This window comes from Listeria sp. ILCC792 (genome assembly GCF_900186135.1).
Classification (GTDB): Bacteria; Bacillota; Bacilli; order Lactobacillales; family Listeriaceae; genus Listeria; species Listeria goaensis.
Genome location: NZ_FYBO01000011.1, coordinates 1 through 106709, shown reverse-complemented (window position 1 = coordinate 106709; position 106709 = coordinate 1). Strand labels below are relative to the sequence as shown.

The 106709-nt window shown below is 40.5% G+C and carries 103 protein-coding genes, 3 pseudogenes, 1 riboswitch and 1 other annotated feature; of the genes and pseudogenes, 83 read left to right on the top strand and 23 right to left on the bottom strand.

From position 1 onward, the window contains the following. A pseudogene (locus tag CFS60_RS11510) lies at positions 1 to 713 on the bottom strand (hypothetical protein); the annotation flags it as partial. A gap of 211 nt (positions 714 to 924) precedes the next feature. On the opposite strand from CFS60_RS11510, the gene CFS60_RS11505 reads away from it, so the two are divergent. From CFS60_RS11505 to pnp, 12 genes are all read left to right on the top strand, one after another. Further along, positions 925 to 1701, top strand: coding sequence for an alpha/beta hydrolase family protein (locus CFS60_RS11505; RefSeq protein WP_088809911.1), 777 nt, complete (start codon positions 925 to 927; stop codon positions 1699 to 1701). A 145-nt stretch (positions 1702 to 1846) separates the two neighbouring features. Beyond that, on the top strand, positions 1847 to 2314 hold the full coding sequence (gene rimP, locus CFS60_RS11500) for a ribosome maturation factor RimP (protein WP_088809912.1): 468 nt from the start codon (positions 1847 to 1849) through the stop codon (positions 2312 to 2314). A 24-nt stretch (positions 2315 to 2338) separates the two neighbouring features. After that, positions 2339 to 3445, top strand: coding sequence for a transcription termination factor NusA (nusA, locus tag CFS60_RS11495; protein WP_088809913.1), 1107 nt, complete (start codon positions 2339 to 2341; stop codon positions 3443 to 3445). 14 nt (positions 3446 to 3459) lie between these two features. After that, positions 3460 to 3744, top strand: coding sequence for an RNase P modulator RnpM (rnpM, locus tag CFS60_RS11490; protein WP_088809914.1), 285 nt, complete (start codon positions 3460 to 3462; stop codon positions 3742 to 3744). Then, on the top strand, positions 3737 to 4036 hold the full coding sequence (locus CFS60_RS11485; RefSeq protein ID WP_088809915.1) for a YlxQ family RNA-binding protein: 300 nt from the start codon (positions 3737 to 3739) through the stop codon (positions 4034 to 4036). The genes rnpM and CFS60_RS11485 overlap by 8 nt, the downstream gene beginning before the upstream one ends. A 22-nt stretch (positions 4037 to 4058) precedes the next feature. Continuing rightward, complete coding sequence (infB, locus tag CFS60_RS11480; RefSeq protein ID WP_088839265.1) at positions 4059 to 6371, top strand: translation initiation factor IF-2; 2313 nt, start codon at positions 4059 to 4061, stop codon at positions 6369 to 6371. Beyond that, positions 6371 to 6649 (top strand): DUF503 domain-containing protein, encoded by a 279-nt coding sequence (locus CFS60_RS11475; RefSeq protein WP_369821475.1) that lies wholly within the window; start codon positions 6371 to 6373, stop codon positions 6647 to 6649. The genes infB and CFS60_RS11475 overlap by 1 nt, the downstream gene beginning before the upstream one ends. A 10-nt stretch (positions 6650 to 6659) precedes the next feature. Then, positions 6660 to 7004, top strand: a complete 345-nt coding sequence (gene rbfA, locus CFS60_RS11470) for a 30S ribosome-binding factor RbfA (protein WP_088809918.1) — start codon at positions 6660 to 6662, stop codon at positions 7002 to 7004. Between the two features lie 52 nt (positions 7005 to 7056). Next, on the top strand, positions 7057 to 7977 hold the full coding sequence (gene truB, locus CFS60_RS11465; RefSeq protein ID WP_088839264.1) for a tRNA pseudouridine(55) synthase TruB: 921 nt from the start codon (positions 7057 to 7059) through the stop codon (positions 7975 to 7977). A gap of 67 nt (positions 7978 to 8044) precedes the next feature. After that, on the top strand, positions 8045 to 8989 hold the full coding sequence (locus CFS60_RS11460) for a bifunctional riboflavin kinase/FAD synthetase (protein WP_088815863.1): 945 nt from the start codon (positions 8045 to 8047) through the stop codon (positions 8987 to 8989). Between the two features lie 126 nt (positions 8990 to 9115). After that, positions 9116 to 9385 carry a 30S ribosomal protein S15 gene (gene rpsO, locus CFS60_RS11455; RefSeq protein WP_003719603.1) on the top strand — a complete coding sequence of 90 codons (270 nt, stop codon included), beginning with the start codon at positions 9116 to 9118 and terminating at the stop codon, positions 9383 to 9385. Between the two features lie 226 nt (positions 9386 to 9611). Further along, on the top strand, positions 9612 to 11786 hold the full coding sequence (gene pnp / locus CFS60_RS11450) for a polyribonucleotide nucleotidyltransferase (RefSeq protein ID WP_088809921.1): 2175 nt from the start codon (positions 9612 to 9614) through the stop codon (positions 11784 to 11786). Between the two features lie 35 nt (positions 11787 to 11821). Here pnp and CFS60_RS11445 read toward each other — a convergent pair whose 3' ends face one another. Then, positions 11822 to 12295 carry an endolytic transglycosylase MltG gene (locus tag CFS60_RS11445; RefSeq protein ID WP_088809922.1) on the bottom strand — a complete coding sequence of 158 codons (474 nt, stop codon included), beginning with the start codon at positions 12293 to 12295 and terminating at the stop codon, positions 11822 to 11824. A gap of 28 nt (positions 12296 to 12323) precedes the next feature. Further along, positions 12324 to 12722: a hypothetical protein gene (locus tag CFS60_RS11440; RefSeq protein ID WP_088815862.1), complete on the bottom strand. Its 399-nt coding sequence runs from the start codon at positions 12720 to 12722 to the stop codon at positions 12324 to 12326. Between the two features lie 193 nt (positions 12723 to 12915). Between CFS60_RS11440 and rpmG the strand changes: the two genes are divergently transcribed. The 6 genes from rpmG to CFS60_RS11410 all read left to right on the top strand — a co-directional run bounded on the left by rpmG (position 12916) and on the right by CFS60_RS11410 (position 17686). Further along, positions 12916 to 13065 (top strand): 50S ribosomal protein L33, encoded by a 150-nt coding sequence (gene rpmG / locus CFS60_RS11435; protein WP_003719608.1) that lies wholly within the window; start codon positions 12916 to 12918, stop codon positions 13063 to 13065. Positions 13066 to 13115: 50 nt separating this feature from the next. Beyond that, positions 13116 to 13661, top strand: coding sequence for a 5-formyltetrahydrofolate cyclo-ligase (locus CFS60_RS11430; protein WP_244169943.1), 546 nt, complete (start codon positions 13116 to 13118; stop codon positions 13659 to 13661). A gap of 98 nt (positions 13662 to 13759) precedes the next feature. After that, positions 13760 to 15310, top strand: a complete 1551-nt coding sequence (locus CFS60_RS11425) for a rhomboid family intramembrane serine protease (protein WP_088809924.1) — start codon at positions 13760 to 13762, stop codon at positions 15308 to 15310. Then, entirely contained in the window at positions 15307 to 15513 is a 207-nt protein-coding gene (locus tag CFS60_RS11420; protein ID WP_088809925.1) for a YqgQ family protein, read from the top strand. The genes CFS60_RS11425 and CFS60_RS11420 overlap by 4 nt, the downstream gene beginning before the upstream one ends. A 16-nt stretch (positions 15514 to 15529) precedes the next feature. Beyond that, positions 15530 to 16501, top strand: a complete 972-nt coding sequence (locus tag CFS60_RS11415) for an ROK family glucokinase (RefSeq protein WP_088839263.1) — start codon at positions 15530 to 15532, stop codon at positions 16499 to 16501. Between the two features lie 87 nt (positions 16502 to 16588). Further along, positions 16589 to 17686, top strand: coding sequence for a hypothetical protein (locus tag CFS60_RS11410; protein WP_088825624.1), 1098 nt, complete (start codon positions 16589 to 16591; stop codon positions 17684 to 17686). 231 nt (positions 17687 to 17917) lie between these two features. Here the strand turns inward: CFS60_RS11410 and comGF are convergent, their stop codons facing one another. The 6 genes from comGF to comGA are packed head-to-tail and all read right to left on the bottom strand — an operon-like array spanning position 17918 to position 21367. Beyond that, on the bottom strand, positions 17918 to 18370 hold the full coding sequence (gene comGF, locus CFS60_RS11405; protein ID WP_088809928.1) for a competence type IV pilus minor pilin ComGF: 453 nt from the start codon (positions 18368 to 18370) through the stop codon (positions 17918 to 17920). Further along, entirely contained in the window at positions 18324 to 18608 is a 285-nt protein-coding gene (locus CFS60_RS11400; RefSeq protein WP_088809929.1) for a type II secretion system protein, read from the bottom strand. Before CFS60_RS11400 ends, comGF begins: the two co-directional genes overlap by 47 nt. Continuing rightward, entirely contained in the window at positions 18595 to 19011 is a 417-nt protein-coding gene (gene comGD, locus CFS60_RS11395) for a competence type IV pilus minor pilin ComGD (RefSeq protein WP_244169942.1), read from the bottom strand. Before comGD ends, CFS60_RS11400 begins: the two co-directional genes overlap by 14 nt. Next, on the bottom strand, positions 19011 to 19325 hold the full coding sequence (comGC, locus tag CFS60_RS11390; protein ID WP_088809930.1) for a competence type IV pilus major pilin ComGC: 315 nt from the start codon (positions 19323 to 19325) through the stop codon (positions 19011 to 19013). Before comGC ends, comGD begins: the two co-directional genes overlap by 1 nt. Before the next feature lie 13 nt (positions 19326 to 19338). Beyond that, positions 19339 to 20370, bottom strand: a complete 1032-nt coding sequence (comGB, locus tag CFS60_RS11385; protein ID WP_088809931.1) for a competence type IV pilus assembly protein ComGB — start codon at positions 20368 to 20370, stop codon at positions 19339 to 19341. Beyond that, positions 20357 to 21367, bottom strand: a complete 1011-nt coding sequence (gene comGA / locus CFS60_RS11380; RefSeq protein ID WP_088815855.1) for a competence type IV pilus ATPase ComGA — start codon at positions 21365 to 21367, stop codon at positions 20357 to 20359. Before comGA ends, comGB begins: the two co-directional genes overlap by 14 nt. A gap of 345 nt (positions 21368 to 21712) precedes the next feature. Next, positions 21713 to 21803: riboswitch (glycine riboswitch) on the top strand. An 81-nt stretch (positions 21804 to 21884) separates the two neighbouring features. Here comGA and gcvT point away from each other — a divergent pair. The 3 genes from gcvT to gcvPB are packed head-to-tail and all read left to right on the top strand — an operon-like array spanning position 21885 to position 25809. Beyond that, positions 21885 to 22970 carry a glycine cleavage system aminomethyltransferase GcvT gene (gcvT, locus tag CFS60_RS11375; protein WP_088809933.1) on the top strand — a complete coding sequence of 362 codons (1086 nt, stop codon included), beginning with the start codon at positions 21885 to 21887 and terminating at the stop codon, positions 22968 to 22970. Positions 22971 to 22999: 29 nt separating this feature from the next. Further along, positions 23000 to 24358: an aminomethyl-transferring glycine dehydrogenase subunit GcvPA gene (gene gcvPA, locus CFS60_RS11370; RefSeq protein WP_088809935.1), complete on the top strand. Its 1359-nt coding sequence runs from the start codon at positions 23000 to 23002 to the stop codon at positions 24356 to 24358. Next, the gene (gcvPB, locus tag CFS60_RS11365; RefSeq protein ID WP_088839262.1) at positions 24355 to 25809 is read left to right on the top strand and encodes an aminomethyl-transferring glycine dehydrogenase subunit GcvPB; all 1455 of its coding nucleotides are present in this window, start codon (positions 24355 to 24357) and stop codon (positions 25807 to 25809) included. The genes gcvPA and gcvPB overlap by 4 nt, the downstream gene beginning before the upstream one ends. Positions 25810 to 25852: 43 nt before the next feature. On the opposite strand, the gene CFS60_RS11360 is transcribed toward gcvPB, so the two are convergent. The 5 genes from CFS60_RS11360 to CFS60_RS11340 form a co-directional block, all read right to left on the bottom strand. Beyond that, on the bottom strand, positions 25853 to 26392 hold the full coding sequence (locus tag CFS60_RS11360) for a hypothetical protein (protein ID WP_088825623.1): 540 nt from the start codon (positions 26390 to 26392) through the stop codon (positions 25853 to 25855). 101 nt (positions 26393 to 26493) lie between these two features. Then, positions 26494 to 27117, bottom strand: a complete 624-nt coding sequence (locus CFS60_RS11355) for a pentapeptide repeat-containing protein (RefSeq protein ID WP_088809941.1) — start codon at positions 27115 to 27117, stop codon at positions 26494 to 26496. 56 nt (positions 27118 to 27173) lie between these two features. Next, a complete protein-coding gene (locus CFS60_RS11350; protein WP_088809942.1) occupies positions 27174 to 27557 on the bottom strand; it encodes a rhodanese-like domain-containing protein in 384 nt (127 codons plus the stop codon). 43 nt (positions 27558 to 27600) lie between these two features. Continuing rightward, positions 27601 to 27876 (bottom strand): hypothetical protein, encoded by a 276-nt coding sequence (locus CFS60_RS11345; RefSeq protein ID WP_088809943.1) that lies wholly within the window; start codon positions 27874 to 27876, stop codon positions 27601 to 27603. A 6-nt stretch (positions 27877 to 27882) separates the two neighbouring features. Further along, positions 27883 to 28791, bottom strand: a complete 909-nt coding sequence (locus CFS60_RS11340) for a DUF1385 domain-containing protein (protein ID WP_088810045.1) — start codon at positions 28789 to 28791, stop codon at positions 27883 to 27885. Between the two features lie 311 nt (positions 28792 to 29102). Here CFS60_RS11340 and CFS60_RS11335 point away from each other — a divergent pair, with 311 nt between their 5' ends. The 20 genes from CFS60_RS11335 to CFS60_RS11240 all read left to right on the top strand — a co-directional run bounded on the left by CFS60_RS11335 (position 29103) and on the right by CFS60_RS11240 (position 49290). Continuing rightward, positions 29103 to 30164: a Xaa-Pro peptidase family protein gene (locus CFS60_RS11335; protein WP_088839261.1), complete on the top strand. Its 1062-nt coding sequence runs from the start codon at positions 29103 to 29105 to the stop codon at positions 30162 to 30164. 77 nt (positions 30165 to 30241) lie between these two features. After that, the gene (efp, locus tag CFS60_RS11330) at positions 30242 to 30799 is read left to right on the top strand and encodes an elongation factor P (protein WP_088809945.1); all 558 of its coding nucleotides are present in this window, start codon (positions 30242 to 30244) and stop codon (positions 30797 to 30799) included. 146 nt (positions 30800 to 30945) lie between these two features. Next, complete coding sequence (accB, locus tag CFS60_RS11325) at positions 30946 to 31422, top strand: acetyl-CoA carboxylase biotin carboxyl carrier protein (RefSeq protein WP_088809947.1); 477 nt, start codon at positions 30946 to 30948, stop codon at positions 31420 to 31422. Between the two features lie 13 nt (positions 31423 to 31435). Further along, positions 31436 to 32800 (top strand): acetyl-CoA carboxylase biotin carboxylase subunit, encoded by a 1365-nt coding sequence (gene accC / locus CFS60_RS11320; protein ID WP_088809949.1) that lies wholly within the window; start codon positions 31436 to 31438, stop codon positions 32798 to 32800. 3 nt (positions 32801 to 32803) lie between these two features. Next, a complete protein-coding gene (locus tag CFS60_RS11315) occupies positions 32804 to 33211 on the top strand; it encodes an Asp23/Gls24 family envelope stress response protein (protein ID WP_007543544.1) in 408 nt (135 codons plus the stop codon). 25 nt (positions 33212 to 33236) lie between these two features. Further along, the gene (gene nusB, locus CFS60_RS11310) at positions 33237 to 33620 is read left to right on the top strand and encodes a transcription antitermination factor NusB (protein WP_088809951.1); all 384 of its coding nucleotides are present in this window, start codon (positions 33237 to 33239) and stop codon (positions 33618 to 33620) included. 79 nt (positions 33621 to 33699) lie between these two features. Next, positions 33700 to 34554, top strand: coding sequence for a bifunctional methylenetetrahydrofolate dehydrogenase/methenyltetrahydrofolate cyclohydrolase FolD (gene folD / locus CFS60_RS11305; RefSeq protein ID WP_088809952.1), 855 nt, complete (start codon positions 33700 to 33702; stop codon positions 34552 to 34554). A gap of 15 nt (positions 34555 to 34569) precedes the next feature. Next, entirely contained in the window at positions 34570 to 35913 is a 1344-nt protein-coding gene (gene xseA / locus CFS60_RS11300) for an exodeoxyribonuclease VII large subunit (protein ID WP_255387565.1), read from the top strand. Further along, positions 35914 to 36144, top strand: a complete 231-nt coding sequence (gene xseB, locus CFS60_RS11295) for an exodeoxyribonuclease VII small subunit (RefSeq protein ID WP_088809956.1) — start codon at positions 35914 to 35916, stop codon at positions 36142 to 36144. It begins immediately after the preceding gene. 2 nt (positions 36145 to 36146) lie between these two features. Then, entirely contained in the window at positions 36147 to 37028 is an 882-nt protein-coding gene (locus tag CFS60_RS11290; RefSeq protein WP_088815839.1) for a polyprenyl synthetase family protein, read from the top strand. Between the two features lie 183 nt (positions 37029 to 37211). Then, complete coding sequence (locus CFS60_RS11285; protein ID WP_007474297.1) at positions 37212 to 37412, top strand: cold-shock protein; 201 nt, start codon at positions 37212 to 37214, stop codon at positions 37410 to 37412. A 188-nt stretch (positions 37413 to 37600) separates the two neighbouring features. Further along, complete coding sequence (dxs, locus tag CFS60_RS11280; protein WP_088815838.1) at positions 37601 to 39502, top strand: 1-deoxy-D-xylulose-5-phosphate synthase; 1902 nt, start codon at positions 37601 to 37603, stop codon at positions 39500 to 39502. Further along, positions 39499 to 40320, top strand: a complete 822-nt coding sequence (locus tag CFS60_RS11275) for a TlyA family RNA methyltransferase (RefSeq protein WP_088809961.1) — start codon at positions 39499 to 39501, stop codon at positions 40318 to 40320. The genes dxs and CFS60_RS11275 overlap by 4 nt, the downstream gene beginning before the upstream one ends. A 173-nt stretch (positions 40321 to 40493) precedes the next feature. Further along, positions 40494 to 40943 (top strand): transcriptional regulator AhrC/ArgR, encoded by a 450-nt coding sequence (ahrC, locus tag CFS60_RS11270; protein WP_088809963.1) that lies wholly within the window; start codon positions 40494 to 40496, stop codon positions 40941 to 40943. 18 nt (positions 40944 to 40961) lie between these two features. Then, positions 40962 to 42644, top strand: coding sequence for a DNA repair protein RecN (gene recN / locus CFS60_RS11265; protein ID WP_088809964.1), 1683 nt, complete (start codon positions 40962 to 40964; stop codon positions 42642 to 42644). 833 nt (positions 42645 to 43477) lie between these two features. Continuing rightward, positions 43478 to 44545, top strand: a complete 1068-nt coding sequence (gene buk / locus CFS60_RS11260; protein WP_088809965.1) for a butyrate kinase — start codon at positions 43478 to 43480, stop codon at positions 44543 to 44545. Between the two features lie 15 nt (positions 44546 to 44560). Further along, on the top strand, positions 44561 to 45988 hold the full coding sequence (lpdA, locus tag CFS60_RS11255) for a dihydrolipoyl dehydrogenase (protein ID WP_088839259.1): 1428 nt from the start codon (positions 44561 to 44563) through the stop codon (positions 45986 to 45988). A 34-nt stretch (positions 45989 to 46022) separates the two neighbouring features. Further along, complete coding sequence (locus tag CFS60_RS11250) at positions 46023 to 47021, top strand: thiamine pyrophosphate-dependent dehydrogenase E1 component subunit alpha (protein WP_088839258.1); 999 nt, start codon at positions 46023 to 46025, stop codon at positions 47019 to 47021. Between the two features lie 2 nt (positions 47022 to 47023). Then, positions 47024 to 48007 (top strand): alpha-ketoacid dehydrogenase subunit beta, encoded by a 984-nt coding sequence (locus CFS60_RS11245; RefSeq protein ID WP_088809970.1) that lies wholly within the window; start codon positions 47024 to 47026, stop codon positions 48005 to 48007. Positions 48008 to 48024: 17 nt separating this feature from the next. Then, positions 48025 to 49290 carry a dihydrolipoamide acetyltransferase family protein gene (locus CFS60_RS11240; RefSeq protein WP_088839257.1) on the top strand — a complete coding sequence of 422 codons (1266 nt, stop codon included), beginning with the start codon at positions 48025 to 48027 and terminating at the stop codon, positions 49288 to 49290. A 157-nt stretch (positions 49291 to 49447) separates the two neighbouring features. Here the strand turns inward: CFS60_RS11240 and prli42 are convergent, their stop codons facing one another. After that, complete coding sequence (gene prli42 / locus CFS60_RS11235) at positions 49448 to 49543, bottom strand: stressosome-associated protein Prli42 (protein WP_088809974.1); 96 nt, start codon at positions 49541 to 49543, stop codon at positions 49448 to 49450. A 109-nt stretch (positions 49544 to 49652) separates the two neighbouring features. Between prli42 and CFS60_RS11230 the strand changes: the two genes are divergently transcribed. The 4 genes from CFS60_RS11230 to CFS60_RS11215 all read left to right on the top strand — a co-directional run bounded on the left by CFS60_RS11230 (position 49653) and on the right by CFS60_RS11215 (position 54663). Further along, positions 49653 to 50753, top strand: coding sequence for a M20/M25/M40 family metallo-hydrolase (locus CFS60_RS11230; RefSeq protein WP_240310330.1), 1101 nt, complete (start codon positions 49653 to 49655; stop codon positions 50751 to 50753). 128 nt (positions 50754 to 50881) lie between these two features. Next, the gene (gene gndA / locus CFS60_RS11225) at positions 50882 to 52300 is read left to right on the top strand and encodes an NADP-dependent phosphogluconate dehydrogenase (RefSeq protein WP_088825613.1); all 1419 of its coding nucleotides are present in this window, start codon (positions 50882 to 50884) and stop codon (positions 52298 to 52300) included. A gap of 216 nt (positions 52301 to 52516) precedes the next feature. After that, on the top strand, positions 52517 to 53197 hold the full coding sequence (locus CFS60_RS11220; RefSeq protein WP_088809984.1) for a response regulator transcription factor: 681 nt from the start codon (positions 52517 to 52519) through the stop codon (positions 53195 to 53197). Continuing rightward, positions 53194 to 54663 carry a HAMP domain-containing histidine kinase gene (locus CFS60_RS11215; RefSeq protein ID WP_088809986.1) on the top strand — a complete coding sequence of 490 codons (1470 nt, stop codon included), beginning with the start codon at positions 53194 to 53196 and terminating at the stop codon, positions 54661 to 54663. Before CFS60_RS11220 ends, CFS60_RS11215 begins: the two co-directional genes overlap by 4 nt. 33 nt (positions 54664 to 54696) lie before the next feature. On the opposite strand, the gene yidC is transcribed toward CFS60_RS11215, so the two are convergent. The 3 genes from yidC to CFS60_RS11200 form a co-directional block, all read right to left on the bottom strand. Next, entirely contained in the window at positions 54697 to 55524 is an 828-nt protein-coding gene (gene yidC, locus CFS60_RS11210; protein WP_088809987.1) for a membrane protein insertase YidC, read from the bottom strand. Between the two features lie 40 nt (positions 55525 to 55564). Continuing rightward, complete coding sequence (locus CFS60_RS11205) at positions 55565 to 55843, bottom strand: hypothetical protein (RefSeq protein WP_255377330.1); 279 nt, start codon at positions 55841 to 55843, stop codon at positions 55565 to 55567. Between the two features lie 64 nt (positions 55844 to 55907). Then, a complete protein-coding gene (locus tag CFS60_RS11200) occupies positions 55908 to 56189 on the bottom strand; it encodes an acylphosphatase (RefSeq protein ID WP_088809989.1) in 282 nt (93 codons plus the stop codon). A 129-nt stretch (positions 56190 to 56318) separates the two neighbouring features. Between CFS60_RS11200 and CFS60_RS11195 the strand changes: the two genes are divergently transcribed. Then, positions 56319 to 56705 (top strand): DUF1033 family protein, encoded by a 387-nt coding sequence (locus CFS60_RS11195; RefSeq protein WP_088815829.1) that lies wholly within the window; start codon positions 56319 to 56321, stop codon positions 56703 to 56705. After that, the gene (gene fni, locus CFS60_RS11190) at positions 56698 to 57765 is read left to right on the top strand and encodes a type 2 isopentenyl-diphosphate Delta-isomerase (RefSeq protein WP_088839256.1); all 1068 of its coding nucleotides are present in this window, start codon (positions 56698 to 56700) and stop codon (positions 57763 to 57765) included. The genes CFS60_RS11195 and fni overlap by 8 nt, the downstream gene beginning before the upstream one ends. A 38-nt stretch (positions 57766 to 57803) precedes the next feature. On the opposite strand, the gene CFS60_RS11185 is transcribed toward fni, so the two are convergent. Beyond that, positions 57804 to 58769, bottom strand: coding sequence for a rhodanese-related sulfurtransferase (locus CFS60_RS11185; RefSeq protein ID WP_088809993.1), 966 nt, complete (start codon positions 58767 to 58769; stop codon positions 57804 to 57806). Between the two features lie 201 nt (positions 58770 to 58970). On the opposite strand from CFS60_RS11185, the gene CFS60_RS11180 reads away from it, so the two are divergent. From CFS60_RS11180 to dtd, 30 genes and pseudogenes are all read left to right on the top strand, one after another. Further along, positions 58971 to 59897 carry a YitT family protein gene (locus CFS60_RS11180; protein ID WP_088809994.1) on the top strand — a complete coding sequence of 309 codons (927 nt, stop codon included), beginning with the start codon at positions 58971 to 58973 and terminating at the stop codon, positions 59895 to 59897. A gap of 213 nt (positions 59898 to 60110) precedes the next feature. Continuing rightward, a complete protein-coding gene (locus CFS60_RS11175) occupies positions 60111 to 60677 on the top strand; it encodes an ATP-dependent Clp protease proteolytic subunit (RefSeq protein ID WP_088809996.1) in 567 nt (188 codons plus the stop codon). Positions 60678 to 60827: 150 nt separating this feature from the next. Then, positions 60828 to 63128: a DNA translocase FtsK gene (locus tag CFS60_RS11170; protein ID WP_088839255.1), complete on the top strand. Its 2301-nt coding sequence runs from the start codon at positions 60828 to 60830 to the stop codon at positions 63126 to 63128. 300 nt (positions 63129 to 63428) lie between these two features. Further along, complete coding sequence (locus CFS60_RS11165) at positions 63429 to 64505, top strand: BMP family protein (RefSeq protein ID WP_088809999.1); 1077 nt, start codon at positions 63429 to 63431, stop codon at positions 64503 to 64505. Between the two features lie 355 nt (positions 64506 to 64860). Then, positions 64861 to 66399, top strand: a complete 1539-nt coding sequence (locus tag CFS60_RS11160; protein ID WP_088810047.1) for an ABC transporter ATP-binding protein — start codon at positions 64861 to 64863, stop codon at positions 66397 to 66399. A 10-nt stretch (positions 66400 to 66409) separates the two neighbouring features. Continuing rightward, on the top strand, positions 66410 to 67453 hold the full coding sequence (locus CFS60_RS11155; RefSeq protein WP_088839266.1) for an ABC transporter permease: 1044 nt from the start codon (positions 66410 to 66412) through the stop codon (positions 67451 to 67453). Further along, complete coding sequence (locus CFS60_RS11150; RefSeq protein ID WP_088810000.1) at positions 67450 to 68400, top strand: ABC transporter permease; 951 nt, start codon at positions 67450 to 67452, stop codon at positions 68398 to 68400. The genes CFS60_RS11155 and CFS60_RS11150 overlap by 4 nt, the downstream gene beginning before the upstream one ends. Positions 68401 to 68525: 125 nt before the next feature. Beyond that, a pseudogene (gene yfmF, locus CFS60_RS11145) lies at positions 68526 to 69810 on the top strand (EF-P 5-aminopentanol modification-associated protein YfmF). Further along, positions 69791 to 71080 (top strand): EF-P 5-aminopentanol modification-associated protein YfmH, encoded by a 1290-nt coding sequence (yfmH, locus tag CFS60_RS11140; RefSeq protein WP_088810004.1) that lies wholly within the window; start codon positions 69791 to 69793, stop codon positions 71078 to 71080. Before yfmF ends, yfmH begins: the two are co-directional and overlap by 20 nt. Positions 71081 to 71187: 107 nt before the next feature. Then, on the top strand, positions 71188 to 71919 hold the full coding sequence (gene ymfI, locus CFS60_RS11135; protein ID WP_088810005.1) for an elongation factor P 5-aminopentanone reductase: 732 nt from the start codon (positions 71188 to 71190) through the stop codon (positions 71917 to 71919). A 37-nt stretch (positions 71920 to 71956) separates the two neighbouring features. Continuing rightward, on the top strand, positions 71957 to 72916 hold the full coding sequence (locus CFS60_RS11130; protein WP_088810007.1) for a RodZ family helix-turn-helix domain-containing protein: 960 nt from the start codon (positions 71957 to 71959) through the stop codon (positions 72914 to 72916). Between the two features lie 76 nt (positions 72917 to 72992). Further along, positions 72993 to 73571 carry a CDP-diacylglycerol--glycerol-3-phosphate 3-phosphatidyltransferase gene (pgsA, locus tag CFS60_RS11125; RefSeq protein ID WP_088810008.1) on the top strand — a complete coding sequence of 193 codons (579 nt, stop codon included), beginning with the start codon at positions 72993 to 72995 and terminating at the stop codon, positions 73569 to 73571. A gap of 78 nt (positions 73572 to 73649) precedes the next feature. Further along, on the top strand, positions 73650 to 74903 hold the full coding sequence (locus tag CFS60_RS11120; RefSeq protein ID WP_088839253.1) for a competence/damage-inducible protein A: 1254 nt from the start codon (positions 73650 to 73652) through the stop codon (positions 74901 to 74903). Positions 74904 to 75158: 255 nt separating this feature from the next. Continuing rightward, positions 75159 to 76208, top strand: coding sequence for a recombinase RecA (gene recA / locus CFS60_RS11115; RefSeq protein ID WP_088815823.1), 1050 nt, complete (start codon positions 75159 to 75161; stop codon positions 76206 to 76208). A gap of 292 nt (positions 76209 to 76500) precedes the next feature. Further along, positions 76501 to 78063, top strand: a complete 1563-nt coding sequence (gene rny, locus CFS60_RS11110) for a ribonuclease Y (protein ID WP_088810013.1) — start codon at positions 76501 to 76503, stop codon at positions 78061 to 78063. A gap of 99 nt (positions 78064 to 78162) precedes the next feature. After that, positions 78163 to 78888 carry a YebC/PmpR family DNA-binding transcriptional regulator gene (locus tag CFS60_RS11105; RefSeq protein WP_088825608.1) on the top strand — a complete coding sequence of 242 codons (726 nt, stop codon included), beginning with the start codon at positions 78163 to 78165 and terminating at the stop codon, positions 78886 to 78888. 49 nt (positions 78889 to 78937) lie between these two features. Continuing rightward, positions 78938 to 80284: an aldehyde dehydrogenase gene (locus CFS60_RS11100; RefSeq protein WP_088810017.1), complete on the top strand. Its 1347-nt coding sequence runs from the start codon at positions 78938 to 78940 to the stop codon at positions 80282 to 80284. Positions 80285 to 80351: 67 nt separating this feature from the next. After that, the gene (locus CFS60_RS11095; RefSeq protein ID WP_088839252.1) at positions 80352 to 81287 is read left to right on the top strand and encodes an L-lactate dehydrogenase; all 936 of its coding nucleotides are present in this window, start codon (positions 80352 to 80354) and stop codon (positions 81285 to 81287) included. A gap of 72 nt (positions 81288 to 81359) precedes the next feature. Next, a complete protein-coding gene (ruvA, locus tag CFS60_RS11090; protein ID WP_088810020.1) occupies positions 81360 to 81962 on the top strand; it encodes a Holliday junction branch migration protein RuvA in 603 nt (200 codons plus the stop codon). 13 nt (positions 81963 to 81975) lie between these two features. Beyond that, positions 81976 to 82989 (top strand): Holliday junction branch migration DNA helicase RuvB, encoded by a 1014-nt coding sequence (ruvB, locus tag CFS60_RS11085; protein WP_088810021.1) that lies wholly within the window; start codon positions 81976 to 81978, stop codon positions 82987 to 82989. Beyond that, positions 82986 to 84014, top strand: coding sequence for a tRNA preQ1(34) S-adenosylmethionine ribosyltransferase-isomerase QueA (gene queA, locus CFS60_RS11080; RefSeq protein ID WP_088839251.1), 1029 nt, complete (start codon positions 82986 to 82988; stop codon positions 84012 to 84014). The genes ruvB and queA overlap by 4 nt, the downstream gene beginning before the upstream one ends. Positions 84015 to 84088: 74 nt before the next feature. Continuing rightward, the gene (gene tgt, locus CFS60_RS11075; protein WP_088810023.1) at positions 84089 to 85228 is read left to right on the top strand and encodes a tRNA guanosine(34) transglycosylase Tgt; all 1140 of its coding nucleotides are present in this window, start codon (positions 84089 to 84091) and stop codon (positions 85226 to 85228) included. Positions 85229 to 85258: 30 nt separating this feature from the next. Next, a complete protein-coding gene (yajC, locus tag CFS60_RS11070) occupies positions 85259 to 85594 on the top strand; it encodes a preprotein translocase subunit YajC (RefSeq protein ID WP_088810024.1) in 336 nt (111 codons plus the stop codon). Between the two features lie 166 nt (positions 85595 to 85760). Then, positions 85761 to 86069 (top strand): post-transcriptional regulator, encoded by a 309-nt coding sequence (locus tag CFS60_RS11065; RefSeq protein ID WP_088810025.1) that lies wholly within the window; start codon positions 85761 to 85763, stop codon positions 86067 to 86069. Positions 86070 to 86101: 32 nt separating this feature from the next. Further along, positions 86102 to 88366 (top strand): protein translocase subunit SecDF, encoded by a 2265-nt coding sequence (secDF, locus tag CFS60_RS11060; RefSeq protein WP_088815816.1) that lies wholly within the window; start codon positions 86102 to 86104, stop codon positions 88364 to 88366. 99 nt (positions 88367 to 88465) lie between these two features. Beyond that, positions 88466 to 88828, top strand: a complete 363-nt coding sequence (locus CFS60_RS11055; RefSeq protein ID WP_088810027.1) for a lipopolysaccharide assembly LapA domain-containing protein — start codon at positions 88466 to 88468, stop codon at positions 88826 to 88828. 168 nt (positions 88829 to 88996) lie between these two features. Further along, entirely contained in the window at positions 88997 to 91294 is a 2298-nt protein-coding gene (recJ, locus tag CFS60_RS11050) for a single-stranded-DNA-specific exonuclease RecJ (protein WP_159457886.1), read from the top strand. 26 nt (positions 91295 to 91320) lie between these two features. Next, the gene (locus CFS60_RS11045; RefSeq protein ID WP_088810029.1) at positions 91321 to 91842 is read left to right on the top strand and encodes an adenine phosphoribosyltransferase; all 522 of its coding nucleotides are present in this window, start codon (positions 91321 to 91323) and stop codon (positions 91840 to 91842) included. A gap of 138 nt (positions 91843 to 91980) precedes the next feature. Continuing rightward, the gene (locus tag CFS60_RS11040; protein WP_088810030.1) at positions 91981 to 94197 is read left to right on the top strand and encodes a bifunctional (p)ppGpp synthetase/guanosine-3',5'-bis(diphosphate) 3'-pyrophosphohydrolase; all 2217 of its coding nucleotides are present in this window, start codon (positions 91981 to 91983) and stop codon (positions 94195 to 94197) included. Positions 94198 to 94212: 15 nt separating this feature from the next. Next, complete coding sequence (dtd, locus tag CFS60_RS11035) at positions 94213 to 94665, top strand: D-aminoacyl-tRNA deacylase (protein WP_088810031.1); 453 nt, start codon at positions 94213 to 94215, stop codon at positions 94663 to 94665. 41 nt (positions 94666 to 94706) lie between these two features. Here dtd and CFS60_RS11030 read toward each other — a convergent pair whose 3' ends face one another. Continuing rightward, positions 94707 to 95987: an N-acetylmuramoyl-L-alanine amidase gene (locus CFS60_RS11030; protein WP_088810032.1), complete on the bottom strand. Its 1281-nt coding sequence runs from the start codon at positions 95985 to 95987 to the stop codon at positions 94707 to 94709. Positions 95988 to 96194: 207 nt separating this feature from the next. Then, positions 96195 to 96417: a binding site (T-box leader), on the top strand. 52 nt (positions 96418 to 96469) lie between these two features. Between CFS60_RS11030 and hisS the strand changes: the two genes are divergently transcribed. Together hisS and aspS are read left to right on the top strand one after the other, a co-directional pair. Continuing rightward, positions 96470 to 97735 carry a histidine--tRNA ligase gene (gene hisS, locus CFS60_RS11025; RefSeq protein ID WP_088810033.1) on the top strand — a complete coding sequence of 422 codons (1266 nt, stop codon included), beginning with the start codon at positions 96470 to 96472 and terminating at the stop codon, positions 97733 to 97735. Between the two features lie 12 nt (positions 97736 to 97747). Continuing rightward, complete coding sequence (gene aspS, locus CFS60_RS11020; RefSeq protein ID WP_088839250.1) at positions 97748 to 99517, top strand: aspartate--tRNA ligase; 1770 nt, start codon at positions 97748 to 97750, stop codon at positions 99515 to 99517. Positions 99518 to 99699: 182 nt separating this feature from the next. On the opposite strand, the gene CFS60_RS11015 is transcribed toward aspS, so the two are convergent. From CFS60_RS11015 to CFS60_RS11005, 3 genes are all read right to left on the bottom strand, one after another. Continuing rightward, positions 99700 to 100080 (bottom strand): hypothetical protein, encoded by a 381-nt coding sequence (locus CFS60_RS11015; RefSeq protein WP_088810035.1) that lies wholly within the window; start codon positions 100078 to 100080, stop codon positions 99700 to 99702. Between the two features lie 128 nt (positions 100081 to 100208). Continuing rightward, the gene (locus CFS60_RS11010; RefSeq protein WP_088810036.1) at positions 100209 to 100577 is read right to left on the bottom strand and encodes a P-II family nitrogen regulator; all 369 of its coding nucleotides are present in this window, start codon (positions 100575 to 100577) and stop codon (positions 100209 to 100211) included. 14 nt (positions 100578 to 100591) lie between these two features. Continuing rightward, positions 100592 to 101797 (bottom strand): ammonium transporter, encoded by a 1206-nt coding sequence (locus CFS60_RS11005; protein ID WP_088810037.1) that lies wholly within the window; start codon positions 101795 to 101797, stop codon positions 100592 to 100594. A 282-nt stretch (positions 101798 to 102079) separates the two neighbouring features. On the opposite strand from CFS60_RS11005, the gene CFS60_RS11000 reads away from it, so the two are divergent. From CFS60_RS11000 to CFS60_RS10985, 4 genes and pseudogenes are all read left to right on the top strand, one after another. Beyond that, positions 102080 to 102685 carry a TetR/AcrR family transcriptional regulator gene (locus CFS60_RS11000; protein WP_088839249.1) on the top strand — a complete coding sequence of 202 codons (606 nt, stop codon included), beginning with the start codon at positions 102080 to 102082 and terminating at the stop codon, positions 102683 to 102685. Between the two features lie 94 nt (positions 102686 to 102779). Next, on the top strand, positions 102780 to 104921 hold the full coding sequence (locus CFS60_RS10995; RefSeq protein WP_088815812.1) for an MMPL family transporter: 2142 nt from the start codon (positions 102780 to 102782) through the stop codon (positions 104919 to 104921). Positions 104922 to 105319: 398 nt separating this feature from the next. Continuing rightward, on the top strand, positions 105320 to 106204 hold the full coding sequence (locus CFS60_RS10990) for a DUF1672 family protein (protein ID WP_088815810.1): 885 nt from the start codon (positions 105320 to 105322) through the stop codon (positions 106202 to 106204). Between the two features lie 21 nt (positions 106205 to 106225). Further along, positions 106226 to 106709, top strand: a pseudogene (locus tag CFS60_RS10985) (SA1320 family protein); the annotation flags it as partial.

The following is a 106709-nucleotide window of genomic DNA, read 5'->3' as shown; positions in this document are numbered from 1 at the left end:
CCGTAAGCGGCACTTAAAGCTACACCTGCGAGCGGGCAAAATGCGGAAACACCCACGATGACGATAGTGGCGACCACGAGTGTCCAAAATTCTGTCTTCTGTTGTTCATCTTTAATGGACGTGTAGGTGAAGGCTCGGGAATTTAACATCGCGGCTTGAAAATCTTGATGGCTGACGTCTTCTCCTTTGTTCGTCTGTTTCCATGCATCATACTGCAGTTTCATTTGGTCGGCGTAAAAGGTGTCTCCGCTGAATAAATCCTCGAGGCTCACTTTACTTTTTGGGACCTCTACTTGTTTTTGCGTATAGCTGTTTTCAAACTGCGTGGTTGTCGTGGTGGCTCCAATTCGGTTTTCCGTTGTGAACGTGGTCGCATCTAAGTCGCGCATGCCTGCCACAAAGTCATCTAGCTTTTCATAAAAAGGGTGGTCGATTGTGTTGTTTACAATATCCCCGATTTGGTCGGAAAAACGGTAAAGGACGTCAAAATCCTCGAAAATCTCCTGATATTTGGATGTTTGGCTTGTATGTTGAAAAGAAATCACGCCGTCTGTATCGTATGTAGCAATATCTTTTTCTACTTCTTCTAAATTCTTGGAAACTTTCTTTAAATGGTCGATGGTGCCTTTGCCCCATGCGCCTTTCCCGATAAGGCTGCCAATGCTTTTTCCTGCTTTTTCAAAGTCATCTTCCTGATAATGGATATCTTTCACTAAAGCATTCACCTACTATTATCTTTTTTTCTAGTTTAACATACGTAAGAAAAGTAAAATATGGATAATTTGTGAATTTTTCAGTGAAATACATTCAAAAAACTTAGATTATATAACTTAAAATCATTTTGTTTGCTGTTCGCTAAATGATATCTATTTCACTAGGCAGACCTTTTCATTTTAGGTATACTGCACATAGAGGTGATAAAAAATGGCGAAAGTAAAATGTGAGTTTTTTTCAGAGGTGCTCGGGATTTCGACTTCAATGACGGTGCTCCTTCCTGAAGTTGGAAAAAATCGAATTGGGATGGCAGGAGCTAAAAAACAGGAGGCTTATCCCGTTTTGTATTTATTACATGGACTTTCTGACGATGATAGCACGTGGACTCGTCGGACGGCGCTTGAGCGCTATGTCGCTGAACTTGGAATTGTTGTCGTCATGCCAAATGGGTATCGGGGATTTTACACGAATACTAAAACCGGCGAGAACTATTTTGACTACATAGCAAACGAAGTGCCAAGTCTAGTGCAACATTACTTTCCAATTAGCAGTGCGCGAAATGAAACGTTTGTTGCGGGGCTCTCCATGGGCGGTTACGGAGCGATGAAATTAGCACTCCATTTTCCGGAGCGGTACGCTGCTGCAGCTAGTTTTTCAGGTGCTTTAGACATGGAAAGTTATTTAAAAGAGGTTTCAGGAGAAGCAGCTCGGGAGAAAAATAATACGTTTGGAACGGCGGCGGACTTTGTTGGAAGTGAAAACGATTTGTTCGCGCTGGCGAAAAATGTGTCTGGGGAATCGCCAAGACTGTACCAGGCGTGCGGGACGGAAGATTTTTTATATGCGCATAATCAAAATTTCCGTAAATTTGTAACAACGGAAACGAACTTGCCGTTAACATACGAGGAAGGCCCAGGTAGTCATACGTGGGATTACTGGGATTCGCAAATCCAAAAGGCGTTACAATTTTTTTCTTTTACAAAATAAGGAAAAAACCCGTAAATTTGCTTAATTGCGCCGTTTGTGATATGATTACTTATGAAATACTACGATAACTCAGCTAAGAGTGGGCATTTGCCCACTCTTTCGTTTTGCGAAAAGCAAGCGAGCGAGAATCTAGAAGGAGGCTGAAATGAGTAAAGTCCTAGACCAAGTAGAGTCCATCGTAAAGCCTATTACGGAAGAGCTCGGCTTTGAACTTGTCGATTTAGCTTTTGAAAAAGAAGGGAAAAATTGGTTTTTACGTATCTTTGCTGATAAAGAAGGTGGCATTGATATCGATGATTGCGCCGTAATTAGTGAACGCGTTAGCGAAAAGCTAGACGAAGCTGATCCGATTTCTGAAAACTACTTTTTAGAAGTATCATCACCAGGTGCAGAACGCCCGCTTAAAAAAGAAGCTGATTTTGAAAATGCTGTAGGGGCTTACGTACATGTCACATCTTACGAGCAAATTGAAGGTCGTAAAATGTGGGAAGGCACGCTAACTGCATATGATGGAAGCACGTTAACGGTAGAAATTATGGATAAAACACGCCAAATTATTTGTGTGATTCCAAAAGACAAAGTTGCCAAAGCAAGACTAGCCATTAAATTTTAAAATTAAATAAGGAGTGAGCAAAAAATGAGCTCAGAACTACTAGACGCTCTTCATGTGTTAGAACATGATAAAGGAATTTCGCGTGATGTCATTGTGGAGGCGATTGAAGCCGCACTGGTATCCGCCTACAAACGAAACTTTAACCAAGCCCAAAACGTTCGGGTGGAACTAAACTTAGAAAATGGTTCGATTCGCGTTTTTGCAAGAAAAGATGTTGTGGATCAAGTGTTTGATTCGCGCCTTGAAATTTCGCTTGAAGAAGCACACAAAGTAAATCCGGTTTATAAAACAGGGGATGTTGTGGAGCTTGAAGTAACACCAAAAGACTTCGGCCGAATTGCAGCACAAACGGCAAAACAAGTCGTGACGCAACGAGTTCGCGAAGCTGAACGCGGTATTATTTACGATGAATTTATCGACCGCGAAGATGATATTATGACGGGGATTGTCGAGCGTCAAGATTCACGATTTATTTATGTAAACTTAGGTAAAATTGAAGCGATTTTATCTCAAAATGAGCAAATGCCAAATGAAACATACCGTGCGCATGACCGCATTAAAGTTTATTTAACGAAAGTTGAAAAAACAACAAAAGGTCCGCAAATCTTTGTTTCAAGAACGCATCCTGGATTATTAAAACGTCTTTTTGAGATGGAAGTTCCAGAAATTTATGATGGCATTGTAGAAATTAAATCTGTCGCACGTGAAGCGGGCGATCGTTCGAAAATCTCGGTGTACACATCGAATCCAGAAGTGGATCCTGTTGGTGCATGTGTTGGCCCTAAAGGTGCACGTGTGCAAACGATTGTAAATGAATTGAAGGGTGAGAAAATCGATATTGTGGAATGGTCAGATGACCCGTTCACATTTGTCGCTAGCGCGCTCAGTCCGTCAAAAGTGTTAGATGTTATTGTGGACGAAGAAGAGCAAGCGACAACGGTTGTCGTACCGGATTATCAACTTTCACTTGCTATCGGTAAACGCGGTCAAAACGCGCGTCTTGCGGCAAAACTGACTGGTTGGAAAATCGATATTAAGAGCGAAAGTGTCGCGCGTGAAATGGGTATCTATCCGCGCGAAGGTGCACCAATTTTGGAAGAAGAATTACCAGTTTCTGACGATGAAGAATAAAAGGAGAAACCAAAATGCGTAACAAAAAAATTCCACTTAGGAAATGTATGGTTACAGGGGAGCGTCTGCCTAAAGGAGAGCTTCTTAGAATCGCGTATTCGAAAGAAGGCACGCTAACGATTGATCCTACTGGTAAAGCGCCTGGACGTGGTTTTTATATTAAAAAAGATGTTACAGTTGCAGAGCGCGCCAAGCAAAAAAATGCGCTTTTTAGAGGTCTTAAAATAGATGAGCAGGAAAGTTTTTATGATGAACTTATTTCATACTTAAAAGCGGTAGAGGATGCAAATCATGAATGATAAAGCACTTGCACTTCTCGGACTTGCAAATCGAGCGAAGAAATTAACGACCGGAGAAGAATTAGTTTTGAAAGCTGTTCGAAGCGGAAAGGCGAAATTAGTCATTATCGCAGAAGATATTTCAGAGAGAACAGCGAAAAAAATCCATGATAAATGTGAGTACTATGAAGTGGCTATAAAACAAGCTGGCACAAGAGATGAACTAGGGGGTGCCATCGGGAAAGAGTCACGAGCAATTATTGCAGTACTTGATGCTGGATTTGCAAAAAAACTAAAAGAACTCCTCGGTTGATTACCTAATGGAGGTGTACGGCATGAGTAAAATTCGTGTATATGAGTACGCAAAAAAACAGCAGTTGTCTAGCAAAGATGTTATTGAAAAGTTACGTGGGTTAGGTGTAGAGGTCGCCAATCATATGTCGACGATTAACGATAATGCACTTAGACAACTCGACGAATCTTTTTCGAAAAAAAATCAGCCTGTAAAAGATACGAAAGAAACGAAGCAGAGCACAGGGACAAGTAGGGAGCCAAACAAACTGAATAGTCAAGGAAACAAAAAACCAACGAATCAAAATCGTGCGGAAAAACCGCAAACAAATACGCAAAATAAAACGCAAGGTCAAGCGAGTCGTGGGACTCAAACTGGGCAAAATGCGAACCGTTCGAATAATCAAAACAGTAATTCGGGTGGCAATAGAAACAACAATCAAGGCGGTAAAAATAATAATCAAAATCGCGGTGGGAAAAACAATAACCAACGCGGTGGATTTAATCAGCAAAATCGTAGCGGTAAAAATACGAAGCGCAAAGGGAAAACAAATTTCAGCACGACACCACCAACTCCGCCGAAACCAAAAGAGCTTCCAGAAAAAATTGTTTTCAGCGAATCTTTGACGGTTGGCGAATTGGCGAAAAAGCTATATCGTGAACCATCAGAAATTATCAAAAAACTCTTCTTACTTGGCGTAGTTGCCACAATTAACCAATCTTTAGACAAAGATGCTATTGAACTTATTTGTTCTGAGTACGGTGTTGAAGTAGAAGAAGAAATTAAAGTGGATATTACGGATTTAGATGTTTACTTTGAAAATGCAGTTGAAGAAGACGCTGGACTATTAAAAGAACGTCCTCCTGTTGTTACAATTATGGGACACGTTGACCACGGGAAAACAACGCTTCTTGACTCCTTGCGCAATACGAAAGTGACGCTTGGTGAAGCAGGCGGGATTACGCAACATATCGGGGCTTATCAGCTTGATGTGCGCGGGAAGAAAATCACTTTCCTAGATACGCCTGGTCACGCGGCTTTCACTGCGATGCGTGCGCGTGGTGCCCAAATTACGGATATTACGATTCTTGTTGTGGCTGCTGATGATGGCGTTATGCCACAAACGATTGAGGCAATCAACCATGCGAAAGCTGCTGGTATGCCAATTATCGTTGCTGTAAATAAGATTGATAAACCACAAGCGAATCCTGATCGCGTCATGCAAGAATTAACAGAGTATGAGCTTATTCCAGAAGATTGGGGTGGCGATACGATTTTTGCACCGATTTCAGCGAAGTTTGGTGAAGGTTTAGATAACCTATTAGATATGATTTTACTTGTATCTGAGGTAGAGGAACTAAAAGCGAATCCTGAACGCCGTGCAATTGGTACAGTTGTCGAAGCGGAACTTGATAAAGGCCGCGGATCAGTGGCAACACTGCTTGTTCAAGATGGAACGTTAAATATCGGCGATCCAATTGTTGTCGGAAATACGTTTGGACGTGTTCGGGCGATGGTGAATGATTTAGGACGTCGTGTGAAAAAAGTTGGACCAAGTACACCAGTTGAAATTACTGGTTTAAATGGTGTGCCACAAGCGGGCGATCGTTTCGTAGTCTTTGAAGACGAAAAAACAGCTCGTAGCGTCGGGGAAACTCGTGCATCGAAAGCACTCCAAGAGCAACGTTCAGCAACAAATCGCGTCAGCTTAGACAACTTGTTTGAACATATGAAAGCCGGCGAAATGAAAGAAGTTAATGTCATTATTAAAGCAGACGTTCAAGGTTCTGTTGAGGCGCTCGCAGCATCACTTCGTAAAATTGAAGTGGAAGGCGTTAACGTTAAAATCATTCATACAGCAGTAGGGGCTATTAACGAGTCGGATATTACCCTCGCGGCTGCTTCAAATGCCATTGTGATTGGATTTAACGTTCGTCCAACTGCTCAAGCACGTGAAGGTGCGGAAAATGAAGGCGTAGATATTCGCTTACACCGCGTTATTTACAAAGCGATTGAAGAAATTGAAGCAGCGATGAAAGGAATGCTTGATCCTGAATTTGAAGAAAAAATCATTGGACAAGCGCAAGTTCGCCAAACATTCAACGTATCTAAAATTGGTACAATTGCCGGCTGTTATGTGACAGATGGTAAGATTACACGCGATAGCGGAGTCCGCTTAATCCGCGATGGTATCGTTGTATTTGAAGGCACACTTTCTACGCTGAAACGCTTTAAAGATGATGCAAAAGAAGTAGCTAAAGGCTTTGAATGTGGGATTACTATTGAAAACTTTAATGATATTAAAGAAGACGATGTGATTGAAGCATTCATTATGGAAGAAATCGAAAGAAAATGATCATTTACAGTGCCGCTCTTACATTTCACATTTATGAAGCCCAAAATTTAAAAGAAAAGCGTGCCGTATTACAACGTGTTTTAATGCGCGCCCGCCAGAAATTTAATGTGTCTATGGCTGAAATAGGCTTCCTAGATAAGTGGCAGCGCACGGAAATTGGTTTTGTGATTGTCGGAAGTTCGCGAGTTCAAACGGAGAAGGAAGGTCAGGAAGTGTTACGCTTTCTAGACTCCTTCCCCGAATGGGAGCGCCTTTTGACGGACATTGAATGGTTATGAGGTGAACAAAATGAGTTTGAGAGCAAATCGTGTTGCGGAGCAAATGAAGAAAGAACTCGGCGACATTTTAAACCGAAAATTAAAAGATCCTCGTCTTGGCTTTATCACGATTACTGATGTGGAAGTGACAGGCGATTTGCAGCAAGCGACGGTATTTATTTCGATTTTAGGGAATGAAAAAGAGCGTGAAGATACGCTTCTTGCGCTTGAAAAGGCACACGGCTTTATTCGTTCTGAAATTGGCAACCGGATGCGCCTGCGAAAAGTTCCAGAGCTGCTGTTTGAAATGGATAGCTCGCTAGAATACGGCAATCGTATCGATGAACTTTTAAGAGATTTAAATAAAGGTGAATAACTTTCTAGAGGGGCGCTGTTTGCCTCTCTTTTTGTGAAAGGAGGATTTTTTTATGGACGGAATTATTCCGCTATTTAAAGAGCGTGGCATGACGAGCCATGATTGTGTGTTTAAACTGCGCAAAATTTTAGGAACAAAAAAAGTTGGGCACACCGGAACGCTCGATCCAGAAGTTGAAGGAGTACTGCCGATTTGTGTTGGCCGGGCGACAAAGCTTGCCGAATACATAACAGGTGAAGGAAAAGAATACGTTGCGACAGTCACGCTCGGCACAAGTACGACGACGGAAGACGCAACAGGCGAAGTCGTTTCAAAAAAAGACCTTCAAACGGCGATTTCGGAGGAAAAACTAGTTGCAGTTTTAGATAAATTGACAGGCGAAATCGAACAAGTTCCGCCAATGTATTCTGCTGTAAAAGTAAACGGCAAAAAACTCTACGAATACGCACGTGCTGGGCAAACCGTGGAACGACCAAAACGCACCGTGCAAATTTATGCGCTTGAGCGACTAGATTCAGGCGAGCTGACGGCCGCGAATCCGACGTTCCAAATCCGCATTGCTTGCGGGAAAGGGACGTATATTCGTACGCTAGCCGTGATGATTGGCGAACAATTTGGTTTGCCGGCGCATATGGCTACTCTTGAACGCACAAAAAGCGGCTTTTTTGAAAAAGCAGACTGCCTGACTTTGGGGGAAATCGAAAAACAAGTCAGTAGTGGCAATTTTGACTTCCTTCAGCCACTCGAAAAAGGCATTTTTAATATGCCACAGCTCGAATTAGATGACACGCTGTACAAAAAAGTATTGAACGGTGTTGTGCTTGAGACGGCGCTTTTTGGTGCGCCTAGCGGGAATTTATTTGCGATGATGCGAAACGGCAAATTGGTTGCCATCTACAAACCACACCCGACGAAAACGCAGCTTTTAAAACCTGAAAAAGTCATCGAATTAAGAGATGGTCCGCTAAACTAATTTTTTGCCAAAAAGGTGAAAAATAGATATGATATGTAGGAAATGTTACGAGTGAAAAGGAGATTTCATGGAAACTATTTTTATACATCACCCTAATACGTTAAATTCGGATTTACAGCCGAAAACCATTGCGTTAGGCTTTTTTGACGGTGTTCATCGCGGACATCAGGAAGTCATTTTGCGCGCAAAAGAAATCGCTGTGGCAAACAATGAGCAGTGCGCAGTCCTCACTTTTGACCCGCACCCATCTGTTGTGCTTAGCAAAATGCGTAAGAAAGTAAAATATTTAACCCCTTTGGAGGAAAAGGAAGAAAAAATAGCTGCACTTGGCGTTGATATTTTATACGTGGTGCGTTTTACGACTGCTTTCTCCGAATTGTCAAAAGAAGAATTTGTCGAACAATATTTAGTTGGTCTTCATGCCAAACATGTCGTGGCTGGCTTCGACTACTCTTACGGCAAAAAAGGCGCCGGTAAAATGAGTGAGCTACCAGAATATGCAAAAGGGCGTTTTGACGTCACAATTGTCGATAAGCAAGAAGCATTCAATGCTAAAATTAGCTCAACGAACATTCGCAACTACATCGAAAGTGGCGAATTAGATGAGGCGAATGAACTTTTAGGCTACCCGTATAAAGTGCGCGGCACAGTCATTCATGGCGACAAGCGTGGACGCACGTTAGGCTTCCCAACGGCTAATATGCGCATTGACGGCGACTACCTTATTCCAAAACTCGGAATTTATGCCGTGAAGTTCATCGTAAACGGCGAAAGCTATTTGGGCATGGCAAGCATTGGCTACAATGTTACCTTTAAAACTGACCAAGAGCTTTCCATTGAAGTGTACATTTTGGATTTTGATCGCGAAATTTATGGTGAAAGCGCCGAAATTGAATGGTTCCATTTCTTTAGACCGGAAATGAAGTTCAATGGTATGGAAGGCTTAATCGAGCAGCTAAAAAAAGACGAAGAGAACACCCGTCGTTATTTTGAGGGAGAAAGTTTGATTTAACTTGATTTTATTCCCAAATTAGTGTATCTTTAAATCTGTACGACAAGAACCTTTACTTGGCTATTTGCGAGTCACCGGCGCATTGCTCAGTAAGTGGGGATTAGAAAATTTAGGAGGTGGAGTTAAATGGCTTTAACTCAAGAACGTAAAAACGAAATCATTGCTGAATACCGTGTTCATGATACGGATACAGGTTCTCCGGAAGTACAAATTGCTGTACTAACTGCAGAAATCAACAGCTTAAATGAGCATGTTCGTGTACACAAAAAAGATCATCATTCTTACAGAGGTCTAATGAAAATGGTAGGTCACCGTCGTAACCTACTTACTTACCTACGTAAAAAAGATGTTCAACGTTACCGCGAACTTATTAAACGTTTAGGTTTACGTAGATAATAACGAAACCAAGAAAAGCGGGGAACGATTTTGTCTCCCGCTTTTTTATTAAGAAAAAAGAGAACGATTTTTTATTTATCGCATGAATCCAAAAACGTGCTAAAAAGGGCGCTATCTCACTTTTATGGTAGGTTTTTGGATTTATGCGTGCCCCGCATTCGGGGTGTGCATGAAGCATTCTTATGCATGGTAAAGGAAAACGTTCTCTAAAAAAGGAGAATGATTTATGTCGGAAAAACAAGTATTTCAGACAGAGCTCGCAGGCAAAAAATTACAAATCGAAGTAGGACAATTAGCAAAACAAGCTAGCGGCGCAGCACTTGTGCGCTACGGCGATACAGTTGTTCTAACAGCAACAGTTGGATCAAAAAAACCAAGACCAGGAGATTTTTTCCCTCTTACGGTAAACTATGAAGAGAAAATGTACTCTGTTGGTAAAGTGCCCGGAGGATTTTTAAAACGTGAAGGACGTCCAAGTGACCGCGCAACACTAACAGCACGCCTAATTGACCGTCCAATTCGTCCGTTATTCGCTGAAGGATTCCGTAACGAAGTACAAATTACGTCAACTGTATTTAGTGTCGATCAAGACTGTTCACCAGAAATGGCGGCAATGCTAGGTTCTTCCATCTCGCTTTGCATTTCAGACATTCCGTTTGACGGCCCAATTGCAGGTGTTGATGTTGGACGCGTTGATGGCAAATTCATCATCAATCCAACAATTGAAGAAGCTGAAAAAAGCGATATTTCATTAACCGTTGCGGGAACACACGAAGCGATTAACATGGTTGAAGCAGGCGCCAAAGAAGTATCCGAAGAAGCGATGCTTGAAGCAATTATGTTTGGTCATGAGGAAATCAAGCGCTTATGTGAATTCCAGCAAGAAATCATTAAAGCCGTTGGAAAAGAAAAACGCGAAATTGAGCTTTTCGTAACAGATCCAGAACTTGAAGAAGAAGTGAAGAGTTTAAGTGAAGCGAAAATGAAAGCAGCAATTCAAACAGAAGAGAAAAAAGCACGCGAAGCTGCGATTGAAGAAGTAAAAGAAGAAATTTTAGAAGGCTATAAAGCAAAAGAACTTGAAGATGAAGAAGCTGTTCTTGCAGAAGTCGCACATATTTTAGAAATAATTGAGAAAGATGAAATGCGTCGTCTTATCTCGCAAGAAAAAATTCGTCCAGATGGCCGTAAAGTAAACGAAATTCGTCCGTTATCCTCTGAAACTGGCCTTCTTCCACGTGTGCATGGCTCTGGTTTATTTACCCGTGGTCAAACGCAAGCGCTAAGTATTTGTACGCTAGCTCCTCTTCGTGAGCATCAAATCATTGATGGATTAGGCGCTGAAGAATACAAACGCTTTATGCACCATTATAACTTCCCGCAATTCAGTGTAGGCGAAACTGGTCCACGCCGTGCGCCTGGTCGCCGGGAAATTGGACACGGAGCGTTAGGTGAGCGTGCGCTTCAATATATTATCCCATCTGAAGAAGACTTCCCGTATACAATTCGTCTTGTATCTGAAGTTCTAGAATCCAATGGATCAAGTTCGCAAGCAAGTATTTGTGGCTCGACACTCGCTTTGATGGATGCTGGTGTACCAATTAAAGCACCTGTAGCTGGGATTGCAATGGGACTCGTGAAATTAGGCGATGACTACACAATTCTTTCGGATATTCAAGGCATGGAAGACCATTTCGGCGATATGGACTTTAAAGTTGCTGGGACAAGCGAAGGAATTACAGCACTTCAAATGGATATTAAAATCGATGGTTTGAGCCGCCAAATTTTAGAAGAAGCTCTTGCACAAGCAAAAGAAGGTCGTCTGCACATTTTGGAACACCTAATGAGCACAATTAGTGCACCACGTACTGAGCTCTCTCTTTATGCACCAAAAATTGTGACCATGACAATTAAGCCAGATAAAATCAAAGATGTTATCGGACCTGGCGGAAAACAAATCAATCAAATTATTGAAGAAACTGGCGTGAAAATTGATATTGAACAAGATGGTACAGTTTATGTTGCTTCTCAAGACGAAGCGATGAACAAAAAAGCAATGGCCATTATTGAAGATATCGTTCGTGAAGTTCAAGTTGGCGAGATTTATACAGGAAAAGTTCGTCGTATCGAAAAATTCGGTGCCTTTGTTGAGCTATTCAAAGGAACAGACGGGCTTGTGCATATTTCTGAGCTTGCTTACGAGCGCGTTGGTAAAGTAGAAGATGTTCTAAAACTTGGCGATGAAGTCACTGTTAAAGTTATTGAAGTCGATCATCAAGGTCGCGTCAATCTATCTCGCAAAGTACTTCTTGAAAAGCCAGAAGGCTACGATGAGAAAAAAGCGCAAGAGAAAAAAGACCGCCCACGCAAACCTCGTTTCAAAAAAGACGAGTCCAAATAAAAAAAACCCAAAGTGCTTTGACACTTTGGGTTTTTTTAATCTTGATGAGTTAATTTTTTCGCGAGTTGATCAAAAGTCATTTTATTTGTGACTTCATATTTACCATCACGAACGTATTTCTCATAATTATTTTGTTTCAAATACTTGTCGAAGTCTTGTGCATTGGCAATAATACCATTATTTTTCAAGTCTTCACTTACTTGAGAAGTAGGTTCACCTTTTGAAACGACTACTGTATATTTTTTTTCTTCATTTTTTTTCTTTTCTTCAGCCGCTTTCTTTTCAGCTTCTTGACGTTCTTTTTCGGCGACTTCATTTTTTTCAAGTTCTTGCTCAGCTAAAAGTTTCTCATATTTTTGCTTCCAAGTATTACTATTTCCAGCTGCTTGTTTCGTTGTTGGTTCCTTTGTTGCTGCATCGGTTTCTGAAGAGAAAAACTCTGAATAAACAAAAAGGACAACAGCAGAAATGAGTAGACCTAGAGCAATCATGCGTAAATTATTTTTCAACGATTTACTCCTTTCTTGCCAGTTGGAATCAATGTTCCAAATATTCTTCTATGATTTGTTCAACTTCTTCTTTCGGAAGAGATGATTGTTCCACGATTTCATCAGTTGCAATCCCCGATGTATAAAGAGTGATAACTTGTTTTTTTAATAGAGATTGCATTTTAGGACTTGGAGTAGAAGAGGATTCTTCAGCTACCATCTCAGTTGTTTCTTCTTTCACTTCTTCAGTCGCTTCTTTAGTTTCAGTAGTCTGCATAGCTTTCTCAAGAGCAGACACACGCTTTTTAAGCTGATAATTTTCATGCATCAGCTGCGACGCAACTTCTTCAAATTCGCTTTCTGTCTGTTCTGTATTTCCCTTTTTCAAGAAAGACACAATGAACAGGACAATAGCAGCAACAAGAAGAATTATTATGATTGCGGTCATTATGTAGTAACACCTCTTTTCACTAAAACTCTACCTTTATTTATAACATAAAGCTTACTAAAAGACCATGCCTTTTAAGATTTGTAAAGAAAATAAAAAGAAAATCACATGTAACCTTGCAGAATCAGCCTAAAAATGATATTATAATACAGGTCTATAAATAATTTTTCTGAATAGAGTTGGAGGGAAAACAATGCGCGTAAATATTACTTTAGAATGCACGGAGTGTGGCGATCGTAACTACATTACGACTAAAAATAAACGTGAAAATCCTGAACGTATTGAACTAAAAAAATATTGTCCAAGATTGCGTCGTGTAACTTTACACCGCGAAACAAAGTAAGCAGCAGGATTTCCCCTGTTGCTTTTTTTATTTAAAAGGGAGGTTTCCTTATGCCAATGAATAAAAATGACTTACGTCAAAACGTTTTGCAACAACTCAATCAGATGAATAAAGAAAAGCATCGCGAGAAATCAGAAAAATTAGCCAACCAACTTTTTGACACAACCGAATGGCAACAAGCAATGATTGTTGGCGTAACAATCTCAAGATTTCCAGAAGTAGATACAACATGTATCATAGAAAAAGCCTTTCAAGAACGAAAAACAATTGTCATTCCTGAAACTATCTATCCAGGTAATAAAATGCAATTTCGCGAGTATCAAAGTGGTGACCAGTTAATTGAGAAAAAACTAGGACTTAAAGAGCCGAGTGAAAAGGCAACCATTGTGCAAAAAGAAAAAATTGATCTACTGTTAGTTCCGGGCGTAGTTTATAACGATGTTGGATACCGTATTGGTTTTGGCGGTGGCTTTTATGACCGCTATCTCGAAAACTATCCTAATCAAACAATTTCACTTTGCTTTAGCGAACAAATAAGTAGCGATTTACAACCAGAAAGACATGATATACCAGTTGGGAAAATTTTGGTTATTTAATCGTTAAGAATTTTATTTAGGATTTGTTTACAACGCCTATTTTTTTGCGTATAGTAGTAAATGTAATCTGTATTTTTAGAGAGAAAGCAGGGAATTTTTTGAGCCTCCAAGAAAATTATGTTTTCTGGCTGTTAACGAACTACTTTTTAGGGCAAGAAAACTATCGACTCATTCATTTACATGAAGAAAAACAAGAACTATGGTTAGATAATCCAAATAAAAAGGATCGCCCAGTCATTCGTATTCAAATGCGAGAATTAGGATGGGCAAGTGTAGTGGAGCGCGACGTGACCCATGTCTTTAACGTGGCCGAAAATCTTCGTAAACAAATGGGTAGATTAAAGCTTTCACTCGTGAACATTTACATCAGTCCTTTTGAGCCTGTGGGGGACAAACCTGTATTTGAAAAAATAATAACAGGTAAAAATGATAAAATTTCACTCCAAAACTTTTTAATTTCAACAGAACATACTGAACAAAAGTTACGAGAGTTAGAAAATGAACTTGGGATTCAACAAGGAACTTTCTCTGTAGAAGGTGAAATGACAGAAGCACGTGTCGCATTGGAGCGGCAAACCGTTATCAACTATATCACCAAAAAAGTAACTGAAGAACAACAAACAGCAAGAAAAGAAAAACCTTATATTACGTATACCTTCATTGCGATGCAAATCGCGTACTTTCTTTGGGTGTTTTTTAAAGATATGTCGCTTAGTACCTTCACTTTAGTTGAATATGGTGCTAAGTTTAACCCGCTAATTTATCAAGGCGAATGGTGGCGTCTAATTACACCTATTTTCTTGCATACCGGACTCATGCATATCGCAGCAAATTGCCTCATGCTCTATATAGTTGGTCCATGGGCAGAGAAAATTTATGGGAAATGGCGCTACGCCACAATTCTTCTCATCGGCGGAATTGCTGGAAATATCGCAAGCTTTGCGTTAAACAATAATGTGGCTGTTGGCTCGAGTACAGCTGTTTTTGCTCTATTTGGCGCGTTGCTCTACTTAGTTGTTTTAAAACCGCATCTTTATGCTAAAACAATAGGTTCTAGTATTGCGGCATTGGTTGCAGTAAATTTAGTCATCGATATTTTTGCAACTGGAATTGATTTGGCTGGACATGTGGGTGGCCTTGTAGGAGGATTCTTTTTAGCAGGAGCATTATCTTTACCACTACAATATTTTCACTGGCGGCGACTTTTTTACGGAATTGGCTTTGTTACGCTAGCCATTCTATTTCTAGTCATGGGATTTGATAAAGCTGGTGAAGTGCAGAATCCTGCTATTAGTAATAGTGTAGCCCAATCTTATTTTCAAGAAGGAAATCATAAAGAAGCCAATAAAATACTTGATTATTTAGTAGAAACAAGAAGTGCTGATGAATATAGCTATACCCTTATGGCCACAGAAGCTTTACAAAACAGGCACTATTCAAAAGCAGAAGCAGCTGCTAGAGAAGCCATTCTACTGAATCCAGAAATTCCGCAAGCTCATTATATTTTAGCAGTGACCTATTTGCATAAAGGCGACCGAGAAAATGCTTTAAAAGAAGCTGAAATAGCTAAAGATTTATCTGATGAAAAGTTCTTTTTAGATTTCTATAATCAATTAAAAAATTCTAACCAGTTAGAGGGAGCACTATGAATTCTGTTTACGATGTAGCACAGCTATTAAAAAAGTATGGCATTATTGTTTATCTTGGTAAACGCGAGTATGATATCGAAATGATGGAGCATGAACTGACAGAACTTTTTAAACACCAAATCTTAGATAGAGAGCTATATGCTAAAGCGCGAGGTATTCTAAAACAAGAGTTAATAAAAGAACAGAAGAAAAATAGTAAATAAAAGGAGAATAAGGGACATGGACAAAAAGTTAATTGGTATTGATTTAGGCGGAACAACAGCAAAAATTGCGCTTTTAAACAAAGAAGGCGATATTACTGAGAAATGGACAATTAAAACGAACATCGAAGACAACGGCTCAAACATTGTTCAAGATATTGGGAATAGCTTAAATCAAAAATTGGCTGAGCTTCAAGTTAAAAGCGATGAATTCTATGGCATCGGTATGGGAACTCCAGGCGCTGTAAACTTTGAAAAGGGAACTGTAAAAGGCGCTTATAATTTGAACTGGGTAGAAGAACAAAATGTGTCAGAAGATCTGGGTCGTATAACTGGATTAAAAGTTCACTTAGATAATGATGCAAACGTTGCAGCACTTGGTGAACGCTGGAAAGGTGCTGGTGAAGGCGGTGCAAATGTAGTATTCGTCACATTAGGTACAGGTGTTGGCGGCGGAATCTTTGCTGAAGGCAAAATTCTTCATGGCGTAAGAGGCGCAGCTGGCGAAATTGGTCATGTTACGGTCGTGCCTGAAAACGGTTATGATTGTACATGTGGTAAGAAAGGGTGCCTAGAAACAATCGCTTCTGCAACAGGTATCGTACGGGTTGCGAAAGACTTAGCAAAAGACTTTTCAGGTAAGTCTAAACTCCGTGATGCGATTATAAATGATGAAGAAGTAACAGCTAAACTTGTTTTTGATTTTGAAAAAGAAAATGATGAGCTAGCTAAACTTGTTGTCGATAAAATTTCATTCTATTTAGCTTTAGCACTTAGCCATATTGGTAATATGTTAAATCCTGAGAAGATTATTATCGGTGGAGGTGTTTCAGCTGCTGGTGATGCTTTATTAAAACCAGTTATTGCTTATTTTGAAACAATGGTATTTCCAGCAGTTAGAGAATCAACTAAAATTTCAATTGCTACAAAAGGCAATGATGCAGGCGTTATTGGAGCTGCATGGTTAGCGCTCCCAAATGAGGAAGCGTAATAATTAAAAAAAGCGCCATCTAATCTAGTTTTAGCTTATTCTAAAAAGGGTATTTTTATGGATAGATAAACAGATTGGAGGCTTGAGATGAAGAAAAAACAAGTACTTATCCTAGTTGTGTTCGTTGTCGTAATCACTTCTATTTCATTTGGCTGCTCTCCTCCTAAGCAGAAAGATGCGAAGAAAGATGAGAATATGGTTGTCAAGCCATTTCAAACAAGTAAGCAGAAGTTTGTTCGCATTGTCGGTTGGCTAAATAATGATAGTGTCTTAGTGCAAGCCCAACAAGGAAAAAGCACAAACTTCGTCAACTACAATATTTATACAGGAAAAGAAAAACCAATATTAGCTGTAGACAGCTTAATTTCTGATGTGCAATTAAGTCCAGATGGTTCTCAGTTTCTCGTGTATGCTATTCAAAAAAACAATAAAGTGAATTTATCTGTTCATTCGACATCAGATGGTAGTACTCTTATGAGTAAAGAGATGGAACCATTATCTGCCAATTTTTATTGGAATCCGGATTCGATAAACAAAATAATGATGGTTCTCTTTGATCAAAATTTTGCTTATACAGTAAATGTTATTGATACAGAAACGAGTGAAATTTCAAAAGTGACAACTACATCGCAGTTTGTCAGTTGGTATAGTGATAATTTGTATGTAGTAAACCGGAAAGAACCTGGGATTGAACTCGGTAATTTGTATTTGGAAGATACTAGAGAACAAGAACCAGAAAGTCTTATCGTGGCCAATATTTTGCAATTTGCGGTTAGCCACAATATGCTTCTTACAACTGAACGACCTGATGACCCATCAAAAGTCACGTATGATTTTCGAACAATAGGATTTCAAACCATTTATAAATATGAGATGCCTAGAGAATACGATGAATTAGGAACCTTTATTCCGTATTTCGACAAAAATTTTACGGCCAAAACATTCCTGACGTTTGAACCGTATGAAAGTAAAAAAATAAGTCCACAAGGTAATGAATATCGTCTTGTATTGATTAATCCAGAAGAGAAATCACATCGTGTTATCGTAGAACTCATGGATAATAAACCAATTGTTAGTTCACCAGATGGCCAAAAAGTTTTATACGGCTATCAGTTTGAACAACTTATTTCCACTAAAGATGGGAAAATTTCAAACTTAGTTTCGTCTTCTGAACGAATTTATTAATGGCACACTGTCTGTTAAAAAGTAGACAGTGTGTCATTTTGTATATAATGAAGTAAATTGGTTTTCAGCTATCTGCTGGTTTGTTTTATTTGCTCCATGTAATAGTTCTGCCACCGCTGTTCGAATTCCATTTGGCGATTAAAGAGAGTAATAACACTTGTTAAAATAAGAAAACTAATGAAAAGGATAAATAGAGTAATCGGGAGAGAAAAGCCGTTCTTCAAAATTAACTCACTCCCTTTCCATCATAAGCATGGTAGTGAAATTTTTATTTGCAGTTGTTTTGATTTTCAAACTTAGTTCCGCATCATTTAAATACATTGAAAATTGAGCGACATTTGTAAGCAACGTTTCATGACCTTTCCCGTCAACTTGCTTGCGAATCACATCTTTATAGAATTCGTAACAAATTTCTTTGTTTGAAATCGAACAGAATTTATTGTCTGAACGAATATGAATTTTCCCGTTTCCAATCTCTTCGCGTAATTGTTTCACAAAAATATGCCATTCTGCACTATGAGAAATATTCGTCACATTCAATATCTTTTTTTCGGTCTGCAGTAAGAAAGGGATCATTGTAAAAATAATGATTGTTACTAAAAGAGCCATGATAGATTCTAGCAGACTAAAGGCATTTTTATTCGGCGAGAGGGAGACATTTTTTATTTTTACTCGACCAACCACAAATCTCCTCCTTTTTTAATTGCTCAATATAATAACCATCAATTTCTTTTTTGAAAGGGGGAGATTGATGGGCCCGAGCTTGATCGTGTAGGTGCTGATAAAGTATCGTTAAATCTCGCTCGGTTTCAAGTTGACTAAGCATGAACAAAATTAATGGCGTAATAAAAGACGTGATCAAAACTAAAATACTAAGCGAAAAAATACTTTCAAGCAGCGTAAAACCGTTAGGCTTCTTCAATTCTAAAACGTCCTTTCCCAATTTGAAAGATCCACTTGTAGTCACGTGTAAGCCCTTTAAAGTGTACGGTTGTAAAACGATTAATATGACCAGAATCTGGTAGAAATTGGAATTTTTCTAGTTGAACAACTTTTAGCGACTTAGGAAATTTTTCTGTATAGCGTGTTTGCCCACCTACAACCATTTGAAATTGATCGGGATTAAAAATGATTTCTGTTCGTTCGCCGTTTGTAATCGCGATAGTTTGGGCCAAAAAAATATCCGCTTTGATTTGCTCAAGCATCTCTTTTTCTGCAATTTGATCGATAAGGCGGTGAACAGGAGTAATTGTTAATTGAATGGTTAAACTGCAAATCAGTAAAACAAACAACATTTCAATGAGTGTAAAGCTATTTCTTTTCACTAATTTTCCTTTACATTTCCTGAAGCATCAATTTGAACGCTTTTTCCATTCGGGCAGCTTTTTTGATCTTGAGATAGATAACCTTTCGCGAGTAAATCAGCGAAACTAGGAACTTGATTGAATTCTAATTGATAAGCTTGGACTTGACTTTCTACAACAGAAATAAAAGCAGTACAACCTTTATCATTAATGGATTTACTTTGCTTCACGATGTTCGGAATCGTTAGGAGTAACAGAACACTGACGACGAGCAGAACGATTAACATTTCCACTAAAGTAAACGCTTGATTGTCTTTCCAATTAATTTTAAACATGAAAACACTCCTTTTAGATTTGATTAACCATTGAAAACATGGGATAGAGGATTGATAAATAAATCGAAATAATTAAAATGCCGATAATAAGAAATACAGCTGGCTGAATATAGCCAAAAAGTTTTTCTGTTTTTTCGAGCATTTTACTATGACAAAAATCATAATAAAATAAAAGTTCATCTGACAAAGTACCATTTTTCTCGCCGTGTTTAATAATATAAACAAGCTCTTTTTCAAAGATTCCAATAGATTTTGCAGCTTCCGTAAAAGAAAGCCCTTTTTCTAAGGAAATCGTAAATTTTTCGCCTATATTCATAAAAAAAGAAGTGGATTTCTTTTGCATGAAGAGCTGAAAAGTTTGTTGAATAGAAAGACCGCTCTTCAATAAATAACCACATTCTCTCGCGAATAGTTGAGAATAGTGAATACGCGTAAAACTTGAAACGATAGGGATTTTATTGAAAAACAAGGCGCGTTTTAAAGCATCTTTTCGTTTGCTCCTGCTTAAAATGAATAAGAATAGGAAGAAGCAACCTAGCATCAGGCCAAATAATATAATCGGTAATTGTTGTAGTAAGAAATATGAGAACTGACCAGATGCATTTTCACCGTTAGCAATTTGCTTAAACAGCAGGTCAAACTTCGGCAGCAAGAAAATCCGTAACAAGAAAAATACGATGATAACAGTTGAAAAGAGAACAGCCGGATATTGAAATGTCTTTTTAAGAGATTTTTGTTGTTCGGCTTTTCTTTTTAGTAGCTTGCCGCACTCTAACAGGGTTTCGTTAAAATAGCCATGTTCATTTGCATAAAGGACAGGTGCCGAAATGAAGGAAGGAAAACCTGCTTTTTGTAAAGCGATTGAAAAGTTTGCACCCGTATTCAATGTTTCAAGCATGATAAGATAGCGTCTTTTTTCTTTTTTTGAAGTGATGGCTAGATAGGCGATAGCGGTATCAATTGGAAAACCTTTGTCTAAAAGTTCGGAAAGGCGAACTAGGAAATCGCCATCTTTATTCCAGTCAGATTGATTAAAAAAAGCCATAGCAGAGTCCTTTCTGAAATTGTTTGTTAAGTGATAATGTGGGGGTATTTCGTTGTCCTTCTAGCATTTGCAGAAGATTGATTTGCCGAGTTTCGACTTCATAAAGAACCGTACGTTTTCTTGAAAGATGTGTACAAAAAAGTTGGCAAGAACTTAAGCATAGCGGGCAATAAAGCGCATGTATTGTTTGAAAACTTATGCCAAGTAAGCAATGCGCCAAATTTTCTTTGGATATGCCTAATTCAGCTAACCTGGCAATGATGCCATCTAAACTACTTGCGTGGATAGTACTAATAACAAGATGCCCTGTTAGAGCTGCTCGAATTGCCATCTGTGCGGTCTCACTATCACGAATTTCACCAATAATAAGAATGTCTGGATCATGTCTTAGAATCGCACGGATAATAGTTCCATAAGTGAGGCCCGCGCGTTCGTTCACTTCAATTTGTAAAAACTCTTGATGAAGATGTTCGACAGGATCTTCAATAGTGATAACTTGTTTATGTGTATGCCGCGTTAATTCAGTAGCAAGACTATACATAGATGTTGACTTACCGCTTCCAGTACTGCCAGAAAATAGAAATAAACCTGATTTAGAAGCACAACATTCGAAAATAGATTTTGCTGTAGCATAAAAAAGAGTTGTTTCTAAAAATGGCAGTGGCTTCTCATAATGATAGAGTCGCAAAACCATACTTTCCCTTCCAGTTTTATTCGGAAGTGTAGATACTCTAAGAGCGATTGTCTGATTTTTGATGATGCGCTCGTATTGTCCAGATTGCGGCTTACGCTTTTCGCCGATATCCATTTGAGCATTAAATTTTAAGAAAGAAATTAACTTATCGCCAAGATCAAACGGGATAGTGGCTAGCGGGTGGAGCTTACCGGAAACACGAATTCTCACAAGGTAACAAGTTATAGAAGGGTGCAAGTGCAAATCGCTTGCACGCAGCTCAAAACATTGTTCTAACATACTATCAAAAAAAAGTTGGGGCATAAAATTCACCTCTTGCTAATTATATTCGCCACATACACAACAACTCCTTTTTGGTATAAAAGGGGTTTTCCGCCCGAAAATGAAATTTCGACAAATTTATAAAAATGCAAACGCTTAATTGACGCCAAAAACAAATAATCACTTCATAAAAAAATTTTCCAGTAGCAAAACTTTGTGAATTCGATAACTATGCGTACGTTTTTATGAATGAAAATAAATAAAGCCCTTTCATTACGAACGAATCCTTTGGAAAATACTTTTATATACGTTAGAACGTATAATTTGCCGAACGTTGCAAGGCGTGATAAGCTATAGGAAAAGGCAGGATACATATGTAAAATGCGGTTGAAAATAAACAGAGAGACTGTTAAAACAGCGCCGACGGGGAAAGCATGAAGTATGTGAAACTCTCAGGCAAAAGGATGTTTATGGGACGCAACTCTGGAGTTTTTTACGACAGGGCTTATGATTTAGTAAGCCTTTTTCCTATGCTTAAATTTAAAAGGAGGTTTTCATTTTGGCAGAGCTATTACAGACACCGCTTCACTCCATTTATGGGAAGTACGGAGCCAAGACAATTGATTTCGGGGGATGGGATTTACCAGTACAATTTGCAGGGATAAAAGCCGAGCATGAAACAGTTCGCACCGATGTTGGAGTATTTGATGTTTCACACATGGGGGAAATTCATGTGACAGGGAAAGAGAGCACCGCATACTTAGAAAAAATGTTAACAAATAATATTGCGAACATAAAAGATGGACGCGCGCAATATAATATTATGTGTTACGAAGACGGGGGCACCGTAGATGATTTAGTTGTTTATAAACGCAACGATGAAGATTATCTACTCGTTGTCAACGCTGCGAATACAGAAAAAGACTTTAACTGGCTAAAAGAACATGCTAGTGAAGATGTAGAAGTTAAAAATGTTTCATCAGAATATGGCCAACTAGCGGTTCAAGGACCGAATGCCGAGAAACTTGTGCAAAGCCTGACAGATGCCGATTTGGCGAGCATTCCATTCTTTGGTTTTGTAGAGGAAAAGGTAGTTGGAGTAGACGCAATCATTTCGCGAAGCGGCTATACAGGTGAAGACGGATTCGAAATTTATATGGCGGCTAAAGATGCGGTTACCGTGTTTGAAGCAGTTGTGAGTGCAGGGGCAAAACCAATTGGGCTTGGCGCACGTGATACGCTTAGATTTGAAGCCAATTTAGCACTTTATGGTCAAGAGTTATCAAAAGAAATTTCGCCACTTGAAGCAGGCGTTAATTTCGCCGTAAAGCTAAAAAAAGAGCCTGACTTTATTGGAAAAGCAGCGCTCATTTCACAAAAAGAAGCGGGCGTACCGCGTAAGATTGTTGGGGTGGAGCTGCTTGACCGCGGGATACCAAGACACGATTATCCTGTTTACTTAGGCGAGAAGGAAATCGGGAAGATTACATCGGGCACACAATCACCTACTTTAGGGAAAAACTTAGGTCTTGCCTTGATCGACTCGAATTACGCAGAACTTGGAGTTGAGCTTGAAGTCGGAGTGCGCAACAAGAAACTTAAAGCAGTCGTTGTTGAAACGCCGTTTTATAAGCGAGGAAAATAAACTTTACGCCATTAAAAGGAGGAAAGAACATGTCAAAATTTCGCTACTTACCAATGACGGAGCAAGATGAAAAAGAAATGTTAGAAACAATTGGGGTCAGTTCCATCCAAGATTTATTCACGGATATTCCTGAGAAAATTAGATTCAATCGGGATTATGATTTAAAACCGGCCATTTCGGAACCCAACTTATTGCGTGAACTTACGAAACTCGCTGCACAAAATGTGAATACGCAAGAAACAGCCTCATTTTTAGGGGCAGGCGTGTATTCGCACTACATTCCAACAATTGTGGACCATGTTATTTCGCGTTCTGAATTTTACACGGCTTATACGCCGTACCAACCAGAAATTTCGCAAGGGGAATTGCAGGCGATTTTTGAGTTTCAAACGATGATTGCAGAGTTGACGGGAATGGATTTAGCGAACTCGTCGATGTATGACGGCGGAACATCACTCGCTGAAGGGGCTATGCTTGCATCAGGGCATACAAAGCGGAAGAAAGTGTTAGTATCTGAGGCGGTTCACCCTGAATCCATTAACGTGTTAAGGACGTATGCAAGTGGGCAACATGTCGAAGTAGAGCTCATCCCTGAAAAGGACGGAAAAACGGATTTAGCGGCCCTTAAATTGGCTATGAACGATGAGGTTGCCGGTGTCGTTGTCGGTTATCCTAATTTTTATGGACAAGTAGAAGATCTAGCGGCAATTGAAGCGATTGTTCACGAACAAAAAGGACTACTCATTGTTTCAAGTAATCCGCTCGCTTTAGGAATTTTAACCCCACCTGGGAAGTTTGGGGCGGATATTGTGGCTGGCGATACGCAGGTGTTTGGGATTCCTGAATCGTTTGGTGGCCCGCACTGTGGCTATTTCGCGTGTACGACAAAATTAATGCGTAAAGTTCCAGGACGATTAGTCGGTGAAACGGTTGACGAGAACGGAAAACGTGGCTATGTATTGACACTCCAAGCGCGTGAACAGCACATTCGCCGTGATAAGGCAACATCAAATATTTGTTCGAATCAGGCGTTAAATGCGCTTGCTTCTTCTGTTGCAATGGTCGCGCTTGGTCAGAACGGGCTTCCAGAAATGGCCAAGCAAAACATTGATAAAGCTCATTATGCTAAAAGTGCGTTTCAAGCGGCTGGTTTTACCGTTTTATTCTCGGACGCTTTCTTTAATGAATTTGTCGTGAAGTTAGATGAGCCAGTGAAACACGTTAATGAAATGCTACTTGAGCGCGGTTTTATTGGCGGTTTTGATCTAGGGCTCTATGCGCCGCAATACGCGAATCATATGCTTGTCGCCGTAACTGAAATGCGCACGAAAGACGAAATCGATGCCTTTATTACAGCATTAGTAGAGAGTTTGGAGGGAGTAAAATGAGTGAAACGATGAAACTTGTATTCGAACGTTCCGTGCCTGGGCGTATCGGTTTTAGTCTGCCAGAGCAAGATGTTCCTGAAACGAACTTAGAAGATATTTTTGAGTCGAGCTATATTCGTTCGGAAAAAGCTGATTTACCAGAGCTTAGCGAACTTGAAATTATGCGTCACTACACCGAGCTTTCCAACCATAACTTTGGCGTAGATTCAGGCTTTTATCCGCTCGGTTCATGTACGATGAAGTACAATCCAAAAATTAATGAAAAAGTAGCACGTTTTCCTGGATTTGCGAACATTCACCCGTATCAGCCTGAAAGTTCCGTGCAAGGCGCGATGGCTCTTTTATATGATTTGCAAACGAGTCTAGTGGAAATTACGGGCATGGACGAAGTAACATTACAGCCAGCAGCAGGGGCGCAGGGCGAGTGGACTGGCCTGATGCTGATTCGCGCTTATCACGAAGCAAACGGGGATACGAAGCGTACGAAAGTGATTATTCCTGATTCTGCGCATGGCACGAACCCAGCTTCTGCAACCGTCGCAGGCTTTGAAGTAGTGACCGTGAAATCGAACGAAAAAGGACTTGTTGATGTTGAAGATTTGCGCACTGTCGTTGGCGAAGATACAGCCGCGCTCATGCTGACAAACCCAAACACACTCGGTCTTTTTGAAAAAGACATCGTGGAAATTGCGGAAATCATTCATGCTGCGGGAGGAAAGCTATACTACGATGGGGCAAATTTAAATGCGATTATGGCAAAGGTGCGTCCAGGGGACATGGGATTCGATGTGGTGCATTTAAATCTGCATAAAACATTTACCGGTCCGCACGGCGGCGGTGGACCTGGCTCTGGTCCAATTGGAATCAAAAAAGATTTAATCCTATTCTTGCCTACGCCTGTTTTAACGAAAGAAGGGGAAAACTACACGTTTGATTACAACTACCCGCAATCTATCGGCCGTGTAAAACCTTATTATGGGAACTTCGGAATTAACGTCAGGGCGTATACGTATATCCGCACCATGGGCCCAGACGGACTCAAAAAAGTAACCGAGTACGCCGTTTTAAACGCCAATTACATGATGCGCCGACTTGAAAAAGCGTTTGATCTCCCGTTCGACCAAGTCTGCAAACACGAATTTGTCCTTAGCGGCAATCGTCAAAAGAAACTTGGCGTCAGAACGACAGATATCGCGAAACGTCTGTTAGATCATAATTTCCATCCGCCAACAGTTTACTTCCCACTCATTGTGGAAGAGGCGATGATGATTGAGCCAACAGAAACGGAATCAAAAGAAACGCTTGATAAATTCATCGATACGATGTTACAAATTGCAAAAGAAGCAGAAGATGATCCTGAAATCGTCCAAGAAGCGCCGCATGATACGTATGTAAAACGTCTTGATGAAACGCGTGCTGCAAGAAAACCAGTACTTCGTTATCAAAAATAATAAAAACCGGGAAGTAAGAGGTTGGCTCTTCTTCCCGGTTTTTTTAAGCAATTTTATTGTCTTTTTCAAAAATTGGATAGTCTTTCAATTGCCCAGAGAAAACTTCATTCAATGGTTCAAACGCTGTAAAGTCACTTGGCTTTAACAATTCAGGAGGGATATTATCAATTTTAATATCAGCCTCAAGCAGTGTCTGCCCAACAAATTGACTGCAGAACATGTGGTTTTCCCGTTTATAGGGGATTTGGAAAAGCAGAGCGAACAAACCTAAGAAGTTATAGCGATAAAGTTTTTCTCGGCGTTTCATTTTATGGATGGAGCGTTTAATTTGTGCATATTTTTCTTTTGAAACTTGAAGTTCGTAAATGATGCAGGTTGCGTTTTGGAATATTGGCTCATGCATGTTTTCTCGAACAAAACCAGCTTGAAATGGATTTAAATCACTTTTTCTTCCAAAACTATATGTATTAAAAAGTGAAGCATCTAATGCAAGTGATACGTGTGAGAACGGAAATCCTGTTGATTTTTGAATCGTTCTTGCGAGTAGAGTATTGGTGCTAGTTAAAAGTATGTATATCTTCATTTTTGAAATCCCCTTTTTATATCGATACCATTATTTTAACGAGAAAATAGAGGATTTATAACCAACGATAGATGGAAACTAAGTCAGTATTTAGTCTGATTTTATTCAATAATGATGCCGAGCAGGGTGGATAATTTTAAGGCTTGTCCCTCGTTCACTTTTAGTCCTTTTAGTGATTCAATCGAAGCAATTAGTTTTTCAAATGTGCAGCTTGTGAAGTCAAGCCCGCTTAGCGAAGTATTAGCAAAAAGGCAGTCCGTTAAAAGGCAATTTTGAAATGAAAATTGTTTGAATTCAGTGCTTTCAAATTCTGCGCCAGTCAATTGGCAATCTATAAATGTGGCATTTTTAAATTTTGAAAAACTAAACCCTGCTAAATCGAGCAAACAATTCTGGAAGGTCACATTGTGTAGCAAGCTGTCGGAAAAATCAACGCCAGTCAATTTGCAATCGCTAAATGTTACGCGATGAACAGTGCTTGAATAGAGGGTTACGTTTGATAAATTGCATTTTTCAAAAAGAACATCAGTCAGGTCAAATTTCGGATAATAACGACCTTCGAAAAAGACATTTTCAAATTTTGACTGATTAATGACAAGACTTTCTGTTTCTGGAAGTGGGAAAGCGCCTGTAAAAAGGATGTGCTGCATATAAGAATCGGTTAAGTCTGCTTCAAACGCATTTGTTAAATGATGAGGAATTTTCGGTGCTACTATTTTAGACATATATAGGCTCCTTTATAAAATTTGAGCCGCCTCGTAAACGGAGACGGCTTTCATGATTATTTCGCTTTTGTTTTACCTGACCATTTACGGAAACCGCTTTTTAGCTGGTAAATATTCCGGTAGCCGCGCTTATAAAGCATGATGCCTGCACGATTACTACGCTGTGCGGACTGACAATATAAGTAAATGGGCTGATCTTTGCGGAACTCAGAAATACGCTGTTTAAGTTGCGTCACAGGAATGTTTCGTGCTCCTAAAATGTGACCGCCGTCAAACTCATTAGGCTCGCGCACATCAATAAGCTGTGCTTTGCGATACCCCTCCTTAAACTCTTCTTCTGATAAAACGGTGATTGCTTTTCTGCGCATAATTAGCTGATATACTTCATAACCAAGTAAAATCAGTAAAATGGCAATGGCTAAAATCCAACTGAAATCCAATTCTGTAAACTCCTTTCCAATACAACATCAATTCTATTATAACTTATTTTTTCCCACCATCAATGACTTTGAACGAAGATTTTTTCTTTTTTGAAATGCGATTTTCTTCGTTTCGGCGAAGTTGCTTGGATTGCTTCACCGCTTTTTTGTATCCTGACGCTTTTGGAGCTGCAATAAAATGAAATAAAACAAAGAGTAACAGAGCGGAAATCGCCCCAATGATAATGAGTGTGACAAGTGAAATCGCGCCACCTGTAAAGATGCCAATCAGGCACAGTACAACAATTAGAGTCAAAATAATTTTGGATGATTTTTTCATATTCATCTACTCCAGTAACTCTAAATTTTGAGGCAATTCATCTTCTGGAACGCCTTCTTTTTCAACGCGCAAAAGTTCATTAAAAGAAGCGATAGCAACTTCAACTTGTGAATCGTCAGGCTCTTTTGTTGTGATAAGTTGAAGCCAGAGTCCTGGATAGCCTAGGAAGCGCAAAACGGGAATGTTCCGACACTTGTTTGTTAGTTGCAGCACTTCAAATGCAACGCCTAGCACAACCGGAATGAGCAAGATACGATCCACAACACGGAGCCACAGCGGGTCAGTTGGCACTAAGAAGTAAATGAACATCCCGACAATTACGGTGAATAAAATGAAGCTGCTCCCACAACGATAATGAAGCCGCGACTGCTTTTGAACATTTTCTACCGTAAGAGGGAGGTTGTTTTCATAGCAGTTGATCACCTTATGCTCGGAACCGTGATATTGGAAAACCCGCTTGATAATGGGGGTTTGTGAAATGGCAAAAATGTAAGTTAGCAACAATAAAAGTTTAAAAAAGCTTTCTAAAATGACTTGTCCAACATCACCTGGAACAAGAAAACGGAAAAACTGTGCGAGAAACACTGGAATCAGCGTCATCACGAATTTCGCGAAAACAAATGAAAGGACGCCAATAACCGCAACGCCGAGCCAGAGGGCAACTTTCGATTCTTTTTTCTCAATTTTTTCTTCCACTTCAGGTTGATTTGGATCTTCATCATAGCGATCAGTTGCAAACGTTAAATGTTTGGAACCAATGGCACTAGATTCAACGAGTGCCACAATACCTCTTAAAAAAGGAATGCGCTTTAAAGTCGTAACCCATTGAGGGCTATTTTTTTCTAAATAAAAGTACTCCATCGTACCGTCTAGTCTGCGAATGGCTGTAACGGTTTGCTTTTTGCCGCCAAACATGACGCCTTCAACGACTGCTTGACCACCATAAGCAGGTTTTTGTCTATCTTCCAACAAGTTCACCAGCCTTTATGATTTCTAAAAACTAATTATAACACAGGAAGCACAGGTTGTTGCTGACTTTTTCTTGAATGTTTTAATTTTATAAAAAAAGGCTATAAAAAGAGTAGTCCAATGCGTTTTGGGCTGTTCTACCTCACTTCACTAAAAAATGGTATACCGCAAAAACTCATCCAGCTCTCGGATGAGTTTTTGTGCGCGACTTATGGTAAAATAAAAAACGAAACTTACATATAGGGAGGAAGTTAAAAATGAATCGATTATCAAGGATACAGCAAGCACTTGTCAATGAAAAAATGGAAGCCGTTCTTGTGACGAGCGAATATAATAGACGTTACGTTTCTAGCTTTACTGGTACGAGTGGTGTGGCGCTAATTTTGCCCCAAAAAGCTTATTTTGTGACGGACTTCCGTTATACGGAACAAGCCGCTAAACAAGCTGTAGGTTATGAAATTGTGAAGCACCAAGGACCAATCTTTGAAACTGTCGAAGAATTACTCCAAAAAAATGGTGTAAAAACATTGGCTTTTGAAGAAGCTTATGTTACTGTTGCTGAATTTAAAGGAATGGAACAAATATTTTCTGCAGCACTTTCTCCAGTTCAAGGATTTTTTGAAAAGATGCGCCAAGTGAAAACAGAAGCCGAATTAAAAGAAATTCGAACTGCATGCGAAATTGCAGATGCCGCGTTTGAACATATCATTCGCTTTATGAAAGTTGGCATGACAGAGCTTGAAGTATCCAATGAACTTGAATTCTTTATGCGCAGACAAGGCGCGACTTCATCTTCGTTCGATACCATTGTGGCAAGCGGTATTCGTTCGGCGCTTCCACACGGAGTGGCATCTGATAAAAAAATTGAAACAGGTGACTTTGTAACAATGGATTACGGTTGCTATTACAATGGATACTGTTCCGATATGACGCGAACAGTTTCGATGGGCGAACCAAGCGAAAAATTAAAAGAGATTTACCAAATTACGCTAGATGCGCAACTTAAAGTTATTGAGGCATTAAAACCTGGTATGACTGGCATCGAGGCGGATAAAATTGCGCGCGATCACATTGCTTCTTTCGGCTATGGTGAGGATTTTGGACACTCTCTAGGTCATGGTATCGGACTTGAAATCCACGAAGGTCCAAACTTATCGATGAAGAGTCCGCAAAAATTAATTGCCGGCAATGTAGTGACTGACGAACCAGGCATCTACCTACCTGGAATTGGCGGTGTACGTATCGAGGACGATATTTTAATTACAGAAACAGGGAATGAGGTTTTAATTCATTCGCCAAAAGAGCTCATTATTTTATAAAATTTCTTTGTAACTTTTAGCCATTTGTGGTTAAATAAGTAAGAACTAAGAAAATGGGATTTACAGGAGGAAAAAAGATGATTTCAGTTAACGATTTTCGTACTGGTCTTACAATTGAAGTAGATAATGGGATTTGGCGCGTTTTGGATTTCCAACACGTGAAGCCAGGTAAAGGAGCCGCTTTTGTTCGCTCTAAACTACGCAATCTACGTACTGGCGCGATTCAAGAAAAAACATTCCGCGGCGGCGAAAAAGTAGCCAAAGCACAAATTGATAACCGTAAAATGCAATATCTATATGCAGATGGCACAAATCACGTGTTCATGGATAACGAATCTTATGAACAAATTGAATTGCCAGCAACGCAAATTGAATATGAGTTGAAATTCCTAAAAGAAAATATGGAAATCAACATCATCATGTATCAAGGTGAAACAATTGGTGTAGACTTGCCAAACACAGTTGAGTTAGAAGTAACTGCAACTGAACCCGGAATTAAAGGTGATACTTCATCTGGAGGCTCTAAACCAGCAACACTTGAAACAGGCTTAGTTGTTCAGGTGCCATTCTTCGTAAACGAAGGGGACACACTTGTGATTAATACAACAGAAGCTAGTTACGTATCACGTGCTTAGTAAAAGAAGTAGTACTTATCCACCGATAGGTACTATTTTTTTGTGAAAAAATTGAAATATGAGCGTGTGATTTATCCATTTAAAAAGAAATTATGGTACAATGAAATTAGTTTGTGAACTAGATATGTTAAGGAGTGTAGAAAAAAATGCTATCATTTGATGATATTAAACAGCTTATTGAGCTGATTGACGATTCCAATTTAAATGAATTTGAATTAGACCAAGAGGGAACAAAGCTTTCTATAAAGAAAAACAGTGGCGTAGTTTCCCATGCACTAAGTGAAGTAGGACAAGTCGTTCTGCCTGAAGCTGCACCAAAAGTAAATGTTGTAGAAAATACGCCATCTCCAGTCGTGTCCGAAGCACCAGTAGAAACAAGCGATTTAGAAGTAATTACCTCTCCAATGGTAGGAACGTTTTATACATCTGGTAGCCCAGGCGAACCGCCATTTGTTGAAATTGGCTCTCAAGTGTCAAACAACACAATTGTTTGTGTCGTAGAAGCGATGAAATTATTCAATGAAATTACAGCTGACTTAAACGGTGAGATTGCTGAAATTTTAGTTTCTAATGGGGAACTTGTTGAATTTGGTCAACCTCTCTTTAAAGTTAGAAAAAAATAAGGAGTAATGCGAAATGATTAAAAAAGTATTGATTGCCAATCGTGGCGAAATTGCCGTTCGTATTATTCGTGCTGCAAAAGAGATGGGAATTGAAACGGTTGCGATTTATTCTGAAGCTGACCGCGATGCTTTACATAGTCAATTAGCTGATGAAGCTTACTGCGTTGGTCCAGCCGCAACAAAAGATAGTTATTTAAACATGTCAAATATTATTAGCGTCGCTGTTTTAACAAATTGTGATGCTATTCATCCCGGATACGGCTTTTTAGCAGAAAATGCCGATTTTGCGGATTTATGTGCTGATTGCAATATTACCTTTATCGGCCCAAGCGCGGAAGCTATTTCGCAAATGGGAACGAAGGATGTTGCACGCGAAACGATGCGGAAAGCCGGAGTTCCAGTTGTTCCCGGCTCACAAGGAATCGTTCAAGATGCCGAAGAAGGTAAGAAAATTGCTAAGAAAATTGGCTATCCAGTCATCATTAAAGCAACAGCTGGCGGCGGCGGAAAAGGAATTCGCGTTGCGGAGAGTGAAGAGAAATTAATTTCTGGTATCAAAACGACCCAAGCAGAAGCTGAAGCAGCATTCGGTGATCCGGGTGTTTATATTGAAAAATTCATCGAAGACTTTAGACATGTGGAAATTCAAATTATGGCGGATAATCATGGCAACGTTATTCACCTCGGGGAACGCGACTGTACCATTCAACGCCGCTTACAAAAGCTAATTGAAGAAAGTCCATCACCAGCCCTCGATGAAAAAACACGACAAAAAATGGGACGCGCTGCAGTTAAAGCGGCAAAAGCTGTTCATTATTCAGGCGCCGGCACAATTGAGTTCATTTACGAACCAAAAGAAAAAAGCTTTTATTTCATGGAAATGAATACGCGTATCCAAGTTGAACATCCTGTTACTGAACTTGTTACAGGGATTGACCTCGTGAAACAACAGTTTTTAGTAGCTTCTGGTGAAGAATTAACCATCAAGCAACAAGACGTGAAATTAAGCGGTTGGGCAATGGAATGCCGCATTAATGCTGAAAATCCAGAACGCAACTTTATGCCAGCGCCAGGTGAAATTAAATTTTACTTGCCGCCAGGTGGAAACGGTGTTCGAATCGATTCGGCAGCCTATCCAAATTATAAAATTCCGCCGTTTTACGACTCAATGATTGCAAAATTAATCTGTTACGCCGATACACGCGAAGAAGTTATCGAAAAAATGAAACGCGCGCTTTCCGAATTTGCGATTGATGGAATTCCTTCCACCATTCCATTCCACATAAAAGTGCTTGAAACAGAGGCGTTTCGTTCAGGAGATTTCAATACGAAGTTTTTAGAAAAAAATGATGTAATGAAAAACACTGAGGAGGAGTAATTTATGGCCTATACAAAAGATTTACGTAAAGGACAGGACGAACCACTTGGGAAGATTGAAATTGCGCCTGAGGTTATTGGTGTCATTGCTGGACTTGCAGCAAATGAAGTAGAGCAAGTGGCGGCCATGCAAGGCGGTTTTGCGACAGAAATGCGTGAACGTTTTGGCGGGGCAGTGAACTATCGTAAAGGTGTCAAAGTGGATTTACTAGAAGAAGGCATCACGGTTGAAATCTATTGCACAGTTTTATTCGGTGCAAGCATTCCGCTAGTCGCTGAAAGCATCCAAAATACGGTTCGCGATACAATTTTCAGCATGACAGGACTTCATGTTTTAGAAGTCAATGTGCACATTGTAGGCGTTCAATTTGAAAAAACCGAATCGCTTTCTTTTGATGACCTAACATTTTAAGAGACGTTTTTAAAGGAGTATTAAAATGAAAAGAAGAGAAGCACGCGAAAGAGCGCTTCAAGCTTTATTCCAAATGGAATTGAATGAAATGCCAGTCGAGCAGGCGATTCAAAATGTGATGGATGAGGAACAAGATGATTATGTTGAAACACTTGTAAATGGAGTGACAGAACATAAAAGCGAACTTGATCAAAAAATCGAAGCACATCTAGATAATTGGCAACTAAGCCGCTTAAATAAAGTTGACCTCTCCATTTTGCGAGTTAGCGCATTTGAAATGCTCTTTTTAGAAGATGTGCCAGATCGTGTAAGTTTAAATGAATCAATTGAAATCGCAAAGATTTATAGCGATGAAAAAGCAAGCAAATTTATCAATGGCGTACTCGCAAATATTGCACAAAACGATTAATGGTTTTACTGTAGATTTGGTGAAAAAAGTATTTTTCGCCAAGTCTATTTAATCATAAGTTTTCAAGGGGGCAATGAAGATGGCACAAGTTATTGATGGTAAAAAATTAGCAAAAGAGATTCAGGAACATGTAACGAAAGAAGTTAGCGCGCTAAAAAGCGAAGGCAAACAACCAGGGCTTGCAGTTGTGCTCGTAGGAAATAACCAAGCGTCACGTACATATGTAAGAAATAAACAAAAGCGCACAGAAGAAAGCGGCATGAAGTCAGTACTTATCGAACTTCCAGAAGATGTTTCAGAAGAAAAGCTGCTCCAAACCGTCAAAGATCTAAACGAAGACGAAACCATTCACGGGATTCTAGTGCAACTGCCACTTCCTAAACATATTTCGGAGGAAAAGGTCATTGACACGATTTCCGTACTGAAGGATGTAGACGGGTTCCATCCTCTTAACGTCGGCAACTTATTCGTTGGCAAAGATTCGCTTGTTCCGTGCACGCCAGCAGGGATTATTGAGCTCATCAAATCAACAGGTGAAACAATTGAAGGTAAGCGCGCGGTTGTCATTGGACGAAGTAACATCGTCGGAAAACCAGTTGCGCAACTTTTATTGCAAGAAAATGCAACCGTAACAATTGCGCATAGCCGAACAAAAAATTTAGCAGAAGTCGCAAGTGAAGCGGATATTTTAGTTGTCGCAACCGGCCTTGCTAAATTTGTGAAAAAAGACTATGTCAAAGCAGGCGCAATTGTCATCGATGTCGGCATGGACCGCGATGAAAACAACAAATTGTGCGGCGATGTCGATTATGACGATGTCTTCCAACAAGCAGGCTATATCACACCTGTTCCAGGCGGCGTTGGTCCAATGACGATTACAATGCTCCTTACGAACACGCTAAAAGCCGCAAAACGAATTTATAATAAGCAATAAAAATTGGACGTGATGATTTTGCAAGAAAAATATTTAACAGTTGAAGCACTTACAAAATACATTGAACGCAAATTTGAGGCAGACCCATATTTAAAACAAGTTTTTGTCAAAGGGGAAATTTCGAATTTAAAAACACCTGCGAGCGGCCACATTTATTTTACGTTAAAAGATGAAGCGGCCATGCTTCGTTCTGTCATGTTTGCAAAATCAGTTGCCAAATTGCCATTTCAACCAGAAGATGGCATGAACGTTCTCGTGACCGGTCGAGTGTCCATCTTCAATAAGGCAGGACGCTATCAATTTTACGTGGACAGCATGGAACCAGACGGCGTCGGTGCGCTATACGTTCAATTTGAACAATTAAAAGCTAAATTAGACAAGGAAGGACTTTTTGATGCAGCGCATAAAAAAGTGCTTCCTTCTTTCCCTTCTAAAATTGCTGTCGTGACAAGTGCAACTGGGGCTGCGGTACGCGATATTTTGACGACGATTCACCGCAGAATGCCCAGTGTGGAAGTACTCATTTTCCCAACACTTGTTCAAGGAGAAACGGCCGCTCGTAAAATAGCAGAAAATATTGCCCGTATTAATGCGCGCAACGATATTGACCTGATGATTATTGGACGAGGCGGTGGCTCACTCGAAGAGCTTTGGGCATTCAATGAAGAAATCGTAGTACGCTCGGTTTTCGATTCCGACGTGCCTATCATTTCAGCGGTCGGGCATGAAACGGACTTTTCGCTTGCTGATTTTGCGGCGGACGTTCGGGCGGCGACTCCAACTGCTGCTGCGGAACTCGCGGTGCCACACTATCAAGATTTAAATGAACGTTTACTTGAACGGAAGTATCGGCTAACAAATTTAATGCGGCAAACTTTAGAGCGTTCTGAAGTCAATTTGCGAGCGAAGCGGGAGCGACTTTTGCTACGTGGGCCAAGAAAATTGCTTGATGAGCAGACTGAACGTTTGGATTATTTTTCGGGGCGGATGCAAAATGCATTTTCGCGGGTTATTTGGCAACAAGAAACGCGTCTGACACAATTTTCCAATCGGCTACAACTGGTTTCACCCGAACGCCTAGTGGCGGATGCAAAACGCGACACAAAGGAACTGGCGGGGCGATTACAAGTTGCTACGACTGATATCATCAAATTGAAGCGATATGAGTTTGAAAAGCATATTTCGGCGTTGGAACTTTTAAGTCCGCTTTCCCTCCTAAAAAGAGGTTACGGGGTGACATATAAAACCGGAAAGGTCGTGAAAGAAGTGCGCGAACTTTCTGCGGGTGATGAAGTGAAGGTTGTTTTAAGCGATGGAGCCTTTCTGGCAAATGTGACGAGCAAAGAGGAGGAAAAATAAATGGCAACAAAAAAACAACAAAGTTTTGAAGAAGCGATGAAGGAACTAGAAGCAATTGTGGAAGCTTTAGAAAGTGGCGATGCATCTTTAGAGGAATCGCTTGATATGTATCAAAAAGGAATCGAGTTAACGAAACTTTGCCAAACGAAGTTACAAGCGGCTGAGGAGAAGATGGCTAAAGTGGTAACGGAAACGGACGAAGAGAAGCCGTTTGAAGTGGAGGGCGAATAACATTGTCAAGCATTGATGCTTTTATAGATACGTATAAAGCAAAACTTGAAGAACGCCTCTTTTCCGCAGTTGAAAACGAAGCGATTGAACCACTTTTAAAAGAAGCGATGCACTATTCGCTTCAAGCAGGTGGAAAGCGAATTCGTCCACTTTTGCTCTTTGCGACAATCGATGCTTTATCAGGCGACAAAAACTTAGGTAGCCACGCGGCGAGCGCTATCGAAATGATTCATACATACAGCTTAATTCACGATGATTTACCTGCGATGGATGATGATGATTATCGCCGCGGCAAACTAACGAACCACAAGAAATTTAATGAAGGAACGGCTATTCTTGCAGGAGATGCTCTCCTAACGATGGCTTTTTCGGAAGTAGCAAACGATGAAACGATTGATGCTAATAAACGGATAAAAATTATTCAATGTTACGCCAAAAACGCTGGCGCTCTTGGTATGGTAGGCGGACAGCAAGCAGATTTAACGGGCGAGGGCAAACAACTCACGCTTGAGGAGCTAGAATCAGTCCATGTGCGGAAAACGGGAGCACTGCTCCATGCGGCTGTCTATGCGGGCAGCGTGCTAGGAAATGCGTCAGCTAGTCAGCAGGAACGCTTGAGCGCGTATGCTCAAAATATTGGAATCGCTTTTCAAATTTGCGATGACATTTTGGATGTGACAGGGGATAAAGCGAAATTAGGTAAGGAAACAGGTTCTGATGAGCGAAACCAAAAGAGCACCTATCCAAGTTTATTAACACTTGACGGTGCAAAGCAAGCGTTAGACGAGCATTATCATTTGGCAATTGCAGCACTTCAAGGTAGCGATTTAAAAACGGATTTCTTAATTGGTCTAGCTGATTTAATTGTGAAGCGAGATAATTGAATAGTTGTAAAAATTGTTTCACTATTTTGAGGTAAACATTTGCTTTTTTGATTCTTACGTGATATGCTTAAATAGCATTATTTTTGTGGGTAAGGATACGATTGTGAACAGCATTCCATCTCGTGCCATAAGCAAGAATAGTACAATATAATGTGCTCGGGAGCACGAGGAGGAATATTTAAAATGGAACAAGGTACAGTAAAATGGTTTAACGCAGAAAAAGGTTTTGGATTTATCGAACGTGAAGGTGGAGACGATGTATTCGTACATTTCAGCGCTATCCAATCTGATGGTTTTAAAAGCTTAGACGAAGGTCAAGCAGTTACTTTTGACGTAGAAGAAGGCGCTCGTGGACCACAAGCGGCTAACGTTAACAAAGCGTAATTACTATTTTAAAATCAAAAGCAAATCTCAATTTTGAGGTTTGCTTTTTTTGTTGTCTAAAAGTATTTTCACTTGAATTCACTTGGTGAAACAGATTGAAAATGATATAATGATTTCAAGTAATGGCAAATAAGCCCAAATAGAATGGGCACTTTTTATTAAATTATGAAGAAAGAGAGCTGTTTCTATTGGATCTTTTTAAAATTAAGGATCCTGCCTTCTTAAAAGATATGGCGATACCTGAAATGGAAGAGTTAGCCGCAGAGATTAGAAAGTTTTTGATTGAATCTACTTCGGTTACAGGTGGCCATATTGGACCTAATTTAGGTGTAGTTGAACTGACGATTGCACTTCATTATGCTTTCCAAAGCCCAGATGACAAATTTATTTGGGATGTTGGGCATCAGTCATATGTGCATAAAATTTTAACGGGTAGGGCAGATAAATTTGATACACTTAGGCAACAGGGCGGATTAGATGGTTTTCCAAAAAGAAAAGAATCTCCTCATGACGTTTTTGAAACGGGACATAGTTCTACTTCTCTTTCCGCAGCAGCAGGGATGGCAATTGCGCGAGATATAAAAAACGAACATTTTCATGTCGTGCCTATTATCGGTGACGGTGCTTTGACAGGCGGAATGGCGCTAGAGGCACTTAATCATATAGGCGATATGGGAAAAGAAGTGATTGTAATTTTAAATGATAATAATATGTCGATTGCACCAAACGTTGGTGCGATGCACAATATGCTCGGAAAGCTACGAACTTCGGGTAAATTTAAACGTGCCAAAAAAGATTTAGAGGCGGCAATGAAAAAAATTCCTACAGCGGGAGATAAAATCGCTGGTTTTGCAGAAAGAGTAAAAGATAGCGTAAAATATTTGCTCGTCCAAGGAACTTTCTTTGAAGAAATGGGTTACACATATTTAGGACCGGTGAACGGTCATGACTATCAAGATTTAATTACGAATCTTGAATTTGCTAAAAAGGTGAAGGGGCCAACGCTTATTCATGTTGTCACGACGAAGGGAAAAGGCTATGCTCCTGCTGAAACTGATAAGCGAGGAACATGGCACGGCACGGGACCGTACAAAGTTGAAACAGGTGCTTTTATTAAACCTGTAACAGATGCGCCGGCATGGAGTGAGGTCATTAGTGAAGGCATTTTGGAACTAGCGAGAAAAGATGAGCGAATTGTTGCGATTACACCAGCTATGCCAGTCGGCTCTAAGCTAGAAAAATTTGCTTTAGAATTTCCAGAACGCTTTTTCGACGTAGGGATTGCCGAACAACACGCCGTTACGCTCGCTGCTGGAATTGCTGCGGAAGGTTTAAAGCCGTTTTTAGCAATTTATTCCACTTTCTTACAGCGCGGCTACGACCAAGTTGTCCACGATGTTTGCAGACAAAACTTAAATGTGATAATTGGAATTGACCGAGCTGGCCTTGTAGGCGGGGACGGTGAGACGCATCAAGGTATTTTTGACATTAGTTTTTTACGCGGAATTCCAAATATCGTGATTGCGATGCCAAAAGATGAATTTGAAGCACGCCAACTGATTCAGACTGCTTATGAGTTTGAAGGTCCATTCGCACTTCGTTACCCAAGAGGCAACGGATTAGGCGTTGATTTGAGCGGAGCAGCAGAAGCTCTTCCCATTGGGGAATTTGAAACATTGATTGAACCAGTAGATGCTGCAATTTTGACATTTGGCACAACCATTTCTATCGCTTGTGAGGCGGCTCTCCACTTACGCAAACAAGGATTACGCGTCGGCGTTATTAATGCTCGCTTCATCAAACCGCTTGACGAAGTTCTTTTACACCAACTTTTTGCGAAAAAAATGCCGATTTTAACGGTTGAGGAAGCCCTTTTAGCGGGTGGATTCGGCAGTGCGGTCTTGGAATTTGCAGAAGAACATGGGTATAGCGACAGCGTTATTAGTCGACTAGGCTTGCCAGATGAATTTATAAGCCACGGTTCAGTAGAAGTCATTTTAGAGGAATATGGCTTATCGGTTTCTGGCATTGAAATGAAAATAAAAGAAATGCTTGCGCGTTTCGGGAAGCAAAAGGCGAATTTATTATGAGTGTAAAAAAAGAACGCGCGGATGTTTTGCTAGTGGAACAAGGCCTTTTTGAAACGAGGGAAAAAGCAAAACGCGCCATTATGGCGGGAATTGTTTTCCGGACGGATACGAGAATCGACAAACCTGGCGAGAAAATTCCTGTGGATAGCGCACTACGCGTGAAAGGAAAAACTTTGCCGTATGTCAGTCGAGGCGGATTAAAACTTGAGAAAGCACTGCAAGTTTTTGATTTTGATGTGCGGGATAAATTGATGCTTGATATTGGCTCATCTACAGGAGGATTCACGGATTGTGCGCTTCAAAACGGGGCGAAGCATTCATATGCGCTTGATGTAGGCTATAACCAGCTAGCTTGGAAGCTGCGCAATGATTCGCGGGTTACCGTGATGGAGCGAACTAATTTCCGGCATGTCACACCCGTAGATTTCGCGCTTGGCTTAGCAGATTTTGCGACCATTGATGTCTCATTTATTTCTTTAAAGCTTATATTGCCTGTTTTGCGTACGGTGCTTGTAACTGGCGGCGATGTGATGACACTGATTAAACCGCAATTTGAAGCAGGGAAAGAAAATGTTGGGAAAAAAGGTATTGTGCGCGATCCTAAAATTCATTTAGCGGTTTTAGAAGATATTTTAACGGAAGCCGCAAAGCTTGGTTTTAATGTGCTAGGCATTGATTTCTCACCGATTACAGGTGGCGAAGGGAATATTGAATTTATTGCGCATCTTAAATGGACGGGAAATGAATCAGGTGAAATTTTATTAGAGAGCCACGCGCTAGAAAAAATTGTTGCGCTTGCACATACACAATTAGACTAGAAAACCAGTTTTTTATGCTGGTTTTTTTATTTTATACGCATTTTACAAAAAATATAAACCCTCATGAATAAATAAAAATTTGTCAATTCAAAAAATATTTGCGTTAAATCCGTGACTTTATGCGATTTTTTCGTTAATATGGAGATATAAAAAATAACGCGAGGTGAAAAATAGTGAATAAAGGTCATCGACACATTATTATCCGTGAACTTGTAACTTCAAATGAGATTGATACGCAAGAAGAATTAGTAGAACTTTTGCAAAAGCGTGACGTGAAAGTTACGCAGGCAACCATTTCTCGTGACATTAAGGAACTTCATTTGGTGAAAGTGCCAACACAAAATGGAACATATAAGTATAGTTTGCCTGCTGATAACAAATTCAACCCACAGCAAAAATTAAAGCGTACGCTAGTTGACTGCTTTATTAGTATTGATACAGTTCAGTTTATATTGCTTTTAAAAGTAATGCCGGGAAACGGAAACGCAATCGGCGCCTTGCTCGATAATTTAAATTGGCCTGAGAAAGCCGGAACACTTTGTGGCGATGATACTTGTCTAATTATTTGTCGCTCGGAAGAAGACGCGCAAAAAGTTTCAGAACGTTTAGTGGAAATGTTATAAAAAGGAGGACTTCGGCAGGTGTTACAAGAATTAACGATTAAAAATTTGGCTATCATTGAATCTCTTTCTCTGTCTTTTGAAGAAGGAATGACCGTTTTAACCGGTGAAACAGGTGCTGGGAAATCGATTATTATCGATGCTCTCGGTTTACTTGTAGGTGGCCGGGGATCAAGTCATTTCATTCGCCACGGCGAAGATAAGCTTTCTTTAGAAGGTTTATTTATCCTTGCAGAAGATAACATCGCTGCGCAAAAAACACTTGCGGAGAACGGTATCGATGCAACGGATAATATGGTTGTTTTAGAGCGGACCATGTTTAGAAGCGGGAAAAATGTTTGTCGCATAAACGGGAAGCTTGTGACAACAGTGCTTCTTCGAGATATTGGTTCCAAATTAATTGATATTCATAGTCAGCATGAGCACCAAGAGTTGATGCATGACGAGTTTCACCTTACACTTCTCGACCGGTACAGCGGCGAAACAAAACCGCTTCAAGAATATGAAGAAACTTTTACTTTGTATAAAAAGGCGCAAAAAGAATTTCGCGATTTCACAAAAAATGAACAAGAACTCGCACAGCGCTTAGATATGCTTCAATTTCAAAATCAGGAAATTGAAGCTGCCCACTTGGAAGCTGGCGAAGAAGAAACCCTTCTTGCGGAAAAAAATATTCTGGCCAATTTCGAGAAATTAAATGAAAATTTGAATGGCGCGTATAGTGCGCTTCAAGCAGATTCTGGCGGACTTTCAGCTGTGAGTGAGGCGATGCATCAGATGGAAACGGCAAAAGGCGTGTCGCCCGATTTTGATAGCGTACACGAAACCATTGCATCAAGCTATTACCAATTGGAAGATGCGGCGATGCAAATTAGACAGGCGCTTGAGCAGATGGAATTCCAGCCAGAGCAATTGAACGAAATTGAAAATCGCTTGGCGGAAATGAACCAATTGAAACGGAAATACGGGAAAAAGGTGGAAGACATAATGGCTTACCATCTTGAAATCCAAGATGAAATTCAAAAACTCGCGAATAGCGAAGCACATGTTGGTGAACTTTCGGAAAACGTCGAACGGCTGGCAAAACAAGTCGCTGAAAAAGCCACGCGCCTAACTTCCCTAAGAAAAAAAGCCGCCACCCAATTGGAAGCGCAAATTAAGCAAGAACTCAGTCAACTGTATATGGAAAAAGCCATATTTGAGGTCCATTTTTCAACCAAAGAAGAGTATTCAGAAACGGGGCAAGATGAAGTGGTTTTTTATATGTCTACAAATCCTGGGGAGCCGGCAAAACCGATGACGAAAATTGCTTCAGGCGGTGAGCTATCGCGTATGATGTTGGCGCTGAAAACGATTTTTTCGAAGCATCAAGGGATTACGTCGATTATTTTTGATGAAGTGGATACGGGAGTAAGCGGGCGCGTGGCACAGGCTATTGCTGAAAAAATTTACGCGGTTTCGGTGGGATCACAAGTCCTTTGTATTACGCATTTACCGCAAGTTGCGGCAATGGCGGATCATCATTACTATATTACGAAAAATATTGAAAATGAACGAACGTCTACTAACGTGGAAATTCTTCACGGAGCTGAAAAAAGTTTGGAGATCAGTCGGATGATTGCGGGGACAGAAGTTACTGAGCTAGCGAAACAACATGCGGAAGAAATGCTTTCCCAAGCAAGTAAGACGAAATCCGCACGATAAAAAAACAAAATTGCTTGCATACGAAAAGCTTTTTGTTTAAAATATAAGAGTAAGTTTTATTACCTACCTATAAAAACAACTACTAATTTTTAATGTAGCTATCTTTTTTTATGGGAAAGCCAAGAGTGATGCAATCATTTTAGGGACGGTAAAACTTGCTTTCATCCAAAAGTTAAGTTTTTGTTTTAGTCGTCATGGTGGTTTGGAAGTTTTCAAACGAGTTCGGACGAAGAGGTTGTTCTGCCATATCATCTTATTTGCAACAGATTACGTGATGAAAAAGTGCACCTGATTTAGGAGAAAAAATAGATGATGCGGAGTATGAGGAAATAGTAACGAAGAAAATAACTTTAAGCAGATTAGTGGAAAACTCTAAATTCACGTAAATTAAAACGCAGCTCCTCGTTATTAGAATGATGAAATTCTTAGCAAGGTCAAGTGCGCTTTGAGGCTTTAGCGAGAAAGTCTCAAAGCATGAGCCGCCTGTGAAAGACACTATTTAGAATTCCTTCTGTGAAGAGTGCAGATATTTTATGAGGCCTACTGAAAATGCGGATTAAGTTCATTTATGACAGCATTGTTGATTCGAAAGTCCTGATGGTAATTTTTTTGCAAGTGATTCAAAATTAAATGTAATATTGCCCTTTTTATTAACTGGCAGAATGGTCTGAATATGTTATAAAAATCGGAATAAAGCGTTTTCTTTGTTTTTGATGCAAAGAGTTTTTGGATTGTGAAGCGTGCATGTTACAATAGTGCTGAAATAACTGATAACACATAATAAATTTCACAAATTTAATTCAGTAGGCGATTAGCGCTAGAAGGGGGCAGAAATGAGCTTTACAGTACTTGCGATTAATCCAGGTTCAACATCAACAAAACTCGCAATTTTTGATGGACATACTTTACGTTTTGAAGAAGAAATAAGGCATTCACATGAAGAATTAAAGGGGTTTCGAACAATTCTTGAACAGCTTCAATTTCGTAAGGAAATCATCATTCGAACGTTGCGAAGCAAAGCATTTTCGCTTGAGGAACTTGATGCTATTGTGGGACGTGGAGGGCTTTTAAGGCCACTAAAAGGTGGCACGTATAAGGTAACGGAGAACATGATTCAGGATTTACGAATTGGTGTTTCAGGGCAGCATGCATCTAATTTAGGTGGTTTAATTGCGGCTGAATTAGGCGAGGGCTTTCAAATTCCGATTTATATTGTGGATCCGGTTGTGGTTGATGAATTAGAACCAGTAGCGCGTATTTCTGGTCATAAGGATTATGAAAAAATTAGTATCTTTCATGCGCTAAATCATAAGGCTACGGCGCGTAAGATAGCAAGTGAGCTAGGCCAGGAGTATGAAGCGAGTCGCTTTATTATTGCACATCTAGGCGGTGGTATTTCGGTTGCGGCGCATAAGGACGGGTTTGCTATTGATGTGAATAATGCGCTAGGCGGCGAAGGTCCATTTAGCCCTGAACGCGCTGGAACTATACCGCTTAACGCATTTCTAGACGCGTGTTTTGACCAAAATCATTCAAAAGAAGAATTGCAAAAGCAACTTATGGGTGAGGGCGGCGTTGCTTCGTATCTAGGTACGACGGACATGCGTGAAGTTGAAAAGATGATTGCAAATGGTGATGAATACGCAGCGCTCATTTTTGATGCGATGGCCCTTCAAGTGAGTAAGGAAATCGCGAGTCTTGCTGTGCATTTTACTGGTGAAGTGGATGCCATTATTTTAACTGGCGGGCTTGCAAGGAGCGCTTCTTTTACGAAGAAAATAACGGAGCTGACGTCTTGGATTGCCAAGGTTATTGTCTCACCAGGTGAAGACGAAATGAAGGCTTTAAATGAAGGCGCACAGCGAATTTTGTTAGGACAAGAGATTGCTTTAGAATACTAGGAGGAGGATTTTTAGATGGCGAAAGAGTATGATGTAGTCGTTTTGGGCGGCGGAACAGGTGGTTATGTTGCAGCGATTAGTGCGGCAAAAAATGGCTTATCTGTAGCGGTTGTTGAAAAAGATAAACTAGGCGGAACATGCTTACATCGAGGTTGTATTCCGAGTAAAGCACTACTGCGCTCTGCTGAAGTTTTTCAAACTGTAAAAAAAGCAGAAGAATTTGGTGTTACAGTTGAAGGTGGTGCATCGCTTAATTTCTTAAAGGCACAAGAACGCAAAGCGAAAATTGTGGAGCAATTAACAAATGGTATCCATCAACTGTTTAAACAAGGGAAAATCGACCTATACGAAGGAAAAGGAACGATTTTAGGTCCATCTATTTTCTCGCCTACAGCAGGAACGGTATCCGTCGAATTTCTTGACGGCTCTGAAAATGAAATGCTTATTTCAAAAAATCTTATTATCGCAACAGGCTCAAGACCACGCTCTTTAAAAGGACTCGAACTTGATGAAAAAGATGTATTCTCATCTGACGGGGCGCTCCAAATGGAAGCTTTGCCGAAGTCAATTTTAATCGTTGGTGGCGGTGTAATCGGTATGGAATGGGCTTCGATGCTGCACGATTTTGGCGTTGATGTTACGGTTCTCGAATATGCAGACCGAATCATCCCAACGGAAGATAAAGAAATCTCGAAAGAACTCATGAGGCTCTTTAAAAAGAAAAAAATTAAAATGGTTACGAGTGCAGAAGTTCAGGCGGATTCTTTAATCAAAAAAGATGGCTCTGTCACGATTGATGCGCTTGTTAAGGGCGAAAAGCAAACATTTACAGCTGAAAAAATGCTTGTGTCTGTTGGTCGCGCGGCTAATGTTGAAAATATCGGTTTAGAAAATACAGATGTTGTTGTTGAAAAAGGTTTTATTCAAGTGAATGATGTTTATCAAACAAAGGAAAGCCATATGTTTGCAATTGGCGACTGTATCCCAACGCTTCAACTGGCACATGTTGCGATGCACGAGGGAACGATTGCGGCGAACTTCATTGCTGGCAAGCAGGTGGAAAAATTAAATTACGACTTGGTTCCACGTTGTATTTATACTTCACCAGAAATTGCAAGTGTCGGAATGAGCGAAGACATCGCAAAAGAACGTGGACATGCGGTGAAAAAAGGGAAATTCTTTTTCCGCGGCATTGGGAAAGCACTTGTTTTTGGGGAATCTGACGGATTTGTTAAGGTTTGCTCAGACAAAGAAACAGATGATCTCCTTGGTGTGTCGATGATTGGACCGCATGTAACGGATATGATTAGTGAAGCAGCTCTTGCACAAGTGCTTGATGCGACAGCTTGGGAAATTGGGGCGACGATTCATCCGCATCCAACTTTATCAGAGGCTTTTGCAGAAGCAGCTCTTACTGTTGATGGGAATCAAATTCACGGGTAATAAATACCTTGATTGATAATTAGGAGGAAAGATAATGGCTTTAAAAGATACTGGATTATCTGATGAAAAATTACTGGAAATGTTTCGTACGACTTTATTAGCGCGTCGTTTAGATGAACGTATGTGGCTATTAAATCGCTCAGGGAAAATTCCATTTACAATTTCTGGGCAAGGGCAGGAAATCGCACAAATTGGTGCGGCTTATGCCTTTGATTTAGATGCAGACTATTGTTTGCCGTATTACCGAGATTTAGCAGTTGTTCTTGCATTTGGAATGACAGCGAAAGATATTATGCTTTCTGCGTTTGCCAAAGCAGAAGATCCGAATTCAGGTGGACGACAAATGCCCGCCCATTTCGGGCATAAAGCGCAGCGCATTGTCACCCAAAGTTCTCCTGTTACGACACAATTCCCACATGCGGCAGGGATTGCGTTAGCTGCTCGTATGGCTGGCGAAAATATTGTCGCTTATACATCAACAGGTGAAGGTTCTTCTAATCAAGGTGATTTCCATGAAGGAATTAACTTTGCTAGTGTGCACAAATTACCTGTGGTTTATGTCATTCATAATAATAAATACGCGATTAGTGTACCTGCAGAAAAACAATATGCGGCGAAAAAGCTTTCTGACCGTGCCATTGGTTACGGCATGCCGGGTGAACGTGTGGATGGAAATAATATTACCGAAGTCTATACAGCATTCAAACGCGCTGTGGACCGCGCTCGTGCGGGTGAAGGCCCATCGTTAATTGAAACAGTTTCATATCGTTTTACACCACACTCTTCTGATGATGATGATAGCGCGTACCGTTCAAAAGAAGAAGTGAATGATGCGAAAGCAAAAGATCCGCTGCTTATCTTCCAAAACGAGCTTTTAGAAGCAGGCGTTTTGACAGAAGAAATTTTGCAAAAACTTGAAAAAGAAATTGCAAAAGAAGTGAATGAGGCGACAGAATATGCGGAAAATGCACCATACGCGGAGCCGGAATCAGCACTTCTACATGTATACGAAGAGAATGCGGAGGAGGAGTAAAAATGCCAGTCATTTCATATATTGATGCCATTACGATGGCGCTTCGCGAAGAAATGGAACGCGATGATAAAGTATTTATTTTAGGAGAAGACGTCGGTAAAAAAGGCGGCGTTTTTAAAGCAACAGCAGGACTTTATGATAAATTTGGTGAAGAACGTGTTATTGACACGCCGCTCGCAGAATCAGCGATAGCAGGTGTTGGCATCGGGGCGGCTATGTATGGCTATCGTCCTGTAGCTGAAATGCAATTTGCGGACTTCATTATGCCAGCAGTCAATCAGATTATTTCCGAAGCCTCAAGAATTCGCTACCGTTCAAACAACGACTGGACTGTTCCGATGGTCATTCGCGCGCCTTTTGGTGGCGGCGTCCACGGAGCACTTTATCACTCGCAGTCCGTCGAAAAAGTATTCTTCGGCCAACCGGGGCTAAAAATCGTCGTTCCATCGAACCCCTACGACGCAAAAGGGTTGCTAAAAGCGGCGATTCGCGATAACGACCCAGTGCTTTTCTTTGAACATAAGAGAGCTTATCGTTTGCTTAAAGGGGAAGTTCCAGAGACGGACTACACGGTTCCAATTGGAAAAGCCAATGTTGTACGCGAAGGGGATGATATTACGATCATTACCTACGGGCTTGCCGTTGAATTCGCGCAACAGGCGGCAGAAAGGCTAGCTAGTGACGGGTATGAGGCGCATATTTTAGATTTGCGGACGATTTACCCGCTTGATGAGGAAGCCATTATTGAAGCGGCTAAAAAGACTGGGAAAGTCCTTTTAGTGACCGAAGACAATAAACAAGGTAGCATTATTGGAGAAGTGGCGGCAATTATTTCAGAACATTGTTTATTCGACTTGGATGCGCCAATTGCGCGCTTAGCTGGTCCAGATACGCCAGCAATGCCATTCTCACCAACAATGGAAAAATATTTCATGATCAATCCGGATAAGATTTTAGATAAAATGCGGGAACTTGCGGAATTTTAAAGAAGGAGTGAAGAAGTGTGGCTGTTATGGAAATTACAATGCCAAAACTTGGTGAAAGTGTCACGGAAGGAACGATTAGTTCTTGGCTTGTAGAACCGGGACAAAAAGTTGAAAAATATGATGCTTTGGCTGAAGTATTAACAGATAAGGTGACGGCAGAAATTCCATCTTCCTATAGTGGTGTCATTAAAGAAATTATCGCCAAGGAAGATGAAACGCTTGAAGTTGGTGCGATTATTTGTACGATTGAAACGGACGCAGACGGTGCTGAATCTGCGGAAGCTCCTAAAGAAGAACAAACGGCGCAAGTTGAACCTAAAGTGGAACAAAACGGCGGTAGTCTAAAAGAAGCGAAAGCAAGTGCCCCGTCTGGCGCGCGCTTTTCCCCAGCCGTGTTGCACTTGGCTTCAGAACATCAAATTGACTTGGCTGATCTTACAGGAACTGGTGCAGGTGGTCGGATTACGCGTAAAGATGTGCTTCGTTTTGTCGAAAATGGCGGTGTGAAAGCTGCTCCTGCTAAGCAAGCGACGCCTGAAAAAGCTGTTAAAGAAGCGCCGAAAGACTATCCGCGCGCGGCGAATGGCGACCGTGAAATCCCTGTAAATGGCGTGCGCAAAGCTATCGCTAAACATATGGTGGAAAGTAAACATGAAATTCCACATGCTTGGATGATGGTTGAAGCTGATGCGACGAGTTTAGTACGCTATCGTGACAGTATTAAAGAGTCATTTAGAAAAGAAGAAGGCTTTGGCATTACGTATTTTGCGTTCTTTATTAAAGCTGTGGCACGTGCACTTAAAGAGTTCCCAGCGCTTAATAGTACGTGGGCTGGTGACAAAATTATTGAGCATAAAGATGTCAATATTTCGATCGCTATTGCGGCGAACGACTTACTTTACGTGCCAGTTATTAAAAATGCCGATGAGAAATCAATTAAAGGTATTGCGCGTGAAATTAGTGAGCTTGCTGCCAAAGCGCGTGCGAATAAGCTAACAAATGACGATATGTCAGGTGGAACATTCACAGTAAACAGTACGGGTTCATTTGGCTCCGTTCAGTCCATGGGAATCATTAATCATCCGCAAGCAGCCATTTTACAAGTGGAAGCGATTGTGAAACGTCCGGTTATTGTGGACGATATGATTGCTGTTCGTGATATGGTAAATCTATGTTTATCCATTGATCATCGTATCTTAGATGGCCTGTTAGCAGGACGTTTCTTGCAGTCCATTAAAAAGTCTGTGGAAGAGATGACGCAAGATAACACGCCGCTTTATTAACGTTTTATTTTGTGAATATAGGGGTATGGTACTGTACATCTAGATCCATACCCCTAAACTCCCTAGATGTTTTTGGGTAGTACTCTTTGCAGTGCTGCTCTTTTTTTGCATAAAAAAAGCCGGAGAACCTCCGACTTTTTGGCGATTGTGATTATTTTTAAAGAAACATCAATACTCCAGCCATGACACTTGAAAGAACGATGGCGATAAGCATTAAGATGACCACAAAACGGACAAATTTTTTGTTGGACATGCAGCATAAGCTCCTCTCGAAACATTGTTACCTTATTTTACCAAGATAGTAGTAACTGTTCAAGAAGAATTATGTTATTCTATATAAAAACAAAGGAAAGAAGGAGAGAATGATGGCCGCATCCGATTTTTTTGAAGAGCTCGTAAAAATTTATTCCCCGTCTTACAACGAAGCGGAAATACTGGACTACATCGAGTCAGAACTCAAAAAGCGGAATGTGCAAATACTTGTTAAATCAGACGACGGGATTATGGCGCGCTTAGACAAAACGGATGAACACTTTCCTGCGCTGTTCTTTAATGCTCACGTGGATACAGCAACGAACGGGGAGGCTCCGAAGCTGGAAAAGCGGAATGGAGTTTACACGAGTGAGAATGGTTTTTTAGGGGCGGACGATAAGGCTGGCGTCGCAGTTATGCTCGAGCTGATTGACACGCTACAAACGAATTCAGAAGCGAAGCACGGAACACTTGAGTTCATTTTTTCAGCAAAAGAAGAGGTAGGGATGCTCGGGGCTAAAATGCTCGATTTAAGTGTGCTGACGTCACGCTTCGGATATTCGCTGGACGCACCGGGAGAAGTGGGGAGCTTTCAAATCGCCTGCGAGTCACATGTCGTGCTCGATTTTACGATTATCCAAAATTTCAAAAAATCACAAATATCCGCGATTAATGTTGCTAGAACTATCATCCATAAGTTGAAACAAGTCAATTTGCCGCCAGCTGTAAAACATGCGGTGAAGCAATTTGAAGGCGCAATTAATGAAAATGCTGATGAAACTGTTTTCATGAAATTGGAGCTATCTGGTTACATGCCGCTTGAAGAATTGATGCCGTATATGGAAGAAGTGAAGCAACTATTTTTTGAGGCGGGTATCAAATACGACGTTGAAATTGAAGGGGAGTCGCATGTGACACATCCCGGTTTCCGTTTAGAAGAGCGCCATCATAGCGTGGCATTACTAAAGCGGGCGTTAAACCGCTTAAAATGGCCAGTCGAATCCGTTTGTTTTGCGGGCGGATCAGACGCGAGTGTGTTTAACGAGCGCGGGCTTGTTACCGTACTCCTTTCTGCTGGGTATCAAAATCCGCATTCAAAGGAAGAACAAATTTCTGAAAATACGCTTGAACGGTTAACAGAACTGGTGTTAGCCCTTGCTTTATCCGGAGAAAATCTTGGGGAAGCGATTTCTTTTTCAAAAAATTTGTAAAATGTTGTGAATGGCTAGAAACATTCATTTGCCGTGATTCTCAATATTTGGTATAGTAGAGTGGTTGAAAGAAAATGTAAGACAGGGGACTTCTGCCTTAAAAATACGAGGAAGGGAAGAATTTTCATATGGCAAAACAAGAAATTGGCGTTATTGGAATGGGTGTAATGGGGCGTAACCTTGCACTAAATATTGAAAGTCGCGGGCACACGGTATCGATTTTCAACCGTTCTACTGAAAAAACAAAAGCGGTTATGGAAGCAAATCCGGATAAAAAATTAGTTCCGACTTATAGTTTAGAGGAGTTTGTTGAATCTCTTGAAGTACCGCGCCGTATTTTGATTATGGTTCAAGCAGGTAATGCGACGGACATGATGATTGAAGCGGTAAAACCTTTCCTAACAGAAGGCGATATTTTAATTGATGGCGGAAATGCATTCTTTGAAGACACAATTCGTCGTAACAAAGAGTTGAGCGAAGAAGGTTTCAACTTCATTGGAACAGGCGTTTCTGGCGGAGAAGAAGGCGCACTTAAAGGCCCATCTATTATGCCTGGTGGACAAAGAAAAGCGTACGATTTAGTGGCGCCAATTTTGCGTGAAATCGCAGCTGTTGCAGACGGTGAACCGTGTGTCACTTACATTGGTCCAGATGGTGCTGGTCACTACGTTAAAATGGTGCACAACGGCATCGAATACGGCGACATGCAACTCATCGCTGAAGCCTACACGATTTTAAAAGATATTGTTGGTTTAAATCACGATGAATTAGCTGACGTTTTCGCAGAATGGAACGAAGGCGAACTAGATAGCTACTTAATTGAAATTACGAAGAACATTTTAAAAGTGCGTGACGATGAAACTGGGAAACCAATCGTTGACGTCATTTTAGATAAAGCCGGCCAAAAAGGTACTGGTAAATGGACAAGCCAAAGCGCGCTTGATTTAGGCGTACCGCTTTCGCTCATTACAGAATCTGTTTTCGCGCGTTATATTTCTGCGCTTAAAGATGAACGTAAACACGCCAGCACCATTTTAAGCGGCCCGTCTAGCTATCATTTTGATGGTGATAAGAAGGCGTTTGTTGAATCTGTACGTCGTGCTTTGTACTTCAGTAAAATCGCTTCTTATGCCCAAGGTTTTGCGCAAATGAAAGCGGCGAGCGACGAGTATGAGTGGGATCTTCAATACGGGGAAATTGCGAAAATTTTCCGCGCGGGTTGTATTATTCGTGCCCGTTTCTTACAAAAAATTACAGATGCCTACAATAATGATAAGCATTTAAGCAATCTTCTTTTAGATCCATACTTTAAAGATATTGCGCATAACTATCAAGGAGCACTTCGCGAAGTAGTTTCTGAAGCTGTAAAAGCTGGGATTCCGGTTCCAACGTTCACAGCGGCAATCAGCTATTATGATAGCTACCGTTCCGAAGTTCTACCAGCGAACTTAATCCAAGCTCAACGCGATTATTTCGGCGCTCATACGTACGAGCGTGTCGACAAACCTGGCGTGTTCCATACAGAGTGGCCAGAAGTTGATGAATAAAAATAACTAAGACACATCTCTTTTAAGAGGTGTGTTTTTTGTTTACAGCTTTTTATGGAGGCTGGTATACTTACAGCAATAAGTCTGATTTCTTAAAATCAGCTAAGATTTTATCAAAAAAGTTGTCATAAAGGGATTATTAGTTGTTTTATCTGCAAAGTTAGTTACAATAGTAATAGGTATGATGTTTTTGAAACCGAAAGAGAGGTTTTTCAGATGAGTAAAATTTTAATCGTTGAAGATGAAAAAAATTTAGCACGTTTTATCGAGCTTGAACTTCAACATGAAAACTATGAAACAAAAGTGGCTAATGATGGAAGAGCGGGGCTAGAACTTGCACTCGAAGAAGACTGGGATGCCATTTTACTTGATTTAATGTTACCGCATTTAAATGGTGTAGAAGTATGCCGACGCGTTCGTCAAGTGAAGCAAACACCAATTATAATGATAACAGCAAGAGATTCAGTTATTGACCGAGTTTCAGGACTGGATCACGGGGCAGATGATTACATCGTAAAACCATTTGCGATAGAAGAACTTCTTGCGCGCTTGCGCTCACTCCTTCGTCGCGTTGAAAATGCTGAGCAATCCTTAAAACAAACGACGCTCGAATATCGTGATTTAGTTGTAGAAAAGGAAAGCCGCATTGTTCGCCGAGGTGAGGAAGTTATCGACTTAACAAAAAGGGAGTATGAGTTACTTTTAACCTTAATGGAAAACATCAACATTGTTTTAACCAGAGAAGTGCTTTTAAATAAGGTTTGGGGTTACGAAACTGAGGTTGAAACGAACGTGGTGGACGTCTATGTCCGTTATTTGCGGAATAAAATCGATCACCCTGATGAAGAAAGCTATATTCAGACCGTTCGGGGCACAGGCTATGTGATGCGTACATGACGACGAGTAACTTTTCACTAAAGAGCCGTTCTTTAAAGTTTAAATGGACATTCGGCGCCAGTGCCGCCATTTTCCTTACATTTTTCCTGTTTTCATACGCAATTTATCAAGGCATTGGACAAATGCTTTTAAATGAAGAAGAGCAGAAAGTCGATTCGTTGTTAGCTGAAACAACAGCCAATGAAGTGCTGAAAAGTGGAAATCTTGATAATACGGATTTGCTGGTCGAAGTTTTCGATAAAAATCCGAACATCAGCCGTAAAATACAAGACCAAGTCATTGCGCTTTATGATGCAGATGGGCAATATATTCAAAAGTACTTTTTAACGGCCAGTACAAAAACGGCCAACAACGATTTTACACAATATTTTCGGCAAACGAATGAACGGGTGACAAGTAAGCCCACGATTAATGGGGATAAAATGTTGATTTCACAAGGTCCAATTACATCCATAAGTGATAATTCTACTGTTATCGGTTATGTTCAAATTATTAATCCGTTAACAAGTTACAACAAAATTATGGGTAAATTGCTTGTGACGATGTTCATTCTTGGCGGGGTTGCACTATTTATTAGTGGAATGTTGGGTTATTTGCTCGCACAAAACTTCCTGAGTCCGTTAACGAAACTGGCGAAAGGAATGAATGATGTTCGCAATAATGGTTTCCAAAAACGAATTGAAACGACATCCAAGTCGCGTGACGAGATTACTGAGCTTACCGTTATTTTTAACGACATGATGACGCGAATTGAAACGAGCTTTGAGCAGCAAAAACAATTTGTGGAAGATGCCTCGCATGAACTGAGGACACCAGTGCAAATTATGGAAGGTCATTTGAAACTACTTAATCGGTGGGGGAAAAGTGATCCAGAGGTGTTAGACGAATCATTAAATGCTTCGTTAACCGAACTCAACCGCATGAAACGCTTAGTGCAAGAAATGCTTGATTTATCGCGCGCTGAACAAGTTTCTCAAACAAAAGAACTTCAAATCGTCAATGTGAACGATGTTGTGGAGCAAGTAAAACGCAATTTTGAAGTCATGTATGAAGATTTTACTTTTACTTTAGACGAGAAAGAAACCGATTTACATGCGATGATTCAGCACAATCATTTGGAACAACTACTCATTATTATTATGGACAACGCTGTGAAGTATTCGGACGGAGCGAAAGAAGTGAATATGAATGTTTTCAAAGTGAAAGACAAAATTCACATTTCAATTCGCGATCACGGTGTCGGAATTTCTGCTGATGAAATTGATAAAGTATTTAATCGTTTTTACCGCGTAGATAAGGCACGCAGTCGCGAAAAAGGTGGTAACGGCCTAGGTCTAGCTATCGCCAAACAGCTAGTTGAAGGCTATTTAGGAACCATTAACGCAAAAAGCGAAGAAGATAAAGGCACAGAAATTACCATCACGTTACCTGTTATTCAAAAAGAAGAAGCTGAGGTAACTAAATAAAAAAAGCTGGGGTTATAACGCCCCAGCTTCTTTTTATTGTTGTTTCTTTTGTTCCTCGACAATTTTTTCGAATTCGCGTTCTTCTTTCGCCATTTCTTTAACTTCTGGATGTTTGTTCATATAAAGTTTTTTCGTAAGTAACGTTTGACCAGCTAAGAAAATCCCACCGACAGCCCAGTACAAAGCAAGTGCAGAAGGCGCTGAAAACGAAATAAATAAAATCATCGCAGGGGATAGTAATCCCATGATACGCATTTGTTTTTTCTGTTCAGGAGTATAACCAATCATTGAAATAAAATATTGACCAAGATAGACGAGCCCGGCTATAATAGCTAGAATCGTGTCTGGTGAGCCCAAATTAAACCATAAGAAAGTGTGGCTTGCGATTTCTTCTGATCCACGAATAGCATAGTAAAACGCCATTAAAATCGGCATTTGAATGAGAAGTGGCAAACAACCCATTTGCATCGGATTAATATCATATTTTTTATAGACGGTCATCATTTCTTGTTGAATTTTTGATTGTTCTTCTTTTGTTGCCGCACGTTTTAAGCGCGCTTGAATATCATCAATTTCAGGTTTCGCAACAGCCATTTTGGACTGCATGGACATTTGTGCTTTCGCTGTACGCAAGTTTAGCGGCATGATAATGGCACGGATAATAAGAGTTGTAATAATGATAGAAATCCCGTAATTATCGTTAAAGAATGATGCCACAAACTGAATAAACCAAACAAGTGGTGCAATTAAATACGTATAGAAAAAGCCGTCCTGATTTTGTGATGGATCCATGCTACATCCAGAAAGGACGAGTAGCGCCACCGCAAGCATGCTAATGAGTATAATTTTTTTCTTCTTCACTGTTCTTATTTCCTCCTAAAAGTTCATTCTGCTTGAAAGATTAAGAACGATGGCTTTCTTCGTCATCGGACTGACTTTTTTTCAAAGTAGCAACAATCCAATTAACGACGAAACTAACATGCTCATTGACCATTTCTATTCGCCTATCAATCGTTAAATGAGAAACATGGATTGCTTCAGCGCGCGATAACATTTTAGGTTTAAACAGTGTGATAACTGGCCAAAAACGAAATAGCGCAAGCATAAGTAAAAATGTCACAGTAAGTGATACATACTCTGGCTCTGAAAACATTTGAACAAGAATTGTCACGACGCGCATCAGCTCCTTTCCCGGTTCATTCCTTAACTATAATTCAAATAGTACTGGAATTCAAGCCCTCATTTTAGTAAACGATATCAAAAGTTTTCGTTTCAGGAACAGGAGCGCCTTTGTAGATGAAAACTTCTTGAATGCGCGCACTAGGCGAGGGGCCTTTTTTTACAGCCTCAATAAATTTTTCAAGCTTGTCACTTTCCGCACGCGCCGCAATTTCAACAGAACCATCATCTAAATTTTTTACAGTCCCGCAAACATCATATTTATAGGCCACATGTTTTGTCGTATAGCGAAAGCCAACACCTTGCACAAAGCCAGTAACGCGAATAATTGCTGTTTCAATTGCCATCCTGATACACACCCTTCATTTATCCTTTACATCTTAGTTTAGCGCTTTTTCTCCCGAGTTTCAAAAATTTACTTTCCGCAGTCCAATTGCTATAATTTAACTATTCTGTAGTGTGGGAGATGTTTTCAAATGACTGAATGGAAAGTGCTTTTAACAACAGGTGACTACGAACCATGGTGGTTTTTTGAAGAATGGGAAGAAAATATCGTTTCAAGTTTTACTTTTGAGAAGAAAGAAGAAGCCTTCTCAAAATATCGCGAAATCGCCCAACAACTCATTTTAGATTATCCGCATCAAGCTTTAAAAAAAGACGTTCTCTTCGCAGCTTGGAATGAAGATGAGATTGCCTACTGCGAGGACTGTGAGGACGATATTCAGACATTTCACGGTTTAATTTTAATGGAGAATAATGCCGTTTACACCCCGACAGAAGGGGAAAAAGCAAAATGGTTTAGCGAGATTAGCCCGTTTGAAGTCAAGTTTTCAAATGAAGAAAGTGGGGAAGAAATTGGATAAAAAAGAAGCGCTGCTTAGAGAACGCAGAAAAGACGAACATGTGACGCTTGCTTTAAAAAACTATGAGCGAACGGAATATGTTTTTCGAGATTTACAAATCTTAGGAACGTCACTTCCTCGCTTAGACGTACAAGACGTTTCACTACAAACACAATTTGCAGGGCACACGTTTGATGTCCCTTTCTATATTAACGCTATGACAGGTGGCAGTGCACACACGAAAAATATCAATCAAGATTTAGCCGAAATCGCACGTGAAGCCGGCCTTGCGATGGCTGTCGGTTCACAGTCTGCCGCTCTTTCAAATCCGGATTTAATTCCCACCTATGAAATTGTCAGGAAGACACACCCAAACGGCATTTTATTTGCAAATGTAAGCCCGGAAGTTTCCGTTGAAAAAGCGAAGCGTGCCATCGAAATGTTAGAAGCAAATATATTACAAATTCATATTAATCCGGCGCAAGAGCTCGTGATGCGTGAAGGTGACCGTCATTTTGCGCACTGGGCAGAGGCGATAAAAAAATATACGGAACAAATAAATATCCCGATTATCGTCAAAGAAGTCGGCTTTGGTATGCGCTTTGAAACGGTTCGGCTTTTAAAAGAACTTGGGGTTCAAACTGTGGATCTTGGCGGACGTGGTGGAACTAATTTTGCAGAAATTGAAAATGACCGAAGACGAGATCAAGGTTATGATTTTATGCAAGAGTGGGGGTTAACAACGGCAGAGTCTTTGCTTGATGTTAAGCGACCAGAGTTTAGCGACATGGAATTTATCGCGTCAGGAGGAATCAAAACGCCACTTGATATGATGAAAAGTTTTATTTTAGGTGCAAAAGCTGCTGGTATCGCTGGCCTTGTTCTTCATTCTTTGAAAAAAGAAGGGAAGGGGGCAACTATTCAGAAGCTGAGACTTTTTAAAGAAAATTTGGCGGCTCTATTCGTGCTTGCTGACGCTAAAAATATGCTTGAAATTTCTGACACGCCGCTCATTGTGAAGGGTGAGTTGCAAGATTTTTGTGTGGCACGAGGAATTGATTTTCAGAAGTTGGCAAAATAAAAAGCAAAAATGCAAAGACGCATTTTTGCTTTTTCCATTTAACGAATGGATTTTGATAACGTTTCGCCAATTGCAAGAAGGCGAGTTTCTAGGTCTTCTTGAGAAAGGTGGTTATTTTTTACATAGAGGTTTTCAGGATGAACGCGGCATTCATGAGAACAACTGTGCAAATATTTTTCATCATTTTCTTCTGAAGCAAGAATTTGCTTGTTGCAATAAGGATTCGCGCAGTTAATATAGCGTTCGCACGGTGTCCCGTCAAAATGGTCACGGCCAACAACTCGGTGTTCAACACGGTTGATAGGTACAGAAATACGTTCATCAAACACATACATCATGCCGTCCCATAAATCGCCTTTTGTATTTTCGTTTTTGCCGTATGTGGCAATACCGCCGTGGAGTTGCGAAACGTCTTCAAATCCTGCCGTTTTCAGCCAGCCAGAAAATTTTTCACAACGAATTCCGCCTGTACAGTAAGTAACGATTTTTTTACCATCAAATTGTTCGCGATTTTCTTCTACCCATTCTGGTAAGTCGCGGAATGCTTTAATATCTGGACGAATGGCACCGCGAAAGTGTCCCAAATCAAATTCATAATCATTTCTTGCATCTAGGACAACCGTGTCTGGATCTTTTAGAGCTTCGCGAAATTCTTCAGGTGCCATGTAGTTTCCCGTTACTTCGAGAGGGTTTACATCATCTTCTAAATGAAGCGATACAATTTCCGTACGAGGCCGGACATGCATTTTTTTAAAGGCATGTTTGTCGGTTTCATCTATTTTAAAAACCATATCCTGGAAGCGAGCGTCGGCATGCATATGCTCCATATATTGCTTGGCAGCTTCTTTTGTGCCTGAAACTGTTCCGTTAATCCCTTCGGTCGCTACTAAAATTCTTCCTTTTAATCCAATTTCTTTACAAAAAGCACTATGCTGTTTTGCAAATGTTTCAGGATCATCAATTGTCGTGTATTTGTAGTATAACAACACTTGATAGTCACTCATTTTTTATCACCCTTATTTTATTAATTTATTATGTGAAAAGATACGCATTGTTATGCTATTCTCCACAAGTTGCGCACCTTTTATCTTACTATAAGTAAGGAGAATTCGGCAAGTGTAAAAGTACTTCACCAAATGAAGTTTCTATACAACTTAAAAGTGGCTATGCTATACTAAAAAGAGATAAAATGCGGAAAACAGGAAGTGATGGCTTTGCAAGTAAACTCGGATTTTTTAGAAGAACAAGCATTACGAGAAGTGAAGATTCGTAGGCGTAAAAAAATAAAGTGGCTGTTCTATAAAATTTTTATTATTACTGTCGGCGCAATATTAATGGGTGTCGGCCTTGAACTTTTCCTCGTAAATAATCAAATTTTAGATGGTGGCGTAGTGGGGATTTCCATTATTATCTCGCAACTTTCGCCGCTTCCTCTAGGTATATTAACCTTTGTTTTAAATATTCCTTTCTTTATTCTCGGTTACCGGCATATTGGTAAAGTATTTGCTTTATTCACATTGTATGGCATTGCGGTCATGTCTATTGTGACACTTTTACTGCATGATTTTGAACCTGTAACAGATGATTTACTGCTCGCAACTGTTTTTGGCGGTGTGACGCTTGGACTAGGCGTGGGACTTGTAATTCGTAACGGAGGGGCGCTTGACGGGACGGAAATTGTTTCCATCATCATTAATGGTAAAACGCCTTTTTCTACAGGACAAATCATTATGGTCATCAATATTATTATTTTTTGTGTAGCAGGATTTGCTTTTAATTGGGATAGAGCGATGTATTCTCTCATTACATACTTTTTAGCGTATAAAGTCATTGATATTGTCATTCAAGGAATGGACGAATCAAAAAGTGCTTTTATTATCAGCAAGTACTATGAAGAAATTGGGCTTGAAATTATGGAGCAAATTGGCAAAAGTGTGACCTATCTTGATTCTACTGGCGGTTATTCAGGCCATACGGGCAAAGTGATTTTTGTTATTATTTCTCGGTTTGAAGAAGTCAAATTAAAAGCGATTTTAGACGACATTGATCCAGAGGCCTTTTTGGCAGTTGGCGGAAGTATGTCAGAAGTCCGCGGCGGTAAAATGAGACCGAAACGGACGCCGCATTTATAAAATGCACCGAACTCTGACAAACAGCAAATTTCGGATTTCTGGCCTCGGGGAAACTGTTAGTTCAATGCACGCAAATTCTCTCGTTCATTGTCTGTGGAAGGTGTGCTTGCGTTTTATTTTGAAGTTTTCTATAGTCTACTACACATATCTTTTGAACTTGTTTGCTCAAAAAGGTACAATGAACAAATAAATTGTTTTGAAGAGGAGTGCAGAATGGAAGTAGACAGAAACCAAGACATTAATCATTTATTAACACGAAAAATGATTGATAATCGGACCATTTTAATATACGGCGAAATTAATCAAGATTTAGCCAAAGAAGTTTTTAGTCAGTTGTTGCTTTTAGAATCTTTGAATGATAATCCGATTACAATCTTTATTAATAGCCTAGGTGGCCATATTGAAGCAGGAGATACAATTCATGATATGATACGTTTTGTCAAACCGGAAGTCCGTATTATCGGCACTGGCTGGGTGGCTAGTCCAGGCATCACAATTTATTTAGCAGCTAAAAAGAAAAATCGTTTTAGCTTGCCGAACACGCATTACATGATTCATCAGCCTCTTGGTGGGGGGCAAGGTCAAAATAGCGAAATCGAAATTGAAGCGCGTGAAATTATTAGAATGCGTGAACGAATTAACCGTATGATTAGCGAAGCAACTGGACAACCGCTTGACAAAATTGCAAAAGACACCAATCGTAATTTTTGGCTTTCTGCTAATGCAGCGATTGAATACGGCATTGTCAATAAAATTATTCAAAGTGGTGCCGAATTGTAACAAGAAAACCGCGACTTTTCCATTAAGTGTTGCGGTTTTTTACGTACATTTGTTTGGTAAATAGGACTTTTGAATGAGTCAAGCGAAGTTGAAATATGTTATAATAAAGCAGGATTTTCATGAGAAACTGAGAATAAGGTGGGGAAAATATTGGCAACTCAAAAGAAAAAAACGGCGACGCGCAAACGAACAAATTCGCGTTCAAAGAAAAAAAATAATCCTATTTTTCGTTTCGAAATTACAGGTCTTATTTTAATTGCATTAGGACTCGTTGGTATATTCAAATTAGGGTTTATCGGCCAACACGTCTACGCGCTCGGCGAACTATTAGTTGGCTCGCTTAGCTATGGCCTGCTAATTGGCCTTGTTATTCTCGGTGGCTATTTGATGATTAAACGCGTGCGACCGAAAATGTTTTCGAAAAGACTCATTGGCATTTACTTAATATTTATCGGACTCGCAACCCTTTTACATATGACTTTTATCGCGCAAAACCTTCCAGCAGACAGAGCGTTTTTGGAATATTCTTGGGAAGTTGCGTTCACAAACCTCATTCACCCAAGCACTGTCCTAACCGTTGGGGGCGGAATGATTGGGGCTTTCGTGTCCTCGATTACTTATTTTCTCGTGTCTAAAGTAGGAACAAATATAATCGGACTTATTCTTGTCTTCGTAGGTTTGTGTTTTGCCTCTGGAGTTCCGCTTGCTGTTGTGAAAGAAAAAGTCAAACAAGCGGTAACTTTCGTCGTCCAAAAATGCAAAGCTTGGAATGAAAAAAGCAAAGAAAGAAAAGCTGAGCGCGAGCAAAAACAGCTAGCAAAAGAAAATGAATTACCAAAAGAAAATGAATTACCAAAAGAACTAGCTGAGGAACCTAAAAAAGAAAACGTCGAAGAAAAATTGCCACCGATTATTTCTAATTTCAGCCAAAATCAAGCTCCAGAACCTGTTGTAGAAACTATCGCGGAGGAGAAAAAAGAGGAAGTTGTTCAAGCTGAATTGAAATTTGAACAAGAGTCTTTTGAAAATGAAATCTATCAATTGCCTTCTCTTGATTTATTGGTAGAAGCTAAGCCGACCGATCAATCTGCGGAGTATGACCAAATTAAAGCGAATGCTAGGAAACTGGAAGAAACATTTGAAAGTTTCGGTGTAAAGGCGAAAATAACACAGGTGCATTTAGGACCCGCTGTTACCAAATATGAAGTGCAACCCGCAGTTGGTGTGAAAGTAAGCCGAATTGTTTCGCTAAACGACGATATTGCGCTTGCCCTTGCAGCGAAAGATATCCGTATCGAGGCACCAATTCCAGGGAAATCGGCTATTGGTATTGAAGTTGCCAACCAAAATGTGGCAGTCGTCACATTGCGTGAAGTGCTTGAGAATAACAGCCAAAATAAACCTGAAGATAAACTCCAAATTGCGCTCGGGCGTGATATTTCCGGCGAGGCAACGTTAGCCCATTTAAACAAAATGCCTCATCTACTCGTTGCAGGTTCAACAGGTAGCGGGAAATCAGTTTGTATTAATGGCATCATCACAAGTATTTTACTCCGTGCCAAGCCGCATGAAGTGAAAATGATGATGATTGACCCTAAAATGGTCGAGCTAAATGTATATAATGGCATTCCACACTTATTAGCACCTGTCGTAACCAATCCGAAAAAAGCGGCACAAGCCTTGCAAAAAGTAGTCGCTGAAATGGAACGACGCTATGATTTGTTCTCACATACTGGGACACGAAACATGGAAGGATATAATGAACATGTTCGCCGCCATAACGAAGAAAATGAAGAAAAACAAGCAGAATTGCCATTTATTGTCGTCATTGTCGATGAGCTTGCTGATTTAATGATGGTTGCTTCAAATGATGTGGAAGATGCCATTACGAGACTCGCCCAAATGGCGCGTGCCGCTGGTATCCACCTCATTATTGCAACGCAACGTCCTTCTGTAGATGTCATAACGGGTGTAATTAAAGCAAATATTCCTTCACGCATTGCTTTTGCGGTTTCTAGCGCAACGGATTCGCGAACAATTCTAGACATGGGAGGCGCTGAGAAGTTACTAGGCCGTGGTGATATGTTGTTCTTACCTGTAGGTTCAAGTAAGCCAACACGTGTACAAGGTGCGCTTTTATCCGATGAAGAAGTAGAAAAAGTGGTGAATTTCGTGATTGCGCAACAAAAAGCGCAGTATAACGAAGAAATGATTCCAGATGATGTGCCTGATGTAGCAGAAGAAAGTGAAGATGAACTTTACAATGAAGCCGTCCAGCTTGTCATAGAGATGCAAACCGCTTCTGTTTCGATGTTACAACGGAAATTCAGAATTGGCTATAACCGGGCTGCTAGACTCGTTGACGAGATGGAGCAACGCGGAGTAGTCGGTCCACATGAAGGTAGTAAACCCCGCCGAGTGAACGTTGAACGAATTGAAGGGGAAGAATAATAACGAAAACCAGCTCATTTTTTGAACTGGTTTTTCTTTAGAAATAAATGTAAACGCTTACTAAGTGAACGGGTTTAGAATAAAAATAAATTTTCGGAATTTACTTGTATTTAAAAAATGTGACTTTCATTGTTTATTTCTAAGGCAGAACATGGTATATTAAAAACAGTTAGAGGTATACGTTTACAAAGAATTTTCGTTTTTAGCAAAAAGGGAACTTACATATCCTAAAAAGATACGAATGTTCGTAGTAAACCGTTAAATCTAGCTGACATTTTATCTCTTGGGAGGGGTTTGCAGGTGAAAAAGCGTACATTTGCTTTAGCACTAACAACAGTTTTAGCTTCTGCTTTAGTTTTGGGAGCTTGTGGTTCGAATGATTCGGATAGTAAAAGCGGAGGTAGCAAAGATAGTGATAAAAACTTCACTGTTGCTATGGTTACTGATACTGGCGGTGTAGATGATCGTTCATTTAACCAATCAGCTTGGGAAGGTCTTCAAGCGTTCGGTAAAGATAACGACATGAAAAAAGGTACAGATGGCTATAACTACTTGCAATCTGCATCTGAAGCTGATTACAAAACAAACTTAAACACAGCTGTTCGTTCTGATTATGATTTAATTTTCGGTATTGGTTACAAATTAAAAGAAGCGATTGAAACAGTTTCTAAGCAAAATCCAGATAATCACTTTGCTATTGTCGATGATAACATTGATGATCGTGATAATGTTGTAAGTATCGGATTTAAAGACAATGACGGATCTTTCTTAGTTGGTGTAGTAGCTGGACTTACTACGAAGACTGATAAAGTTGGTTTTGTCGGCGGTGTTAAGGGTGAAGTTATTGACCGTTTTGAAGCTGGTTTCACTGAAGGTGTAAAAGCTGTAAATCCTGATGCGAAAATTGATGTTCAATATGCAAATGATTTTGCAAAAGCAGATAAAGGACAACAAATTGCTTCGACAATGTATTCAAGCGGCGTAGATGTTATCTTCCATGCTGCTGGCGGCACTGGTAACGGTGTGTTTGCAGAAGCGAAAAACTTGAAGAAAAAAGATCCTAGCCGTGCTGTTTGGGTAATCGGTGTTGACCGTGACCAATGGGACGAAGGAAAAGTTAAAGCAAACGATGGTAAAGAGTACAATGTTACTTTAACTTCTGAAATTAAACGTGTTGATATCGCTGTTAAAGACTTATCTACTCGTGCTAAAGCAGGGGATTTCCCTGGTGGCGAGAAAATCGAATATGGTTTAGATAAGGATGCTGTTGGACTATCTCCACATCAAGAAAATATTTCTGCTGATATTCTGAAAAAAGTTGACGAATATAAGCAAAAAATTGTTGATGGTGAAATTAAAGTTCCAGAAAAACCGTGATGAAATAAAGACTGGCAAGGCCGCCTTCACTGGCGGCCTGTCATTCAATTTCTAAATGAAACCGCTTTCTAGTGATAGGTAAACCCTTTTACTAAGAAACCCAAAAGATATTTTTGTTTTTTTATAAATTATGATTGCATTGGAAAGCAAATAGAAATAAAATAAAGTGATGCCTTTTTTATTGATACTAGGATTTATCGTACATACATATTTTTACAGAAAAGTGCATTGATATAAACGGATAAAAAACTCGAGAATCGCTTTTAGACTGATCGGGGAGAGGCGGCGTCTTTCGTGAGAAATGCGCGAGTGGCTGTTTTTCCGTTTTGAAGAAGCGGATAAAGGGAGTGAGAATGTGGATTATGTTATTGAAATGTTAGGAATCAGAAAGGAGTTTTCTGGATTTGTAGCTAACGATAACATTACCTTACAGTTAAAGCAGGGAGAGATCCATGCTTTGTTAGGTGAAAATGGCGCAGGAAAGTCGACACTAATGAACGTACTATTCGGTTTGTATGAACCAGATGGTGGTGAAATTCGCGTAAGAGGTCAAAAAGAAGATATTCATAGCCCAAATAAAGCTAATGATCTCGGTATTGGAATGGTCCACCAACACTTTATGCTTGTCGACAAATTCACAGTGGCAGAAAATATTATTTTAGGTAAAGAACCTAATAAATTTGGCGTCATTGAACAGAAAAAGGCCATTCAAGAAATTCAAGAAATTTCTGATCGTTATGGTTTACGTGTAGATCCGCATGCCGTTGTGCGAGATATCTCAATTGGGATGCAGCAACGTGTTGAAATTCTAAAAACACTTTATCGTGGTGCAGATATTTTAATTTTTGATGAACCAACAGCGGTGCTTACGCCGCAAGAAATTAAAGAGCTCATTCAAATTATGCGCGCTTTAATTAAAGAAGGGAAATCGATTATTTTAATTACGCACAAATTAAAAGAAATTATGGATGTATGTGACCGTGTCACTGTTATTCGACGTGGTAAAGGAATGGGAACTGTTAATGTTTCCGAAACAAATCCACAAGAACTAGCGAATATGATGGTTGGTCGTGAAGTCGTCTTTACAACGGAGAAAAAACCAGCTACTCCCGGTAAAGATGTTCTTGAAGTGAAAGACTTAGTAGTAAAAGAAGCACGAGGCGTTGAAAGCGTCCGTGGTTTAAACTTGTCTGTTCGTGCAGGAGAAATTGTTGGGATTGCTGGTGTAGATGGAAATGGACAAAGTGAATTGATTCAAGCCATTAGCGGTTTGACAAAAGTTTCGGCAGGCACGATTAAATTAAACGGACAATCTATTGAAAACAATAAACCGCGTAAAATTACAGAATCTGGGTTAGGACATATTCCAGAGGATCGCCATAAACATGGTTTAGTGCTCGAGATGAGTTTAGGCGAAAATATTGCGCTTCAAACGTATTATAAGAAACCAATCTCAAGTAAAGGCTTTTTAAATCATAAAGCGATGTATGATTTTGCGCGTGGTTTAATTGAAGAATATGATGTGCGCGCAAGTAGCGAATACGTGGCAGCAAAAGCCCTTTCAGGGGGGAATCAACAAAAAGCGATTATAGCTCGGGAAGTAAGTCGCGACCCTGATTTTCTCATTGCGGCTCAACCAACACGTGGGTTAGATGTTGGGGCAATCGAGTTTATTCACCGTCGCTTGATTGAGCAGCGCGATAAAGGAAAAGCGGTTCTTTTAATGTCGTTTGAACTTGATGAAATTATGAATGTGAGTGACCGAATCGCGGTTATTTACGAAGGCAAAATCGTAGCTATCGTGAAGCCAGAAGAAACAACGGAACAAGAACTAGGACTCTTAATGGCTGGCTCGAAAGTAAAGGCAGAAACGGAGGAAGAAGTTCATGAGTAAAGTCAAAAGTATGTTAAATGCACTTGTTATTCCCGTGACTGCCGTTATTTTGGGACTCATCTCCGGAGCTATCATCATGCTTGTTTTTGGCTATGATCCAATTGCTGGTTATTCCGCTCTGATTGACGGCGTTGTCGGTCAACCTTACTACATTGGTGAAACCATTCGTCAATCGACGCCTTACATTTTAGTCGGGCTTTCAGTAGCGGTTGCGTTTAAAGCAGGGCTTTTCAATATCGGAGCAGAAGGGCAAATGCTTATGGGCTGGCTAGGATCGATTATCGTAGCGCTACAATTTGACGGCTTAACGAAATGGATTCATTTGCCACTAGCCGTTATTGCCGGTATCCTTTTTGGCGCATTTTGGGCGTTCATTCCAGGGATATTAAAAGCAACTTTGCGCGTAAATGAAGTTATTGTAACTATCATGCTTAACTATACGGCGCTTTATATTTTCAACTATGTCGTTCAAAATCTCTTAACCGATGGGCTTGATAAAACCAAAACTGTTGGCGAAAGTGCTTCGCTACAATCCGCGTTCTTGCAAGAAATCACACAATATTCGACCTTGCACTGGGGGATTTTAATTGCACTTGGCTTCGCTTTAATTATTTGGCTGATGCTAAATAAAACAACATTTGGTTATGAAATTGAAGCAGTTGGTTTTAACGAAAACGCTTCCCAGTATGCCGGAATGAGCGTTAAGAAAACAATCGTTATGGCAATGGTCATTGCAGGTGGTCTAGCAGGACTTGGCGGCGTTATGGAAGGCCTTGGTACATATGGAAATGCATACGTCCTGAGTGCCTCGCCTGGTATCGGCTTTGACGGAATCGCCGTAGCCCTACTCGGCGGAAGCTCTCCGATTGGAATTATATTCGCGGCTTTACTATTTGGTGCCCTTAAAATTGGTGCGCTCAATATGCCAGCTGTTGCAGGAGTTCCAAATGAATTAGTTAATGTCATCATCGCCCTTATTATTTTCTTTGTAGCATCTAGTTATATCATTCGTTGGACGATGGCGAAATTTAAGAAAGGGGCGAAAGCAGAATGACTGCGATTTTAGCAACGATAGTTTCCAGTACGTTACTCATGGCAGGACCACTAATTTTCACAGCACTTGGCGGCGTTTATTCTGAACGAGGCGGTGTCGTTAACATCGGGCTAGAAGGTATGATGGTCATGGGTGCATTCTCGGCAATCGTCTTTAACCTTACTTTTCAAGATGTCTTTGGTGCGTTAACTCCGTGGATATCACTAATTGCAGCGATGCTTGTTGGTGGGATATTTTCCCTTGTCCATGCAGTTGCAACGATTAATTTCCGTGCTGATCATGTTATTTCGGGTGTAGCGATTAACTTTTTAGCTACAGGACTTTCACTTTTTCTCGTAAAAGTCATTTATGATAAAGGTCAAACGGATCAAATCACCTATTATTTTGGGAAACCGGATATTCCTGGTTTAAAAGATATTCCATTTATTGGTGAAATTTTCTTCATGAATGTGCCAGTTATGAGTTATGTGGCGATTTTATTCGCAATACTCTCTTGGTTCATCATTTATAAAACACGTTTTGGACTTCGTCTTCGTTCGGTTGGGGAGCATCCGCTTGCGGCTGACACGATGGGGATAAAAGTACGCTTCATGCGTTATCAAGGTGTGATTATTTCTGGTATTTTAGGTGGCCTAGGTGGTGCTGTATACGCACAGTCCTTTACGTTAGACTTCGGTCATGCAACAATTTCAGGACAAGGTTACATGGCGCTAGCTGCCATGATCTTTGGTAAATGGAATCCGCTTGGTGCAATGGGCGCTGCTATTTTCTTTGGATTTGCACAATGTCTTGCCATCACGGGAGGCTCATTGCCATTCTTCAAAGAAATCCCAGATATCTATTTACAAATTGCACCTTACGTCTTAACAATCTTGGCACTTGTCGGCTTCATTGGTAAAGCAGAAGCGCCAAAAGCAGACGGCATCAATTACATTAAAGGAAAATAATACCCTTATAAATATGCGCACAAGCTGAGCCTCTGCATTTTGCAGAGGCTCAGCTTTTAGAATTGTACTTCCGCAGCAGTTACGCTAAAATGAGGGGTAGGGTAAAATCGGAAGGAGCCTTCAATATGGATTATTATCAAGAAAAATTAGGAACAATACATACAACATTTATTCAAACGGGAAAATTTAAATCAAATCGTATTGTATTTAAGTTTCGTTCGCCGTTAAAACGTGAAACAATTACGAAACGATCGCTTCTTGCTATGATGCTTGAAACGAATAATGCTACATATAAAACGCAAACGACCTTTAGGCGGCGGCTTGCTTATTTGTACGGCGCCAATTTTTTTACTTCGGTCGAGAAAAAAGGCAATGAGCATATCATTACGGCTGTCTTAGATATGGTGGACGGGCAGCTTGTGCCAGAAGGAGAACAACTTTTAGCCGATGCGTTTGCTTTTTTAAACGAAGTGTTTTTCAACCCAAATGTGTCTGAAAAAGCTTTTGATGTAGAAACGTTTGCTCGGGAAAAAGTGAACTTGAAGAGTCGACTTGAGAGCGTTTATGACGATAAAATTCGTTATGCGAATATGCGCCTTATCGAGGAAATGTTCGCAGATGACGTTTTTCAATATCCGGCTGCGGGCATTCTTTCAGAGCTTGAGGGTATCACCGCAGAAAATCTTTATTCTTATTATCAAGAATTTCTTCGCGAAGATACGATTGAACTGTTCATATGTGGTAATTTGTCACGTGATGAAGTAGCTCCTTTTGTGAAAAAATTAGGTTTTAGTGAACGCGAAATGAAAGAGCTAACGGTTGTCCCGTCAAAACCAGCAACTGCTGAACGTTTGATTACCGAAAACCAACCCATCAACCAAGCAAAGCTCGTGTTAGGCTACCATACGGGCGTTTTATTCGGTGACCCTGATTTTGTCCCACTGCAAATTGCAAACGGCTTATTGGGTGGCTACGCGAATTCGAAAATTTTTATCAATGTCCGTGAAAAAGCGAGTCTGGCGTATTATGCCTCTAGCCGAGTAGATTCCTTTAAAGGATTTATGCTCATTTCAGCAGGCATTGACGAAAAAAATCGCGAACAAGCAATGACGATTATTAAAGAACAAGTCGCCGCAATGAAAGCTGGAGATTTTACAGAAGAAGAGCTTGCGCAAACAAAAGAATTGTATATCAACCAATTGCTTGAAACAAGTGACGGCGCCCAAGGACTAATTGAGCTGGCGTATAGTAACGTGCTTAAAAAGAGCGATTTAACGCTTGAAAATTGGATTCGAAAAATTAGAGCGACGACAAAAGCAGAAGTTGTTGCCGCGATACAAAAAATTCAAGAAGATACGATTTATTTCTTGGAGAAAGGTGAGTGAGTTTGATGGAAAAAATCGATTTTAAACAAGTTGGCGAAAGCGTTTATCATGAACAGCTTGATAATGGTTTGAAAGTGTACTTGCTGCCCAAAAAAGGATTCAGTAAAACATTTGCGATTTTTACAACGAATTACGGTTCGATTGATAATACCTTTGTTCCACTTGGCGAAACGGAAATGAAACATGTTCCAGACGGTATTGCTCACTTTTTAGAGCATAAGATGTTTGAAAAAGAGGAAGGCGATATCTTCTTTAAATTCGGGGAAAAAGGGGCTTTTACAAATGCCTTTACATCTTTTACTAGAACCGCTTACCTGTTTTCGGGGACATCAAACATTCCGGAAAACTTAGAAACACTACTTAATTTTGTACAAGAACCTTACTTTACAAAAGAAACGGTTGAGAAGGAAAAAGGAATTATCGGTCAGGAAATTCGAATGTATGACGATGATGCTGACTTTCGCGCTTATTTCGGCGTAATTGAAAATATGTATAAAGAGCATCCAGTTAAAATTGACATTGCGGGAACGGTTGAATCCATCGCGGAAATCGACAAAGATTTGCTATATCTTTGCTACCACACGTTTTATCATCCAAGCAATATGGTGTTATTTGTTGTCGGACAACTTGAGCCAGAGGAAATGATGGCAGACATTCGTAAAAATCAAAGTGAAAAATCGTTTGCTCCGCCAGCTGAAATAAAACGTTCTTTCCCGAACGAACAAAAACAAGTGGCTATGAAGCATAGAAATGTATCATTTCCTGTGCAAGTAGCGAAAGTTTTAGTGGGCGTGAAAGAGGATATCGGGTTATTGCGTGGTTTTGAAGCAGTTAAACATGAAATGACGGCGGATATTGCGCTAGAAATTTTATTTGGAACAACATCAGAAAACTATTTAAACCTTTACAATGCGGGCGTCATTGATGACACATTTGGGTTTGATTATTCGCTACAAGACAGCTTTTCGTTTGTGATTATTGGTGGGGATGCCGAGGACCCTGATGCACAGTCAAAAGCGATTCAAGACGCTATTTTTAAAAGCGCCAAAGAAGGTGTATCAGCAGAAACGATAGAACTTGTTAAGCGTAAAAAAATCGGGCAATTTTTGAGATCGCTTAATTCACCTGAATTTATTGCCAATCAGTTTAGTCAATATATTTTAGAAGATGCCTCATTATTTGATATTCCAGAAGCACTTGAAGCGGTGACTAAATCGGACATTGATTCTTTTATCCAATCTCTGGCTGATGAGGATAAAATTACAACTTTCACCCTTTTACCTGAACAAAATTAAAGAAAAGTATAAAATCTCAAGTTTTTATGAGCAAACTCAACGAAAAAATGGTATTATAAACGAAGTCATGCTATTATGAATTTAATAGGTTTTCAGGGAGTTTTAAAATGGATAAAACATATAAATATGCTTTTATAACTGGAGCAAGTGGTGAAATTGGACAAGCAATTGCGAGGCGTCTTGCAAAGGATGGTTTCCATCTTTATTTGCATTATCACAAGAATTTCGAAAGTATTAAAGAAATTATGGCTGAATTTGCTAATTCGCAAGTCGATATTTTTCCAATCCAAGCTGATTTTAGAAATCCTGAAAGTTTAATAAACATTGTGGACTCCATTTTTCAACTTGATGTTTTTGTTCATGCTGCTGGGGAATCTGAATATACACTTTTTATGGATAGTTCAGATGCATCATTGAAACATCTTTATCAAATACATGTTGAAATGCCGCTCCGCTTAGTTCGCACTTTTTTACCCAAAATACAAAAGAGCGAGTGTGGCAAAATTCTTTTTATAAGTTCTATTTGGGGAGAAGTTGGAGCAGCAATGGAAGTTGTATACTCAACAATGAAAGGTGCACAGCTTGCTTTTGTAAAAGCGTTAAGCAAAGAAATAGCGTATACTGGAACGACCGTCAATGCGATTACACCAGGCGCTGTAGATACGACGATGCTAGAGCGTTTTTCTGAAAGTGAAAAGGCTGACTTAAAGCAGGAAATTCCGTTAGGACGACTTGCTACACCTGTTGATGTTGCAAATGCCGCTTCTTATTTGCTGAGTGATGAAAATAATTATATTACTGGACAGACTCTGGGTGTTAATGGTGGCTGGAACATGTGATAGATAAATTAAGATTTAATATGGTAGGTGTTTTATATTGACTGATTTAGGCGACAAACTGAAAGCTGCACGTCGAGAAAAAGGACTCAGTTTGGATGATTTACAGCAAATTACTAAAATTCAAAAAAGATATTTAGTTGCAATTGAAGAGGGCAACTATTCGGTTATGCCTGGTAAATTTTATACGCGTGCTTTTATTAAACAATATGCGGAAGCAGTCGATTTAGACAGCGCAGAATTATTTACTGAATTCGAATCGGAAGTTCCTTATTCGCAACAAGAAGTGGTGAACCAAGAGCAAAGTAGGGCACAAAAAAAGGCGGCGCCACTTACAACGCATTCTGTTGGCGGGTCTGCTTCAACGCGAAATCGTTTTTTTGATATTTTACCAAAAGTGCTTATTGCGCTCTTTATCCTGTTTATTCTCTTTATTATTTGGTATTTTGTTTTTGCCAATAAATCAAATGATGATCAGGTGACTTCGACGAACGATAATCAAACGGTTAAAGTTCAGGACGATACCGGTTCTTCGACAAAAAAATCAACTAATAGTGATGATGAGGCGAAGAAAAAAGAAGAAGAGCAAAAAGCTGCTGATGCTAAGAAGAAAGAAGAAGAAGCGAAAAAAGAGGAAGACAAACAAGTTACGATTACAAAAGGTGAAACACAAGGTAATGCAACAACGTATACAGTCGCAAATGCGGATAAGCTAACGATTGAATTATCAGCATCTGGTGGCGATAGCTGGGTAGGCGTTTCTACAGAAGCAGGCGCTAACATTTATAACGGTATTTTAAAAGACGGGGAAAAGAGTGAAGCCATTGATGGTGGTGAAAACAAAACCATTTCGATTGTTGTTGGTAATGCCCCTGTAACTACTGTTAAAATAAACGGCGAAACGCTCGAACTTGCACCAACGCTAGTGAAGCAAGTATTAACTGTGACACTTCAAGACAATAGTGATGACAGTACAAATAGTTCAACGACATCTAATTAGTAACATAAAAGAGGTATAGGTGATTGCTTGCCTATACTTTCTTTATGAATAATAGTAAAAGATGGGAGATGGAAGAATGAATTTACCTAATAAACTCACGGTGGCACGTATTATTTTAATTCCGATTTTTGTCATTATTTGTGTTGTGCCATTTTCATGGGGAAATGTTGAATGGTTGGATTCTACAATTCCTGTAACAAGTTTAATTGCGACAATCATTTTTGTTGTTGCGGCACTAACGGATTGGTTTGATGGGCACCTAGCTCGGAAATACAATCTCATTACCAATTTTGGTAAATTTGCGGATCCAATGGCGGACAAACTACTTGTTACAGCGGCATTCATCATTTTGGTCGAAATGAATATCGCGCCAGCTTGGATTGTCATTTTAATTATTAGCCGTGAACTTGCCGTAACAGGCTTGCGTTTACTTCTTGTTGAGGGAGGCGAAGTGCTTGCTGCTGGGCAACTTGGAAAAATAAAAACATTTACACAGATGATTGCAATTCCGTTAATGTTTTTAGACAATTTCCCATTTGCTTGGACGGGAATTCGCGTCGATATGATTTTCCTATATGTCTGCGCATTTTTCGCAGTTTGGTCGGGAATCGACTATTTTTATAAAAATCGTGGAGTTTTCAAAGGCTCTATGTAACAAACAGAAATACTTCAGCCAAGCAATTTTTGGAGGAAGTATTTTGTTTTTTCTCGTTAAATTAAAAGGGGTGTGGATATGGTACGTGCAGAAATCATTGCGGTCGGAACAGAAATTTTAATGGGTCAAATTGTAAACTCAAACGCCGCTTTTTTATCCAAAGAGTTAGCGAATGTTGGCATTTTTGTTTATCATCATACGGTGGTAGGAGATAATCCTGAGCGCCTTCATGAAGTCATTACGATTGCTGAGAAGCGGAGTGACCTCCTTATTTTTACTGGCGGCTTAGGGCCAACGCAAGACGATTTGACGAAACAAGTTTTAGCGAGTCATCTTCATAAAAATTTGGTGGAGGATGCGTTTCATCTAGATAAAATAACGAACTACTTTGCCGCAAGCAAGCGGGCGATGACGGAAAACAATAAATTGCAGGCGCTAGTCATTGAAGGTTCCACTGTCTTACAAAATGACTTTGGGTTTGCAGCGGGCATGTTTTTCGAGTTGGAAAACAAAAATTATATGCTCCTGCCTGGACCTCCGTCAGAAATGAAGCCAATGTTTCAGCAGTATGCGAAACCGCTCCTCAAAAGTTCACTAGGGGAAGCAGTTCATTTAGAGTCGAAAATAATGCATTTTTTCGGTATCGGCGAGTCAAAACTAGCTGCTGATTTACATGATTTAATTGAGAAGCAGACGAACCCGACTATCGCAACATATGCAACGGATAATGAAGTTGAAATTCGAATTACAGCTTCAGCCGCAACAAAAGAAGAAGCGAATAAATTACTTTTCGAAACGGAGCAGGAAATTTTAAAACGAGATGGTGAATTTTTATATGGTTACGGTGAGGCGTCCCTTGCAGATGTAGTCATTTCGAAGTTGTTAAAAGAAAAAATAACGATTTCTGCGGCCGAAAGTTTAACGGCAGGGCTTTTTCAAGCTGAATTAGGAGCTACAACAGGTATATCGGATATTTTTAAAGGCGGTATGGTGACGTATAGCACTGAAATGAAAAAGGATGTTCTTGGTGTTTCAGAAAATATTATTGCTGAACACGGCGTAGTAAGTTCAGAATGTGCGAAAGCGATGGCTGAAAATATACGCAAGCTGTGTGATGCAAAAATGGGAATTAGTTTTACTGGCGTAGCTGGACCAGGTGAATTAGATGGACACTTACCAGGAACAGTTTTTATTGGCCTTAGTGTTGCAGGCTTCAAAACGGAAACATATTCTTTTGTTTTTGGGCGAGATCGGAATCATAATCGAAATCGTGCGGTAAAACAAGGATTTCAAATTATTAATCACTTTTTAACGGAAAAGATGGGTTTTTGATTAAGGCGAAAAGGCTGTGAAGTACTGTGAAAAGTAAGAAACGGCGCTGAAAAAAGAGTTGGACGAACAGCTATAGCACGCGTTATAATACTTGTGTGAGAATGTTAAAAAGCGATTTTTAAAAAATGCGAATAAATGTTCGCTTTTTGCTTGATTCTTAATTTGAAATAAGGTATAGTTACTTTAGGAATTTAAATTAAGAGGATTTCAAATTGAGAAATATGACTAAGAGAGATATATAGAGGAGGCAATAACGTGAACGATCGTCAAGCTGCTTTAGACCAAGCTTTAAAATCCATTGAAAAACAATTTGGTAAAGGTTCTATTATGAAATTAGGTGAACATAGTGACCAAAATATTTCCACTGTTTCAAGCGGCTCATTAGCTCTTGATATTGCTTTAGGCGTCGGTGGGTATCCTAGAGGAAGAATTATTGAAACTTACGGGCCAGAAAGTTCTGGTAAAACGACCGTTGCCCTTCATGCCATTGCTGAAGTGCAAAAACAAGGTGGAACAGCTGCCTTTATTGATGCTGAACATGCTTTAGATCCAACATATGCGAAAAATTTAGGTGTCAATATCGATGAATTATTGCTTTCACAACCAGATACAGGTGAACAAGCGCTTGAAATTGCAGAAGCACTTGTAAGAAGTGGCGCAGTAGATATGTTAGTTATTGACTCCGTTGCTGCATTAGTTCCACGCGCGGAAATTGAAGGGGAAATGGGGGACGCCCATGTAGGTCTTCAAGCTCGTTTGATGTCGCAAGCTTTGCGTAAATTATCAGGTGTTATTAATAAATCCAAAACCATTGCGATTTTCATCAACCAGATTCGTGAAAAAGTTGGTGTAATGTTTGGTAATCCAGAAACAACGCCAGGTGGACGTGCATTGAAATTCTATTCGACAATTCGTTTAGAAGTTCGTCGCGCTGAACAGTTGAAACAAGGAACCGAAGTGATTGGGAATAAAACGAAAATTAAAGTCGTTAAAAACAAGGTGGCACCACCATTCCGAGTGGCTGAAGTAGATATCATGTACGGGGAAGGAATTTCTCGTGAAGGTGAACTTGTTGATATGGCTTCTGAAGTAGATGTAATCAATAAGAGCGGTTCATGGTACTCCTACAATGAGGAACGTATTGGTCAAGGTCGTGAAAACGCGAAACAATTCTTAAAAGAGCATCCAGAAATTCGGGATGAAATTTCAACGCGTGTTCGTGCGGAGTATGGCATTGACGCGAGTTCAGAACAAGCTAATACACCAGATGCAGATGAAGAATTTAGTCTTTTAGAAGACGAATAAAATAAAAGTAAAGCCTAGTTTATAGTTGAATATAAACTAGGCTTTTTGTATAAAACAGGCGAAAAGGTATTTTTTCTCGTATTATTCTGCCCTTTCCTTGACAATACGTATATTCAAATATAAAATTAGATTGTATATTTTACATTTGCTAAAGAGTGATGATGGAAAATAAAACTGCTTTTTAGTAAAGTTGGAGTCTATCCAGCTAATGATAGAAAATACACTTTGTGCCAATCATTTTTGGCCACCGACATAATGATAACGAAAACTGAATAGCGAAGGAGGTGTAAGGATGAGCGTAGTAGTCGCAATCATCTCCGGTTTGCTTTTCTTAATCGTCGGTTTGGTTGTCGGCTCACTTATTTATAAAGCTAGTTCTGAAAAGAAACTGGTTGCTGCTCGTGGAACAGCTGAATTAATCGTTGAAGATGCTAAAAAAGAGGCGGAAACAACGAAAAAAGAAGCGTTGCTAGAAGCAAAAGAAGAGAGCCATAGAGTACGTACTGAAATCGAAAATGAACTTCGTGGGCGAAGAGGAGAGTTACAGAAACAAGAAAATCGCTTATTGCAAAGGGAGGAAAACCTCGACCGTAAAGATACTTCTTTAAGTAAAAGAGAAGGTACACTCGAGAAAAAAGAGGAGAATATCAGTAAACGACAACAACATATTGAAGAGAAGGAAAGCAAAATTGATGAGATGATTCAAAAAGAGCAAGATGAGCTCGAACGCATTTCCGCACTCACTAAAGAAGAAGCGAAAAAAGTCATCCTTAACCAAGTAGAAGAGGAGCTTTCTCATGATACAGCTATCATGGTGAAGGAATCTGAAAGCAAGGCGAAGGAAGAAGCGGACAAAAAAGCGAAAAACATTTTATCACTTGCCATTCAACGATGTGCGGCAGATCATGTTGCTGAAACGACAGTATCTGTTGTAACACTTCCAAACGATGAAATGAAAGGTCGAATTATTGGTCGTGAAGGACGAAATATCCGTACGCTTGAAACGCTAACTGGTATTGATTTAATTATCGATGATACGCCAGAAGCTGTAATTTTATCAGGTTTTGATCCGGTTCGCCGTGAAATTGCGCGAATTGCACTGGAAAAATTAGTTCAAGATGGACGAATTCACCCGGCACGTATTGAAGAAATGGTCGACAAAGCACGTAAAGAAGTGGATGAGCACATCCGTGAAGTTGGGGAACAAGCTACTTTCGAAATTGGGATTCATTCGATTCACCCAGACTTAATTAAAATTTTAGGTCGTTTGCGTTACCGTACAAGTTACGGACAAAATGTTTTAAATCATTCACTGGAAGTTGCTAAACTGGCTGGAATTTTAGCTGGGGAGCTTGGTGAAGATGTGACACTGGCAAAACGCGCTGGCTTACTTCATGATATTGGGAAAGCAATTGACCATGAGATTGAAGGTAGTCACGTTGAAATTGGTGTCGAATTAGCGACGAAATACAAAGAAAATGATGTTGTCATTAACAGTATTGCTTCCCATCACGGGGATACTGAGCCGACATCTGTCATTGCTGTTTTAGTTGCTGCTGCGGATGCGCTTTCTGCTGCTAGACCTGGCGCGCGTAGTGAAACACTTGAAAATTACATCCGTCGTTTAGAAAAACTGGAAGAAATTTCGGAATCTTACGAGGGTGTTGAAAAATCGTATGCCATTCAAGCTGGACGTGAAGTTCGGATTATGGTTGAGCCAGACGAAATTGATGATTTAGCATCATATCGCCTAGCTAGAGATATTCGCAAACGTATTGAAGAAGAACTTGATTATCCGGGACACATTAAAGTAACGGTGATTCGGGAAACAAGAGCGGTTGAATACGCGAAATAAAGAAGAGCACTCGGAGAAATCTGGGTGCTTTTCTTTTGCCTATAAACTTGCATGGCTAGATTGAATACGTTAGAATTTTAATGAAGGAGTGAGCGGATTATGGCGGGGCATTCAAAATGGAAGAATATTCAAGGAAGAAAAAATGCGCAGGATTCAAAACGGGCGAAGGTTTTTCAGAAGCTTGCCAAGGAAATTTATGTGGCGGCGAAAAGTGGAGCTGATCCCGCATTAAATCCTGCACTCAGACTTGTTATGGATAAGGCGAAAGCGGCGAATATGCCAAATGATAATATGGAACGCGCAATTCAAAAGGCGGCTGGCAATCAGGCGGGGGAAAACTATGACGAAATTTCCTACGAAGGGTATGGTCCAGGTGGTGTGGCTGTTTTGGTGCATGCGCTTACGGATAATAAAAACCGTACGGGGACGAATGTGCGCGTTGCTTTCAATAAAAATGGCGGCAGTTTAGGGGAAACGGGTAGTGTGGCTTATATGTTTAATCGGAAAGGCTACTTAGTTGTGCTGCGGGAAAATTTAGACCTCAGTGAAGATGAATTCATGCTACTTGCGATTGAGGCGGGCGCTGAAGATATTATTACGAGTGATGAAGCGTTTGAAGTCTTTACGGCGCCAGCGGATTTTACGGTGGTGAAAGATGAGTTGGAGCAGGCAGACTTAAAATTTGAAGCGGCAGAACTTACGATGCAACCTACGCTTTATCAGGAAGTTCCAGAAAATAAGCGCGCTGAATTTGACAAGATGATTAGCATTTTAGAAGACGATGATGATGTGCAAGAAGTTTATACAAACGCGAATAACGACTAAACGAGAGAGGTGCCGACAAAATGTGGCGCCTTTTTTAGGAGGGAAAACCATGCAAATTAGTGATATTATGGGGCGGCAAAAAGCTTATTTTGATGAGGGGCATACGAAGCGTTTTCTACACCGAAAAACAACGCTTGAAAATTTGGCGATGCTATTGAAAGAAAACGAAAAACTGTTTTTGGAAGCACTCGAAAAGGACTTGGGGAAGAGCAATTCTGAGGCATACATGACAGAGATTGGGATTATTTATGAAGAGATTTCTTTTGCTTTAAAGCATTTGAAAAAATGGATGCGTGTCGAGAAAGTGAAGACGAGCTTGACGCATGTTGGTTCCAAGGGATTTATTCAACGTGAGCCGTACGGCACGGTGCTTGTAGTCGCCCCGTGGAATTACCCGTACCAATTAGCGCTCGCACCACTGATTGGGGCCATTGCAGCTGGGAATACGGTGATTTTAAAACCATCGGAACTCGCACCTCATACAGCACAAGTGCTGATGCACGTTTTATCGCGCTTTCGTGAAGAAATCATTGCGGTTGTAAATGGTGGCGTGGACGTGACGACGGAATTGCTGGATCAAAAAATGGACTATATTTTCTTTACGGGTTCGACGCACGTTGGGAAAATTGTGATGCAAAAAGCGGCGAATCATTTGACTCCTGTCACGCTTGAACTTGGTGGAAAGAGTCCGCTTGTTGTGATGAACGATGCAAATATGAAGCTGGCTGCAAAACGCATTGCTTTCGGAAAATGGGTGAATGCTGGGCAAACGTGCATTGCCCCGGATTATGTTTTAGTTCAGGACGACATTTATGATGAATTTAAAGCGGAGCTTCGAGAAGCGATAACGGAACTTTACGGTGGAAACCCTCTGATGAATGAAGCATACGGAAGGATTGTAAACGAGGCGCATTTTAAACGGCTTCAAAGCTATGTGCCAGATGCATTCGTCGATGAAGCGAATTTGAAAATGGCGCCGTACCTTTTGGAAGCGCCAGATTTGGATAGTCCTGTGATGCGGGAGGAAATTTTTGGTCCGATTTTGCCACTCATTCGTTTTGCGGAGACAGAAGATGCGATTCGGTTTATTCGTGAGCGTCCTAAGCCGCTTGCGCTTTATCTTTTTACTGCAAGTCGAAAAATCGAGCGGAAGTTTCTTTTTAAAACATCTTCTGGTGGTGTGTGCATTAATGATACGCTGATGCACATTGCTACGCCTTATTTGCCGTTTGGTGGTGTGGGTGATAGCGGCACGGGGAACTATCACGGGGAAGCCAGTTTTCGGACGTTTTCGCACGAGAAAAGTGTGCTGCGGCAGACGACTGCTTTTGATATGAAATTTCGTTATCCGAATTCGAAATATCGGGAAAAATTATTGCGTTTCTTTTTAAAATAAGTTGCGGAAGCTTCTACTTTTTTTGTAGAATAGAGAGCGTAGTGAAATAATGAAGGGAAGTAAACGAATGAAACCACGGAAAGTTATGATTATTGGGGCGGGGAACGTTGGAACTGCAGCGGCTCACGCTTTTGTGAATCAGCGTTTTATTGAAGAGCTTATTTTAGTTGACATAAATCAAGATCGTGTGGAAGGAAATCGGAAAGACTTGGCTGATGCGGCTGCGTTTATTCCGGGAAAAATGGATATTTCTGTACGTGAAGCAAAAGATTGTAAAGATGTGGATATTGCGGTCATTACGGTGACAGCAGGTGCTTTAAAGGAAGGGCAAACGCGGCTTGATGAGCAAAAAAGTACATCGAAAATTGTTGCGAGTATTGTTCCGGAAATGATGAAAGGTGGCTTTAATGGCATTTTTTTGGTGGCTACAAATCCTTGTGACATCATTACCTATCAAGTTTGGAAGTTATCAGGGCTACCTAAAAATCGCGTTTTAGGTACTGGTGTATGGCTTGATACAACGCGGCTTCGGAGGCTACTCGCGGAGCGTCTTGATATTGCGGCGCAAAGTATTGATGCCTTCATTTTAGGTGAACATGGTGATTCGCAGTTTCCTGTTTGGTCGCATTCTTCCATTTACGGGAAACCGGTGAACGAATATAGCGCGGAGAAGCTAGGCGATTCTCTTGATTTGAAAGCAATCGGGGAGATTGCACGCGATACTGGTTTTGAAATTTATCATCAAAAGGGTTGTACGGAATACGGAATTGGTGGCACAATCGTTGAGATTTGTCGGCATATTTTTAGCGGAAGTCAACGTGCACTTACGGTGTCGTGTGTGTTAGAAGGCGAATACGGGGAGCGCGATTTGGCGATTGGTGTTCCAGCGGTTCTTAATCAGGACGGCGTCAAAGAAATTATTGAGTTAAAGCTGAACGGCGAGGAAGAAGAGGCGTTCAAGCATTCAGCACGTGTCATTAAAGACTGCATTGCACAACTGTAAGACGATTGTTAGCACAAACGTTCGTAATATGCTATCATGAAAGGTATGGTATGACAGAAGGGACGAATTGACGTGTATGATTATATGAAAGGCCAAGTTGCGGCCATTACACCTGAATATATCGTTGTAGAAGTTTACGGGGTCGGCTACCAAATTGTTGCCGGCAACCCGTTTGCTTTTGCGGCGCAAGAAGGAAAAGAAGCGAAAGTCTATTTACATCAACATGTTCGTGAAGATAATATTACGCTTTACGGATTTCAAACGACGGAAGAGCGTTATTTGTTTAAAAAACTGCTCGGTGTTTCAGGAATTGGGCCTAAAAGCGCGCTCGCTATAACGGCCGCAGGAGATGCTACGCAGCTTATTAATGCGATTGAAATCGAAGACGATGTGTATTTAACAAAATTCCCTAGTGTTGGGAAAAAAACAGCGCGTCAGATTATCCTTGACCTAAAAGGAAAATTAGGCGACGTGGTGACAAGTGAGATTCCTCATTTTGTGGCTAAAAAAGAAATTACAGATGGGCTTCCGCCGCAGCTCGAGGAGGCGGTTCTTGCCTTACAGGCACTCGGTTATAGTGAGCGCGAACTGAAGAAAATCGTGCCGAAACTGCAAGATGAGATGCTTACAAGTGACGGCTATATTAAACTAGCTTTGAAATTAATGACAAATTAAGGAGGGATGTGGCATGGATGAGCGTATTGTTTCTTCCGAAAATGTGAGTCCTGAAGAAATCTCGTTTGAAACAAGCTTGCGGCCACAATTGCTTGCAGAATACATCGGTCAAGACAAGGTCAAACATAATCTTGGCATTTTTATTGAGGCAGCAAGAAGAAGGGAAGAAGCACTGGATCATGTGCTTTTATACGGCCCTCCTGGTTTGGGGAAAACGACGCTTGCGATGGTCATTGCGAACGAGCTTGGAACAAACATCAAAACGACAAGTGGACCCGCGATTGAACGTCCAGGCGACTTAGCGACAATTTTAACATCACTCGAACCGGGCGATGTGCTTTTCATTGATGAAATCCACCGGTTATCAAAATCCATTGAGGAAGTGCTTTATCCTGCGATGGAGGATTATTGTTTGGACATTGTTATCGGAAACGGGCCATCTGCGCGGTCGGTACGCCTCGATTTACCACCATTTACGCTGATTGGAGCGACAACGCGTGCGGGGCAATTATCGGCGCCACTGCGCGACCGCTTTGGTGTAATTGACCACTTGGAATTTTATACGGAAGAACAATTGATGGATATCATTTTACGGACGGCTAAAATTTTAACGACGGAAATTAATGCAGACGGCGCGCTTGAGCTTGCTAGGCGTTCGCGCGGAACCCCGCGGATTGCCAATCGTTTATTAAAACGCGTGCGTGATTTTGCCGAAGTTAAAGGCGATGGACTTGTTTCTTATGAAGTAGCAAGAGATGCGCTAACGCTTCTACGTGTTGACCCGCGCGGACTTGATACGATTGACCAGAAGCTTTTGCAAACGATTATGACATCATTTCGTGGTGGCCCAGTTGGACTTGATACAATTTCAGCAAGCATCGGTGAGGAACGCGAAACGATTGAAGATATGCATGAGCCATATTTACTGCAAATTGGTTTTTTGCAACGTACACCAAGAGGTCGGCTCGCAACACAATTAGCGTACGACCATTTTGGAATTCAAAACGAAAAAGGTGTCCATGAATGAAAGTTGAAGATTTTGATTTTGATTTGCCAGACTCCCTCATTGCTCAAACGCCATTACTTGACCGCACGTCAAGTCGCTTAATGGTGCTGGACAAAAAAACGGGGGATTTAAGCGATAAAAAATTTACGAATATTATCGATTATTTAAACGAAGGAGATGCGCTTGTATTAAATGATACGCGCGTTCTACCTGCTCGCCTCCACGGAATTAAAGAGGAGACGGGCGCACATATCGAAGTGCTTTTATTAAAACAAAAAGAAGAAAATAAGTGGGAAACGCTTGTGAAGCCTGCGAAACGCATTCGTGTAGGTGCGAAAATCACATTTGGTGAGGGTGAACTTTCGGCGACGTGTGTTGAGGAGCTTGAGCATGGTGGTCGTATTTTGGAGTTTCACTATACGGGCATATTTTATGAGGTGCTCGAAAACCTAGGAGAAATGCCGCTTCCGCCTTACATTAAAGAGCAGCTAAGCGATCAGGACCGCTATCAAACGGTTTATGCGCGCGAAAATGGCTCTGCTGCCGCTCCAACTGCGGGTCTGCACTTTACTGAAGAACTTTTAGAGGCGATTCGGTCTAAAGGAGTTCACGTATGTTTTGTGACGCTCCATGTTGGTCTTGGCACGTTTCGTCCGGTAGACGTTAGCGATACGGAAAACCATAAAATGCATTCGGAATTTTATCGTCTGACGGAAGAAACTGCAACGGTTTTAAATCAAGTGAAAGCAAGCGACAAAAAAATTGTGGCTGTTGGTACGACTTCCATTCGGACACTAGAAACAATTGCAACAAAATTTGACGGCGAATTAAAAGCCGCTTCTGGCTGGACGGATATTTTTATTTTCCCTGGCTATACGTTTAAAGCGGTAGATGCGTTAATTACTAATTTCCATTTACCGAAGTCGACACTCATCATGCTCGTTTCCGCTTTATCCACGCGTGAAAATATTTTGCGAGCGTATCAGCATGCTGTAGAAGACAAGTATCGCTTTTTTAGTTTTGGCGATGCGATGTTTATCCATTAATTTTGTGAAAAACCTTGTTTTCTATGTTTATTTTCGTTATGCTATTTAGTAGAGTAAAAAGAAAGAGGTAACACATGACAGCTATTCGTTATGAATTAATTAAAACTGATAAAAAAACAGGTGCGAGGTTAGGAAAACTACATACTCCGCATGGTACGTTTGATACGCCAATGTTTATGCCTGTTGGCACGCAAGCAACTGTCAAAACAATGTCGCCAGAAGAGCTTAAACAGATGGGTGCGGGTGTTATTTTAAGCAACACCTATCACTTATGGTTAAGACCCGGTGAGCAATTGATTGAGCAGGCTGGTGGTCTGCACAAGTTTATGAACTGGGACCAACCTATTTTAACCGATTCAGGTGGCTTTCAAGTCTTTAGCTTAAGCGATATGCGCGACATCAAAGAAGAAGGCGTTCATTTTCGCAATCATTTAAATGGCGACAAACTATTTTTATCACCTGAAAAAGCTATTCAAATTCAAAATGCACTCGGTTCTGACATCATGATGAGTTTTGACGAGTGTCCACCATATCCGGCCACACATGAATACATGAAGCGCTCCGTAGAACGTACGTCCAGATGGGCAGAACGCGGTCTAAAAGCGCATATGAAGCCTAATATTCAAGGTCTATTCGGCATCGTACAAGGCGGCGCTTATGAAGATTTACGACGTCAAAGTGCGGAAGATCTCGTTTCACTTGATTTTCCAGGCTATTCGATTGGCGGCCTTTCAGTAGGCGAACCAAAAGACGTCATGAATGAAGTGCTTGAATTCACAACACCTTTTCTTCCAAGTGGAAAACCCCGCTATTTGATGGGTGTTGGTTCGCCAGATTCATTAATCGATGGGGTCATTAGAGGCATCGATATGTTTGACTGTGTCTTGCCGACACGCATTGCGCGTAATGGTACATGTATGACTTCAAACGGACGCCTAGTTATTAAAAACGCCAAATTCGCAAACGACTTTGGACCGCTTGATGAAAACTGCAATTGTTACACCTGTCAAAACTATTCCAGAGCCTATATTCGCCATCTAATTCGCTGCGATGAAACATTTGGAATAAGACTTACGACTTATCATAATTTGCATTTTCTGTTAAACTTAATGGAGCAAGTACGTGAAGCAATTCGCTTTGATCGTCTGCTAGAATTTCGTGAAGAATTTTTTGAGCAATATGGTTTTAACGGACCAAATGCGAAAAATTTTTAATAAATATTTTTTTAAAGGAGCTGACAATTTTTGGGTGGTTTAACAGCATTTATTCCAATTATTTTGATGATTGTCTTGTTCTACTTCTTACTAATTAGACCTCAACAAAAGCGTCAAAAAGAAGTAACAAACATGCAAAATAGTTTAGCAAAAGGCGACAAAATTATTACGATTGGTGGTCTTCATGGCGTAGTTGAAGCAATTGAAGATGGCACTGTCGTACTAAAAACTGGCAACACGAAGCTGACATTCGATCGCAATGCGATTCGTACGGTTCTTGAAAAAGGAAACGCTGCTCCTGCAGTAGCACCTACTGAGCCAGTTGAAGAAGTAGCAGAAACTGAAAAAGAAACTGAAGAAAAATAAAGAAATCGCTCTAGTTCAAACTAGGGCGGTTCTTTTTTGTTAGGAAGTACCAATTTGAACAATTAAATGTGTCATTTATGTGGATTTTTCACTTTCTGCTTTTCATTTGGTTGATTTTTAGATAAAATGGGAATAGTTGATTGTAAAATGAGGGAGGGGAAGTGCGATGTCGCACGAAGACTGGTATGAAAGTTTGGAACCAGCTATTTTAATTAAAGTGGAAGATTTCCATCTTCTTAGCTATAGAGAAATCAAACCAGAACACATTTGGTCATTTTTAACAGAAGTTAAATGGGCTACAAATCCCACTCCGAATTTGCATGAACGTGTCAATGATATAATGCAGATGAACATTGGACAATTAATGGACTTTATTACAAAAACATCTAACGAGCCAGCAATTAGCGCTAGCGCAAACAATGAAACAGAGAATTTGGAAGATAATGAAGCGACATCTTCTGAACTTTCTAAATAGCATTTCATGGTTTAGATGAGGGAGGAAAAGAAATGATTAAGAAAAGTAGGTTAGTAACCTTCTTCCTAGTCGTGGCAATTATTTTTGGGGTCGTTTTCAGCACAGGGAAAATGGTTTTACAAAATATTAACTTGGGACTAGATTTACAGGGCGGATTTGAAGTGCTTTATCAAGTAGAGCCTGCTTCTGGAAAAGGTGAAGTGACTAAACAGACACTTACGGATACTGTAAGTGCCCTCGATCGCCGGATTAACAGTATCGGCGTAGCTGAGCCTAGCATCACAATTGAAGGAAATAACCGTATTCGTGTCCAGCTTGCTGGGGTGACGGATCAAAATGAAGCACGAAAAATGTTATCGACAACAGCGGAACTTTCTTTTAGGGACGCAAACGATAAACTTATGATGGATGGTTCTGATTTAGTTCCTGGGGGAGCAAAACAAGCTTTCGATCAAAATAATCAACCGATTGTCACACTGAAACTAAAAAGTGCTGATAAATTCGCTGATGTGACGAAAACAATTTTGGCTGAAAAACCTGACAACCAACTCGTTATTTGGTTAGACTGGAAAGAGGGCCAAAAATATAAAACAGAGAGAACTAAAAAAGATCCTGCTTACTTATCGGCACCAAATGTCAACCAAGTTTTAGACACAAATAAGGTTGAAATCTCGGGTAATTTTTCTGTTGAAGAAGCAAAAGACTTAGCGAACTTGCTAAATTCGGGTGCTTTACCAGTTAAGATGACCGAGGTATACTCGACATCTGTTGGGGCACAATTTGGTCAAGATGCGCTTGATGAAACAATTCTTGCTGGAATTATCGGGGTTGCGGCTATTTTCATCTTTATGATGCTTGTATACCGTATTCCTGGGATTATTGCATGTGTAACACTTGTTGCTTACACATACATTGTTTTACTCGTTCTAGCCTTGCTGAACGCAACGCTGACGCTTCCAGGGATTGCCGGGCTGATTCTCGGGATAGGGATGGCCGTCGACGCGAACGTTATCACCTATGAGCGAATAAAAGAAGAACTGAAAGTCGGGCGATCGACGAAAGCGGCGTTTGAAGTCGGCGTAAAAGAAGCCTTCCGTGCCATTTTCGATGGAAACATTTCGACTTTACTTGTTGCTTGTGTATTGTTCTACTTTGGAACAAGCTCGATTAAAGGTTTTGCGACGGTTCTAATTATTAGTATTTTAGTCAGCTTCCTAACGGCCGTTTGGGGTTCGCGTGTACTGCTTGGCTTGCTTGTTAAGAGCAACGTATTAAACAATAAACCACGTGCCTTTAGTGTGAAACCTGATGCCATTCATAATTTGCATGATGGTATTAGCACGTATGACTTAAAAACACCATTTGATCGCTTTGATTTCGTTAAGAATCACCGGTTGTTCTTGTGGATTTTTACGGGCATCGCCATTATTGGGATTGTTGTTTTAAGTTTCTTTAAACTTAATCTGGGCATTGATTTTGCGAGTGGTACGAGAGCAGAAATTACGTCTGATTCACCGCTAACAGAACAGCAGATTAAAAAAGATTTAGATGACATTGATATGCCGTCTGATAATATTGTTTTCCAAGGTAAGGATAACAAAACGGCGGTAGTTTCCTACAAAGGTGCTCTTTCGCAAGATGAAATTGCGAAATTTAAAACGCATTTTGAGAAAGAATATAAACATGAACCAAGCATTAGCACAGTAACGCCGACTGTCGGGAAAGAACTCGCGAAAAACGGCTTGTACGCAATGGCAATAGCTTCGGTACTCATAGTTATTTATATTGCGATACGCTTTGAATTTTATATGGGGATTGCGGCGATTCTATCGTTACTATTTGACGCCTTTACCATCTTCATTTTCTTCAGTATCTTCCAGATTGAGGTTGATCTGACATTCATTGCGGCGGTTCTAACTGTTATCGGGTATTCGATTAATGATACGATTGTAACAGCGGACCGGATTCGAGATATTGGACGCAAGATGGGGCGTTATAAGACGAAAGAAGATGTGGCATTTGCTGTTAATCACGGTTTACGTCAAACATTCACGCGTTCGATTAACACTATCTTGACGGTTATTTTCACGGTTGTGGCGCTTGTCATTTTTGGTAGTGAATCGATTTTAAGCTTCTCAATCGCTTTACTTGTTGGGCTTGTTTCAAGCGTATTCTCTTCCATTTTCATGGCCATGCAGTTGTGGTATGTCTTTAAAGCACGTCAAGTGAATAAAAAAGGACCAATTGCAACGGTTAAGAAAAAGAAAAGAAATAACCCATCGCAACCTATGGTATAAAAACGAGTAACGAAAGTCGGACGAGTTGTCCGGCTTTTGTTTTAGCATAATTTTTTGCGGGAATAAATTTGTATAATTAGAAAAAAGGAGACAGATGCTATGAAAAATCAATGGCAGGTTATTGTAGGAATTATTTTAGCGATTTTAATTGCTGTTTTTGCGATTATTAATGTTGAATCAGTTGAAGTCAATTTCTTTTTCGCAAAACTAGAGTGGCCGCTTATATTAGTTATTTTAGGCTCAGTGCTTATCGGAGGCTTGATTATTTTCTGTTTGAATATTGCTAAAGTACGAGGGATGAATAAGCAAGTCAAACAACTTCATGAAGAAAAAACAAATCTAGAACGCCAACTTGCGGCGGCGAAAGCGATGCAAACAAAAACGTCCACGATTTCAATTCGCGACACAGAAGAAACAGAAGTAGCCGATGCGAAAGTTGAAAATCAGGATGAGCAAAACTAATATTTGAATACAAAACGCAGATCGCAAAATCAGAGTGATGCTAAACGGTAAGACTTTATTGCCGTTTAGTATTACTCTGGAGCCCAAATCGATTTTGATTTGGGCTTTTTACTATTGGTTTTTCCGATGTTTTCCGATATAATAGGAGGGTTGAAAGGTGGGGGAATTGTGATTCATTCAAAATACAGATGGAAGACCGAAGAAGTTGACGGCGAAAAAGTAGCAAACCTAGCTAAAGAGTTGAATGTGTCGCTTCCGCTTGCGAAAATGCTTGTGAAACGTAAGATTACGACGGAAGGGCAGTACGATAAGTTCATGAATCCTTCCAAATATGCGAGTTATGATCCTTTTTTACTTGCAGAAATGGAGCAAGCTGTAGAACGGATTAAGTCTGCGATTCAAGCGGGCGAAAAAATTATGATTTACGGCGATTATGATGCGGACGGCGTAACGAGCATTGCGGTGCTTTACAAGACGTTAGAAAGTTTGGGGGCACTTGTACAGTTTTATATTCCAAATCGCTTCACGGAGGGTTACGGGCCGAATCAGAACGCATTTCAAATGATTAAGAACCAAGGCTTCGATTTGATTATTACGGTTGATAATGGGATTGCGGCTCTTGAAGTGATGGATTTTGCTCAAGAAATCGGGATGGATGTCATTATAACCGACCACCACGAAATGCGCGAAACCTTGCCGCAAGCAGTTGCGGTTATCCACCCAAAGCACCCCGACTCGAACTATCCTTTTGAAGATTTAGCGGGAGTCGGCGTTAGTTACAAACTTTCGCACGCGCTGCTTGGCGAAGAGCCGACGCACTTATTAGACATGGTAGCCGTAGGGACCGTAGCGGACCTTGTTTCATTAACAGATGAAAATCGTCTTCTTGTACAAAAGGGACTTCAAGTGCTTCGTGAAAAGCCAAACACAGGCTTGCGTGTTCTCGCTTTGAAAGCAAGTGTCAAATTGGAGGAGGCAAACGAAGAAACAATTGGGTTTGCCATCGCCCCAAGATTAAACGCTGTCGGTCGTTTAGGCGCTGCTGACCCGGCTGCGGAATTGCTACTCGCTTTTGATGAGGAGGAAGCGGAATATTTGGCCGAGGAAATTGATGAAGCAAACGTCAATCGACGGAAACTCGTTAGTGACATCACCGCGAGCGCCGTTGCAATTTTGGAGGCGAAAACTGAAATTCCGAGTATCATTGTGGTTGCTGAAAAGGATTGGAATCCAGGCGTGCTAGGAATTGTTGCGTCTAGATTAGTAGAAAAATTTAATCGTCCGGTCATTTGTCTTGCCATTGATGAGGAGGCGGGGATTGCTAAAGGTTCTGGCAGAAGTGTACCGCATTTCCATTTGTATCAAGAGCTTGATAAAAACAGGGCGATTCTTGAAGCGTTTGGCGGGCACCCCATGGCAGCTGGTATGACGGTGTCGCTTCATAATTTAGCGGCGCTTGAAGCGGCTTTAATTGCGCAGGCTGATGCGTTAGATGTAACGAGTGTAAAACGAGAGCTTAGCGTGGAAGACACGTTGCAACTCGCTGACGTTTCACTGCCATTCATTCAGATGATTGAAAAGATGGCGCCATTTGGAACGGGCAATGTGAAACCAGTTTTCCAATTTGAAGAGATTAATTTGAAAGATACGAAACGAATTGGTGCGGATAAAACGCATTTGAAAACGGTGCTGACCGACCAAAACGTGCTTTTAGATGGCATTGGTTTCAATTTAGGTGACTTAGCGGATAATGTGGCACAAAATGCGCTTGTTAGCGTTGTAGGCGAACTGAATGTGAATGAATGGAATCATATTCGGAAACCGCAACTTAGGTTGGTTGATCTTGAAGTCAATGAGTTCCAGCTTTTTGATGCGCGTAACCGAACAGAATGGCAACGTTTATTAAAAGAATCTGAGCGCGAACGGGTTTTCATCTGCTTTAACCAAGAAACCGTAACGAAACTTCCGGCGATTGCTGCGAATGTGGTGTATACGCCTGATGACAGGGAGAGCGCGCGTGAAGTGGTTTTTGTTGATTTACCGAAAGAAACGGGTCACGTGGAGGCGTTCATTAAAAAGTTCCAGCCTGAGCGGATTTATGTCCATTTCGGAGCATCTGAAAATCAAGATTTCCAGGCGCTGCCAGATAGAAAGGCATTTGCGAATCTTTTTGCCCTGATTAAAAAATATCAACCTTTTTCGCTTGAAAAGTATGGTCCTGCTTTAAATCAAAAGTTCGGTTGGAGTAAACAACAAATTGATTTTATGTCAAACGTGTTTTTTGAGCTGGATTTTGTTAAAATAGAAAGTGGCGTGATTTTACTAAATAACCTTTCAGAAAAACGAAATTTAGAAGAGGCCGAAATTTATCAGTCGAAAAAACAAGAACTTGCAACACGAGAAAAACTGCTTTATGCGAGCTTTAATGAACTATTTAGCTGGATGAAGCGCATTATGGAGGCCTAGTGCCTACCCACTTTGGAGGAATAAACATGGATTTAAATGATCTTAGAAAATTTGTCGCAATCGTGGAGGATTGGCCAAAAGAAGGCATTGTATTTAAGGATATTACACCGCTTATGAATGACGGTGAAGCTTATAAATTTGCGACAGATCAGATTGTTGAGTATGCTGAAAAACTACAAGTAGATTTGATTGTTGGGCCAGAAGCGCGTGGCTTTATTATTGGTTGCCCGGTTGCTTATGCGCTTGGTATTGGTTTTGCACCAGTACGTAAACCTGGCAAATTGCCGCGTGCAACAATTGAAATGGAGTATGAGCTTGAGTACGGTACAAATACGCTAACGATGCATAAAGATGCGATTAAACCGGGGCAACGTGTGCTCATTACAGATGATTTGCTTGCAACGGGTGGTACGATTGAAGCAACGATCAAACTTGTGGAAAAACTTGGTGGAATTGTTGCTGGGTGCGCCTTTTTAATTGAACTGACAGAATTAGAAGGACATAAAAAATTGAACGGGTATGATCGCTTGATTTTGATGGACTTTTAAGTTAGAAAAAACATTTTCCTTTTGGAAAGTGTTTTTTTCTAGTGGCGCATGAAAACTACTTTCTAAAGCCACTTTAGTTGTGTATAATAGTAACTAAGAATCTATTTTAGACAAGGGGAAAAGAAGGGGGTGGATAAAATGGCGAAAGAGCAAAATTTGACAGCAGAGCAAGTCATCGAAATGGCTTCGAATTATATGAATGAAACGCATCTGGAAATTGTGAAAAAGGCTTATGAATATGCGCGAGATGCACATAGTGAACAGTTTAGAAAATCGGGAGAGCCATATATTATTCATCCAATTCAAGTAGCAGGAATTCTTGTTGAGCTAAGAATGGACCCTGAAACGGTAGCGGCAGGTTTTTTACACGATGTTGTCGAAGATACGGATGTGACACTTGAGGATTTAACAGAAACGTTTAATGCTGAAGTGGCGATGCTTGTGGACGGCGTTACAAAACTTGGGAAAATTAAATATAAATCGCATGAGGAACAGCAAGCTGAAAATCATCGGAAAATGTTCATTGCGATGGCGCAAGATATTCGAGTTATTTTGATCAAGTTAGCAGACCGACTGCATAATATGCGTACTTTAAAACATCTTCCGGTAGAAAAACAGCGCCGGATTTCGACGGAAACACTTGAAATTTTCGCACCGCTTGCTCATCGACTTGGGATTAGCCGCGTGAAATGGGAACTTGAAGATACAGCATTACGCTATTTGAATCCGCAACAATACTACCGCATTGTACATTTGATGAAACAAAAACGCGGTGCGCGTGAGCGCTATTTGCAAGATGTGATTGACGGCGTTTCAGACAACTTGGATGAATTAAATATTCAGGCGGATATTTCTGGTAGGCCGAAACATATTTATTCGATTTATCGCAAAATGTCGGAACAGCATAAGCAATTTAACGAAATTTATGATTTATTGGCGGTACGGATTCTAGTTAGTAGCATTAAAGATTGTTATGCGGTACTGGGCGTCATTCATACGCGCTGGAAACCGATGCCGGGACGGTTTAAGGATTATATTGCGATGCCGAAATCGAATATGTATCAGTCGCTGCATACGACGGTTATTGGACCGCAAGGCGAACCGCTTGAAGTGCAAATTCGGACGCATGAGATGCACCAAATTGCAGAATACGGGGTTGCCGCGCACTGGGCGTATAAAGAAGGAAAAGTCGTTAACTCGAAAACGTCATTTGATAATAAAATGACTTGGTTCCGTGAAATTTTGGAGTACCAAAATGAGTCTGATAATGCGGAAGAGTTTATGGAATCGTTAAAATTAGATTTATTTGCGGACGTTGTGTATGTGTTTACACCGAAAGGCGATGTTTACGAGCTACCAAACGGCTCGGTTCCGCTTGATTTCGCATATCGAATTCATACGGAAATTGGGAATAAAACGATTGGCGCGAAAGTGAATGGCAAAATTGTCACACTTGATTATAAGCTGAAGACTGGGGATATTATCGATATTTTAACGTCGAAACATTCCTACGGGCCAAGTCGTGACTGGTTAAAACTCGTGCAGACGTCGCAGGCGCGAAATAAAATCCGTCAATTCTTCAAACGGCAAGCGAAAGAAGAAAATGTCGAAAAAGGCCGGGATTTGGTTGAAAAAGAACTTCGTCAAATGGATTTTGAACCTAAAAAGATTATGACGAACGAAAATCTCAAACGTCTCCTTGAGAAGCTGAATTTTTCCCATGAAGATGATTTGTTTGCTGCTGTTGGGTATAACGGGATTACGGCGCTTCAAGTGGCGAATCGTTTGACGGAGAAAGAGCGGAAGGAGCGCGACCAAGAGGAGCAAACGGAAAAATTGCTTTCGCAAGCGGAAGCGCGGAATAGCAATGCGGAGGCCAATAACGAGAAGCTTAAAATCAAGCATAATGCGGGTGTAGTTGTTCAAGGTGTTGGCAATCTGCTTATTCGTTTGTCCAGATGTTGTAACCCTGTTCCGGGCGATGAAATTGTGGGCTATATTACGAAGGGGCGCGGGATTTCGATTCACCGTTCGGATTGTCCGAATGTGCAGTCCATCGAAAGTGAGCGGCTCATCGGCGTAGAGTGGGAAGATGCAGATTTTCAGGCGAAAAATGATTATAATGTGGATATTGAAATTTATGGTTATAATCGCAATGGCTTATTGAATGATATTTTGCAAGTAATTAATAGTTTGACTTCAAACATTAATGGCGTGAATGCGAAAGTTGATAATAATAAAATGGCAACGCTCGTATTAACTTTGCAAATTCATAATATTAATCATTTACAGCGCGTTGTAGATAAAATTAAACAAATTCCAGATGTTTATACGGTAAGACGATTGATGAGCTAGGGAGGATGATTGGCTATGCGTGTTGTGCTTCAAAGGGTTACAAGTGCAAGTGTGACGATAGATGATGAAATTATTGCGGAAATTCCACAAGGATTCTTGCTTCTTGTTGGTTTTACTCATACGGATACAGAACGAGAAATTGATGTTTTAGTACAAAAAATTGCAAATCTCCGTGTTTTCGAAGATGAAAACCAGAAAATGAATTTATCCATTCAAGAGGTTTCGGGAAACGTGCTTAGCGTATCGCAGTTCACACTTTATGCAGACGCAAGAAAAGGGCGCCGACCAAGTTTCACGGACTCGGCACCGGGTGCGGAAGCGGAAAAGCTTTATAATCGATTTAATAAAGAGTTGGAAAAAGCTGGTTTAGGTGTAGACGCCGGGGTTTTCGGAGCGGATATGAAAGTTTCGCTTGTTAATGACGGGCCAGTCACGATTTTGCTTGATTCAGCTGATTTAATGAAATAGAAAAACCGGAAAGTAAGCTTAACACTTACTTTCCGGTTTTTTTAGTTTGCGAAATAGTTTGCGAGTCCTTCTGTTACGCCTTCAGCAATTTTTGTGCGGTATGAATTAGAATTGATGTTGGCTTCGTCAGTTTTTGAACTTAAATAGCCAAGTTCTAATAAAACAGCAGGTTGCGAGTTTTCGCGTACAACGTAAAAGTCGCCAACACGAGCACCGCGATTTGTTGTTGGAAGGGTATTGCCAAGACTCTTATTAATGCTTTTTGCGAGCCCTTTATCACTACTATCATAATAGTAAGTAGTTTGGCCGCTTACGCTTTCGTCGTTGTTTTCAAGGCTATCAAAATGCAAGCTGACAAATGCATCAGCATTGTTTTTCGAAGCTACTTTTGTACGCTGACGTAATGAAATATATTCATCGTGGTCACGCGTCATAATCACTTTTGCGCCAGCTTGCTCTAGTCGAGCTTTAATGGCATTTGCTGTTTTTAACGTTGCTTTCTTTTCTATGGTTCCATTTTCACCTTTTGCACCGGGATCGTTTCCACCGTGGCCTGGATCAAGGACGATAGTTGCTTCAGAAAGTTTCGTCGTTTTTGATTTAGCGGGTTTTTCATTTTCATTTCCTACATCGACAACCCAGTTTGCTACATAACCAGTTTGTCCATCAGCTGTTTGAACTTGATACCAGTCACCTTGGACACCTTGAATTCCGTAAGCATGACCAGAGTTTGCTTTTTCAATCACTTCACCGCTTAAATCAGGCTTGCTTCGAATATTTGTAGAGTCATCACGAATCGTTAAACTTTGCAAATTATTTTGGTCAACTTTTGTCGTTGATTCACGAATTGTTATGTAACTCGCATTTACCCAAGCGTTTTGCCCTTTATATTGAATTTGAGCCCAGCCGTTTTGTTCACTCACAACATTGATTTGATCACCTGTATTTAATATGCCTAAAACTGTGCTATCAGTTGACGGTTTGGACCGGACATTTAAGCCGTTTTCAGAACTTACGATCGCCATACTATTACTTGCAGCGCTCACATCTGTGTTTTCAACGAGCCAGCTGGCTACCCAACCGCTATTTCCGTTATCTAAACGAACTTTATACCATTTATTTTCTTCTCCAATGACGCGAAGCACGTCACCTTTACGGACTTGACTTGTTACGTCATAAGCAAGACCTGGACCGTTTCGCACGTTTAAAACTTCCGCCTGAACGCGAACGGCATTTGCATTCGCCATCGCAATCGTTGTAATAACCCCCGCTGCAATGAGTAACGCCGATAAAACGGTGATAAATAAAAATTTGTTCTTCACGAAATTGCTACACCACCTTTATAAAAACTTCTTCAGGTCATTAAAATGGTACCACAAATTAAGCTTTCATGGAACTATTAACCATAATTTTTTGAAAAAAGAAAACAATTTTACGCACTACTGAATGTTATTTGATATAATTTTACAGTTTTTCTTTTAGCTAATTGACTTTAGTCGTTTTTTTTAGTAACCTAGAAATAATTCATATTTAAACTGATGACGAAGAAAAGTACAAAGAATCACTCCCATAAAAGAGAGAATTTCATTTGCTGAGAGAAATTCATGGTGAAACTTTTTGGAAAGACACTTCCGAGGTTTTGATCGAAAACGAGTAGGTCGAAACGTAGTCCGGCGTTAACGGAAGAGTGGGAATTTCAAAAATTCCAATTAGGGTGGTACCACGGGTGAATCTACATCTCTCGTCCCTTGTTTTCGGACAAGTGACGAGGGATTTTTTTATATTCAAAAAAGGAGGAAATGTGATGAAAATTCAATTACCACGAGGCACGCGAGATATTTTACCTGAAGAGGTACAAAAATGGCATTTTCTTGAAGATAAATTTCGCGAAATCTGTGAAAACTACCGTTATGAAGAAATTCGTACTCCAATTTTTGAGCACACGGAGTTATTTGAACGTGGTGTCGGAGATTCAACGGATATTGTTTCAAAAGAAATGTACACATTTCATGATAAAAAAAATCGGAGTTTAACACTGCGTCCAGAAGGAACTGCTTCGGTTGTACGCGCGTTTGTTGAACATAAAATGTTCGGTGATGTCAATCAACCAGTGAAGCTATACTATAATGGTCCGATGTTCCGTTATGAGCGGCCACAAGGCGGGCGGCAGCGTCAATTCACACAAATTGGCGTGGAGGCAATTGGGAGTGCGGATCCTGCGATTGATGCGGAAGTCATTGCGCTTGCGATGAATTTTTATAAATCCATTGGTCTTAAAAATATTTCGCTAACGATTAACAGTCTAGGGGATAAAGAAAGCCGGTTGAAACATCGGGATGCTCTGATTGCGCATTTCGAACCGCGCATTGACGAGTTTTGTTCGGATTGTCAAAATCGATTGCATAAAAATCCACTTCGTATTTTGGATTGCAAGACGGACCACGCACATCCACTTGTGGCAACGGCGCCATCTATTTTAGATTTTCTAAATGAAGATTCCCGTCTCTATTTTAGCCAAGTAAAAGGGTTTTTAGAGGCAATTGACATTCCGTTTGTAGTGGATCCAACGCTTGTCCGCGGGCTTGATTACTATAATCATACGACGTTTGAAATTATGAGTGATGAGGAAGGTTTTGGGGCTAAAACGACACTTTGTGGCGGCGGTCGCTATCACGGACTTGTGCAAGAATTTGATGGTCCAGATACTCCGGGAATTGGTTTTGGTATGGGCGTTGAACGTGTGCTTCTTGCGCTTCAGGCGGCAGAAATTGAAATTCCAAAAGATAAGGAACTTGCTTGTTATGTCATTGTAGCGAGCGAGGAAGCAGAACTTGAAGCAGTTAAAATCGTGAATCAGTTGCGAAATGCTGGTATAAGTGCTGATAAAGATTACCAAAAGCGCAAATTTAAAGCGCAAATGAAAGATGCGAATCGCAAAGAAGCAAAATATACGGTTATCATCGGAGAAGAAGAGCTTGCATCGGGTGAATACCCGCTTAAAAATATGGAAACGGGTGAACAAATTTCAGTTTCAGCTGAGGAACTTGTAAGCCGTTTAACGAAATCCTAAGGAGGAAAAAACGTGGAAAAGAGAACAGCATATTGCGGAGAAATAACAGAAAAATTCATTGGTCAAGAAGTCGTATTACACGGTTGGGTACAAAAACGTCGTGATTTAGGTGGGCTTATTTTTATCGATATGCGTGACCGCGAAGGAATTGTCCAAGTCGTCTTTAATCCGGAGTTTTCCGAAGAGGCGCTTCGTATTGCGGAATCCATTCGTTCAGAGTTTGTCATTACCGTAAAAGGAAAAGTGGCCGCGCGTGATGAGGCGGTTATCAATACTAAAATTGCAACTGGGAAAGTAGAAATTGTGGCATCAAGCGTGACGATTTTAAATCGTTCCAAAACGCCACCATTTTACATTGAAGACGGCATCAATGTTTCCGATGAGCTACGTTTAAAATATCGCTATCTTGATTTGCGCCGCAACGAAATGGCAGAAACATTTAAAATGCGCCACACGGTGACGCGCGTTTTCCGCGAAACATTAAACAAACTTGGTTTTTATGATATTGAAACACCGTATTTAACGAAAAGCACGCCTGAGGGGGCGCGTGATTATTTAGTTCCAAGCCGCGTTTATCCGGGGAATTTCTATGCGCTACCGCAATCACCGCAAATCTTGAAACAGCTTTTAATGACAGCTGGATTTGACAAGTATTACCAAATTGTTCATTGTTTCCGCGACGAAGATTTAAGAGGCGACCGGCAACCTGAATTCACTCAAGTCGACCTTGAAACTAGCTTTTTATCCAAAGAAGAAATTCAGGGCATGACCGAAGAAATGCTCGTAAACGTTGTACGGGAAGCGAAGGGGATTGAAATCAGTGCACCATTCCCGCGCATGACCTACAGTGAAGCGATGTCACGTTTTGGTAGCGATAAACCAGATGTACGCTTTGGCCTAGAGCTAATCGATATTTCAGCTCTTGTAAGCGATGTGGCATTCAAAGTGTTCACGTCTGCAATTGAAGCTCGCGGCGTTGTTAAAGCAATTAACGCAAAAGGAGCGGCTGATAAATACTCGCGTAAAGAAATTGATGCGCTAGGTGAATTTGTCGGCACTTACGGCGCGAAAGGACTTGCATGGCTTAAAGTTGAAGAAGGCGAGTTAAAAGGTCCAATTGCGAAGTTCTTTGACGAAGCAAAGCAGGCCGAATTACGCGCAGCACTTGATGCAGAAGCTGGCGACTTACTCCTTTTTGCAGCAGATACAAGCGAAGTAGTTGCGGCTTCTCTTGGGGCACTCCGCTCAAAACTTGGGAAAGAGCTGGAACTGATTGACGAAAGCAAATTCGCTTTCTTATGGGTAACAGATTGGCCACTATTTGAGTACGATGAAGAAGCAAAACGCTACGTTTCTGCACATCATCCGTTCACTTTACCAAGAGCAGAAGACATTCCTCTTTTGGAAGAAAAGCCAGGAGAGGCGATGGCGGAAGCCTATGATATTGTGCTAAACGGCTATGAAATTGGCGGCGGCTCGCTTCGTATCTATCAAAAAGAAGTACAGCAAAAAATGTTCCGCGCGCTCGGCTTTACGGACGAAGCAGCAGAAGAACAGTTCGGCTTCCTCATGGATGCGCTTGACTACGGCACGCCACCTCACGGCGGCATCGCGCTAGGACTCGACCGCATTGTGATGATTTTAGCTGGAAAAAACAATTTGCGCGACACAATTGCGTTCCCTAAAACAGGAAGTGCAGTTGACCCACTAACAAACGCGCCTGGTGAAGTAAGCAAAGCACAGTTAGAGGAGTTAGGTTTGACTGTTCCTGAAAAAGAATAAGAACCATGACAATGGAGGAGAAAAACAACAATGACAACTTTTACAGCGTTCATTCCAATACTTGTGATTTACGTTCCAATTATTATTTTATTTTTCGTTCTTGTCCATCTGTACCGAAAAAAACGGAAGTCATCAAATAAATAAAAAAAGTGGTGTGAAGTTTTTAGCTTCGCACCACTTTTTTAAAATCCAGTCGTAATGGCTTCCATATTATCGACTTTAACTTTATTTACAAGTAGACCTTGATTGGCCTCGTTTTCCCAGAAAGGACCTTGTAAATTTTTAGCTACTTCTTTACTGACTTTATTTTTATTATAGAATGTCGCTTCTACGTTATAACGACTGCCCTTTTTAACGGTCTTCCACATTTCTTCAGAGAGCGGGATAGTAACTTCTTCAGTACCCGCGCCGTCAATTGTGCCGCTAACAGTATGATCTGCTGATTTTTTGGTTGGTGTAAAATTAAACGTAATATCAACTCTTGTGCTCATGTGTTGATAGTAGAAATATCCGCCACCAATTAGCAAAACAGCAATTATAGTGAAAATGGGAATCTTACGCATAAAATGAGCTCGCGCCTCCAATCTAAATACATCTCACTATCAATTATAGCTGTATTCCGCCCATAGTAAAGGGGAAAAGACAATTTCTCATGATTTTTTTAGAAAAGGAGGCATTTATTTGGTTAATTTTAATTTTCAGTAGGTGAATCTTGAAGTGCTTGGGTTCCAGTTTCGCCTGTGCTAATTTTAATCACTTCGCTAAGCGGATAAATAAAAACTTTCCCATCGCCTGGTTCTCCAGTTCGGAGTGTATTTTCGACGACGCGTAAAACGTCTTCTACAGGAACAGTACTGACGACGATTTCAATTTTCATGCGTTCATGAATATTATTTTCTTTCTTTTTGCCGCGGTACAATTCGATGAAGCCTTTTTCAAGACCTGTGCCGAGTGCTTTTGTTACAGTTAAACCGCTAACGCCGATTTTAGCCAATTCTTTTTGGAAGGCTGCAAATCGGTTGGGGCGCGTAATAATCTCAATTTTTGTTAAATTTGCCATTGTAAAACCTCCTTTTAATCCTGATAAGCTTTTTCGCCGTGAAGTGTCAAATCTAGGCCTTTGTATTCTTGTTCTTCGCTAACACGAAGCGGGAGGACGAGTTTGATAAGTACAACGATGATGATGGTTGCGATTGCGACGAAGACAACGGTTATGGAAATGGCTGCCAGTTGTTTAAATAATAACGCCGGATTTCCATAAAATAAACCGTCGGCTCCTGCCTCATTGATTTTAGTTGTGGCGAACAAGCCGGTTGCGATACCGCCCCAGATGCCACCGATTCCGTGAAGGCCAAATGCATCTAGAGCATCATCATATTTGACTTTTCCTTTTAGCCAGTAGACACCCCAGAAACAAAGCGCGCCGCCAAGAAGGCCGATGAGCATGGAAGCAGGAACGGTGACAAAACCAGCGGCGGGAGTGATGGATACAAGACCCGCGATAGCGCCTGAAATTGTTCCAAGCATAGTGGGACGCTTATTCGTTAGCCACTCGACAAGGCACCAGCCGATAATGCCGGCCGCAGCCGCTGTGTTTGTGTTGACAAATGCCGCCATTGCGACGTTATCAATTGTGAGCGCACTGCCGACATTGAAACCGTACCAACCAAACCAAACGAAGATTCCCCCGATTAAAGCAAGGGGAAGATTGTGTGGTGAAGCCGTATCGACTTCCTTTCTTCGTCCGAGCATGATGGCGAGTACAAGACCTGTTATACCGGAGCTAATGTGAACGACATTACCACCAGCAAAATCAAGCGCGCCTAGATTGCGAAGGAAACCGCCGTCACCCCAAACCCAATGTGCGACAGGGGCGTAGACGAGGAGTGACCAAAGGATAATGAAAACAAGATAGGCGGCAAAATTCATTCGTTCTGCGAAAGCGCCAGATATGATAGCGACTGTTAAAACAGCGAATGTCATTTGAAACATCATAAAGAGCAGATGGGGAATAGCATCGCTGTATAATTCATTCGGTGCGAAACCAACTTGGTTTAAAAAGCTCCAGTCAAAGCTGCCAATGAAGCCATTATTTGGTGCGAAGGCGAGCGAATAACCTACAACAACCCACAAAATCGAGATGACGGCCATCGAAGCAAAACTATACATCGCTGTACTTAAAACATTTTTTCGACGTACCATGCCACCATAAAATAATGCAATTCCTGGTGTCATAAGCCAAACTAACAATGTACAAAAAAACATAAAGACAGATTCCATATTCAACTCTCCTTTAATGTTAGATAAACTAACATTGATTAATTTCTTTATGCCACTATAATACATAAATAAATTTTAATTGCAAGAATTATTTATGAATTCTATGAATTTTGTTAGATTATCTTACATTTAGCGATTTCAATTCGGATTTTTGGAATGAATTTTAGGAGGGAAGAATGTTTTTTTAGGAAAGCGATGTCAGTTTTAATCTAAAAGAAGGGTGGGAAAATCTTGTTTGTTTATGATAAAATGAAACCATGTTGAGGAAAAGGAGCGTTTGACATGGTGAAGAGAAGTCGAGCAGAAGAATTTTTAATTACGCGCAAGAAAATTTTAGATGCTGGCCGACATTTATTTATGGAAAAAGGATATCGGAGCGTGTCAACGCGTGAAATTGCTGTCATCGCTGGAATTACGCAGCCGGCACTTTATCACCATTTTAAAGATAAGGAGATGCTCTATCTTGAGGTTGTGAAGGAGCTTACGACGAGCATTCAAGCTGACATGAGCGAGTTAATTCGGAAAAATTTAGCGCCGGTGGATGCGCTAAATGAGATGGTTATCATGCTAATTGATAAACACCCGACCAATATTTTACTAATGATTCATGATATTTTGAATGAATTAAAAGAAGAAAATCAATTTTTACTTTATACGCTTTGGCGTGATACGTATTTGCGTCCATTTGAGCATGTTTTTAAGCAATTAGAAGCTCGTGCGGAAATTCGTGAACCTATTTCTGCAGAACGCGCTGCTCGTTTTTTCCTTTCAGCGATAAGTCCACTTTTCTCGCAAATGAGCAAGTTTGAAAGTGCTGAACCGACGGATGTTCGTGTGAAAGAAACGATTAATTTTATTTTGTTTGGGCTATGTAAAAAAGAGGTATAATTTAATATCTTTTTTTTATCGAAGCATATTTATCGATTGATAAGTGAAAGTATGCTAATCTATTTATCGACTGATAAACGAAGGGGGAAAAGATATGAGTCACTTTTTGGAAAAAATGGCTGATGGTGTTGGGGGAAAGAAAGGGCGTTTTGTGACGCTTTCCATTTGGATACTTGCTGTGATTTTGTTGCAGCTTTTCTTGCCGAGTGCGGATGAATATAAAGATGATGCGGCAAGCGACCTTCCAAGTAGCGAGCCATCTGTTGTAGCGGACAACAAAGTAAAAGAATATTTTGGTGGTCAGGCGGGAACGCCGCTTCTGATTACTTGGTATCGTGCAGAAGGTTTGACAAATGAGGACTTAGCGAGCATTCAAGCCATTAATGCGTCGCTTACAAAAACACCAGTGGCGCATCAGGAAGCCACGATTCCACTTGAGAAACTGCCACCAATTGTCCTAAAACAGCAACTTTCAAAAGACCAAACGACTTTCATTCAAACTATCTTGATGGACGAGTCTGCCACAGCAGATGAACTTAAAACGGGGATGAATGAAATAAAAACGCGTGCGGAAGGGGTACTAGGCGAGAACCCTTTTAGCCAAAAAATATCGAGTAAAGATGAGCTAGTTGCGCGGACTACAGGGCCAGCAGGTATTAGCGTTGATGCGACAGGGCTATTCCAAGATGCCGATGTTTCACTACTTATTGCAACGGTGCTCATAGTTTTAATTATTTTACTTGTCATCTATCGTTCGCCGATTTTAGCGCTTATTCCGCTTATTGCGGTCGGATTTGCTTACTTGATGATTACGCCACTACTCGGTTTTCTAGGCGAACATGGTTTCATCACGTATGGTTCGCAAGGGCTTTCCATTATGACCGTGCTCTTGTTTGGAGCCGGGACCGACTATTGTTTGTTCCTCATTACACGTTATCGCTCTGTTTTACGTCATGAGGAAAACCGCTTCAAAGCTTTCCGAACAGCGTTTAGTGGGACGTCGGGCGCTATTTTACTAAGCGGACTTACCGTCATGGTGGCACTCTTAATGCTACTTGCTGCACAGTACGGTTCATTTCACAACTTTGCGATTCCGTTTAGCCTTGCCATTTTGATTATGCTACTTTCATCGCTAACGCTAGTTCCGGCGCTTCTTGGGCTATTTGGCCGCGTTTCATTTTGGCCTTTTATCCCGCATCCGAATAAAAAACATAAAAGCGAAAACCAATTTTGGAATCGTGTTGGGAAACTTGCCACGAAACATCCAATTATTGTCACTATTGTCGCACTGCTTCTACTTGGAGGAGCAGCCATTCAAACGACCAATGTTTCCTATACGTATGACACACTCTCAACTTTTCCAGAAGATATGCCATCACGTGAAGGGTTTAAGCTAATAAGTGATCATTACGGGGCGGGGTATTTAGCTAAAGTCGAGGTGCTTGCTGAAAACCCATCTGAAGGGCTCAGGAAGGATTTAGAGAACATAAAAGGCGTTCAATCTGTTAGTTTGCCTGAAAAAAGTAGAGAGAATTCGAGTGTGGTGAAATATGATGTCGTACTCGATATGAATCCTTACAGCAATGAAGCGATGGATTTAATTCCAAAAATCAAACAAGTGGCAAGTGATGATTCAGCGAAAGCGTATGTTGCTGGTCAAACGGCTGCCCAGTATGATAGCCGCGCTGTGACGGAACATGATGAAAAAGTGATTATTCCGCTTGTCATTGCGCTTATAAGCATCTTGCTATTGACGTATTTGCGTTCGATTACAGCGACTATTTATCTTGTCTTGTCTGTTTTAATCTCGTATGCGGCGGCAATTGGATTAGGCTGGCTCATTTTGCATCACGGTTTTGGTGTAACAGCCATTTCAGGGCTCATACCGCTTTATGCGTTCGTATTTATTGTGGCGCTAGGAGAGGACTACAATATCTTTATGATTTCAAGTATTTGGAAAAACGCAGAAAAATGGCCGCTACGAAAAGCGGTTCAAGAAGGCGTACACCAAACAGGCGGGGTTATTACATCTGCAGGTGTCATTTTAGCCGCAACCTTTTTAGTTTTAACAACGTTGCCAATTAATCTGCTCGTCCAATTTGGACTCATTACAGCTATTGGTATATTACTAGATACATTTTTAGTTCGGCCGCTACTCGTTCCAGCAGTTACAACACTGTTTGGCAGATGGGCATTTTGGCCAGGTAAGAAATATAAAACGGTATCGAAAGATTAGAAAAATAAATAAAAGTAAGCAAAAATCCAGTAAAGCTCATTTTTTAAAGATGGCATTATTACTGGATTTTTGTCTATCTATTTTTCTTTTATGTCCTTTTTTTAAAAAGCTCGCAAAATCTACATAGGCAGTAAGAAAAGTAACATGCTCTATTAAAATTGTAAGAAAAATACATAAACTGGAGATGAGTTTCAATTAGAATGCCCTGCCTGAATTGCGCGACCTTATGGCAAAAGCGAACGTAAGATGGAGGTTGTTATAACGCTACAAACACAAGAACGGCTAGTGTGGGAGAAGAGTAAGACCAACAAAATTGGGGGTTTTAATTTTAAAACAGGGTTTCTTGTTGTATACTATAAGAGGTGTTTTTTATATAAATAGAGAAAAGGGGTGTAACCATGAACGGGAAAAAAATAGCGATTTCCATTATTGGTTTATCAATTTTACTAGGAGGTTGTTCATTTATGGGGCAGTCAGATGAAAAAGAAAAGAAAATAGACGACGGGACAACACCTGTTGCGGAGTATAAAGGACAAGGATTTATTTTCGTTGATGGCGACAAGTCTAAAGAAATTGTCGAAAAGAACGAAGCAGAAATTAAAAAGCGAGCCATCGCATATATGAAAGATACATATAAAACTGATGTTAAAGTGAATAATGTTGTACCTGCAAGAGATGCGGCGGTTGTCATGGTCGAAGCAGAAGACCCGATAGAGTTCCATACTTCTGTGATTGTCGGGCTTGATATGCGAAAAAAAGAGCTTGACCCATTGCCTAATGTTTGGTCTCAGGACGGGCTAGTCGAGAGCGCCATTACAAGTGGTTTATATGTAAAAGCTTACAAAGAAGAATTCGAGAAACTGGATACTTTTACAAAAAAAATAGCTGAAAAATATGAATTACAGGGGTTAAACCAGACCACGATTGATAAGACGCATGCTTCCGGATATGAAAAAAGTTGTTATTTTGTGCCAATTGGTGGACAGTCTACAGCAGTTTATGATGCTTATATTAAAAATCCCAACATTTCAGTAAGTGAAATAAGGAACTTATTTTTTAAAGTGGACAGTAAGTTTGAAGATGCAAATGTATCTTTAAACTTCTATAACATAAGTAAAGGGGTGCCAAAACAAGAGAAGGCTGAACAAATAGCCAAAGATTTGAAGAATGAGACAGGACTTCCAAAAGGAAATTATAGTGTTATTCTATATGATAATTTTATTGTTAATCGCGTTGGCTTGCCCGACGGTGATAATGTTAGGGTTGAGGATATTCAAAAATAATGGACAAGGGGGCTTTGGAAGATGCCAACAGCGGAAAAACTAAAAACATCAGACTTGGATATTATAGAAATGAGCGGCAAAATAGTTTATCAAGAGCCACGTGCAGACGACCTCATCAAAGTGAACGGTGTTCCAAATGCTTACAAAGTTAAAGAAGGAACATATGGAACAAAATCCGGACTAGATTACATGATTGTCGAAAACACGAAAACGGGTGAAGTCGGCATGATTTTCCAAGGAACACAAGGTCAAAAAGACGGTGGTCGGGATATTGTTACCGATGCCACGCTTCCTGGAAATATTCCGGATGATCAACTAAAAGCAGCGGATAAAGCCTACAAGAAAATGAGTAAAAAATATGACATTAAATATGTTGGGGGAAACTCTTTAGGGGGCGGGCTTGGGAATTATGTCGCGTCAAACAATGAGGTGAAAAGTGTAACCTATAATCCTGCGATTTTGCCTGATGGCAAATATTCACAAAAGAATCCTGATATTACCAACT

What these genes read in the sequence shown, in the direction of transcription:
- CFS60_RS11505 (WP_088809911.1), top strand. Translation starts at nt 925, where the DNA reads ATGGCGAAAGTAAAATGTGAGTTTTTTTCAGAGGTGCTCGGGATTTCG.
- rimP (WP_088809912.1), top strand. Translation starts at nt 1,847, where the DNA reads ATGAGTAAAGTCCTAGACCAAGTAGAGTCCATCGTAAAGCCTATTACG.
- nusA (WP_088809913.1), top strand. Translation starts at nt 2,339, where the DNA reads ATGAGCTCAGAACTACTAGACGCTCTTCATGTGTTAGAACATGATAAA.
- rnpM (WP_088809914.1), top strand. Translation starts at nt 3,460, where the DNA reads ATGCGTAACAAAAAAATTCCACTTAGGAAATGTATGGTTACAGGGGAG.
- CFS60_RS11485 (WP_088809915.1), top strand. Translation starts at nt 3,737, where the DNA reads ATGAATGATAAAGCACTTGCACTTCTCGGACTTGCAAATCGAGCGAAG.
- infB (WP_088839265.1), top strand. Translation starts at nt 4,059, where the DNA reads ATGAGTAAAATTCGTGTATATGAGTACGCAAAAAAACAGCAGTTGTCT.
- rbfA (WP_088809918.1), top strand. Translation starts at nt 6,660, where the DNA reads ATGAGTTTGAGAGCAAATCGTGTTGCGGAGCAAATGAAGAAAGAACTC.
- truB (WP_088839264.1), top strand. Translation starts at nt 7,057, where the DNA reads ATGGACGGAATTATTCCGCTATTTAAAGAGCGTGGCATGACGAGCCAT.
- CFS60_RS11460 (WP_088815863.1), top strand. Translation starts at nt 8,045, where the DNA reads ATGGAAACTATTTTTATACATCACCCTAATACGTTAAATTCGGATTTA.
- rpsO (WP_003719603.1), top strand. Translation starts at nt 9,116, where the DNA reads ATGGCTTTAACTCAAGAACGTAAAAACGAAATCATTGCTGAATACCGT.
- pnp (WP_088809921.1), top strand. Translation starts at nt 9,612, where the DNA reads ATGTCGGAAAAACAAGTATTTCAGACAGAGCTCGCAGGCAAAAAATTA.
- CFS60_RS11440 (WP_088815862.1), bottom strand. Translation starts at nt 12,722, where the DNA reads ATGACCGCAATCATAATAATTCTTCTTGTTGCTGCTATTGTCCTGTTC.
- rpmG (WP_003719608.1), top strand. Translation starts at nt 12,916, where the DNA reads ATGCGCGTAAATATTACTTTAGAATGCACGGAGTGTGGCGATCGTAAC.
- CFS60_RS11430 (WP_244169943.1), top strand. Translation starts at nt 13,116, where the DNA reads ATGCCAATGAATAAAAATGACTTACGTCAAAACGTTTTGCAACAACTC.
- CFS60_RS11420 (WP_088809925.1), top strand. Translation starts at nt 15,307, where the DNA reads ATGAATTCTGTTTACGATGTAGCACAGCTATTAAAAAAGTATGGCATT.
- CFS60_RS11415 (WP_088839263.1), top strand. Translation starts at nt 15,530, where the DNA reads ATGGACAAAAAGTTAATTGGTATTGATTTAGGCGGAACAACAGCAAAA.
- CFS60_RS11410 (WP_088825624.1), top strand. Translation starts at nt 16,589, where the DNA reads ATGAAGAAAAAACAAGTACTTATCCTAGTTGTGTTCGTTGTCGTAATC.
- comGC (WP_088809930.1), bottom strand. Translation starts at nt 19,325, where the DNA reads ATGTTTAAAATTAATTGGAAAGACAATCAAGCGTTTACTTTAGTGGAA.
- comGB (WP_088809931.1), bottom strand. Translation starts at nt 20,370, where the DNA reads ATGGCTTTTTTTAATCAATCTGACTGGAATAAAGATGGCGATTTCCTA.
- comGA (WP_088815855.1), bottom strand. Translation starts at nt 21,367, where the DNA reads ATGCCCCAACTTTTTTTTGATAGTATGTTAGAACAATGTTTTGAGCTG.
- gcvPA (WP_088809935.1), top strand. Translation starts at nt 23,000, where the DNA reads ATGTCAAAATTTCGCTACTTACCAATGACGGAGCAAGATGAAAAAGAA.
- gcvPB (WP_088839262.1), top strand. Translation starts at nt 24,355, where the DNA reads ATGAGTGAAACGATGAAACTTGTATTCGAACGTTCCGTGCCTGGGCGT.
- CFS60_RS11360 (WP_088825623.1), bottom strand. Translation starts at nt 26,392, where the DNA reads ATGAAGATATACATACTTTTAACTAGCACCAATACTCTACTCGCAAGA.
- CFS60_RS11355 (WP_088809941.1), bottom strand. Translation starts at nt 27,117, where the DNA reads ATGTCTAAAATAGTAGCACCGAAAATTCCTCATCATTTAACAAATGCG.
- CFS60_RS11345 (WP_088809943.1), bottom strand. Translation starts at nt 27,876, where the DNA reads ATGAAAAAATCATCCAAAATTATTTTGACTCTAATTGTTGTACTGTGC.
- CFS60_RS11340 (WP_088810045.1), bottom strand. Translation starts at nt 28,791, where the DNA reads ATGTTTGGCGGCAAAAAGCAAACCGTTACAGCCATTCGCAGACTAGAC.
- CFS60_RS11335 (WP_088839261.1), top strand. Translation starts at nt 29,103, where the DNA reads ATGAATCGATTATCAAGGATACAGCAAGCACTTGTCAATGAAAAAATG.
- efp (WP_088809945.1), top strand. Translation starts at nt 30,242, where the DNA reads ATGATTTCAGTTAACGATTTTCGTACTGGTCTTACAATTGAAGTAGAT.
- accB (WP_088809947.1), top strand. Translation starts at nt 30,946, where the DNA reads ATGCTATCATTTGATGATATTAAACAGCTTATTGAGCTGATTGACGAT.
- accC (WP_088809949.1), top strand. Translation starts at nt 31,436, where the DNA reads ATGATTAAAAAAGTATTGATTGCCAATCGTGGCGAAATTGCCGTTCGT.
- CFS60_RS11315 (WP_007543544.1), top strand. Translation starts at nt 32,804, where the DNA reads ATGGCCTATACAAAAGATTTACGTAAAGGACAGGACGAACCACTTGGG.
- nusB (WP_088809951.1), top strand. Translation starts at nt 33,237, where the DNA reads ATGAAAAGAAGAGAAGCACGCGAAAGAGCGCTTCAAGCTTTATTCCAA.
- folD (WP_088809952.1), top strand. Translation starts at nt 33,700, where the DNA reads ATGGCACAAGTTATTGATGGTAAAAAATTAGCAAAAGAGATTCAGGAA.
- xseB (WP_088809956.1), top strand. Translation starts at nt 35,914, where the DNA reads ATGGCAACAAAAAAACAACAAAGTTTTGAAGAAGCGATGAAGGAACTA.
- CFS60_RS11285 (WP_007474297.1), top strand. Translation starts at nt 37,212, where the DNA reads ATGGAACAAGGTACAGTAAAATGGTTTAACGCAGAAAAAGGTTTTGGA.
- CFS60_RS11275 (WP_088809961.1), top strand. Translation starts at nt 39,499, where the DNA reads ATGAGTGTAAAAAAAGAACGCGCGGATGTTTTGCTAGTGGAACAAGGC.
- buk (WP_088809965.1), top strand. Translation starts at nt 43,478, where the DNA reads ATGAGCTTTACAGTACTTGCGATTAATCCAGGTTCAACATCAACAAAA.
- lpdA (WP_088839259.1), top strand. Translation starts at nt 44,561, where the DNA reads ATGGCGAAAGAGTATGATGTAGTCGTTTTGGGCGGCGGAACAGGTGGT.
- CFS60_RS11250 (WP_088839258.1), top strand. Translation starts at nt 46,023, where the DNA reads ATGGCTTTAAAAGATACTGGATTATCTGATGAAAAATTACTGGAAATG.
- CFS60_RS11245 (WP_088809970.1), top strand. Translation starts at nt 47,024, where the DNA reads ATGCCAGTCATTTCATATATTGATGCCATTACGATGGCGCTTCGCGAA.
- prli42 (WP_088809974.1), bottom strand. Translation starts at nt 49,543, where the DNA reads ATGTCCAACAAAAAATTTGTCCGTTTTGTGGTCATCTTAATGCTTATC.
- CFS60_RS11230 (WP_240310330.1), top strand. Translation starts at nt 49,653, where the DNA reads ATGATGGCCGCATCCGATTTTTTTGAAGAGCTCGTAAAAATTTATTCC.
- gndA (WP_088825613.1), top strand. Translation starts at nt 50,882, where the DNA reads ATGGCAAAACAAGAAATTGGCGTTATTGGAATGGGTGTAATGGGGCGT.
- CFS60_RS11220 (WP_088809984.1), top strand. Translation starts at nt 52,517, where the DNA reads ATGAGTAAAATTTTAATCGTTGAAGATGAAAAAAATTTAGCACGTTTT.
- CFS60_RS11215 (WP_088809986.1), top strand. Translation starts at nt 53,194, where the DNA reads ATGACGACGAGTAACTTTTCACTAAAGAGCCGTTCTTTAAAGTTTAAA.
- CFS60_RS11205 (WP_255377330.1), bottom strand. Translation starts at nt 55,843, where the DNA reads ATGCGCGTCGTGACAATTCTTGTTCAAATGTTTTCAGAGCCAGAGTAT.
- CFS60_RS11200 (WP_088809989.1), bottom strand. Translation starts at nt 56,189, where the DNA reads ATGGCAATTGAAACAGCAATTATTCGCGTTACTGGCTTTGTGCAAGGT.
- CFS60_RS11195 (WP_088815829.1), top strand. Translation starts at nt 56,319, where the DNA reads ATGACTGAATGGAAAGTGCTTTTAACAACAGGTGACTACGAACCATGG.
- CFS60_RS11185 (WP_088809993.1), bottom strand. Translation starts at nt 58,769, where the DNA reads ATGAGTGACTATCAAGTGTTGTTATACTACAAATACACGACAATTGAT.
- CFS60_RS11175 (WP_088809996.1), top strand. Translation starts at nt 60,111, where the DNA reads ATGGAAGTAGACAGAAACCAAGACATTAATCATTTATTAACACGAAAA.
- CFS60_RS11155 (WP_088839266.1), top strand. Translation starts at nt 66,410, where the DNA reads ATGTTAAATGCACTTGTTATTCCCGTGACTGCCGTTATTTTGGGACTC.
- CFS60_RS11150 (WP_088810000.1), top strand. Translation starts at nt 67,450, where the DNA reads ATGACTGCGATTTTAGCAACGATAGTTTCCAGTACGTTACTCATGGCA.
- yfmH (WP_088810004.1), top strand. Translation starts at nt 69,791, where the DNA reads ATGGAAAAAATCGATTTTAAACAAGTTGGCGAAAGCGTTTATCATGAA.
- ymfI (WP_088810005.1), top strand. Translation starts at nt 71,188, where the DNA reads ATGGATAAAACATATAAATATGCTTTTATAACTGGAGCAAGTGGTGAA.
- pgsA (WP_088810008.1), top strand. Translation starts at nt 72,993, where the DNA reads ATGAATTTACCTAATAAACTCACGGTGGCACGTATTATTTTAATTCCG.
- CFS60_RS11120 (WP_088839253.1), top strand. Translation starts at nt 73,650, where the DNA reads ATGGTACGTGCAGAAATCATTGCGGTCGGAACAGAAATTTTAATGGGT.
- rny (WP_088810013.1), top strand. Translation starts at nt 76,501, where the DNA reads ATGAGCGTAGTAGTCGCAATCATCTCCGGTTTGCTTTTCTTAATCGTC.
- CFS60_RS11105 (WP_088825608.1), top strand. Translation starts at nt 78,163, where the DNA reads ATGGCGGGGCATTCAAAATGGAAGAATATTCAAGGAAGAAAAAATGCG.
- CFS60_RS11100 (WP_088810017.1), top strand. Translation starts at nt 78,938, where the DNA reads ATGCAAATTAGTGATATTATGGGGCGGCAAAAAGCTTATTTTGATGAG.
- CFS60_RS11095 (WP_088839252.1), top strand. Translation starts at nt 80,352, where the DNA reads ATGAAACCACGGAAAGTTATGATTATTGGGGCGGGGAACGTTGGAACT.
- ruvB (WP_088810021.1), top strand. Translation starts at nt 81,976, where the DNA reads ATGGATGAGCGTATTGTTTCTTCCGAAAATGTGAGTCCTGAAGAAATC.
- queA (WP_088839251.1), top strand. Translation starts at nt 82,986, where the DNA reads ATGAAAGTTGAAGATTTTGATTTTGATTTGCCAGACTCCCTCATTGCT.
- tgt (WP_088810023.1), top strand. Translation starts at nt 84,089, where the DNA reads ATGACAGCTATTCGTTATGAATTAATTAAAACTGATAAAAAAACAGGT.
- CFS60_RS11065 (WP_088810025.1), top strand. Translation starts at nt 85,761, where the DNA reads ATGTCGCACGAAGACTGGTATGAAAGTTTGGAACCAGCTATTTTAATT.
- secDF (WP_088815816.1), top strand. Translation starts at nt 86,102, where the DNA reads ATGATTAAGAAAAGTAGGTTAGTAACCTTCTTCCTAGTCGTGGCAATT.
- CFS60_RS11055 (WP_088810027.1), top strand. Translation starts at nt 88,466, where the DNA reads ATGAAAAATCAATGGCAGGTTATTGTAGGAATTATTTTAGCGATTTTA.
- CFS60_RS11045 (WP_088810029.1), top strand. Translation starts at nt 91,321, where the DNA reads ATGGATTTAAATGATCTTAGAAAATTTGTCGCAATCGTGGAGGATTGG.
- CFS60_RS11040 (WP_088810030.1), top strand. Translation starts at nt 91,981, where the DNA reads ATGGCGAAAGAGCAAAATTTGACAGCAGAGCAAGTCATCGAAATGGCT.
- dtd (WP_088810031.1), top strand. Translation starts at nt 94,213, where the DNA reads ATGCGTGTTGTGCTTCAAAGGGTTACAAGTGCAAGTGTGACGATAGAT.
- hisS (WP_088810033.1), top strand. Translation starts at nt 96,470, where the DNA reads ATGAAAATTCAATTACCACGAGGCACGCGAGATATTTTACCTGAAGAG.
- CFS60_RS11015 (WP_088810035.1), bottom strand. Translation starts at nt 100,080, where the DNA reads ATGCGTAAGATTCCCATTTTCACTATAATTGCTGTTTTGCTAATTGGT.
- CFS60_RS11010 (WP_088810036.1), bottom strand. Translation starts at nt 100,577, where the DNA reads ATGGCAAATTTAACAAAAATTGAGATTATTACGCGCCCCAACCGATTT.
- CFS60_RS11005 (WP_088810037.1), bottom strand. Translation starts at nt 101,797, where the DNA reads ATGGAATCTGTCTTTATGTTTTTTTGTACATTGTTAGTTTGGCTTATG.
- CFS60_RS11000 (WP_088839249.1), top strand. Translation starts at nt 102,080, where the DNA reads ATGGTGAAGAGAAGTCGAGCAGAAGAATTTTTAATTACGCGCAAGAAA.
- CFS60_RS10995 (WP_088815812.1), top strand. Translation starts at nt 102,780, where the DNA reads ATGAGTCACTTTTTGGAAAAAATGGCTGATGGTGTTGGGGGAAAGAAA.
- CFS60_RS10990 (WP_088815810.1), top strand. Translation starts at nt 105,320, where the DNA reads ATGAACGGGAAAAAAATAGCGATTTCCATTATTGGTTTATCAATTTTA.